The 87526-nt window shown below is 60.8% G+C and carries 73 protein-coding genes and 2 pseudogenes; 45 read left to right on the top strand and 30 right to left on the bottom strand.

What is annotated here, in order from left to right:
* On the top strand, positions 1 to 278 hold a 278-nt coding region (locus ACYCCG_RS22880; protein ID WP_339535398.1), incomplete at its 5' end, for a hypothetical protein.
* Positions 279 to 305: 27 nt separating this feature from the next.
* Here the strand turns inward: ACYCCG_RS22880 and ACYCCG_RS22875 are convergent.
* The 3 genes from ACYCCG_RS22875 to ACYCCG_RS22865 form a co-directional block, all read right to left on the bottom strand.
* Positions 306 to 1667 carry an amino acid permease gene (locus ACYCCG_RS22875; protein ID WP_176683761.1) on the bottom strand — a complete coding sequence of 454 codons (1362 nt, stop codon included), beginning with the start codon at positions 1665 to 1667 and terminating at the stop codon, positions 306 to 308.
* A gap of 56 nt (positions 1668 to 1723) precedes the next feature.
* Complete coding sequence (locus ACYCCG_RS22870) at positions 1724 to 2665, bottom strand: AEC family transporter (RefSeq protein ID WP_176683762.1); 942 nt, start codon at positions 2663 to 2665, stop codon at positions 1724 to 1726.
* 192 nt (positions 2666 to 2857) lie between these two features.
* The gene (locus ACYCCG_RS22865; RefSeq protein ID WP_392461934.1) at positions 2858 to 3742 is read right to left on the bottom strand and encodes an acyl-CoA dehydrogenase middle domain-containing protein; all 885 of its coding nucleotides are present in this window, start codon (positions 3740 to 3742) and stop codon (positions 2858 to 2860) included.
* Positions 3743 to 3902: 160 nt separating this feature from the next.
* Here ACYCCG_RS22865 and olsB point away from each other — a divergent pair, with 160 nt between their 5' ends.
* Positions 3903 to 4658, top strand: a complete 756-nt coding sequence (olsB, locus tag ACYCCG_RS22860; RefSeq protein WP_003255175.1) for an L-ornithine N(alpha)-acyltransferase — start codon at positions 3903 to 3905, stop codon at positions 4656 to 4658.
* On the top strand, positions 4658 to 5446 hold the full coding sequence (locus ACYCCG_RS22855) for a lysophospholipid acyltransferase family protein (RefSeq protein WP_209967854.1): 789 nt from the start codon (positions 4658 to 4660) through the stop codon (positions 5444 to 5446). The genes olsB and ACYCCG_RS22855 overlap by 1 nt, the downstream gene beginning before the upstream one ends.
* Positions 5447 to 5558: 112 nt before the next feature.
* On the opposite strand, the gene ACYCCG_RS22850 is transcribed toward ACYCCG_RS22855, so the two are convergent.
* Positions 5559 to 6143: an acyl carrier protein phosphodiesterase gene (locus tag ACYCCG_RS22850; protein WP_176683765.1), complete on the bottom strand. Its 585-nt coding sequence runs from the start codon at positions 6141 to 6143 to the stop codon at positions 5559 to 5561.
* Between the two features lie 150 nt (positions 6144 to 6293).
* Between ACYCCG_RS22850 and ACYCCG_RS22845 the strand changes: the two genes are divergently transcribed.
* Together ACYCCG_RS22845 and ACYCCG_RS22840 are read left to right on the top strand one after the other, a co-directional pair.
* Positions 6294 to 6596: an ArsR/SmtB family transcription factor gene (locus tag ACYCCG_RS22845; RefSeq protein ID WP_003255178.1), complete on the top strand. Its 303-nt coding sequence runs from the start codon at positions 6294 to 6296 to the stop codon at positions 6594 to 6596.
* 17 nt (positions 6597 to 6613) lie between these two features.
* Complete coding sequence (locus tag ACYCCG_RS22840; RefSeq protein ID WP_176683766.1) at positions 6614 to 7663, top strand: alkene reductase; 1050 nt, start codon at positions 6614 to 6616, stop codon at positions 7661 to 7663.
* A 109-nt stretch (positions 7664 to 7772) separates the two neighbouring features.
* Here ACYCCG_RS22840 and ACYCCG_RS22835 read toward each other — a convergent pair whose 3' ends face one another.
* The 3 genes from ACYCCG_RS22835 to ACYCCG_RS22825 form a co-directional block, all read right to left on the bottom strand.
* Positions 7773 to 8642 (bottom strand): ATPase, encoded by an 870-nt coding sequence (locus tag ACYCCG_RS22835; protein WP_459671852.1) that lies wholly within the window; start codon positions 8640 to 8642, stop codon positions 7773 to 7775.
* A gap of 73 nt (positions 8643 to 8715) precedes the next feature.
* Positions 8716 to 9708, bottom strand: a complete 993-nt coding sequence (locus ACYCCG_RS22830; protein WP_176683768.1) for an NAD-dependent epimerase/dehydratase family protein — start codon at positions 9706 to 9708, stop codon at positions 8716 to 8718.
* A 49-nt stretch (positions 9709 to 9757) separates the two neighbouring features.
* Complete coding sequence (locus ACYCCG_RS22825; protein ID WP_176683769.1) at positions 9758 to 10648, bottom strand: LysR family transcriptional regulator ArgP; 891 nt, start codon at positions 10646 to 10648, stop codon at positions 9758 to 9760.
* Positions 10649 to 10749: 101 nt separating this feature from the next.
* Between ACYCCG_RS22825 and ACYCCG_RS22820 the strand changes: the two genes are divergently transcribed.
* Both ACYCCG_RS22820 and ACYCCG_RS22815 read left to right on the top strand, forming a co-directional pair.
* The gene (locus tag ACYCCG_RS22820; protein WP_003255185.1) at positions 10750 to 11349 is read left to right on the top strand and encodes a LysE/ArgO family amino acid transporter; all 600 of its coding nucleotides are present in this window, start codon (positions 10750 to 10752) and stop codon (positions 11347 to 11349) included.
* A gap of 271 nt (positions 11350 to 11620) precedes the next feature.
* The gene (locus ACYCCG_RS22815) at positions 11621 to 12217 is read left to right on the top strand and encodes a superoxide dismutase (RefSeq protein WP_003255187.1); all 597 of its coding nucleotides are present in this window, start codon (positions 11621 to 11623) and stop codon (positions 12215 to 12217) included.
* A gap of 153 nt (positions 12218 to 12370) precedes the next feature.
* Here the strand turns inward: ACYCCG_RS22815 and ACYCCG_RS22810 are convergent, their stop codons facing one another.
* On the bottom strand, positions 12371 to 13120 hold the full coding sequence (locus ACYCCG_RS22810) for a hydroxypyruvate isomerase family protein (protein ID WP_176683770.1): 750 nt from the start codon (positions 13118 to 13120) through the stop codon (positions 12371 to 12373).
* Positions 13121 to 13313: 193 nt separating this feature from the next.
* Here ACYCCG_RS22810 and ACYCCG_RS22805 point away from each other — a divergent pair, with 193 nt between their 5' ends.
* From ACYCCG_RS22805 to ACYCCG_RS22755, 11 genes are all read left to right on the top strand, one after another.
* The gene (locus tag ACYCCG_RS22805) at positions 13314 to 14216 is read left to right on the top strand and encodes a GntR family transcriptional regulator (protein WP_104886648.1); all 903 of its coding nucleotides are present in this window, start codon (positions 13314 to 13316) and stop codon (positions 14214 to 14216) included.
* Positions 14217 to 14996: 780 nt separating this feature from the next.
* The gene (locus tag ACYCCG_RS22800) at positions 14997 to 15251 is read left to right on the top strand and encodes a hypothetical protein (RefSeq protein WP_442512543.1); all 255 of its coding nucleotides are present in this window, start codon (positions 14997 to 14999) and stop codon (positions 15249 to 15251) included.
* A 449-nt stretch (positions 15252 to 15700) separates the two neighbouring features.
* A complete protein-coding gene (locus ACYCCG_RS22795; protein WP_176683772.1) occupies positions 15701 to 17752 on the top strand; it encodes a putative bifunctional diguanylate cyclase/phosphodiesterase in 2052 nt (683 codons plus the stop codon).
* A 158-nt stretch (positions 17753 to 17910) separates the two neighbouring features.
* Complete coding sequence (locus ACYCCG_RS22790; protein WP_209967865.1) at positions 17911 to 19242, top strand: imelysin family protein; 1332 nt, start codon at positions 17911 to 17913, stop codon at positions 19240 to 19242.
* Between the two features lie 141 nt (positions 19243 to 19383).
* Entirely contained in the window at positions 19384 to 19866 is a 483-nt protein-coding gene (locus tag ACYCCG_RS22785; protein ID WP_209967867.1) for a hypothetical protein, read from the top strand.
* A 13-nt stretch (positions 19867 to 19879) separates the two neighbouring features.
* On the top strand, positions 19880 to 20266 hold the full coding sequence (locus ACYCCG_RS22780) for a hypothetical protein (protein ID WP_020192047.1): 387 nt from the start codon (positions 19880 to 19882) through the stop codon (positions 20264 to 20266).
* A 110-nt stretch (positions 20267 to 20376) separates the two neighbouring features.
* Complete coding sequence (locus ACYCCG_RS22775) at positions 20377 to 21804, top strand: di-heme oxidoreductase family protein (protein WP_339444386.1); 1428 nt, start codon at positions 20377 to 20379, stop codon at positions 21802 to 21804.
* A gap of 19 nt (positions 21805 to 21823) precedes the next feature.
* Positions 21824 to 22888 carry an imelysin family protein gene (locus ACYCCG_RS22770; protein ID WP_104960841.1) on the top strand — a complete coding sequence of 355 codons (1065 nt, stop codon included), beginning with the start codon at positions 21824 to 21826 and terminating at the stop codon, positions 22886 to 22888.
* A gap of 2 nt (positions 22889 to 22890) precedes the next feature.
* Positions 22891 to 23988 carry a DUF1513 domain-containing protein gene (locus ACYCCG_RS22765; RefSeq protein ID WP_176683776.1) on the top strand — a complete coding sequence of 366 codons (1098 nt, stop codon included), beginning with the start codon at positions 22891 to 22893 and terminating at the stop codon, positions 23986 to 23988.
* A 218-nt stretch (positions 23989 to 24206) separates the two neighbouring features.
* Positions 24207 to 25355, top strand: coding sequence for an efflux RND transporter periplasmic adaptor subunit (locus ACYCCG_RS22760; protein ID WP_209967871.1), 1149 nt, complete (start codon positions 24207 to 24209; stop codon positions 25353 to 25355).
* 12 nt (positions 25356 to 25367) lie between these two features.
* Positions 25368 to 28412: a multidrug efflux RND transporter permease subunit gene (locus tag ACYCCG_RS22755; RefSeq protein ID WP_209967872.1), complete on the top strand. Its 3045-nt coding sequence runs from the start codon at positions 25368 to 25370 to the stop codon at positions 28410 to 28412.
* A 108-nt stretch (positions 28413 to 28520) separates the two neighbouring features.
* Here the strand turns inward: ACYCCG_RS22755 and ACYCCG_RS22750 are convergent, their stop codons facing one another.
* From ACYCCG_RS22750 to colR, 5 genes are all read right to left on the bottom strand, one after another.
* Entirely contained in the window at positions 28521 to 28751 is a 231-nt protein-coding gene (locus ACYCCG_RS22750) for a hypothetical protein (RefSeq protein ID WP_339444381.1), read from the bottom strand.
* A complete protein-coding gene (locus ACYCCG_RS22745; RefSeq protein ID WP_176683779.1) occupies positions 28751 to 29449 on the bottom strand; it encodes a lipopolysaccharide kinase InaA family protein in 699 nt (232 codons plus the stop codon). The genes ACYCCG_RS22750 and ACYCCG_RS22745 overlap by 1 nt, the downstream gene beginning before the upstream one ends.
* Before the next feature lie 6 nt (positions 29450 to 29455).
* Positions 29456 to 30136, bottom strand: coding sequence for a class I SAM-dependent methyltransferase (locus ACYCCG_RS22740; RefSeq protein WP_176683780.1), 681 nt, complete (start codon positions 30134 to 30136; stop codon positions 29456 to 29458).
* Between the two features lie 107 nt (positions 30137 to 30243).
* A complete protein-coding gene (locus tag ACYCCG_RS22735) occupies positions 30244 to 31554 on the bottom strand; it encodes a sensor histidine kinase (protein WP_176683781.1) in 1311 nt (436 codons plus the stop codon).
* On the bottom strand, positions 31544 to 32227 hold the full coding sequence (gene colR / locus ACYCCG_RS22730; protein WP_003255215.1) for a two-component system response regulator ColR: 684 nt from the start codon (positions 32225 to 32227) through the stop codon (positions 31544 to 31546). The genes ACYCCG_RS22735 and colR overlap by 11 nt, the downstream gene beginning before the upstream one ends.
* A 183-nt stretch (positions 32228 to 32410) precedes the next feature.
* Between colR and ACYCCG_RS22725 the strand changes: the two genes are divergently transcribed.
* On the top strand, positions 32411 to 33139 hold the full coding sequence (locus ACYCCG_RS22725; RefSeq protein WP_209967878.1) for a phosphatase PAP2 family protein: 729 nt from the start codon (positions 32411 to 32413) through the stop codon (positions 33137 to 33139).
* 43 nt (positions 33140 to 33182) lie between these two features.
* Here the strand turns inward: ACYCCG_RS22725 and ACYCCG_RS22720 are convergent, their stop codons facing one another.
* The gene (locus ACYCCG_RS22720) at positions 33183 to 34103 is read right to left on the bottom strand and encodes an iron-sulfur-binding ferredoxin reductase (protein ID WP_459671839.1); all 921 of its coding nucleotides are present in this window, start codon (positions 34101 to 34103) and stop codon (positions 33183 to 33185) included.
* Between the two features lie 249 nt (positions 34104 to 34352).
* Here ACYCCG_RS22720 and ACYCCG_RS22715 point away from each other — a divergent pair, with 249 nt between their 5' ends.
* Positions 34353 to 35876 (top strand): fumarate hydratase, encoded by a 1524-nt coding sequence (locus tag ACYCCG_RS22715; protein WP_003255232.1) that lies wholly within the window; start codon positions 34353 to 34355, stop codon positions 35874 to 35876.
* Between the two features lie 121 nt (positions 35877 to 35997).
* Here ACYCCG_RS22715 and ACYCCG_RS22710 read toward each other — a convergent pair whose 3' ends face one another.
* Positions 35998 to 36870, bottom strand: a complete 873-nt coding sequence (locus ACYCCG_RS22710; RefSeq protein WP_209967882.1) for a carbon-nitrogen hydrolase family protein — start codon at positions 36868 to 36870, stop codon at positions 35998 to 36000.
* On the bottom strand, positions 36867 to 37457 hold the full coding sequence (locus ACYCCG_RS22705; RefSeq protein WP_003255235.1) for a GNAT family N-acetyltransferase: 591 nt from the start codon (positions 37455 to 37457) through the stop codon (positions 36867 to 36869). Before ACYCCG_RS22705 ends, ACYCCG_RS22710 begins: the two co-directional genes overlap by 4 nt.
* A 115-nt stretch (positions 37458 to 37572) precedes the next feature.
* Between ACYCCG_RS22705 and ACYCCG_RS22700 the strand changes: the two genes are divergently transcribed.
* Positions 37573 to 37971 carry a nuclear transport factor 2 family protein gene (locus ACYCCG_RS22700; RefSeq protein ID WP_176683785.1) on the top strand — a complete coding sequence of 133 codons (399 nt, stop codon included), beginning with the start codon at positions 37573 to 37575 and terminating at the stop codon, positions 37969 to 37971.
* A 30-nt stretch (positions 37972 to 38001) separates the two neighbouring features.
* On the opposite strand, the gene ACYCCG_RS22695 is transcribed toward ACYCCG_RS22700, so the two are convergent.
* The 7 genes from ACYCCG_RS22695 to ACYCCG_RS22665 all read right to left on the bottom strand — a co-directional run bounded on the left by ACYCCG_RS22695 (position 38002) and on the right by ACYCCG_RS22665 (position 43714).
* Positions 38002 to 38580 carry a DJ-1/PfpI family protein gene (locus tag ACYCCG_RS22695; RefSeq protein WP_021781811.1) on the bottom strand — a complete coding sequence of 193 codons (579 nt, stop codon included), beginning with the start codon at positions 38578 to 38580 and terminating at the stop codon, positions 38002 to 38004.
* Between the two features lie 51 nt (positions 38581 to 38631).
* On the bottom strand, positions 38632 to 39789 hold the full coding sequence (locus ACYCCG_RS22690; protein ID WP_459671836.1) for a phospholipase D-like domain-containing protein: 1158 nt from the start codon (positions 39787 to 39789) through the stop codon (positions 38632 to 38634).
* 1 nt (position 39790) lies between these two features.
* Positions 39791 to 40372, bottom strand: a complete 582-nt coding sequence (locus tag ACYCCG_RS22685; RefSeq protein ID WP_459671834.1) for a YceI family protein — start codon at positions 40370 to 40372, stop codon at positions 39791 to 39793.
* A 44-nt stretch (positions 40373 to 40416) separates the two neighbouring features.
* On the bottom strand, positions 40417 to 40713 hold the full coding sequence (locus ACYCCG_RS22680) for an amidase (protein WP_176683788.1): 297 nt from the start codon (positions 40711 to 40713) through the stop codon (positions 40417 to 40419).
* Positions 40710 to 41789 (bottom strand): serine hydrolase domain-containing protein, encoded by a 1080-nt coding sequence (locus ACYCCG_RS22675; RefSeq protein WP_176683789.1) that lies wholly within the window; start codon positions 41787 to 41789, stop codon positions 40710 to 40712. Before ACYCCG_RS22675 ends, ACYCCG_RS22680 begins: the two co-directional genes overlap by 4 nt.
* A 108-nt stretch (positions 41790 to 41897) precedes the next feature.
* Positions 41898 to 42458, bottom strand: coding sequence for a response regulator transcription factor (locus tag ACYCCG_RS22670; protein WP_003255244.1), 561 nt, complete (start codon positions 42456 to 42458; stop codon positions 41898 to 41900).
* On the bottom strand, positions 42458 to 43714 hold the full coding sequence (locus ACYCCG_RS22665; RefSeq protein WP_176683790.1) for an ATP-binding protein: 1257 nt from the start codon (positions 43712 to 43714) through the stop codon (positions 42458 to 42460). Before ACYCCG_RS22665 ends, ACYCCG_RS22670 begins: the two co-directional genes overlap by 1 nt.
* A 202-nt stretch (positions 43715 to 43916) precedes the next feature.
* Between ACYCCG_RS22665 and ACYCCG_RS22660 the strand changes: the two genes are divergently transcribed.
* From ACYCCG_RS22660 to ACYCCG_RS22620, 9 genes are all read left to right on the top strand, one after another.
* On the top strand, positions 43917 to 44633 hold the full coding sequence (locus ACYCCG_RS22660; protein WP_021781805.1) for an SIMPL domain-containing protein: 717 nt from the start codon (positions 43917 to 43919) through the stop codon (positions 44631 to 44633).
* Between the two features lie 385 nt (positions 44634 to 45018).
* Positions 45019 to 46644, top strand: coding sequence for an ABC transporter substrate-binding protein (locus tag ACYCCG_RS22655; protein ID WP_459671830.1), 1626 nt, complete (start codon positions 45019 to 45021; stop codon positions 46642 to 46644).
* Positions 46645 to 46791: 147 nt separating this feature from the next.
* Positions 46792 to 48384, top strand: coding sequence for an ABC transporter substrate-binding protein (locus ACYCCG_RS22650; RefSeq protein WP_339444373.1), 1593 nt, complete (start codon positions 46792 to 46794; stop codon positions 48382 to 48384).
* Between the two features lie 228 nt (positions 48385 to 48612).
* Entirely contained in the window at positions 48613 to 49992 is a 1380-nt protein-coding gene (locus ACYCCG_RS22645; RefSeq protein ID WP_021781802.1) for an OprD family porin, read from the top strand.
* 78 nt (positions 49993 to 50070) lie between these two features.
* Positions 50071 to 51681, top strand: coding sequence for an ABC transporter substrate-binding protein (locus ACYCCG_RS22640; protein WP_459671827.1), 1611 nt, complete (start codon positions 50071 to 50073; stop codon positions 51679 to 51681).
* 91 nt (positions 51682 to 51772) lie between these two features.
* Positions 51773 to 52783 (top strand): ABC transporter permease subunit, encoded by a 1011-nt coding sequence (locus ACYCCG_RS22635; RefSeq protein ID WP_021781800.1) that lies wholly within the window; start codon positions 51773 to 51775, stop codon positions 52781 to 52783.
* Between the two features lie 10 nt (positions 52784 to 52793).
* A complete protein-coding gene (locus tag ACYCCG_RS22630; protein ID WP_009685150.1) occupies positions 52794 to 53720 on the top strand; it encodes an ABC transporter permease subunit in 927 nt (308 codons plus the stop codon).
* A 10-nt stretch (positions 53721 to 53730) separates the two neighbouring features.
* Positions 53731 to 54699 carry an ABC transporter ATP-binding protein gene (locus ACYCCG_RS22625; RefSeq protein ID WP_209967892.1) on the top strand — a complete coding sequence of 323 codons (969 nt, stop codon included), beginning with the start codon at positions 53731 to 53733 and terminating at the stop codon, positions 54697 to 54699.
* Entirely contained in the window at positions 54699 to 55667 is a 969-nt protein-coding gene (locus ACYCCG_RS22620; RefSeq protein ID WP_028697406.1) for a peptide ABC transporter ATP-binding protein, read from the top strand. The genes ACYCCG_RS22625 and ACYCCG_RS22620 overlap by 1 nt, the downstream gene beginning before the upstream one ends.
* Before the next feature lie 470 nt (positions 55668 to 56137).
* On the opposite strand, the gene ACYCCG_RS22615 is transcribed toward ACYCCG_RS22620, so the two are convergent.
* From ACYCCG_RS22615 to ACYCCG_RS22605, 3 genes are all read right to left on the bottom strand, one after another.
* Positions 56138 to 56242 carry a LysR family transcriptional regulator gene (locus ACYCCG_RS22615; RefSeq protein ID WP_339444394.1) on the bottom strand — a complete coding sequence of 35 codons (105 nt, stop codon included), beginning with the start codon at positions 56240 to 56242 and terminating at the stop codon, positions 56138 to 56140.
* 144 nt (positions 56243 to 56386) lie between these two features.
* A complete protein-coding gene (locus tag ACYCCG_RS22610) occupies positions 56387 to 57256 on the bottom strand; it encodes a DMT family transporter (RefSeq protein WP_339535414.1) in 870 nt (289 codons plus the stop codon).
* A gap of 298 nt (positions 57257 to 57554) precedes the next feature.
* Positions 57555 to 57917 carry a cation:proton antiporter domain-containing protein gene (locus ACYCCG_RS22605; protein ID WP_392487875.1) on the bottom strand — a complete coding sequence of 121 codons (363 nt, stop codon included), beginning with the start codon at positions 57915 to 57917 and terminating at the stop codon, positions 57555 to 57557.
* A 440-nt stretch (positions 57918 to 58357) separates the two neighbouring features.
* Between ACYCCG_RS22605 and ACYCCG_RS22600 the strand changes: the two genes are divergently transcribed.
* From ACYCCG_RS22600 to ACYCCG_RS22555, 10 genes and pseudogenes are all read left to right on the top strand, one after another.
* The gene (locus tag ACYCCG_RS22600) at positions 58358 to 62584 is read left to right on the top strand and encodes an RHS repeat-associated core domain-containing protein (RefSeq protein ID WP_459671824.1); all 4227 of its coding nucleotides are present in this window, start codon (positions 58358 to 58360) and stop codon (positions 62582 to 62584) included.
* On the top strand, positions 62581 to 63216 hold the full coding sequence (locus ACYCCG_RS22595; RefSeq protein ID WP_100774671.1) for an imm11 family protein: 636 nt from the start codon (positions 62581 to 62583) through the stop codon (positions 63214 to 63216). The genes ACYCCG_RS22600 and ACYCCG_RS22595 overlap by 4 nt, the downstream gene beginning before the upstream one ends.
* A 600-nt stretch (positions 63217 to 63816) precedes the next feature.
* On the top strand, positions 63817 to 64305 hold the full coding sequence (locus tag ACYCCG_RS22590; protein WP_256559351.1) for an imm11 family protein: 489 nt from the start codon (positions 63817 to 63819) through the stop codon (positions 64303 to 64305).
* A gap of 147 nt (positions 64306 to 64452) precedes the next feature.
* Positions 64453 to 67202 (top strand): annotated as a pseudogene (locus ACYCCG_RS22585) (RHS repeat-associated core domain-containing protein); the annotation flags it as partial.
* Between the two features lie 2 nt (positions 67203 to 67204).
* Complete coding sequence (locus ACYCCG_RS22580) at positions 67205 to 67735, top strand: SMI1/KNR4 family protein (protein WP_252458246.1); 531 nt, start codon at positions 67205 to 67207, stop codon at positions 67733 to 67735.
* 200 nt (positions 67736 to 67935) lie between these two features.
* Positions 67936 to 70785: pseudogene (locus ACYCCG_RS22575) on the top strand (RHS repeat-associated core domain-containing protein); the annotation flags it as partial.
* A 648-nt stretch (positions 70786 to 71433) separates the two neighbouring features.
* Entirely contained in the window at positions 71434 to 72258 is an 825-nt protein-coding gene (locus ACYCCG_RS22570) for an AraC family transcriptional regulator (protein ID WP_021781797.1), read from the top strand.
* A 64-nt stretch (positions 72259 to 72322) separates the two neighbouring features.
* The gene (locus ACYCCG_RS22565; protein ID WP_459671821.1) at positions 72323 to 73729 is read left to right on the top strand and encodes an NAD(P)/FAD-dependent oxidoreductase; all 1407 of its coding nucleotides are present in this window, start codon (positions 72323 to 72325) and stop codon (positions 73727 to 73729) included.
* Positions 73730 to 73762: 33 nt separating this feature from the next.
* Positions 73763 to 74104 carry a cupin domain-containing protein gene (locus ACYCCG_RS22560; protein ID WP_108191785.1) on the top strand — a complete coding sequence of 114 codons (342 nt, stop codon included), beginning with the start codon at positions 73763 to 73765 and terminating at the stop codon, positions 74102 to 74104.
* A gap of 52 nt (positions 74105 to 74156) precedes the next feature.
* Complete coding sequence (locus ACYCCG_RS22555; RefSeq protein WP_028697402.1) at positions 74157 to 75236, top strand: polyamine ABC transporter substrate-binding protein; 1080 nt, start codon at positions 74157 to 74159, stop codon at positions 75234 to 75236.
* 131 nt (positions 75237 to 75367) lie between these two features.
* Here ACYCCG_RS22555 and ACYCCG_RS22550 read toward each other — a convergent pair whose 3' ends face one another.
* Positions 75368 to 76951 carry a peptide chain release factor 3 gene (locus tag ACYCCG_RS22550; RefSeq protein WP_021781794.1) on the bottom strand — a complete coding sequence of 528 codons (1584 nt, stop codon included), beginning with the start codon at positions 76949 to 76951 and terminating at the stop codon, positions 75368 to 75370.
* A gap of 557 nt (positions 76952 to 77508) precedes the next feature.
* Between ACYCCG_RS22550 and ACYCCG_RS22545 the strand changes: the two genes are divergently transcribed.
* The 4 genes from ACYCCG_RS22545 to ACYCCG_RS22530 are packed head-to-tail and all read left to right on the top strand — an operon-like array spanning position 77509 to position 80954.
* Positions 77509 to 78222: an ABC transporter permease subunit gene (locus ACYCCG_RS22545; RefSeq protein WP_176685717.1), complete on the top strand. Its 714-nt coding sequence runs from the start codon at positions 77509 to 77511 to the stop codon at positions 78220 to 78222.
* Between the two features lie 13 nt (positions 78223 to 78235).
* Positions 78236 to 79150, top strand: coding sequence for a glycine betaine ABC transporter substrate-binding protein (locus ACYCCG_RS22540; RefSeq protein ID WP_339444671.1), 915 nt, complete (start codon positions 78236 to 78238; stop codon positions 79148 to 79150).
* A complete protein-coding gene (locus ACYCCG_RS22535) occupies positions 79147 to 79800 on the top strand; it encodes an ABC transporter permease (RefSeq protein ID WP_028697400.1) in 654 nt (217 codons plus the stop codon). Before ACYCCG_RS22540 ends, ACYCCG_RS22535 begins: the two co-directional genes overlap by 4 nt.
* Positions 79797 to 80954, top strand: a complete 1158-nt coding sequence (locus tag ACYCCG_RS22530) for an osmoprotectant ABC transporter ATP-binding protein OsmV (protein WP_339444670.1) — start codon at positions 79797 to 79799, stop codon at positions 80952 to 80954. The genes ACYCCG_RS22535 and ACYCCG_RS22530 overlap by 4 nt, the downstream gene beginning before the upstream one ends.
* A gap of 409 nt (positions 80955 to 81363) precedes the next feature.
* Here ACYCCG_RS22530 and ACYCCG_RS22525 read toward each other — a convergent pair whose 3' ends face one another.
* The 3 genes from ACYCCG_RS22525 to ACYCCG_RS22515 all read right to left on the bottom strand — a co-directional run bounded on the left by ACYCCG_RS22525 (position 81364) and on the right by ACYCCG_RS22515 (position 85370).
* Positions 81364 to 83793, bottom strand: coding sequence for a TonB-dependent siderophore receptor (locus tag ACYCCG_RS22525; protein ID WP_209967906.1), 2430 nt, complete (start codon positions 83791 to 83793; stop codon positions 81364 to 81366).
* A 108-nt stretch (positions 83794 to 83901) separates the two neighbouring features.
* Complete coding sequence (locus ACYCCG_RS22520) at positions 83902 to 84864, bottom strand: FecR family protein (protein ID WP_459671817.1); 963 nt, start codon at positions 84862 to 84864, stop codon at positions 83902 to 83904.
* 20 nt (positions 84865 to 84884) lie between these two features.
* Positions 84885 to 85370, bottom strand: coding sequence for an RNA polymerase sigma factor (locus ACYCCG_RS22515; protein ID WP_003248496.1), 486 nt, complete (start codon positions 85368 to 85370; stop codon positions 84885 to 84887).
* A gap of 507 nt (positions 85371 to 85877) precedes the next feature.
* On the opposite strand from ACYCCG_RS22515, the gene ACYCCG_RS22510 reads away from it, so the two are divergent.
* Positions 85878 to 87041 carry a type III PLP-dependent enzyme gene (locus tag ACYCCG_RS22510; RefSeq protein WP_021781787.1) on the top strand — a complete coding sequence of 388 codons (1164 nt, stop codon included), beginning with the start codon at positions 85878 to 85880 and terminating at the stop codon, positions 87039 to 87041.
* The last annotated feature ends 485 nt before the right edge of the window (positions 87042 to 87526 follow it).

The following is an 87526-nucleotide window of genomic DNA, read 5'->3' as shown; positions in this document are numbered from 1 at the left end:
GGGATTTGCGCGCGAACGCTTTGGCGCATGCCTCGATATCGCGTCGTACAAACAAGGCGGTCGCGCGCGCCTGGCACAGAACGGTTTGTTTCGGGCCAATTATTCCTGCGGGATTTGCGCGCGAACGCTTTGGCGCATGCCTCGATATCGCGTCGTACAAACAAGGCGGTCGCGCGCGCCTGGCACAGAACGGACTGGCCCGAAACAAACGTAGGAGCGGGTTTACCCGCGAAGCGCCGCCCGCGCGGCGCTCGATCTCACAGGCGCCGAAAACCTAACGGCATACCCCTTACGAACAAACCCGATCAGCCCTTGGCCTGGCGCGCCTTCTTCAACTTGAAGGCAACCCACAGCACAGCGATCCATGCCGGGATCAGCATTACCGAGATGCGAATTGGCGGCGTCAGGTACATCACCACCAGGATCAGCACGATGAATGCCAGGCACAGGTAGTTGGTCAATGGGTGCCCCAGGCTTTTGTAGAAAGGGGTGATCCCGGCGGCCAGCTTGGCCTGGCGGAACTTCAGATGGGTAATACTGATGCTCGCCCAGTTGATCACCAGCGCAGACACCGCCAACGCCATCAGCAAACCAAAGGCCCCTCCCGGCATCAGGTAATTGATCAGCACGCACAGGCCGGTCGCAAAGGCCGACACGCCCAGCGCGGTCAGCGGCACACCGCTACGGCTTACCTTCAGCAACTGACGCGGCGCATCGCCCTGGCTGGCCAGGCCGAACAGCATCCGGCTATTGGCGTACACACAGCTGTTGTACACCGAAAGCGCAGCCGTCAGCACCACGATATTGAGGATGGTCGCCACCAGGTCGCTGTCCAGTTCGTGGAAGATCATCACGAACGGGCTGCCGCCCTGCACCACCTTCTGCCAAGGGTACAGCGACAACAGCACTGCCAAGGCACCGATGTAGAAAATCAGGATGCGATACACAACCTGGTTGGTGGCCTTGGGGATGCTCTGGCGCGGGTTGTCGGCTTCGGCAGCCGTGATGCCTACCAACTCCAGGCCACCGAACGAGAACATGATCACCGCCAAGGCCATTACCAGACCAGTGACACCGTTAGGGAAGAAGCCACCGTACTGCCACAGGTTGGCCACGCTGGCATCCGGGCCACCATGGCCGCTGCCCAGCAACCAGGCACCAAAGCCGATCATGCTGACGATGGCAACCACCTTGACCAGGGCGAACCAGAACTCCATCTCGCCATAAACTTTTACCTGGGTCAGGTTGATCAGGTTGATCACCACGAAGAAGATCGCCGCCGTGGCCCAGGTAGGGAAGTCCGGCCACCAGTACTGCACATAGATACCGACCGCCGTCAGCTCGGCCATGCCGACCAGCACGTACACCACCCAGTAATTCCAGCCTGAGACAAAGCCGGCGAACTCGCTCCAGTATTGGTGGGCGAAGTGGCTGAAGCTGCCGGCGACCGGCTCTTCCACCACCATTTCGCCCAGCTGGCGCATGATCAGGAAGGCCATCAGGCCGGCGATGGCGTAGCCCAACAACACGGAGGGGCCGGCCAACTGGATGGTCTGGGCAATGCCCAGGAACAACCCGGTACCGATGGCCCCGCCCAGCGCGATCAGCTGGATATGGCGATTCTTCAGCCCGCGCTGTAACCGCTCGGGCGTGCTCTGGTCTTGCATGAAGTGTCCTTTAGCTCAGTGAGGCAGTGTTGTTGCTGTTATTTGCAGTCAAGGATCTAGATCCATCCGCCCCACTGCAAGATGAAAATACCAATGTTGGTGGTGATCGCCGCCATTAGCGTGGTGATCACGATGATCGACGCGGCCAGTTCATGATTGCCGTTGGCCGCCCTCGCCATCACGTAGCTGGCCGCAGCAGTCGGGCTGCCTATGTACAGGAACAGGATGCCCAGCTCCGCCCCGCGAAACCCGCACAACCAGGCCCCAAGGGTACCGAGCAGCGGCAGCCAGAGCATTTTCACGAGGCTGGCATCGATGGCCAGCCGACCACAGTTACGCAGGGCTGCCAGCGACAGCGTGCCGCCGATACAGATCAGCGCCAGCGGCAGGGTCATCTGCGCCAGGTAGTCGCCCGAGGTCAGCAGCCAGTTGGGCAGCGGCACCTGGCCATAAGCCATGGGAGCGGCCACCAGCACGCTGATGATCAGCGGGTTGCTGAAAATGCTCTTGCAGATGCTCCACGGGTCGGACTTGAGGTCCGGGCTGTACACCGCCAGCACCACCGCGGACAGCGAGTTGTACATGAGGATGACCAGGCCTGCGAGCACCGCCCCCAGGGAGATGCCATAGTCACCGTACAGGCTGGCGGCCAGGGCCAGGCCTATCACACCGTTGTTGCCGCGGAATGCACCCTGGGTATAGATGCCCCGGTCGGCCATCGGGCTGCGCCAAATGGCCATGCCCCAGGCAATGGCGAAACCGGCCAAAGTGGCGACGATGAAATACAGGAGGACGCCGGGTTTGACCGCTGCGGCCAGGTCGGCGTGATAGATGCCCAGAAACAGCAGCGCCGGCATGCAGACGTTGAACACCAGCTGCGAGGCGACACGGTTGAAGTTGTCGTCGATCAAGTGTATGCGTTTGAGCAGGACGCCCATGAACAGCATGGCGAAAACCGGTGCCGTGATGTTCAGGGTCTGGATAAGAAGGGCGAGCATGCGCAAGCGATCCTGGAGGGGGTTGCCGTCAGGCGGCCAATGATACGTCAACGGCCGGGATTTGCGGGGATCAAGCGCGATAAAAGGAATGTCTTTTCAGGTTATCCGCTGCCCGTACCGGCCTCATTGCACGCCCCCACCGACTAGCACGCCGCGACTCATCGGTTCATACAAACCCGTGTCAGCCAGTCATTACAACCCCGCAGCAACCCAAGCCTTGTTCAGCCGCTTCTCCCGCGCCGACGCCGCCAGCGCCATCACCCCCTGGTCACGCTGCCAGATTTGCGCCCAATGCACCGGCCCTGCCGCCAACGCTGCATCGATCTCCCCCCGCAACGCCTGGAACTGCGCAAACAACCCGCCCAGCAACAAGTGACACCCCATGCTATCGGCACACTGCCGGCTCCCCTCGGCACAGCCGGCCAAAAGCCCGAGCAACTGCAGGCGCAGCCCCTGCGGCCAGGCGCACTCCTGCCCCACGCCATACAACCAGGCGGTCAGCGCCGTGAGTACATACAAGTCCTCCAGCGAACGGAACGGCTTCACATAGGCATCCCAGCCGTCACCGGCCAGCAACTCGCACGATGCCTGCTCCAGCAGCAATCGGCCATGACCGACTTCCGGCATCAGCGGCAGGGTTGGCAATGGCTCCAGTGTCACCCCCGGCTCCCCGGGGTAAACCACCGCCAGGCTCAGTTGCGGCGCAGCGCCAGCCGCTTCGCTACGCGCCGCCACCAGCAACCACTCCGCCTCCAGCCCCGCGGTAACGAAGTCTTTGCAACCCGACAGCCGCAGAGCGTCCAGCCGTGTGTGCATGTCTGCCGGCCGCACGCTGCGCCGCTCGGTGGCACACAAGGCGCCAAGGCTGTGCGGCGCACTGGGCCACAGCACGCGAAGGGCAGCCTGGTAACCCACCAGGAAGGCCAGGCCCGGGGTGGCCATTGCACGCCCGCCCAGTACCGCCAGTTCGAACGGGGCAACCGTGCCGAGGCGCTCAAGCAGCGCGGCGTAGGTTTCGCCCAGGGTGCCTGTCGGCGCGAGGCGAAGCGGATCGTTGAGTCGTTGCAACCAGGCCATGGAACAGCTCCTTGCTGGAGGGCTTTCAGTTAAGGCTCAGGGTGTGTCACGCAAGCATCACCAAAGATTCACAGGGGTGACACTGGGTCTACCTAGGCTGACTTTGCACAACAAAGCCGACCGGCCGCAACCCTTCTTGGCTGGCTTATGGAGACTCGTAATGACTCGGATCGCTACCGCTGGCGACTACAGCACTGAACGCCGTCTGCAAGCCGAACGCCTGGTTGGCGCCGCGGCGCTGCAAGAAGCCCAGGCCCTGCGCTATACAGTATTCAGCGCAGAGTTCAAGGCCAAGCTCAAAGGTGCCGAGCAAGGCCTGGACATGGACGACTACGACGTGCACTGCCGCCACATTGGTGTACGCGACCTGAGCACCGGCGAACTGGTTGCCACCACCCGCCTGCTCGATCACCAGGCTGCCAGCAGCCTGGGCCGGTTCTACAGCGAAGAAGAGTTCAGCCTGCACGGCCTGTTGCAGCTGCAAGGCCCGATCCTCGAGCTGGGCCGTACCTGCGTGGCCCCCGACTACCGCAACGGCGGCACCATCGCCGTGCTCTGGGGCGAACTGGCCGAGGTGCTCAACGAGGGCCGCTACAGCTATCTGATGGGCTGCGCCAGTATCCCCATGCAGGACGGCGGCGTGCAGGCCCATGCAGTGATGCAGCGCCTGCGTGAGCGTTACCTGTGCACCGAACACCTGCGTGCCGAGCCGAAAAACCCGCTGCCGAAACTGGCCTTGCCCAATAACGTCATTGCCGAAATGCCACCGCTGCTCAAGGCCTACATGCGCCTGGGGGCGAAAATTTGTGGCGAGCCATGCTGGGACGAAGATTTCCAGGTGGCCGACGTGTTCATCCTGCTCAAACGCGACGAGCTGTGCCCACGCTACGCCCGCCACTTCAAGGCGGCGGTCTGATGCCGAAGTTGCGGGTACTGGCCCGCCTCATCCGACTGCTGCTGGTGCTGGCGCAGGGCATGCTGATGGCCAGCATTATCGCCTTGGGTGAGCGCCTGGGCTTCAAGGCGCCGATCGAACGGCGCCAGCGCTGGACCTGTCTGTTCATGAAACGCCTGGTCGCCGCCCTGCCCTTCGACGTGAAGGTAGTTGGCGAACTTCCACAGCGGCCGATGCTGTGGGTCAGCAATCATGTTTCCTGGACCGACATTCCCCTGCTTGGCATGCTCACGCCTCTGTCTTTCCTGTCCAAGGCCGAAGTGCGTCACTGGCCGGTGGCCGGCTGGCTGGCGGAAAAGGCCGGCACGCTGTTCATTCGCCGTGGTGGTGGCGACAGTCAGCGCCTGCGCGAACAGATCGCCGGGCAACTGGGGCTGGCCCGTCCGCTGTTGATCTTCCCCGAAGGCACCACTACCAGCGGCCGCACGTTGCGCACCTTTCATGGCCGCCTGCTGGCAGGTGCCATCGACCGTGGCGTGGCGGTGCAGCCAGTCGCTGTTCAGTACCTGCGTGATGGCCAGATCGACCCGGTAGCGCCGTTCATTGGTGAGGACGACCTGGTGTCCCACCTTATGCGCCTGTTCGCCCTGCCGCGGGGCGAGGTGTGCATCCACCTGCTGCAGCCAATCGGTAGCGTGGGCAAGGAACGTGCAGTGCTGGCGTTGCAGGCACAGCAGGCGATTCACCTGACGCTGTTCGGGGTTGAAGACGTAAAGATGGCGCCACGTCGGCAGGCGCGGGCTGCCTGAATGCGTGTACTGCCTGTTCTGGCCCTTTCGCGGGTGAACCCGCTCCTACACCGATCGCATTCCCCGTAGGAGCGGGTTTACCCGCGAAGAGGCCAGTATCACCCACACACCTCTAACGGTCAGACATCCGCCCTACCGCCGCAAACGCCTGCAACTGCGGGTAAAACTCGCGAAAATCCGCCAGCAGCGGCTCATACAGCCGCTCCAGTTCCACCATCACCCCAACCATCCCCTCAGGCCGCGACAAACGTCGGGCAATACCGTTGAACACCTGCTCCAGAGTGGCAAAATCGCCATACGCCCCGAGCCAGTCATCCGCTGCCATGAACGGCGCAATCCGCGCCAACCGCCCAGGCAGCTCGGGCTCTGCCAGCAGTACCCGATAAAACGCGCCAGTGAACTGCTCCAGCGGCTGCTCGGCGTAGTGGCTCCAATGCCGTGCCAGGCAATGGTCGAAAAACACATCCAGGACGATGCCGGCAAAGCGCCGCCGCTCGCGCGGAAAACGTGCCAGAGCCGCCAGCACCAACGGGTGCTGGTCAGTGTAACTGTCGATATGCCGGTGCAGCCGGATGGCCGCCTCCAGCGCGGGCGGAAAGCGCCCTTCCAACGAGCCTTTGACAAAGTCGCCGTAAAGGCTGCCAAGCAATTGTTGCGGCGCCGGGCCGCCCAGGTGCAAGTGTGCGAGGTAGTTCATGAGCGCAGTCTAGCACCGCCGCCCGACATATCGTTATAACGCGATATATCGATTCGTGCTCAGCTCAGAACGCCTTCGTATTTGTATATCGAAATACAGCGAATTATATTTCGTCCTATCGCGATATACCGCTACAGCGAACCTCAAACCATGCCACTCGATCTCGACGAAATCATAAAAGCACTGGCCCACCCGGTCAGGCGAGAAATTCTCAGCTGGCTGAAAGACCCGGCAACCCAGTTCCCAGACCAGTACCACAGCACCGAAAACGGTGTGTGTGCCGGGCAAATCGACCAACGCTGCGGCCTGTCGCAGTCGACCGTCTCTGCCCACCTGGCCACGTTGCAGCGCGCCGGGCTTATCAGCAGCCAGAAGATCGGCCAATGGCACTTCTTCAAACGCGACGAAGCCACCATCCAGGCGTTTCTCGAACAACTGCGCCAAGCACTTTGACAAGGCAGGTAACCGCTATGACCACGCTTTTCGATCCGATCAAACTGGGCGACCTGCAACTGCCCAACCGTATCATCATGGCCCCGCTGACCCGCTGCCGCGCCGATGAAGGCCGCGTGCCCAATGCGCTGATGGCCGAATACTACGTACAACGTGCCAGCGCCGGACTGATCCTCAGCGAGGCGACTTCGGTCAGCCCCATGGGCGTCGGCTACCCAGATACCCCCGGCATCTGGAACGATGAACAGGTACGTGGCTGGAACAACGTGACAAAGGCCGTGCATGCCGCGGGCGGTCGCATCTTCCTGCAACTGTGGCACGTGGGTCGTATCTCCCACCCCAGCTATCTGAATGGCGAACTGCCTGTGGCCCCCAGCGCGATCCAGCCCAAGGGCCATGTGAGCCTGGTGCGCCCACTGAGTGACTACCCTACCCCGCGGGCGCTGGAAACCGAAGAAATCAACGACATCGTCGAGGCCTACCGCAGTGGTGCCGAAAATGCCAAGGCTGCCGGTTTCGATGGTGTGGAGATCCATGGCGCCAACGGTTACCTGCTCGACCAGTTCCTGCAAAGCAGCACCAACCAGCGCACCGACCGTTACGGTGGCTCGCTGGAAAACCGCGCGCGCCTGTTGCTGGAGGTGACCGATGCGGCCATTGAAGTGTGGGGCGCGCAGCGCGTAGGTGTGCACCTGGCACCGCGTACCGACGCCCACGACATGGGCGACGCCGACCGCGCCGAGACCTTCACCTATGTGGCCCGAGAGCTGGGCAAACGCGGCATCGCCTTCATCTGCTCACGGGAGCGGGAAGCCGACGACAGCATCGGGCCGCTGATCAAAGAGGCATTCGGTGGCCCGTACATCGTCAACGAGCGGTTCGACAAGGCCAGTGCCAATGCGGCCTTGGCCAGTGGCAAAGCGGATGCCGTGGCGTTTGGAGTGCCATTCATCGCCAACCCCGACCTGCCGGCACGGCTGGCAGCGGATGCACCGTTGAACGAGGCACACCCCGAAACCTTCTATGGCAAGGGGCCGGTGGGTTACATCGATTATCCGCGGTTGTGATCGAGGGCCATTCGCGGGCACGCCCGCTCCCACCGGTACAGCGAAAAGCTTGAAAGCTGTTCTTGATCCTGTGGGAGCGATCGTGCCCGCGAACAAGGCTCAGCTGATGTCACGGACGGGCGTTGATCTGTTGCTGCAGGTTCTGAATCTGGCTCTGCAGCGTATTCAGGTTACGCGTCATCTGCGCACGGAAGGCATCGAACTCCTTCACCGAAGCACCACTGGAGGACGCCGCAGCCGGGCGGTTGTCGATCTGGCTCTTGAGCACGACCATGTCCTGCTCCAGGCTCTGGATAGCCGCACTCGGGTTGCCCTGCTTCGTCAACGCTGCCACCTCGCCACCCAAACTCTTGAGCTGGCCGTCCAGCTTGCCGCCATCCACCTGCGCAGCCTTCAGCGCGGCAACCTGCTCGTTCAGGCTCTTCAACTGGGCATCAAGCTTGCCACCATCGACCTGGCCCGAACGCAGCGCCGCCAGCTCACCATTCACCAGCTTCAACTGCGCCTGCAACTGGCTTTGCAGCTCGGTCACGGCCTTCTGCTGTTCTCGGGTATCGGCCAGCACCTGCTCCAGACGCTTGCCCAGGTCGCCGGTCTGTCCGGCAACACCCTTCTGCAACTGGCGCAGCTGCAGCTTCAATGCCTCAGTGCTGGTAGTGGCGCCTGACTCGCTGGCCGCCACTTTGCCACTGATCGCCTGAAGTCGCCCAGCCGCCTCCTCACTGATGCGGGCAAAGCTTTCCTGGGTCGCCACCAGTTGCTGCTCCATCAGCGAGATCTGCTGGAAGCTCCACCAGCCCAGGCCCGCCAACGCGATGAACGAGGCACCGATCAAAGCCCACAACGGCGCCGTGCTGGCCCCGCGGGTGGCTTTCTGGCGGCTGCGCATCACATGCGCCGGTATCAGTTCGTCATCATCAACGGTGCCCGCACGCAAGGCAGGCACGTCATCGAAGTCATCGTGAGCATGGTTACGCATGTAGAGATTCAACCGCGGTAGTCACAAAGAGGCACGAGTATAAACCGCCAACGGGGTGCATTGATGACCATTATCAGCCGGGCGGCAAATGCTTCCACCAGCCACAGAATTCATCCACCGCCGTCCACAGGCTGACCTTGGGCTCATAGCCCAGGTACTGCCGGGCACGGCTGATATCCAGGGTGAAATCACGGCTCATCACCTGCATTCCAAGGCGCGACAAGGTCGGTTGCGGACGCCCTGGCCATAACATGCAGGCCGCCTCGTTCAGCGCGGCCAGGCTGTAGGCAAGGCCATAGGAACGGTAGCGGGTCACCTGGGGAAGCTGCATCTGGCGCATCACGTAGTTGACCACGTCCCACAGCGGCAGTGGCTGGCCGTTGCTTATGTTGTAAGCCTGGCCCAGCGCCCGGTCATCAGCGAACAATGCACTCAGCAGCGCCTCGTTGAGGTTGTGGACACTGGTGAAATCGACCTTGTTCAGGCCATTACCGATGATCGCCACACGCCCTTTACGCTGCATCTGCATCAGCCGCGGGAAGATACTGGCATCGCCAGCGCCGGTGACGAATCGCGGACGCAGCGCCAGCACTTCCAGGCCGAACTCCTGGGCACCGAACACTTTCTGCTCGGCCAGGTACTTGGTTTGCCCATAGTGATCGTGGAAGCGACGCGGCACCTGGTCTTCACGGATGTCCAGACGCGAACGGCCATTGAAATAGATCGACGGCGAAGACAGATGCACCAGGCGCCGCACATGCTCCTTCAGGCAGCCCTCGACCACGTTCTCGGTCACCACCACGTTGCCCTGGTAGAAATCCTGATAGCGCCCCCAGTTCCCCACCGCGCCAGCGCAGTGCACCACGGCTTCGACACCCTGGCACAAACGCCGGGCCAGCTCGGCGTCACCCAGGTCGCCCGGGATGAACTGTGCGCCACGCTTGACCAGGTGCTCGACCCCTTCGGCACGGCGGCCGCTGACGCGCACGTCCAGGCCTTGCTCCAGGGCGAAACGCGCAAAGCGCCCGCCAATGAAGCCACTCGCGCCGGTGACCAGAATTCGCATGTAACACTCCGTCTTGCCAGATTTCAGATGCAACTGACGCCAGCCATGGCTACAAGGGCACCAGCCAATGTTGTGCGGTGTGCCGCAGGTGGTCGGTCAATTGCGCGAGCAATTGCCCGCCATTGCGCCAATGATGCCAGTACAGCGGTACATCGATGGGGGTATCGCGACAGATTTCCACCAATTGCCCACTGGCCAGTTGCTCCCGGGCCTGCAGTTCGGGCACCAGGCCCCACCCCAACCCAGCCTCGGTCATGCGCAGGAAGCCTTCGGATGAAGGGCACAGGTGGTGCAGGAAACCACCCTCTATGCCCAGCGATGCCAGGTAGCGATGCTGCAGAAAATCGTCCGGGCCGTACACGATCGCCGGGGTACGGGCCAAGCGGCTGGCGACAAAACCTTGGGGGAAGTGCCGCGCCATGAACACGGGACTGGCCAGCGCCCGGTAGCGCATGGCCCCCAGGGGCAAACTGCGTGCGCCGGCTACAGGCCGCTCACTCCCACACAGGCAGGCTGCCACTTCTCCGGCACGCATGCGTTTAAGGCCCACTTCCTGGTCCTCAACCACCAGGTCGGTCAGCACGTTCTGTTGTGCGCAGAAGTTGCCCACCGCGCCGGCCCACCAGGTGGCCAGGCTATCGGCGTTGAGGGCGATGCGCAGGCGCTCCGGCATGCCCTCTTCGTCCAGCGCCGGTACCTGGCGCTGCAGGTCGCGCTCGAGCAGGCGCACCTGCTGCACATGGTTGAGTAGCTGGCGGCCGACTTCGGTCGTGCCGGGCGGCGTGGCACGCACCAGTACCGGCTGGCCGACCCGCGCCTCAAGCAACTTGATGCGCTGGGAAATGGCCGACTGCGACAAGCCCAGTACCTGCGCTGCACGCTCGAAACCGCCTTGTTCGATCACTGCCGCAAGGGCAGCCAGCAGCTTGTAGTCGAACATCGATTTTCCTAATGGGTGATCAGCTTTATTTGTTTTTCTTATACAGCGCCGAACATCACAATGGCCAGCATCTTCCGTGACCCTTTTTGGAGAGCCCTGCCATGTGGCAAAGCTATCTCAATGGCATGCTGGTGGCCTTCGGCCTGATCATGGCCATCGGCGCCCAGAACGCCTTCGTCCTCGCCCAGAGCCTGCGCCGTGAGCATCATCTGCCGGTGGCAGCACTGTGCATCGTCTGTGATGCCATCCTCGTGGCCGCCGGGGTATTCGGCCTGGCCACCGTGCTGGCACATAATCCGACCTTGCTGGCGATTGCCCGCTGGGGCGGCGCGGTGTTCCTGATCTGGTACGGCGCCAAGGCGCTGCGTAGCGCCTGCTCCAAGCAGAGCCTGCAGCACCAGCAAGGCCAGGGCGTTCGCTCACGTCGCGCCGTGCTGCTCAGCGCCCTGGCGGTGACCCTGCTGAACCCGCACGTGTACCTCGACACGGTGTTGCTGATCGGCTCGCTGGGCGCCCAACAGTCCGCCCCTGGCGCCTACGTGGCCGGGGCGGCCAGCGCTTCGCTGCTGTGGTTCTCGACCCTGGCCATTGGCGCGGCGTGGCTGGCACCGTGGCTGGCGCGGCCGGCGACCTGGCGCATGCTCGACCTGATGGTGGCAGTGATGATGTTTGCGGTGGCTGCGCAACTGATCTTCAACTGACCTCGGGGCTTGGCGCGGCATATTCATCGACTGCAAGATCGAGCGACACTCAGTCTCACAGGCAACACCCGCGCAACGGCGAGCCGCCGGTCGGCTCAGCCCAACCCCTCCGGAACCTCTATTCCCTATGTTTGTTGCGTGGTTATGCGCCGGGCCCGGTGCTATGATCCAGCGCTTGCGTCGCAAAGAGTACAGACTCGCCGACGCTTATCGGGCCGCCCGTGATCGGCCTTGCGCAAACCGCAAACAGACCTGAATCAGGAGATCCACCATGGCTTTTGAATTGCCGCCGCTGCCGTACGCCCATGATGCCCTGCAGCCGCACATCTCCAAGGAAACCCTGGAGTATCACCACGACAAGCACCACAACACCTATGTCGTGAACCTGAACAACCTGGTCCCAGGCACCGAATTCGAAGGCAAGACCCTGGAAGAGATCGTCAAGAGCTCTTCGGGCGGCATCTTCAACAACGCCGCTCAAGTCTGGAACCACACCTTCTACTGGAACTGCCTGTCGCCAAACGGCGGCGGCCAGCCGACCGGTGCCCTGGCTGACGCCATCAACGCCGCTTTCGGTTCCTTCGACAAGTTCAAGGAAGAGTTCACCAAGACTTCGGTTGGCACCTTCGGTTCCGGCTGGGGCTGGCTGGTGAAGAAAGCTGACGGTTCCCTGGCCCTGGCCAGCACCATCGGCGCCGGCTGCCCACTGACCAGCGGCGACACCCCGCTGCTGACCTGCGACGTCTGGGAACACGCCTACTACATCGACTACCGCAACCTGCGTCCGAAGTACGTCGAGGCGTTCTGGAACCTGGTCAACTGGGCCTTCGTTGCCGAGCAGTTCGAAGGCAAGACCTTCAAGGCCTGAGTCCCTCAGCCTTGAGCAAGAAACCCGGCCACGTGCCGTAATGCTGTCAGTCCAGCATTGCCGCCCACGCCGGGCTTCCTCAAAAAACCGATGCCAGTCTTCTGGCATCGGTTTTTTTTCAAGGGATCTGGAACGGGCCAGCGCACAGGGCTTTCATGAAGCGTACTGACCAAGCCAGCCAAGGCTATCTGCGGTAGCGCCCTTAGGCCGGTACTCACACCCGACCCACCCCGCATACCCGCGCTGCTCCAGCGTCGCAAACAACCCTGCAATGTCCATCTGCCCCGTCCCCGGCTGATGCCGCCCAGGACAGTCGGCCACTTGCACATGCACCGTACGCTCAAAGAACTGTGCCAGCACATCGGCCGCATTTCCGGTCAACAACTGTGCATGGTAAAGATCAAGGATCAGCCCGAGACTCGCATGCGCCTCCAGCACCTGCTGTGCCTTGCTGAAGTCGGACATGTAATACCCTGGCATTTCCTGCGTGCAGATCACTTCGATCAATGGCCGCAGCCCCTGGTCCTCGAAAAATTTCACGGCATAGTCCAGGTTGCTCGCGTACACCTTGCCGGCGCCATCCTCGTGGGTTATCCCGGACATCAGGTGCACATCCGTACATGCCAGTGTGCGGGCATAGCTGGCTGCCTGGCGCAGCCCGTCACGAAACTCGGGCTCCTTGCCCGCCACCGCAGCAATGCCCTTGGAAACGCCAGCCGGTGCGGCAAACTGGATCAATGGCAACGCATACTTCGCCAGTTGATCAGCCAACAAACTCGCATCCAACTCATAGGGCGAGGGGAATTCCACCGCGCGAAATCCGGCGGCAGCAGCGGCTTCGATACGCTGCAGAAAAGGCAGTTCGTTGAACTGGAAGCCGAGGTGAGCATTGAATTTGAGCATGTGTAACGATCCATCCCGGGAAGAAAACATTCGTCGTTCCAAAGCCTGAGCCGCGGCTCCGGCGCTGCGCTGGCGGCAACTGCGCCAGCTCGCTGCGTGCAGATACTCAGGACCTTCGTGTGTGGTATTTTCCTGCCCCAGTCCGACCCAAATCTGCCGGATCGACTGAAGTCAATCATTCGGAATACAGCCTGTGATCAAGAAAGATCTCGCCCTGCAATTGGCCCCTCGCGTCATCGAGATGATCCGCGCCCGGTCGATGAAGGCCGGCGAGCCATTGCGCGAGCAGACCTTCGCCCAAGCCTTCGATGTCTCCCGCTCCCCCATCCGCAGGGTATTCGCCCTGCTCGCCGAGTGGAACATCGCGGTGCAGGAGCCCAATCGCGGCTATTTTCTGAAACAGGACGCCGGGCAGATCCAGGAAGCCACCGTACCGCCCGCCTGCGACCCCTTCGAAGACTTCTACCTGCGTGTGGTGGACGACATCCTCAACGGGGAAATCCCTGCCGAATTCTTTGAAGCCCAGCTACTGCGACGCTACTCTGTGCCTCGCGGGCAACTGCTCAAGGTCCTCAACCGGCTGGCAAGCGAAGCCATGGTGGAGCGCAAGCCCGGGCAAGGCTGGAGCCTCAACGAATTCGTGCACAACGCCCAGACCCACATCCAGAGCTACCGCTTCCGCATGGCCATCGAGCCGGCCGCACTGCGTGAGCCGGGCTACAACGTGAACCAGGCCGCCTTTGCCAAAGCCAGGGCGCAACAGCAGGCCATGCTCGACGGCGAGATTCACACGCTGTCACGTGCCCAACTGTTTGAAATCGGCGCCCAGTTTCACGAAATGATCGTGCAATGCTCGGGCAACCTCTTCTTCATCGATGCCATACGCCGGCAAAACCAGCTCAGACGCTTCATGAGCTACAAAGCCAACGTCGACCGCAGTCGCCTGATGACGCAATGCCTGGAGCACCTGCACCTGCTCGACCTGATAGAGTCCGGTCGGCGTGAAGAGGCCGCACGGTTTCTCTGGAAACATCTGGACGAAGTCGGCCGCCTCAAAACCGGCCAGGATGCCTTGCAGGAAAGCCAGCAGGCATAACCCTTCTCCTACCTTCCTCCAATCCCGCGCGTGAATCAGGCGTGGCAGCTTAGCCATTGCCTCCTTTTCATACAAGATACAAAATAACCTGAAAAATCGGCGCCCCGAGTAAATCTTTCGCCGCTTATTGTATTTCGTTGCAATGATGAGCAATATTTGCACCGCTCGGACGCACTGTGGCACCGAATCACACAGGAATGGATGCAATGGAACAAGGAACGTTGGCTAAAGGGACGGGGGTCTCGAGCCTTCTGTTCGGGGTGTACACGATTCTGCTGGCCCTGCTTGGCCTGACACTGGCCTATCAGGGAGGCGCGCTGGTCAATGCCGGTGGCTCGCCTTACTACGCGATGATGGGCACCGCATTGTTGCTGGCCGCCGCACTCATGGGCCTGAAGAAGGCGGTCGGAATCTACCTCTATGGCGCAGCATCCCTGGCCACCTACGGTTGGGCGATCTGGGAGTCGGGGTACAACGGCTGGGCCTATATTCCACGCCTCGCCTGGCTGGTACTGCTCAGTGTGATCTTTCTGGCTTTCTGGCCACTGGTCCGCCGCGACTTCACCAAAATCAACAAGGCACTGTATTTCAGCATCATGGGCGTGCTGCCGCTGCTGATGGCGGCCACCATCCTGGCACCGCTGTTTTTCCCGAATACCGTTCATCTGGCCGACTCACCGGCTATCACCGCGCATTCACAGCAACCGTTCAGCCGCAGCACGGTGGCATCACCAGACGCCAACGTCGCCGCGTCTCACGACAAGACCAACTGGACCGCCTATGCTGGCTCGAACCTCGGCAACCACTATTCCGCTGCAGCGCAGATTACTCCAGCTAACGTTTCCGGCCTGGTCAAGGCGTGGGGTGGTCATCACAGGTGGCCGGGTGCTGGACTCGGATGTGCGCCCGGCACCGTCAGGCGTGTTTCGCGCTTACGATGCAGTCAGCGGCCAACAAAAGTGGGCCTGGGATCTTGGCCGTCCCGATAGCACTGCCCCAGTCGGACATATTCCTGACCGAGCCTTCCGAACCTGAACAATGGCCGGTCAGCAACGCTCATTGCAAATAACCTTCCCCCTGCCTGCAACGGCCCGCTAGCGCGTCCATTCACAGTGTCTGCCTGATGGCGGATGCTGTGCTCGTCTGCTGGCGTAAACCGGTGGTTGCTTACCCTCACAGGAACCCATCCACTTCTTCGGCCGCGTGCACATCCAGGTCCGCTCCACAGGCCCTCTGCTCGAGGAATGTGCCATGCCTGTGGGGGCGGGCTATCCGCGAAGCAGCCAGCACGTTTTCACCTGCGCCCCACCCGCAAAACGCTTGCTCAGGCCGCATACCACGCTAACATCAAACCTCTGGAAGATTGACACAGCGCATTCAAGTTGCGGGGTCAGGCAACCGATACACTGCTAATGGTCGGCCGGTAGTGTATCGTCATCGTTGATGGCAAAATGATGCCATGCGCATGGATTAAGGAAACCCCATTGAAGCTGGAATTGCGGAACAGCTTGTCGGTCAAGTTGCTCAGGGTCGTGCTGCTGTCGGCGTTGGCGGTTGGCGTCGTGCTCAGCTGTGCGCAAATCATCTACGACACCTACAAGACCCGCCAAGCCGTGAACAATGATGCCCAGCGCATCCTCGACATGTTCCGTGACCCTTCGACCCAGGCGGTGTACAGCCTCGACCGTGAAATGGGCATGCAGGTCATCGAAGGCCTGTTCCAGGACGAGTCGGTGCGCATGGCCTCCATTGGCCATCCCAACGAAACCATGCTGGCAGAAAAGTCCCGCCCGCTGCAGGACATGTCCATGCGCTGGCTCACCGACCTCATCCTCGGCCAGGAACGCACCTACACCACGCAACTGGTCGGCCGCGGCCCTTACAGCGAATACTACGGTGACCTCAGCATTACCCTCGATACCTCGTCCTACGGTAAAGATTTCCTGATCAACGCGGTGATCATCTTCATTTCCGGGGTGCTGCGGGCCATGGCCATGGGCCTGGTGCTGTACCTGGTCTACCACTGGCTGCTGACCAAACCGCTGTCGAAGATCATCGAGCATCTCACCCAGATCAACCCTGACCGCCCCAGCCAGCACCAGATACCGCTGCTCAAGGGGCACGAGAAAAACGAACTGGGGCTGTGGGTGAACACCGCCAACCAGTTGCTGGCCTCGATCGAACGCAACACCCATCTGCGCCACGAGGCGGAAAACAGCCTGCAGCGCATGGCCCAGTACGACTTCCTCACCGGCCTGCCCAACCGTCAGCAACTGCAGCAGCAACTGGACAAGATCCTCGTCGACGGCGGCCGCCTGCAGCACCGCGTGGCAGTGCTGTGCTTAGGCCTGGACGACTTCAAGGGCATCAACGAACAATTCAGCTACCAGGTCGGTGACCAGTTGCTGCTGGCGCTGGCCGACCGACTACGCGCCCACAGTGGCCGCCTCGGCGCCCTGGCGCGGCTGGGCGGTGACCAGTTCGCCCTGGTACAGGCCAATATCGAGCAGCCTTACGAGGCTGCCGAACTGGCGCAGAGCATCCTCGACGACCTGGAAGTGGCGTTCGACCTCGACCACGAGCAAATCCGCCTGCGCGCGACCATCGGCATCACCCTGTTCCCGGAAGACGGCGACAGCACCGAGAAACTGCTGCAGAAAGCCGAACAGACCATGACCCTGGCCAAGGTCCGTTCGCGCAACCGCTACCAGTTCTATATCGCCAGCGTCGACAGCGAGATGCGTCGCCGTCGCGAACTGGAAAAGGACCTGCGTGAAGCCCTGCCGCGCAACCAGTTGTACCTGGTGTACCAGCCACAGATCAGTTACCGCGACCACCGAGTAGTCGGCGTAGAGGCCCTGCTGCGCTGGCAGCACCCGGAGCTGGGCATGGTGCCACCCGACCAGTTCATCCCCTTGGCCGAGCAGAACGGCAGCATCATCAGCATCGGCGAATGGGTGCTTGACCAGGCCTGCCGACAACTGCGCGAATGGCACGACCAGGGCTTCAGCGACCTGCGCATGGCGGTCAACCTGTCTACCGTGCAACTGCACCACAGCGAGCTGCCTCGGGTGGTCAACAACCTGCTGCAAGCCTATCGCTTACCACCGCGCAGCCTGGAACTGGAAGTCACCGAAACCGGCCTGATGGAAGACATCAGCACCGCCGCCCAGCACCTGTTGAGCCTGCGCCGCTCCGGGGCGCTGATAGCCATCGACGACTTCGGCACCGGCTACTCGTCACTCAGCTATCTGAAGTCGCTGCCCCTGGACAAGATCAAGATCGACAAGAGTTTCGTTCAGGACCTGCTCGACGACGATGACGACGCCACCATCGTTCGCGCCATCATCCAGCTGGGCAAGAGCCTGGGTATGCAGGTAATCGCCGAGGGCGTGGAAACGGCCGAGCAGGAAACCTACATCGTGGCCCAGGGTTGCCACGAGGGCCAGGGCTACCACTACAGCAAACCCCTTTCGGCCCGTGAACTGACCCACTTCCTCAAGCAAGCGCAACGCAACCGGGTTTCGGTGTCCTGAGGCCACCTGCCCGGTTACAGGCTGTGCCCCGGATTTACATGAATTGCGCGCCGCCCCTTTACAGCAAATGCAAATCTTTCGCATGATGTTGTAGTTTCGCGTGCCACGGCGCACGGTCCACCCCTTTGGTCCAACCACACGATGCAGGAAAACCAACAATGATTCGAATGCCTCTGGCCTCCGCCAGTCTGCTGGCCATTGCCATCGCCCTCGCCGGTTGCGGTGAAGGCAAGGACGAAAAAGCCGCCGCGGCGCAAGCCCAGGCACCTGCTGCTGCCACCGCTGCTGCGCCAGGCGCTGTCGACGAAGCAGCCGGCAAAGCCGTGGTCAAGCATTACACCGACATGGTATACGCCGTGTACAGCGACTCGCTGAGCACTGCCAAGACGCTGCAGACCGCTGTCGACGCGTTCCTCGCCAAGCCCAACGACGAAACCCTGAAAGCCGCCAAGGAAGCCTGGTTCGCCGCCCGCGTACCGTACCTGCAGAGCGAAACCTTCCGCTTTGGCAACACCATCATCGACGACTGGGAAGGCCAGGTGAACGCCTGGCCCCTGGACGAAGGCCTGATCGACTACGTCGACAAGAGCTACGAGCACGCCTTGGGCAACCCGGCGGCCAGCGCCAACATCGTCGCCAACACCGAGATCCAGGTGGGTGAAGAGAAGGTCGACGTCAAGGACATCACCCCCGAAAAACTGGCTGGCCTGAACGAGCTGGCTGGCTCCGAAGCCAACGTTGCCACGGGCTATCACGCCATCGAATTCCTGCTCTGGGGCCAGGACCTGAACGGCACCGGCCCAGGCGCAGGCAACCGCCCGGCATCCGACTACCTGGAAGGCCAGGGCGCTACCGGCGGCCACAACGACCGCCGCCGCGCCTACCTGAAAGCGGTTACCGACCTGCTGGTCACCGACCTCGAAGAGATGGTCGGCAACTGGGCACCGAACGTCGCCGACAATTACCGCGCCAAGCTGGAAGCCGAGCCTGTCAACGACGGCCTGCGCAAGATGCTGTTCGGCATGGGCAGCCTGTCGCTGGGCGAACTGGCGGGCGAGCGCATGAAAGTTTCGCTGGAGGCCAACTCGCCGGAAGACGAGCAGGACTGCTTCAGCGACAACACCCACTACTCGCACTTCTACGACGCCAAGGGCATCCGCAACGTCTACCTGGGCGAGTACACCCGTGCGGACGGCACCAAGCTGACCGGCCCTAGCCTGTCGTCGCTGGTCGCCAAGGTTGACCCAGCCGCCGATGCAACCCTCAAGGCCGATCTGGAAGCCACCGAGGCCAAACTCCAGGTGATCGTCGACCACGCCCTCAAAGGCGAGCACTACGACCAGCTGATCGCCGCCGACAATGCTGCAGGTAACCAGGTCGTGCGTGACGCCATCGCCGCACTGGTCAAGCAGACCGGGGCGATCGAGCAGGCCGCGGGCAAGCTGGGCATTGCCAACCTGAACCCGGACACTGCGGATCACGAGTTCTGATCCCACTGTAGTGCTTCATCGCAAACGCCCGGCCTTGTGCCGGGCGTTTTCGTTTGCTGCCGGGTAAAACGCTTCCCGCTGCCTGGCGCGCGCGCAGATGCTCATCCTGTAGGCCTTCGATCAAACCTAACAGGAGGCACAGTGCTGCAGATTCTCGATGTCTGGGGCGAAGGCCGAATCGTCCAGCGCATGAATGGGGGAGACCTCGTTACCGGATTCAACGATGCCTACAACCTGAACAAGGCTGGCCAGCTCATCTCCAACGGGCCGTTGGCAGGCGGGCACATTCCCAACCTCATTGTCGTATACGAATACGATGCTCCGGACTTTCCCCTCGACGACCATGCAGTCCCTCACGTGACACTGATGGGCGCCCCGATCACCCGCCATGTGGCCGAGGAAATGTGCCGGGTAGTTGCTCGCCCCGGCAAGATCTACCTGTACGACCCCAACGAAACCGACCGCCGAATGTTCGAAGCGGTCGCCATTGACCAAGGCCTGCAGCTGCTTGGTCGCTTTCATCCCGCCGAGCTCGACCCCCCGTTCAACGAAATCACCTTGCTCGCGGCCTATGTCTATCGCGCCCCGACTAGCCCGTTACCCCGCCCGAAAACTGAACATTAAAAGGAAACAAAACATGGCCAACGTCACCTACTTGCGCTCCATCGCCAATAACACCCCTTATACCTTGACCCTGATCGACGGTGAAAACCGTAGCAACAGCCTGGCAGTCGGTGCCCAGCACGTCTGGAATGGCTCGCTGGCCATCCCGTGGATCGGCAGATCGACTGAGAACCACAAGGCCTTGCGCCTGATCCTCGGCCCGTCTGCCGACACCAGCATCTGGATATTCCAGGATTACTGGCAACCTGCGCACATGGACGCAGTCAAGTGCATTACCGCCTCCTCCATGGAATACACCAGCGAAGAAGTCATCGAGGTCACCGGCGATAATCGCGGTGGCGGCAACAAGAACCTGATCGTCAACCTGGTCAACCGACACTTCATGCTCTATATGGCCTGAGCAGGAGCGCTCGCAGCGATTTCATCAAGCAAACGCAAATTGCTCTTATTCAATGATCCTGGGCCTGCTAAGCTGCACGCCGGTTTTTTCGCTCACGCCCAGGATTCTCGATGTCCTTGTCGCTGTCCCGACTCCCCCCCCTGCTGCTGGCCTGTGCCCTGGCCGCCTGTGACGACGCCCCGCGTTTTACCCACGCCGAGCCCGGCGAAGCGTTGTCGGGTGGCAAAGCGACCGTGCAGCGCAGCGACCGCAATGCCTATTCCCTGCCCTCGGCCAACCTCTCGCCAGAGCTGCGCCTGGACTTCGCCGTTGGCAACAGCTTCTTTCGCAACCCTTGGGTGATCGCCCCGTCCACCACCACCGCGCGTGATGGTCTGGGCCCGCTGTTCAATACCAACGCCTGTCAGAACTGCCACGTGCGCGATGGCCGTGGCCACCCGCCAGAGCCGGGCGACAGCAACGCGGTAGGTATGCTGGTGCGCCTGTCGATCCCCGACCAACCCTACCTGGCCAAAGTGATCGAGCGCCTCGGCGTGGTGCCAGAGCCGGTCTACGGCACCCAGTTGCAGGACATGGCCATCCCGGGCGTGGCGCCGGAAGGCAAGGTGCGGGTGAGCTACACCCGCGAAACCGTGTCATTCAAGGACGGCCACCAGGTCGAGCTGCGCAAGCCGGCCCTGCAAATCACCCAGCTCGGCTATGGTGTGATGCACCCCGACACGCGCTTTTCCGCGCGGGTGGCACCACCGATGATCGGCCTGGGCCTGCTTGAGGCTATCCCCGAAACCGACCTGCTGGCCAACGAAGACCCGGACGACCGTAACCGCGATGGCATCCGCGGGCGGGCCAACCGTGTATGGGACGACGCCCAGGGCAAAACAGTGATCGGCCGGTTCGGTTGGAAAGCCGGGCAGCCCAACGTCAACCAGCAGAACGTGCACGCCTTTGCCGGCGACATGGGGCTGACCAGCACCCTGCAGCCCAACGACGATTGCACCCCGGCACAAACCGGCTGCCTGGCTGCGCCCAACGGCGACGGTGCCGATGGCGAAAAAGAAGTCAGCGACAACATCCTGCGCCTGGTCACGTTCTACACCCGCAACCTGGCTGTGCCGGCCCGCCGCGACGTCGGCTCGCCACAGGTACTGGCGGGCAAGAACCTGTTCTACCAGGCGGGTTGCCAAGGTTGCCACACACCGCAGTTCACCACCGCCGCCGACGCCGCCGAACCAGAGTTGGCCAACCAGGTCATCCGCCCCTACAGCGACCTGCTGCTGCATGACATGGGCCCGGGGCTGGCCGACGAGCGCACCGAATTCGCCGCCAACGGCCAGGACTGGCGCACCGCGCCACTGTGGGGCATCGGTCTGAGCGAAACGGTCAGTGGCCACAGCCAGTTTCTGCATGACGGCCGCGCCCGCAACCTGCTTGAAGCCGTGTTGTGGCACGGTGGCGAAGCCGAGGCGGCACGCAACTTCGTACTCACTTTCAATGCCGAGCAGCGCGCCGCGTTGCTGGCGTTCCTGAACTCACTTTAAACGCGCAAAGGAGCCGGGCATGTTCCGACCCAAACTGTTGTTCACAAGCCTCGCCGCACTCGCCCTCGGTGCCTGCTCGCCACAGGACCCGCAAGCAGTGACCTCCGCCGCCATCGCCAACCAGGTGATCCTGCCTACCTACAGCCGCTGGGTCGAAGCCGACCGTACGCTGGCTGCCAGCGCCCTGGCCTACTGCGAAGGCAAGGAAAGCCTGGACAAAGCCCGCGCCGACTTCCTCAACGCACAAAAAGCCTGGGCTGAGCTGCAGCCGCTGCTGGTCGGCCCGTTGGCCGAAGGCAACCGTGCCTGGCAGGTACAGTTCTGGCCCGACAAGAAAAACCTGGTCGGCCGTCAGGTCGAGCAACTGGTCAACGGCGACAAGCCGGTTGATGCTGAGGTCCTGGGCAAGTCCAGCGTGGTGGTGCGTGGCCTGTCGGCCTATGAGTACATCCTGTTCGACAGCAAGCCGGACATCGCCACTGCCGAACAGAAAGCCCGCTACTGCCCGCTGCTGGTGGCCATCGGCGCGCACCAGAAGGCCTTGGCAGAGGAAATTCTCAAAGGCTGGAACAGCACCGACGGCATGCTCTCGCAGATGACCAAGTTCCCCAACCAGCGCTACGCCGACTCCCACGAGGCTATCGCCGACCTGCTGCGCGCTCAGGTTACCGCCCTGGACACCCTGAAGAAGAAGCTCGGCGCACCGATGGGCCGTCAGAGCAAGGGCATTCCGCAGCCGCTGCAGGCCGAGGCCTGGCGCAGCCACAACTCGATGAACAGCCTGCAGGCCAGCCTCAAGGCCGCCGAAGCCGTCTGGGTCGGGGTAGACAACCAGGGCCTGCGCGGCCTGTTGCCCAGCGATCAGAAAGCGCTGGCGGACAAGATCGACGCCGCCTACGCTACCTCGCTCAAGTTACTGGCCGATAACCAGAAAACGCTCGGTGAGCTGCTGGCCGACGACGCCGGTCAGCAAACCCTCAACCAGATCTACGACAGCCTAAACGTCGTCCACCGCCTGCACGAAGGCGATCTGGCCAAGGCGCTGAACATCCAGCTGGGCTTCAATGCCAACGACGGTGACTGATCATGCTGCGACGCCAGGCACTCAAACTCGGTAGCGTATTGCTCAGCGCCCTCACCTTGGGCGGCTGGAGCCTGTTCCGCAACAAAGGCAGCGAACCCTTGCTGCTCTCGGCGCGTGACAACGGCGACGGCCAGCACTATGCCGTAGGTTTTCGCCTGGACGGCACACAGGTGTTCAGCACGCAGGTCGCTCAGCGTTGCCATGCCATCATCCACCACCCCGAGCAGCCAATCGCCCTGTTTGTCGCCCGCCGCCCTGGTACTGAAAGTTACCTGATCGACCTCCGTGACGGGCGCCTGCTGCAAACGGTAGCCTCGCAGCCGAACCGGCACTTTTATGGCCACGCCGTCGTGCACAAAGGCGGCGAATGGCTGTATGCCACCGAGAACGACACCACCGACCCGGGGCGCGGCGTGCTTGGCGTGTACCGTTTCGAAGGCGAGCGCCTGGTACACACTGGCGAGATCCCGACCCACGGTATCGGCCCGCACGAGGTTGCCTGGCTACCCGACGGCGAAACGCTGGTCGTGGCCAACGGCGGTATCCGTACCGAAGCCGAAAGCCGTGTCGAGATGAACCTCGACGCCATGCAACCGAGCCTGGTGCTGATGCAGCGCGACGGTACCCTGCTGAGCAAGGAAACCCTGGCCCAGCAGATGAACAGCGTGCGACACCTGGCAGTGGCCAGCGATGGCACCATCGCCGCCTGCCAGCAGTTCATGGGCGATGCCGATGAAACTGCCGAGCTGCTGGCGATCAAGCGCCCGGGCGAGCCATTCAAGGCCTTCCCGGTGCCGGAGCGGCAACTGCAAGCCATGGCCCAATACACTGCAAGCGTTGCCATCCACAGCGAGCTGCGGCTGGTGGCGCTGACTGCGCCGCGGGCCAACCGCCTGTTCGTCTGGGACCTGGACAGCGGCGCGGTGCGGCTGGATGCCCCGATGCCCGACTGCGCAGGCGTTGGCGCGGTGAAGGACGGTTTTGTCGTCACCTCCGGGCAGGGCCGCTGCCGGTTCTACGATTGCCGCAAGGCCGAACTGGTCGGGCAACCGATGAACCTGCCGTCCGGCTTCTGGGACAACCACCTGCATCTCGTCTGATTGTTCTGTTGCACTCACTGGCCTTCTCGCCGCTAAAGCCGATCCCACAAGGTTCTACACAGTCCCTGTAGGAGCGGCTTTAGCCGCGAAAAGGCCGGCACAGGCATTTCACGCCCCTCCTCCCGAAAAACAGTCAATACTTCCCCCATTCACACGTGGGCAGGATCGCCCGTTGTCGTGTTGAAGCGAATAACAACTGCATCCAAGGAACCGGACCTATGCTGCGCCGCCGCATGCTCATCATGTTGGCCGTGGTTCTGCTGATCGTGCTGGCCCTGGGGGGGTACAAAGCCTTCTCGATCTACCAGCAGATCCAGATGTTCACTGCCCCCAAGCCACCCATCACCGTGGCGGCTGCCATGGCCGAACAGCGCCAGTGGCAGGAGCGCCTGCCCGCTGTCGGCAGCCTCAAGGCACTGCAGGGCGTGGACCTGAGCCTGGAGGTGGAAGGCATCGTCAAATCCCTGCACTTCGACTCAGGCCAGCGGGTCAAGGCCGGGCAACTGCTATTGCAGCTCAACGATGATCAGGAGACAGCCCTGCTCGGCACCGCCCAGGCCGACCTGGGCCTGGCCAAGGTCGATTTCGGCCGAGGCAGCCAGCTGGTTGGCGATTCGGCCATCTCCCGCGGCGAGTTCGATCGCCTTTCCTCCCAGTACCGGCGCAACCAGGCAGTGGTCGAGCAGCTCAAGGCGCAGAAAATCAAGAAGAGACTCAATGCGCCTTTCAGCGGCACCATCGGCATCCGCCAAGTGGACATTGGCCAATACCTGGCCGCCGGCACGGTGATCGCCACCCTGCAAGACACGTCCAGCCTGTACGTGGACTTCAACGTGCCGGAACAGGCCCTGCCAGACCTGAGCCTGGGCCAGCAGGTGCTGGTGCATGTGGCCGCCTACCCGGGCCAGCGCTTTCCCGCCAGCCTCAGCGCCATCAACCCCAAGGTCGAGGAGACCACGCGCAACCTGCTGGTACGCGCCACCATGGCCAACCCCGACGGCAAACTGCTGCCAGGCATGTTTGCCAGCCTGTTGATCCTGCTGCCCAACCCGCAGCCGCAAGTGGTGGTGCCGGAAAGCGCCATTACCTACACCCTGTACGGCAACTCGGTGTATGTCGCCTCACCGAAAAAGGACGAGAACGGCAAGCCGGAATACGACGACAAGGGCCGACCCCAGCGGGTCGCCGAACAGCGCACGGTGCAGACTGGCGAGCGCCGAGACGGCGTAGTTGTGGTCAGCGAAGGCCTGCAGGCTGGGGAACAGGTGGTCACCGCCGGGCAGCTGAAACTCACCCCCGGTGCCGCGATACGCATTGGCCAGGACAACGCCCTAAAGCCCGAACCGGGCGCAGCGGCCAAGGACTGACAGGAGGCTGGCATGGCGTTCACCGACCCGTTCATCCGCCGCCCGGTGCTGGCCAGCGTGGTCAGCCTGCTGATTCTGCTGCTCGGCTTCCAGGCCTGGAACAAGCTGCAGATCCGCCAGTACCCACAAATGGAAAACGCCCTGATCACGGTCACCACCGCCTACCCCGGGGCCAACGCCGAAACCATTCAGGGCTACATCACCCAGCCATTGCAGCAAAGCCTGGCCAGCGCAGAAGGCATCGACTATATGACGTCGGTGAGCCGGCAGAACTTCTCGATCATTTCCATTTACGCGCGCATTGGCGCCGACAGCGACCGGCTGTTCACCGAGCTGCTGGCCAAGGCCAATGAGGTGCGCAACAAGCTACCCCAGGACTCAGAAGACCCGGTACTGAGCAAGGAAGCTGCCGACGCCTCGGCGCTGATGTACGTCAGTTTCTACAGCAAGGAAATGAGCAACCCGCAGATCACCGACTACCTGTCACGGGTAATTCAGCCCAAGCTGGCCACTTTGCCGGGCATGGCCGAGGCGGAGATCCTCGGCAACCAGGTGTTCGCCATGCGCCTATGGCTGGACCCGGTAAAACTGGCCGGTTTCGGCCTTTCGGCTACCGACGTGACCAATGCCGTGCGCCGCTACAACTTCCTTTCTGCCGCTGGCGAGGTGAAGGGTGAATACGTGGTCACCAGCGTCAACGCCAGTACCGAGCTGAAGTCGGCCGAGGCGTTCGCCGCCCTGCCGCTCAAGACCAGCGGTGACAGCCGCGTGCTGCTGGGCGATGTGGCGCGGGTCGAGATGGGCGCAGAAAACTACGACACGGTCAGCTCGTTCGACGGTACCCCATCGGTCTATATCGGCATCAAGGCCACCCCGGCCGCCAACCCGCTGGATGTCATCAAGGAAGTGCGGCGCATCATGCCAGAGCTGGAAAGCCAGCTGCCCTCGGCACTGAAAGTGTCGATTGCCTACGACGCCACGCGGTTCATCCAGGCCTCGATCGACGAAGTAATCAAGACCTTGGGCGAAGCGGTGCTGATCGTCATCGTGGTGGTGTTCCTGTTCCTCGGTGCCCTGCGCTCGGTACTGATTCCGGTAGTGACCATACCGCTGTCGATGATCGGTGTACTGTTCTTCATGCAGATGATGGGCTATTCGCTCAACCTGCTGACCCTGCTCGCCATGGTGCTGGCCATCGGCCTGGTGGTGGACGATGCCATTGTGGTGGTGGAAAACATCCACCGGCACATGGAAGAAGGCAAGTCGCCGTTCGACGCCGCCCTGGAAGGCGCGCGCGAGATCGCTATGCCTGTGGTGTCGATGACCATCACCCTTGCCGCCGTGTATGCACCGATCGGCTTCCTCACCGGGCTCACTGGCGCGCTGTTCAAGGAGTTTGCCCTGACGCTGGCCGGGGCGGTGATCATTTCAGGTGTCGTTGCCCTTACCCTGTCACCGATGATGTGCGCCCTGCTGCTGCGCCGGGAGCAGAACCCGAGAGGCTTGGCCCACCGCCTCGACCAGCTGTTCGAACGCCTGAAGGAGCGCTACCAGCGCGTGCTGCACGCCACCCTCGACAGCCGGCCGGTGGTGCTGGTGTTTGCCGTGATCATCCTGTGCCTGATTCCGGTGCTGCTCACATTCACCCAGAACGAACTGGCGCCCAACGAGGACCAGGGGGTGATATTCATGATGAGCAGCTCGCCACAGCCGACCAACCTTGACTACCTAAACGCCTACACCGACCAGTTCACACCACTGTTCAAGGCCTTCCCCGAGTATTATTCGTCGTTTCAGATCAACGGCTTCAATGGCGTACAGACCGGCATTGGTGGTTTTTTGCTCAAGCCTTGGGACGAGCGCGAACGCACACAGATGGAGCTACTGCCGCTGGTGCAGGCCAAACTCGAGGAAATCAGCGGGCTGCAGATCTTCGGCTTCAACCTGCCGTCGTTGCCCGGCACTGGCGAGGGCTTGCCATTCCAGTTCGTGATCAATACCGCTGGCGACTACCCGGCACTGCTGGAAGTGGCCCAACGCATCAAGACGCGCGCTCAGGAGTCGGGCAAGTTCGCCTTCCTCGATATCGATCTTGCCTTCGACAAGCCCGAAGTGGTTGTGGACATCGACCGGGCAAAGGCGGCGCAGATGGGGGTGTCGATGGACACCATAGGCGGCACTCTGGCGACCCTGCTGGGCGAGGCGGAAATCAACCGTTTCACCCTTGAGGGCCGCAGTTACAAGGTGATCGCTCAGGTTGAGCGGCCGTACCGCGACAACCCCGGCTGGCTGAACAATTACTACGTGAAGAACGACCAGGGCCAGTTGCTGCCGCTGTCGACCCTGATCACCCTCACCGATCGCGCTCGCCCACGCCAGCTCAACCAGTTCCAGCAACTGAACGCTGCGATCATCCAGGGCGTCCCCATGGTCAGCCTGGGTGAGGCTTTGAAGACCGTGGAAGACATCGCTCGCGAAGAGGCACCGGAAGGCTTTTCCTTCGACTACGCCGGCGTGGCCCGTCAGTACGTTCAGGAAGGTAGCGCATTGTGGGTCACCTTCGGTCTGGCGCTGGCGATCATTTTCCTCGTGCTGGCTGCGCAGTTCGAAAGCTTCCGCGACCCGTTGGTGATTCTGGTGACAGTGCCGTTGTCGATCTGTGGCGCGCTTTTGCCGCTGTTCCTGGGTGTGTCGAGCATGAACATCTACACCCAGGTCGGGCTGGTGACTTTGATCGGGCTGATCAGCAAGCACGGTATCCTGATCGTCGAGTTCGCCAACCAACTACGCGAGGAGCGTGGCCTGAGTGTGCGCGACGCGATCGAGGAAGCAGCGGCCATTCGCCTGCGGCCGGTGCTGATGACCACGGCGGCGATGGTGTTCGGCATGGTGCCGCTGATTCTGGCGACCGGGGCGGGCGCGGTCAGCCGGTTTGACATCGGTATGGTGATTGCCACCGGGATGTCGATTGGCACGCTGTTTACCTTGTTTGTGTTGCCATGCATCTACACCCTGCTGGCGCACAAGGCGAGCGCCAAGGAACCTGCAATCGCTTGAGCCGACCTGTGGGAGCGGGCATGCCCGCGAAGAGGCCGGCAACGCAGCCGCAAAAAGCCAGAGGCCCCGCAATCGCGAGGCCTCTGGCTTTTCACGCTAACGCAGGGTTCAACCGAATGGTCGCAACCCTTGACGCAAGCCAAACAGGAACAGCAAAAGGTCATGGTCCGGCTCAGTCCGGGCCTGCTGCGGTTTTGCCCCCCGCGGCAACGCGCACTGGTCTGCCATCTCTGCCTTGCTGAACACCGTCGGTCTCGGCTCTTCCCAGGCAGCCACCGCCACGGTGGTCACCGCCAGGCCAGCTACCAGGAACAAAGCTCGAGCAATTTCTAGTTTCATTACTCTAACCCTTTGACAGCGCTGCCAAACGCCATCTTGTAAAAGTAGAGCAGCGTCCGCCATTCCGCGTCATTGAGCGACGAATGGCGGCGTAGCTGACGCAAGTCATTGCCGGCCGCCCGCTGGCAACTGATACGCCGCCTGCACTTTTCCAGGTCCAGCAGCGCCACTTCGACGCGGGCCTGCTCGCCCTCGCCGATCACCTTGATAAAAACGTGCTTGCCGTACAGGCAGCCGTGCTGCCAGTGCCCCAGGTGCATCCGCGCCAGGTTGTCCGCCAGGTCCTTGAGCATGCGCTCATGCACCACCTGCGGGTAACGCTCGCGGGCACCTTCGGCATGCCAGGTGTCGAGTTCGACGAAACCGTCCAGCGCTTCGCTGACCAGCAGCGCGCGCCACTGGTGCTCGGCATCGCGCTGCGCGCCACAGAAGACGATGCGCGGTACACGCACGCCCAGTTGCTCGAAACTGTTGAGCGCATCGAGTTCACGCAATACCGTCGGCCGACCGAACGGGTGCAACAGGCTGCGGTAGATATGCCCAACCTGGCGCTTGGCATACAACAACTTGCCATTGGCATCGTTGAGGCGTTGCACGCCACTCTCGCCGCCGCGGCGCTGGTTAGGCTCCTCGACCCACTCGCCTTGCTGGCGCCAGTAAAAATCGAACTGCGATTCCCCTTTATGGGCTACAGCCATCAAACACTACCCCTTACGCAATACGTAGACTCGCCACATGGCATAGAACGGCAGGAAGTCGAGGCGTTCCTGGATTCTGAAGCCGGCGGCCCTGAATTCTTCTTCGACCGTTTCGGCAGGTAACACGAAACGGTTCTGGTACTTATCCTGTTCGGCCTTGGTGCTACGGCGCTGCTCCAGCTTTTTCCGGCGCCAGGCCTTGAAGTTGCCATCCACCCACAGTGACAGGATCACACTATCACGGCTAACCCGTTGAAATTCCGAAAGAATGGTCTTTCTGTGCGCCGACTCGCCAATGTGATGGAACAGGCGCATGCAGAAAATGCTGTCCACGGCGTTATCTGGCAGGTCGATGGCAAATGCCGAAGTCTGCAAAGGCCGTACCCGTGCCACCACTTCTGGCGGTTGCGCCGCACAGGCTGTCTCGATCATGGCCTCGGAGTTGTCGGCACCGATGATTACCCGATTGGGCTTTTCCGCCAACAGCGGCCAGAAACGGCCCGCTCCGCATGGCAGGTCGAGTACCAGGCCAGGCTCGCCCGCCAATGCCAAGGCGCGGCGCGCCAACTGCTCATCTCGCTTGTGGGAAAGGCGTCGCGCCAGGCCGTCCTGGTGCTTGAGAAAGTACTCGCGCGCATGGTCTTTGTCGTACTTCTCGGAAAATTCAAGCTTGATGGGGCTACGCATTGGGCATCTCCTGACTCCATTGCGCCCACATTAGGTAGGCAAGCGTTGGAATCAGGTCATGCCAATGTGAAAAAAACGTTGAGCACTATTTGACCTGATACAGGAAATTACTCGACCAAGGCGTCCATGTCGCCTTTGACCGTGGTGTTGCTCAGGTCTACCTGGAAGCGGCAGCCATGCGGCAAGGTGGATGTCAGGGTGACACGCCAACCTTGGTCGTCACAGATCCGCTGCACCAGCGAAAGCCCCAGCCCCAGGCCCTCGCCGCGTCGCTCATCGCCCCGCACGAACGGCCTGAACATGGCCTCGCGCTGCTCTTCGGGGATACCCACACCGCTGTCCTCCACGCTGAACCCGTTGGCTTCCAGGCTCAGGCGGATATACCCACTGTCGGTGTAGTGCGCAGCATTGCGCAGCAGGTTGCCCATCACCGACTGCAGGAAGGTGGCGTTGTACAGCACAGGGCTAGCGCTCACGCGGCCATCGAAATACAGGGTGAGGCCTTTCTGTTCGATGGTGTCGCGCCACACCCCGATAAGCTCGTCGGCCACTTCGCGCAGGGTCGCCCGTGACGCCACTGCACCCTCATCACGCTGCGCCCGGGCCAACATGAGGAAGGTCTTGACCAGCTCGCGCATTTCTTCGGTGGCCCGCGCCACGCGCTCCACCTGGCTACGCGCGCGGGCATCGAGACCAGGGTTTTCCATCAGAAGCTCACACGAGGTAGCCAACACCATCAACGGCGTGCGCAGCTCGTGGCTGACGTCGCTGGTGAACAGCCGCTCTCGGGTCAGCGCATCGCGCAGGCGCCCAAGGGTGTCGTCGAAAGCCACTGCAAGCTGGCCGACTTCGTCTGCCGCATAATCCGGAGCCAGCGGCGGGGCCAGGCCCAGTAGTTGATCGCGGTGGCGCACCTGACGCGCCAGGCGGATGACCGGTGCCATTACCCGACGTGCAACCAGCCAGCCAAGGATGACCGCCAACACCAGACTGAGCACGAAGCCCACTACAACCACGGCAAACAGTACGCGCTCGCGCTCCTCGAAGTCGCTCTGGTCCTGCAGCAGTACATAGCGGCGACCATCGACGATCTCGACCATGGCGTGGTAGGACAGCTGGTCTCGGAACACCTCGTGGAAACCGCGGTCGAGGTGACGCAGGTCCTTGGGCAGCTCGAAGTCGTCACGCCCGCCACTGAAGTAGAACAGCTGGTCTGGGCGAGGCCGATGACTCCAGTCACTGACGCTGTCCATACGCAGCAGGCGCTGCAGGTCACCACCCAGTACCGAGGAAATCAGTCGCTCCTCGACCAGGTGCACCGTGCCGACGATACCGAATGCGAAGGCCCCGGCCACCAGCGCGCTCATCAGGGCAAAGGCGATGATGATGCGCTGGGCAAGACTTTGCTTAAACTCCATCGCGGCCCTCGGCGAGGCGATAGCCGACGCCATGGACGGTATGCAGCAACGGTTTCTCAAACGGTTTGTCGATCACCTGGCGCAGTTGATGCACATGGCTGCGCAGGCTGTCGCTATCGGGGCAGTCATCGCCCCACAAGGCTTCTTCCAGCACCTCGCGGCGCAGTACGTGCGGGCTTTTCTGCATCAGTACCGCCAGCAGCTTGAGACCGACCGGGTTGAGCTTCAGCAGGCGACCCTGGCGGGTAACCTCCAGGGTATCGAGGTCGTAGCTGAGGTCAGCCACCTGCAGGGTACGGCGCCCACCGCCCTGGGCACGGCGCAGCACCGCTTCGATGCGCGCCGCCAGCTCCGACAGGGCAAATGGCTTGAGCAGGTAATCGTCAGCACCCGAGCGGAAGCCTTGCAGGCGGTCGTCCAGCTGGTCACGGGCAGTGAGCATGATCACCGGCGTGTCACGGCGGGCATCTTCGCGCAGGCGCTTGCACAAGGTGTAACCATCAATGCCTGGCAGCATGATGTCGAGTACGATCAGGTCGTAGTGCTCGGTGGCAGCCAGATGCAGCCCGGACAGGCCATCCTGGGCACAGTCGACGGTGTAGCCTTTCATGCCCAGGTAATCGGCCAGGTTGGCCAGGATATCGCGGTTGTCTTCAACCAAAAGAATGCGCATCGGTTTCTCCTGTGCGGCGCTTCTCGCTGTGGTGCGCGGCAGGCGCAGCTTAAGGCCAATGCCTGCACGGTGCCAGCCCTTGGGAAAATTCACCCCACTTGACAGTTTTTTCACTGATCCTTCACGGACACAGGATAGCGGGCGGCCGAAAATACCCGCTCTTTTTCGCGCCCTGGAGCCGTCATGCAGCAACGCACCCGCCCTCGCCCGATCAACGTCTGGCTGTACCTGGGGATTCCCCTGGCGACTGCGCTGGCCCTGATCCTGCTGGAACTGACTTCAGTCGACATGGATGTCGCCAACCTGTTCTTCGACCCCGCTGCCGGGCAGTTCATTGGCCGCCACAGTTACCTGTTGGAAAACATCCTGCATGACCGGGTCAAGCAAGTGGTGATTCTGTTGGGGGTGATATCGCTGCTGACCTTTGCCGCGAGCTTGTTCTGGAAGCGCCTGTTTGGCTGGCGCCGTGAACTGGGCTGCCTGGCGCTGGCGCTGGGCTTGTCCACAGCGTTTGTCACGCCGCTGAAAAAAGTCACCCAGGTGCAGTGCCCTTGGAGCCTGACCCAGTTTGGCGGCACCGAAACCTACAGCAAGCTGCTGGAACCACGGCCGCCTACCGACAAGCCTGGGCTGTGCTGGCCGGGCGGGCATGCAGCGACCGGGTTCTGCCTGTTCGCCTTGTTCTTCATGCTGCGTGATCGCAAGCCGCGCCTGGCGCGGGTGGCCTTTGTAGTGGCCTTGACAGCAGGGTCGATACTGTCGGTGGGCAGGATGATGCAGGGGGCGCACTTCCTGTCGCACAATGTGTGGACAGCAGTGTTCTGCTGGTTGATCGGACTGGGGTCGTATTACCTGGTTCTCTATCGGCGGGCGCAGGCCGAGGTGCCCGTCGCCGAGCACAGCGCCGCATGAAAGAGGGGCCGCTTTGCGGCCCTTCGCACTTCAAGTGCTACCCTCAGGCATGCTCGACGAACACATCAGCAAACACCTGTCCCCGCGGTACCCCTGCCATGAACATGCACCGGGCAAACCGTTCGACACTCCCCGGCGCCCCACACAGCAGCGCCACCGTCTGCCGCGACAATAACCGCATCCTGGCCAACGCTTCATCCAGCTGCTCCGCCAGCACCAGCTCGACACTCACCCCTGGGAGCTTCAGCAGCGGCTCCGCCAGGTAGTGCCCAGCCTGATCGCGCGCCACATGCACCACCCGGATTTCGCCCCGATGTCCCCGGCGCAACGCTTCGCGCAAGATACCCCAGAGCGGCGCCAGCCCTGTTCCCGCAGCCAGCAACCACAGCGGCCGCTCCTGCCAATCAGGGTCGTAATGAAGGGCTCCGCCTCTGAACTCCCCCAAACGCATCTCATCGCCGACCCGCAGACCACGCGCCTTGTCGCAAAAGGCACCAGGCCGCTGGCAATCGATATGAAACTCGAGAAAATCATCCTCGCCTGGCAGGCTGGCCAAGGAATAAGGCCGAGCAACCGCGCCTAGCCACAGCACCACGTGCTGCCCCGCCTGGTAACGCACCACCCGATCGGGCCGCAACCGCAGGCGCAAGACATCGCCAAACCATTCCAAAGCGCAGACATGCGCCGGTACGCCACCCTGCTGGGGGTCGTATAGCGCCACACGCAGGTCCTCGACCACCCGGCACTGGCAAGCCAGACGCCAGCCCTGGGCGTGTTTCTCCAATGCCAAAGCCTCGGGCAAAGCGTCTGCCGGTTGCCCGTCCAGGCAGCGCACCAGGCAGGCGTGGCAACTGCCCGCGCGGCAACTGTAAGGCACATTCAGTCCCGCCTCGTTGAGGGCATCGAGCAGGTTGCTGCCAATGGGCACCAGCCAGCGGCGCTCGCCCACGCAAATTTCGGGCATGTTCGGTACATCTCCTGCTGTCCAAGGCTCACTGTAAGCCAAGCAGAGCACACCAGCAAAATAGATGCCTGCGCGCTGCCGACCATGGTCCAGACCGGCCGCAGGTGTGCCGGGCACGGATGCGCGCTATACTGCCGCGCCTTTTTCCGTCGGCCTGACCTGCCGGCGCCTTGCAAGGCGCTTCGACGTGCTGGTCGGCTATGTCGAGCGTCTTTTTGAATGTTCCCGTCTTTAAGAGGAGCGCGCTGCATGACCGTGATCAAGCAAGACGACCTGATTCAGAGCGTCGCCGACGCCCTGCAATTCATCTCGTACTACCACCCCGTCGATTTCATCCAGGCCATGCACGAGGCCTATCTGCGTGAAGAGTCGCCTGCTGCACGCGATTCCATCGCCCAGATCCTGATCAACTCGCGCATGTGCGCCACCGGCCATCGTCCAATCTGCCAGGACACCGGTATCGTCACCGTGTTCATCCGCGTGGGCATGGACGTGCGCTGGGATGGCGCCACCATGAGCGTCGACGACATGATCAACGAAGGTGTGCGTCGCGCCTACAACCTGCCTGAGAACGTCCTGCGCGCTTCGATCCTGGCCGACCCGGCCGGTGCCCGCAAGAACACCAAGGACAACACTCCGGCAGTGATCCACTACTCCATCGTCCCTGGCGACAAGGTCGAAGTGGATGTCGCAGCCAAGGGCGGTGGCTCGGAAAACAAGTCGAAGATGGCCATGCTCAACCCGTCCGACTCGATCGTCGACTGGGTACTGAAGACCGTGCCGACCATGGGTGCTGGCTGGTGCCCGCCCGGCATGCTCGGCATCGGCATCGGCGGTACCGCCGAGAAGGCCGCGGTCATGGCCAAGGAAGTGTTGATGGAGTCCATCGACATTCACGAACTGAAAGCCCGTGGCCCACAGAACCGCCTGGAAGAAATCCGCCTGGAGCTGTTCGACAAGGTCAACCAGCTGGGCATCGGCGCCCAGGGCCTGGGTGGCCTGACCACCGTGCTCGACGTCAAGATCATGGACTACCCGACCCACGCCGCGTCCTTGCCGGTGTGCATGATCCCCAACTGCGCCGCCACCCGCCATGCCCACTTCGTGCTCGATGGCACCGGCCCGGCAGAACTGGAAGCGCCGTCGCTGGACGCTTACCCGGAAATCGTCTGGGAAGCTGGCCCGAGCGCCCGTCGCGTCAACCTCGACGACATTACCCCGGAAGAAGTGGCCAGCTGGAAGCCGGGTGAAACCATCCTGCTCAACGGCAAGATGCTGACCGGCCGCGATGCCGCGCACAAGCGCATGGTTGAGATGCTCAACCGTGGCGAAGAGTTGCCGGTAGACCTGAAAGGCCGCTTCATCTACTACGTAGGCCCGGTCGACCCGGTGGGTGACGAAGTGGTAGGCCCAGCCGGCCCGACCACTGCTACCCGTATGGACAAGTTTACCCGCCAGATCCTCGAGCAGACTGGCCTGCTGGGCATGATCGGCAAGTCCGAGCGTGGCCCGACCGCCATCGAGGCGATCAAGGACAACAAGGCCGTGTACCTGATGGCCGTTGGCGGCGCTGCCTACCTGGTAGCCCAGGCCATCCGCAAATCGAAGGTACTGGCCTTCGCCGAGCTGGGCATGGAAGCGATCTACGAGTTCGAAGTCAAGGACATGCCGGTGACCGTCGCCGTGGACAGCAACGGCGAGTCGGTACACATCACTGGCCCTGCCCTGTGGCAGAGCAAGATTGCCGAAAGCCTGGCCGTCGAAGTGAAGTAACCTGATGTAACTGCGGTGGCTGCTTCGCGGGCAGGCCTGCTCCCACACGTACAGCACAAGCCAGAAGGCTACGCGTTGACCTGTAGGAGCGGACTTGCCCGCGAAGAGGCCGCCACTGTCGTCACAGGACTCTCTCGAACTGCTCCGGCCAGTCCCGCCAGGTAAACACCTGCCCTTCCTGTCTCACCCGCCGCACTTCCTCCAGATCCACCTCGCACACCAGCCACTGGCTGCAGTCCGGGCTCAACTGCTCACTCAACGCCAGCACCCCATCGCCCGGCATCCCGTGATCCGGCGGCACGAACAGGCCTGCCCGGCCGATATTCTCGTCCAATGCCGGTGACCACGGCGCCACCCCCACCGTAGGGCTCTGCAACACGGCAATCTGGTTCTCCAGGGCGCGCGCCTGGGCGCCAATACGCACCCGATGGTAACCGGCCTCGGTATCGGTACAACTCGGCGCCAGGATCAGGTCGGCACCACACTCGGCCAAGCGGCGGGCCAGCATCGGGAACTCGTTGTCGTAGCAGATCAGAATGCCCAAGCGCCCCAGTTCGGTTTCGAACACCTGCAGCCCCTGGCCTGCAGCAATGTCCCACTGCTCGCGCTCGAAGCGGGTCATCATCAGTTTGTCCTGATAACCCAGCACACCTTGGGGGCCGAACAGCCAGGCACGGTTGCGGTAGCGCCCATCGCTGTCCAGCACCGGCACACTGCCCGGTTGCAGGTAGATCCCCCAGCGCCGGGCAAGGCTCTCGCACAACGCTTTCCAGGGTTCGATCAGCGGCTGGATGCCGGCAATCGAAGCCTTCAGGTCTTCCCGCTGCCCGGCACTCAGCTGGCCGCTCAGCACCAGCCCGGCGTACTCCGGCAACAGCAGCAAGCGTGCCCCCGCCTCCACCGCTTCGGCGCACAGGCCTTGCAGGTGGTCGGCGTACGCGTCCCATGTTTCATGCAGCTCGATGGCGTACTGGCAGGCCGCCAGGCGGATCATATCGGCAGTGCCTTGAGCCAGAACGACATCAGTTTGTCGGAGCTTTCCTGCTCGTCCAGGTCGCGCCAGGCGTAGGTGGTGCGCAGCGACGGGTCGTGCAGGAAGCCGCGGTTGCGCCAGAAGCCGTGCAGGGGTTTGTACTCTGCTGGCCGTCGCGGGTGTGCACCAGGCCGTTCGACCGCGCAGAACGCGCAATAATCGAACTCGGCCAGTTTGTGTGCGTAGGACTCGCGCTCGATGAAGAAGCGAACCCCCAGGCCCTGACCGCGGTATGCCGGCAACACCAGCGACTCACCGAAGTAGTACACACTGGCCGGGTCGCGCCCCTGGGCCAGGAACGGCTGCTGGAATTCGGGCGCGACGTCCACCAGCGGCAGGCCGGTAGAGGCGCCGACCACTTTGCCGTCGTCCAGCGCCAGCACAACCAGGCTGCGCCCGGAGCGGGCATAGTTGGCCAGGTAGTCGGCCTCGTACTCCGGGGTGCCGTCGTAAAGGTAGGGGAACTCGCGGAACACAGTAAGGCGCAGGCGAGCGAGGTCATCGATGTAAGGCGCGATAGCGGCACCGTGCAACAGGCGTATTTCCATGTTTGGCGGTCGTTTTGTCGATGTGGATGACGCGCTCGGCTAAGCCGGGCTTGAGGGGAAACCCTATCATCCGAGTTAGCGACCCGCCTTTTCCCTACACGACAGGAATTGTTCCATGACCGCAACCGAACTGGTAAATGCTTACTACGCCGCCTTCAACGCGGGTGACATGCCAGGCTTTCTGGCGCTGCTCAGCGAAGACGTGATCCACGACATCAACCAGGGCGAACGTCAGATGGGCAAAGCCAGGTTTGCCGCGTTCATGGAAAAGATGAACCGCTGCTACCGCGAGCGCCTGGCCGACATCGTGGTGATGCAGAACGCCGATGGCAGCCGCGCGGCGGCGGAGTTCACCGTACATGGCCAATACCTGGTCGATGACGAAGGCTTGCCGGCGGCAAACGGGCAGACCTATGTGCTGCCGGCGGGGGCGTTCTTCTATATTCACTGTGGCAAGATTGCCCGGGTGACCAACTACTACAACCTCAATGATTGGGTTGAGCAGGTTGCCTGAAGCAACCCGCTGCCAACTCAATCAAGCCTGTCAGACAATACGCGTGCCCAGCACTTGAAGGAACGCCGCCAGCCAGGCCGGGTGCGCTGGCCATGCCGGGGCGGTCACCAGGTTGCCATCCACATGCGCCTGGTCCACCGCGATGTCGATGAACGTGCCACCCGCCAGGCGCACTTCTGGCGCACATGCCGGGTAAGCGCTGCATTCACGCCCATCCAGCACCCCAGCTGCCGCCAGCAACTGGGCACCATGGCATACCGCCGCAATCGGCTTGCCGGCCTGGTCGAACGCCCGCACCAGCTCCAACACCTTTTCATCCAGGCGCAGGTATTCCGGCGCGCGACCACCCGGAATCAGCAGCGCGTCATAACTCTCGGGCCGCACCCGCACGAAGTCATAGTTCAGGGCAAAATTGTGCCCGGGCTTTTCGCTGTAGGTCTGTTCACCCTCGAAGTCATGAATCGCGGTACGCACAGTCTGCCCCGCCAGCTTTTCCGGGCACACCGCATGCACCGTGTGGCCTACCATGCTCAGGGCCTGGAACGGCACCATCGCTTCGTAATCCTCGACGTAGTCGCCCACCAGCATGAGAATTTTCTTCGCCGTCATCTTGCCCACTCCTTCGGTTAACCGTGAATAGTCACTGCACGATAGCCGCTGTCAGTCACGGCGGTCGAGGAAGTTGACCACCAAACGATCCAGCCAGCCCCAGATCCGTTGCTTGACCCTGCGCCACAAAGGGCGCGCATGCCAGTGAGCGAGATCGACTTCTTCGCTCAGGGCGAAGTCGCGCTCGAAGCTGGCCACCACCGCCGCTGTCAACGGCGGGTCCAGCGCCTCGATGTTGGCTTCAAGGTTGAAGCGCAAGTTCCAGTGGTCGAAGTTGCACGAACCGACGCTGACCCAGTCGTCCACCACAGCCATCTTCAGGTGCAGGAAGCACGGCTGGTACTCGAAAATCCGTACGCCCGCGCGTAACAGCCGCGGGTAGTAACGATGCCCGGCGTAGCGTACCGAGGGGTGATCGGTGCGCGGACCGGTCAACAACAGCCGCACGTCCAGGCCCTTGCTGGCGGCCCGACGCAACGAGCGGCGCACGCTCCAGGTCGGCAAGAAGTACGGCGTGGCCAGCCATACCCGTTTCTTGCCGCTGTTCAGTGCCCGTACCAGCGCGTGCAGGATGTCCTGGTGCTGGCGGGCGTCGGCATAAGCGACCCGGCCCATGCCCTGTCCCTGCGCAGGCACCCTGGGCAGACGCGGCAGGCCAAAGCCTTCAGCAGGGCGCCAGGCGGTGCGGCAAGTGTTGGCGTGCCACTGACGGTCGAACAGCAACTGCCAGTCGCTCACCACCGGCCCCTGCATCTGCACCATCACTTCGTGCCATTCGCTGGTCGCCTCACCCGGCTTCCAGAACTCGTCGGTAACGCCCGTCCCCCCCACCACGGCCCAACGTTCGTCCACCAGTAGCAATTTGCGATGATCACGGTACAGGTTACGCAGGCCACGCTTCCAGCGCAGGCGGTTATACCAGCGCAAGTACACGCCAGCGTCCAGCAGGCGCTGACGCAACGCACTGTTGAAGGCCAATGCACCGTAGTCATCGAACAGGCAGCGCACCCGCACGCCACGCCGGGCGGCCTGCTCCAGCGCGTCGACCACCGCCTCGGCACAGGCGCCGGCCTCGACCAGGTACAGTTCCAGGTCAACCTGGAAGTCGGCACGCATGATCGCCAGGAGCATGCGCGGAAAGAACGCGGGGCCGTCGATAAGCAGTTCGAACTGGTTGCCATCCCGCCAGGGGAAGACCGGCCCCGCCATGTCAGCGAGCAGTGAAGATCAGCACCGCGCTAACCGGCACCGACGGGTTGATGGACTTCAACCTGGCAAACTTGCGCAGGCTTTCCAGGCCCGGCATCAAGCCAAAATCTTCGGCGCGCAGCACCAGAGGCTCTAGGGGCACCACCTGGAAGCGCCGCGCATCCAGGCGGGTGGCCAGCAACAAAACATTGTAGCGGTGCGACTGGCCATGCAGGGTGACCGTCAGCGGCAGGCGCAACTCGATCTGTGCACCATCGGCCAGGTCATTGATCGGCTGCAGGTCGATCTGCGTCTTCACTGTGGCCTCGGCGAAGCGCGCGACCTCAAACAGGTTGTCGCGCATTTGCTCGTCACGCAGTGGAATACCGCTGCTCACCGAGTCCATCTCGATCCTCAAACCGGCCACACCCTTGCGGTCGACCGTACCATGCAGCACCAGAAAGCGATGCACTTCGGCGGTATTGCCATTCTTGCCGGTGATGAAGGACAGCCGTGAAGATTCGCCATCCAGGTGCCAATTGGCATGAGCGGGTAGGCACAAAGCAAGTAATAAGGCAGGCAGCAGGCGGGGCAACTTGAACATGACAGATCTCGTGAAACCAGGCCGCCAACCTTACCCGCCTGCATTCATGGCAGCAAGCGGCAGCCCTCACGGGCGCCTTGCCAGGCCGCCTGGCTACGCCGCCCCAGTCCTTCAGCGGTGACTTGCCGCTGCTGGCTGTTTTCCTCCAGCAGGCTCAGTGGCAGCCATTGTTTCACATACCCCAGGCAGTACGCCTCGTCGAAGCCCATGACAAAGCGGCAGGAACAGTATTCCTTGGCCGAGTAGGCCGGGAGGATGCCGGGGAAGTCCGCCAGCGCCTGGCGTTCCTGCCAGGCCCAGTACAGGAGCCCTGCCAGTACCAGCAGCCATAACCGCTTCATGCCCCCTCCCCGGCCAGTGCCGCCAGCACCCGTTTGAGCAGTTCGTCGTGTCGATAGCTGCTGTCGCGGTCATCGGCATAGCGCACGATCACCAGCTTTTGCTCAGGCAGCACATATAACGCCTGCCCCCAGTGGCCAAGGGCGGCGAAGGTGTCTGCCGGTGCACTGGGCCAAGGCCGTTCGGCGCCAGCCAGCGGTTGGTTGAGCCACCAGTGGCCACCAGGGTTGGCCTCGCCAGGCAGCGGCTGGGCCTGGGCAAACGGGGTGCGGTTGAAGGCTACCCAGGCTTTAGGCAGCAATTGTCGGCCCTGCCAGCGCCCGTCGCGCTGCATCAGCAGGCCGATACGGGCCAAATCGCGGGCACTGAGGTACAGATAGGAAGAGCCTACGTAGGTGCCTGCCCGGTCACGCTCCCACACCGCACTGCCGATACCCAACGGGGTGAACAGAGCGTGCCAGGGGTAGTCGGGGTACTGCCCGGCATCGAGCATGCCGCGCAGCGCTGCGGCGAGCAGGTTACTGTCGCCGCTGGAGTAGAGGAATCGCTGACCGGGGCTGGCAGCGATACCCCGCGCTGCCGTATAGGCAGCCATGTCTGCGCGGCCACGGGTATACAGCATGGCCACCACAGAGGATTTCAGCGGTGCATATTCATAGTCTTCCTGCCAGTCGAGGCCACTGGCCCAGTGCAGCAGGTCGGCCACGCGCACGCCGGGGTGGGCGCGCATAGGTGGATAGAAGCGGCTGACCGGGTCTTGCAGCTGGAAGCGGCCTTCGCCCTGGGCCACGCCCATTATCGTGGCCAGTACGCTCTTGCTTACCGACCAGGTCAGGTGCGCGGTGTCGGCACGGGTGGGCGCTGTGTAGCGCTCGTGGAGGATACGACCGTCGCGGATGACCAGCAGAGCGTCGGTGCGGATGCCGTTGCGCTCTGAGGGAGAGCGTGCGGGAAAGGCGTAAGCGTCGACGGCCCGCCAGTCAAGGGAGGCAGGGTCGTTCTGCCACTGCGGGTCAGGCCAGTCCTCAGCCTTGACGCTACCTGCAATCATCGCAAGGAGGACCAACAGTACCTTCATCGTGCTCGCCCTGATTGGGGCTGCCTTGCAGCCCTTCGCGGGCAAGCCCGCTCTCACAGTTGCAGGAGCGGATGCCCCCGCGAACAGGCCAACATCATCAATAGAGCATCAGCGCCGAACCGGCCGCTTCTGCAACTTGCGCTGCAGCGTCCGCCGGTGCATGCCCAGCGCCCGTGCGGTCGCCGAGATGTTGCCTTCATGCTCGTTCAGCACGCGCTGGATGTGCTCCCACTGCAGGCGATCGACCGACATCGGGTTTTCCGGCACCAGGGTATCCAGGTCGGTGTGCTCCGACAGCAGCGCTGCCAACACGTCATCGGCGTCAGCCGGCTTGCACAGGTAGTTGCAGGCACCGCGCTTGACTGCCTCTACTGCGGTGGCAATGCTCGAGTAACCGGTCAGGATCACCACGCGCATTTCCGGGTCCAGTTCCAGCAACTTGGGCAGCAGCACCAGGCCGGAGTCGCCATCCATCTTCAGGTCCAGCGTGGCGTAGTCCGGCAGGTCCTGCTGGGCCAGGATCAAGCCTTCTTCGGCAGAACTGGCAGTGCTCACACGGAAACCGCGACGGCTCATGGCCCGGGCCATGACCCGGGTGAAGGTGGCATCATCATCCACCAGCAGCAGGTGCGGCAGCTCTTCGCTTTCGACCTGGTTTTCTTCGCTCATCATTCATCTCCTCGCTTGCCATAGGGCAGGCGCAGTTCGGTCAGGGTGCCACCCTGTTCATGACTATAGAGTTTCACCGAGCCGCCCGCACGGGTCACGCTGGCCTTGCTCAAGAACAGGCCCAGGCCGAAGCCTTTGCCCTTGGTGGTAATAAAAGGTTTGCCAATGGCTTCGGCAATGGCCGGCGGTACACCAGGGCCATGGTCGTGGATACTGATGACAATGTCTTGGGCGTCCCAGTCCAGGCGCACCTCCAGATCATCGGGGCAGGCATCGGCGGCATTGTTCAACAGGTTCAGTAGCGCCTGGGTCAGGTCTGGCGGCGGTGCCAGGCGCGGCACTTTGCCGTCGCGCAGGCGCTGGAAGCGGTAGCTGGCTTCCGGGCGCATCAGGTGCCAGCGGTTGAGCGCCTCGTCCAGCCACGCAGTCACATCCTGCTCCACGATGGCCAGGCGTCGGTTGGCTTCGGCTGCGCGTACCAACTGTTGCAAGGTCTCTTTGCACAGCTTTACCTGGTCCTGGAGGATCTGCAGGTCCTCCTGCAACAGCGGATCGGTGTGGTCCTGGCGCATTTCGTTGATCAGCACACTCATGGTCGCCAGCGGTGTGCCCAGCTCATGGGCGGCACCGGCGGCCTGGGTAGCCACAGCCAGCAGTTGCTCGTCGCGCAGGCTTTCTTCACGCCGTTCTGAACGCAGTTGCTCCTGGCGGCGCAGCTCTTCGGCCATGCGCGCAGCAAAGAAGGTGATCACTGCGGCAGCCAAGGCAATGCTCAGCCACATGCCGTAGACCTGCATCTTGTCCCGCGCCATTGGCAGCCCTTCGAGCGGGTAGAACTGCACCAGCAGCAGGCTGTAGGCCGTCAGCGCAATACCCGACAGGATCAGCGAATACAGCCACGGCAAGGTCACCGCAGCGATCGCCAGCGGCACCAGGTAATACGACACGAACGGGTTGGTCGAGCCGCCGGAGTAATACAGCAAGGCGCTATGGATCAGCAGGTCACAGGCCAGCTGCAGGGCGTATTCCATTTCGGTGACGGGCAGCGACAGGCGCAGGCGCAGGGCCGTGAAGGCACACAGCAGCGAAGACAGGGCCAAGGTGCCGGCCAGCGACAGCCAGGGCAACGGCAGCAGTTCGGTCCAGTAGGCAACGCCCACCGAGCCGGCCTGGGCAGCCAGGACCAGGACCCGAATAAGGGTGAGGCGCCAGAGGTTCTGGCGGGTAGCGGACAACGGTTGTACGGCGGCGAGCATGAGCTCTCCTGATGAGTGCTCCAGAAAAATCGGCTGGAGTATACCGAAGCCGGGCGCCTCGCTGCAGCGATGCGGCAAAGCGCCACACTTTGTCACAGGTTCATGATGGCACTTTTGAACCCACTACACTGTTGCCGGTCCGATGGGCCATGCGTGGAATGGAAGTCCAGCCCCCACGCCTTTCAATGCCAAGGAGTATCACATGCAAATCCCACGTCGCGGCGCCGCCCTGATCATGTCTTGCGGCCTGCTCGCCAGCCTGCCGGCACTGGCCGCCGATGAACCACGTTTCAACCAGGTATCGCTGCGGGCCGAAGTCAGCAAGGAAGTGGCGCGCGACCTGATGGTCGTGACCCTGTACAGCGAAGCGCAGAACAGCGACCCGGGCAAGCTCGCCAAGCAGATCACCGAAACCATGAACAAGGCCGTGCAGCAGTCGCGCCAGGTCAAGGACGTGAAGATCAGCCAGGGCAGCCGCAACAGCTACCCGGTGTACGACAGCAAGGGCCAGAAGATCACCGGCTGGCGCGAACGCGCCGAGCTGCGCCTGGAAAGCGCCAACTTCCCGGCCTTGTCCCAGCTTACCGCCGATCTGTTGCAAGAGCTGAAAATGGGCGGCATGGACTTCTCCATCGCCCCGGCCACGCGCAAGGCCAGCGAGGATGCACTGCTCAAGGATGCGGTCGATGCCTTCAAGGCACGCGCGCAACTGGCCACCGAAGCGCTGGGCGGCAAAGGCTACAAAGTGGTCAGCCTGAACCTCAACAGCAGCGGCTACCCGCGTCCGTACTTGCGTAGCGCGCCGATGGCGATGAAGGCCATGGGGGCTGATGAAGCAGCACCGGCGCCAGATATCGAGGCGGGCACCAGTGAAGTGAGCATGAATGCCGATGGCCTGATCGAAGTGCAGATGCCATAAGGCGTCCACGCATCTGTGGGAGCGAGCGGGCTCGCGAACAAGACACTGCGGTGGATGGCACGGGCTTCGCCCGTGTTCGCGGGTAAACCCGCTCCTACAGGTGACCGCATCAATTTCACGATTTTCGGAAGTTTCCTACGCACCACATAGGTGCCTTCCTACATTCCTGCCCGTCCGAAACATCGCGCAAAACGCCATCATTCTGCCTACGCAAACGTTTAACTTCGCCAAAAGTTATATCGATGCGACATCCATGTACGGACGTTCCACTTTTCTGGCGCCAACTATCCTCCTACCTGTTGCATTGGGAACAGCCCCTGCATAAGTATCCGCAGGTCGGCTCACGAGGCCACCTCATCCAAAAAATGACAACAATGAGGCCACCATGCTCAAACACGCAGTCATTCCGTTCCTGCTGGGTGCAGGCTTGCTCAGCGGCGCACCGTCGGCCGTTGCCGCATCCAACCTGGTGTTCTGCTCCGAAGGCAGCCCGGCCGGCTTCGATCCGGGGCAGTACACCACCGGGACCGACTTCGACGCCTCGGCAGAGACCGTGTTCAACCGCCTGACCCAGTTCGAGCGCGGCGGCACTGCGGTCATCCCGGGCCTGGCGACCCAATGGGAAGTGTCCGACGACGGCAAGACCTATACCTTCCACCTGCGCGAAGGGGTCAAGTTCCACACCACCGACTACTTCAAGCCCAGCCGCCCGTTCAACGCCGACGACGTGCTGTTCACCTTCAACCGTATGCTCGACAAGGACAACCCGTTCCGCAAGGCGTACCCCACCGAGTTTCCATACTTCACCGACATGGGCATGGACAAGAACATTGCCAAGGTGGAGAAACTTGACGAGCACACGGTGAGGTTCACCCTCAACGAGGTTGACGCCGCGTTCATCCAGAACCTGGCCATGAGCTTTGCCTCGATCCAGTCCGCCGAATACGCCGACCAGCTCCTAAAGAACGGCAAGGCCGCCGACATCAACCAGAAGCCGATCGGCACCGGCCCGTTCGTGTTCAGCAAATACCAGAAGGACGCGCAGATCCGCTTCAAGGGCAACGAGGACTACTGGAAGCCCGAGGACGTGAAGATCGACAACCTGATCTTTGCCATCACCACCGACGCCTCGGTGCGCATGCAGAAGCTTAAAAAGAACGAGTGCCAGGTCACCCTGTTCCCACGCCCGGCCGACATCGAGCCGCTAAAAGCCGACAAGAACCTGCAAATGCCGCAGCAGGCCGGTTTCAACCTCGGTTATATCGCCTACAACGTGATGGACAAGATCAAGGGCAGCAACGAGGCCAACCCCATGGCCCAGCTGAAAGTCCGGCAGGCGCTGGACATGGCCGTAGACAAGAAAAAGATCATCGAGTCGGTGTACCAGGGCGCCGGCCAGTTGGCGGTCAACGCCATGCCGCCCACACAGTGGTCCTATGACGACAGCATCAAGGACGCCGCCTTCGACCCCGAGAAAGCCAAGCAACTGCTCAAGGAAGCCGGCATCAAGGAAGGCACCGAAATCACCCTTTGGGCCATGCCCGTGCAACGCCCGTACAACCCCAATGCCAAACTGATGGCCGAAATGCTCCAGTCCGACTGGGCCAAGATCGGTATCAAGGCGAAGATCGTCAGTTATGAATGGGGCGAGTACATCAAGCGCTCCAAAGGTGGCGAACAGGGTGCCATGCTGATTGGCTGGAGCGGTGACAATGGTGACCCGGACAACTGGCTGGGTACCCTCTACGGTTGCGATGCCGTCGATGGCAACAACTTCTCCAAGTGGTGCTACAAGCCCTACGACGACCTGATCAAGCAGGCCAAGGCCACGTCCGACCAGGCCAAGCGCACCGAGCTGTACCAGAAGGCGCAGCATATCCTCAAGGAGCAGGTACCGATCACCCCGATCGCCCACTCCACTGTCTACCAGCCCATGAGCGCCAAGGTGAAGGACTTCAAGATCAGCCCGTTCGCGCTGAATTCCTTCTACGGCGTCAGCGTGGACAAATAGGCTGACCGAGGCACCCGCTGAGCGGCGGGTGCCCCTCCCTCCTTGCCACCCTTTCATGTCGTCCTGCGGCTATCCGCTGCGGGGTCGGCTAACTGTTGCCGCCATTCGCACCCCAAGGCGGCGCAAACAGATGAAAAAGGAATTGCCATGCGCCACGTCAAACGCCTCTCGACCCTTCTGGCCCTGGGCCTGATCAGCCAATCCCCGGCCCTTTTGGCCAACAATCTGGTGTTCTGCTCCGAGGGCAGCCCATCTGGCTTCGACACCGCCCAGTACACCAGCGCCACCGACAACGACGCCGCCGAACCCATCTACAACCGCCTGGTCGAGTTCGAACGTGGCGGTACCGCCGTGCACCCGGCCCTGGCGACCCGCTGGGAGGTGTCCGACGACGGCCTGCGCTACACCTTCCACCTGCGTGAAGGGGTCAAGTTCCACAGCAACAAGGCCTTCAGCCCGAGCCGCACGTTCAACGCCGACGATGTGCTGTTCACCTTCAACCGCATGCTCGACAAGGGTCATCGGTTCCGTCAGGCCTACCCTACCGAGTTCCCCTATTTCATCGGCATGGGCCTGGACAAGAACATCGCCCGTGTCGAGAAGATCGACCCGATGACCGTGGTGTTCACCCTGAACACGGTCGATGCCGCGTTCATCCAGAACCTGGCCATGAGCTTCGCCTCCATCCTCTCCGCTGAATACGCCGAGCAGTTACTGGCCAGTGGACGCCCCAGCGACATCAATCAGCAGCCTATCGGTACCGGGCCGTTCGTGTTCCAGCGCTACCAGAAGGATTCGCAGATCCGCTACAAGGGCAACAAGGACTATTGGGCAGCGAACGAAGTGAAGATCGACAACCTGGTGTTCTCGATCAATACCGACCCCTCGGTGCGCATCCAGAAGCTGCGCCGCAACGAATGCCAGGTCACCCTGCACCCGCGCCCGGCCGACCTGCCGGCGCTCAAGGCCGACAGCACGCTGCAGGTGCTCCAGCAACCAGGCTTCAACCTCGGCTACATCGCCTACAACACCCAGCACCCGCCATTCGACCGCCTGGAAGTGCGCCAGGCAATGGACATGGCGGTTAACAAGAAAGCCATCATCCAGGCGGTTTATCAGGACGCCGGTCAACTGGCGGTCAATGCCATGCCACCGACCCAGTGGTCCTATGACGACAGCATCAAGGACGCCCCGTACGCGCCGGAAAAGGCCAGACAGCTGCTGCAACAGGCGGGTGTCAAACCTGGCACCGAGATCACCCTGTGGGCCATGCCGGTGCAGCGCCCGTACAACCCCAATGCCAAGCTGATGGCCGAAATGCTCCAGGCCGACTGGAGCAAACTCGGGTTCAAGGTGCGCATCGTCAGCTACGAATGGGGCGAATACCTCAAACGCATGAAAAACGGTGAGCACGACGTCGCCCTGATCGGCTGGACCGGTGACAACGGCGACCCGGACAACTGGCTGGGCACCCTATACAGCTGCGATGCCATCGGCAGCAACAACTACTCGCAGTGGTGCGACCCGCAGTACGACAGCCTGGTCAAGCAGGGCAAGCAGGTGACCGACCGTACCCAGCGCACCGCCCTCTACCAGCAGGCCCAGCAGCGGCTCAAGCAGCAGGTACCGATTACCCCGGTGGCGCATTCCACAGTGAACCAGCCGCTTAGCGTCAAGGTTTCCCAGTTCAAGGTCAGCCCGTTTGGGCGCAATGATTTTTCCGGTGTGAGTGTTGATTAAGCGTTAGCCAGTACCGGCCTCTTCGCGGGCAAGCCCGCTCCCACAGGATCTCAACAGGTTCGGACACTGCGCCCTACCAGTGGGAGCGGGCTTGCCCGCGAAGAGGCCAGTACGGCCAACACAACGCCCCGATTCTGCCCGGTGATCCCGCGGCAACCCTGGCAACACAGCAGCAATCACCCGGCCCACAAGGCCGGCCATAACTAGAAAAGAAAGGGAGCTTTAACCTTGAAAGTATTCACCTTGACCGCACTGGCGTTATCCATCAGTGCCTTTTCCACTGTGGCCCAGGCAGATCCGCAGAGCCAGGACTACCTCCCGCTCACCCTCAAAAGCACCAGCGAGCAAGCGCAAGCCAGCGGCTTCATCGACGGCCAAAGCCTGTCCGGCAGCACCCGCAACTGGTATGCCCGCGAACGCGCCGCACGCGCGCCGCTGTGGAAGTACTACAAGAACGACGGCACCCGCCACGACACCCACAGCCGTGAAAACTGGGTACAGGGCACCATCCTCAACTACAGCTCCGGCTTCACCCAGGGCACCGTGGGCTTCGCCGTCGAGGCCGCCGGCTACAACGCCATCGCCCTGCAGCAGAGCCGCGAAGCCATTGCCGGCCCCAACAACCGCACCCTCACCCACAGCGATGGCGACCCCATCGGCCAGTGGAGCAAACTGGGCCTGGGCAATATCAAGGCGCGTGTTTCCAACACCACCCTTACCCTCGGCCGCCAGTCGGTGGACACGCCGATGATCGCCTACATCGGCAACCGCGCCCTGCCCTCGAGCTTCCAGGGCGCGTTTCTGCACAGTGCTGAATTCGACAACCTCAGCATCGACCTGGGTACCTTCGACCGCGTCTCGCCACGTACCGAACAGAGCCTCAGCAAGTTCCGCAGCGAGTACAGCGCCACCGGCGTGGAAACCGACCGTGCCAGCACCGCCGGTATCAACTACCAGCCGTTCAAGAGCCTGAGTACCAGCCTGTACGCCACCAAGGTCGACGACTTCTGGAACCAGTACTACTTCGGCGCCAACCATGTGCTCGGCGACAGCGCAGTGCTCAGCCTGAGCACCGGCCTGAACTACTACAAGACCGTCGACGCCGGCAGCCAGAAAATGGGCAAGATCGACAACGATACCTACAGCCTGTCACTGGGCCTGACCCATCAGGCCCACACCCTCAGCGCCTCCTGGCAGCAGGTCAACGGCAACGAGTACTTTGACTACCTGCACGAAACCAACGGCATCTTCCTGGCCAACTCGCTGCTGTCGGATTTCAACGGCCCCAACGAGAAATCGCTGCAGATTTCCTATGTGCTGAACATGGCGCCCTATGGCGTGCCTGGCCTGAAGTTCAACCTGTACAACGCCCGCGGCTGGGGTATCGACGGCACCCACTACCGCGGCACTGCCTACGACGTGAATGGCCTGGATGGCGAAACCCACTATGAGTGGGGTATCGGCACCAGCTATGCGCTGCAGAGCGGGCCGCTGAAAGACACCAGCATCCGTGCCACCTACACCACCCATCGCGCCAGCAAGGCACAGGGCGATGGCAGCCTGGATGAGTTCCGCGTGGTCACCACCATTCCGTTCAACATTCTCTGACCGTCGGCGCCCTGGCCCGTTTCGCTGCGGGCCGGGGCGGCTACGCTGGAACCAATGCAAGCAGGGAGTTTTCGACACATGCACAGAGCTTTCATGAAATCGCGGCCGTTGCGCCTAGCCCTGGTCGCGCTGCTTCTGGGCGGCGCCACGCAACTGGCGGCCAAACCGCTGGTGGTGTGTACAGAAGCCAGCCCGGAAGGGTTCGACATCGTCCAGTACACCACCGCAGTCACCGCCGATGCCTCGGCCGAGACAGTGTTCAACCGCCTGGTCGACTTCAAACCCGGCACCACCGAGATCCAGCCAGCCCTGGCCGAGCGCTGGGACATTTCAGCCGACGGCCTGACCTACACCTTCCATCTGCGTCAGGGGGTGAAGTTCCACACCACCGACTACTTCAAGCCAACTCGTGACTTCAACGCCGATGACGTGCTGTGGAGCCTCAATCGCCAGCTCGACTCGAACCACCCCTGGCATGACAAGACCAGCGTCGGCTACCCGTACTTCGAGAGCATGGGGTTCAAGGAACTGCTCAAGTCGGTCAGCAAGGCTGACGAGCACACCGTGGTGATTACCCTCAGCCGACCGGAAGCGCCGTTCCTGCGCGACATGGCCATGGGCTTTACCTCGATCTACTCCGCCGAATACGGCGACCAGTTGCTCAAGTCTGGCAAGACCGCCGAGCTGAACAGCAAGCCGATCGGCACCGGCCCTTTCATTTTCCAGCGTTACAACAAGGACGCCCAGGTCCGCTTCAAGCCCAACCCGGACTATTTCCGCGGCAAGCCGCCGGCCGATGCGCTGGTGTTCGCCATCGCCATCGACAGCAACGTGCGCCTGCAAAAACTGCGCGCCAACGAGTGCCAGGTGGCGCTCTATCCCAAGCCCGATGACGTGCCGTCGATCAAACAAGACCCGAAACTCAAGGTTGAAGAAATCGAGGCCTTGGTCACCGGCTACATCGCCATGAATACCCAGCACAAATACCTCAACGACGTGCGCGTGCGTAAAGCCATCAACATGGCCTTCGACCGCCAGACCCATGTCGACCAACTGTTTGGCAAAGGCAACGCGCTGGTAGGTGTAAACCCTTACCCCCCCACCATGATCGGCTACAACACCCACAACCAGAACCCACCGCGCGACCTCGATAAAGCCCGCGCACTGCTCAGTCAGGCCGGTGTACCCGAGGGCACGGTAATCACCCTGTTCACCCGCAACGGCGGCGGCCCGACCAACCCCAACCCGCGCCTGTCCGCCGAGATGCTGCAAGCCGACCTCAAACAGATCGGCCTCAAGCTGGATATCCGCGTCATGGAATGGGCCGAGATGCTGCGCCGGGCGAAGAACGGCGAAGCCGACCTGGTGTCCACCGGCTGGGCCGGCGACAACGGCGACCCGGACAACTTCCTCAGCCCGCTGCTCAGTTGCGATGCCGTGAAAAGTGGCGAGAACTATGCGCGCTGGTGCAACCCCAAGTTCCAGGAACTGATCAGCCGCGCCCGCGAAGTGATCGACAACGACGAGCGTGCAAGGCTCTATAACGAGGCATTGAAAGTGTACGATGACGACCAACCCTGGATCAGCATGGCTCATCCAAAGATGTTCACCGCCATGCGTGACAACGTGGAGGGCTACGTGATCAGCCCTCTGACCAACAATAACTTCGCCACGACCAAGGTGAAGTAGAACAACAACGACCGCCGGCACCCCACACGGGGACCGGCGGCACTGCCGTAGCGGGCTGATCGCCCCACGGCCTGATGAGGTAACCCCGACAATGTTGAGTTTTATTGCCCGGCGCCTTGGCCTGCTGATACCGACCTTTTTCGGCATCACCTTGCTGACCTTCGCGCTCATACGCCTGATCCCCGGCGACCCGGTGGAAGTGATGATGGGCGAGCGCAGGGTCGACCCCGAAATGCATGCCCAGGCCATGGAACGCCTGGGCCTGAACAAGCCACTGCCGGTCCAGTACCTGGACTACGTCGGCAAACTTGCCCAGGGTGACCTTGGCGAATCGCTGCGCACCCGCGAGAGCGTGTGGCGCGAGTTCCTCACCCTGTTCCCGGCCACCCTTGAACTGGCCTTCGCCGCCCTGCTGTTCGCCGGCATCGTCGGCCTGCTGGCCGGGGTAATCGCTGCACTCAAGCGCGGTTCATTGTTCGACCACGGTGTCATGGGCATATCACTGGCCGGCTACTCGATGCCGATTTTCTGGTGGGGCCTGATCCTGATCATGTTCTTCTCGGTAAGCCTGGGCTGGACCCCGGTATCCGGACGCATCAACCTGCTCTACGACATCGAGCCGAAAACCGGCTTCATGCTCATCGATACCCTGCTCAGCGATGAAGAAGGCGCGTTCAAGGACGCTGTGATGCACCTGATCCTGCCGGCCATCGTGCTCGGTACCATCCCGCTGGCAGTGATCGCCCGCATGACCCGCTCGTCGATGCTCGAAGTGCTGCGTGAGGACTACATCCGCACCGCCCGCGCCAAAGGCCTTTCGCCGGCCCGTGTGGTGTTCGTGCATGGCCTGCGCAATGCGCTGATCCCGGTGCTGACCGTGTTCGGCCTGCAGGTCGGCACACTGCTGGCCGGTGCGGTGCTGACCGAAACCATCTTTTCCTGGCCGGGCATCGGCAAATGGCTGATCGAAGCCATCGGTGCCCGTGACTACCCCGTGGTCCAGAACGGCATCCTGTTGATCGCCTGCCTGGTGATTCTGGTCAACTTCGTCGTGGACATCCTCTACGGCCTGGCCAACCCACGCATCCGTCATCAGCGCTGAGGCCTTTGCCATGACTAGCCCGATTCCAAAATCCGTGTCGCCGGCCAGCCCGGTGGACCAGAGCCTGCTTTACCCCTCCCCGTACAAAGAATTCTGGCAAGCCTTCGCGCGCAACAAGGGCGCGGTAATGGGCCTGGCCTTCATGTGCCTGGTGGTGTTCTGCGCGCTGTTCGCGCCTTGGGTCGCCCCGCATGACCCGAGCGAGCAGTACCGCGACTTCCTGCTGACCCCGCCGGTGTGGCTGGAAGGCGGCACCTGGCAGTTCATTCTGGGCACCGACGAACTGGGCCGTGATCTGCTTTCGCGGCTGATTCAAGGTGCACGGCTGTCGCTGCTGATCGGCCTGTCGTCAGTGGTGATGTCACTGATCCCGGGCATTCTCCTTGGGCTGCTGGCCGGCTTTTTCCCGCAGTTGCTCGGCCCGTCGATCATGCGCCTGATGGACGTGATGCTGGCCTTGCCGTCGCTGTTGCTGGCCGTGGCCATCGTCGCCATCCTCGGCCCTGGCCTGATCAACACCGTGATCGCCATCGCCATCGTCTCGCTGCCCTCATATGTGCGCCTGACCCGCGCCGCGGTGATGGGTGAACTCAACCGCGACTACGTCACCGCCGCACGCCTGGCCGGTGCCGGCCTGCCACGGCTGATGTTCGTCACCGTGCTGCCCAACTGCATGGCCCCGCTGATCGTGCAGGCCACCCTCAGCTTCTCCTCAGCCATCCTCGACGCCGCCGCACTGGGTTTCCTTGGTCTCGGCGTACAGCCGCCAACCCCCGAGTGGGGCACCATGCTGGCTTCGGCCCGAGACTACATCGAGCGCGCCTGGTGGGTAGTGAGCCTGCCTGGCCTGACCATTCTGCTCAGTGTGCTGGCAATCAACCTGATGGGCGACGGCCTGCGCGATGCGCTGGACCCGAAACTCAAGAACGCCGCCTGAGGAGAACGCCATGTCACTGTTGCAGATCAACAACCTGAACGTGCGCTTCGGCGACGCCAATGCAGTACCGGTGGTAGACGGCCTGGACCTGAAAGTGGACGCTGGCGAGATCCTGGCCATCGTCGGCGAATCCGGCTCGGGCAAGTCGGTGACCATGATGGCCCTGATGGGCCTGATCGACGCACCCGGGCGCATCACCGCCGACTCACTGACCTTCGACGGCACCGATATGCTCAAGCTCAGCGGCCGCCAGCGGCGCAAGGTGGTGGGCAAGGACATCGCCATGGTCTTCCAGGACCCGATGACCGCGCTCAACCCCAGCTACACCGTGGGCTTCCAGATCGAGGAAGTGCTGCGCCAGCACTTGGGCCTTAAGGGCAAGGCTGCCCGCCAGCGTGCTCTGGAGCTCTTGAAGAAGGTTGAGATTCCGGCCGCAGAAAGCCGCCTGGACGCTTACCCGCACCAGCTGTCAGGCGGCATGAGCCAACGTGTGGCGATCGCCATGGCCATTGCCGGCGAGCCCAAGCTGCTGATCGCCGACGAACCGACCACGGCCCTCGACGTGACCATTCAGGCTCAGATCATGGAACTGCTGGTCAACCTGCAGAAGGAGCGCAACATGGCGCTCATCCTGATCACCCACGACCTCGCCGTGGTCGCCGAAACCGCCAGGCGGGTGTGCGTGATGTACGCCGGCCAAGCCGTGGAAGTGGGCCAGGTGCCAGAACTGTTCGATGTGCCCGCCCACCCTTACAGCGAAGCCCTGCTCGCCGCGATTCCCGAGCACAGCATTGGCGCCGAGCGCCTGGCCACACTGCCTGGCATCGTCCCCGGCCGCTACGACCGCCCCGTCGGCTGCCTGCTGTCACCACGCTGCCCCTATGTACAGGACAATTGCCGGCGCCAGCGCCCGCCCCTCGACCCACAGGCCTACAGCCTGGTGCGTTGCTTCTACCCGCTGAATCAGGAGGTGGCGTGATGGCCGTCGTACTTACCGCGCGGGAGCTGACCCGGCATTACGAAGTGTCCCGCGGGCTATTCAAGGGCCACGCGCTGGTGCGCGCGCTCAACGGCGTGTCGTTCGAACTGGAGGCCGGCAAGACCCTGGCCGTGGTCGGTGAGTCCGGCTGTGGCAAGTCGACCCTGGCCCGCGCCCTGACCCTGATCGAAGAGCCTTCGTCCGGCTCGCTGCAAATTGCCGGCACCGAGGTGAAGGGCGCCAGCAAGGCAGAGCGCAAACAACTGCGCCGCGATGTGCAGATGGTGTTCCAGAGCCCCTACGCCTCGCTCAACCCACGGCAGAAGATCGGCGACCAACTGGCCGAACCGCTGCTGATCAACACCTCGCTGAGCAAGGCCGAGCGCCGCGACAAGGTGCAGAAGATGATGGAGCAGGTCGGCCTGCGCCCCGAGCACTATCAGCGCTACCCGCACATGTTTTCCGGCGGTCAGCGCCAGCGCATTGCCCTGGCACGGGCGATGATGCTGCAGCCGAAAGTGCTGGTGGCGGACGAGCCAACCTCGGCGCTGGACGTGTCGATTCAGGCGCAGGTGCTGAACTTGTTCATGGATCTGCAGAAGGAGTTCAACACCGCCTACGTGTTCATCTCGCACAACCTGGCGGTGGTACGGCATGTGGCGGATCAGGTACTGGTGATGTACCTGGGGCGGCCGGCGGAGATGGGGCCGAAGGAGGACATCTACGCGAAGCCGCTGCACCCGTATACCCAGGCGTTGCTGTCGGCGACACCGGCGATTCATCCAGACCCGTTGAAGCCGAAGATTCGCATCGCCGGAGAGCTGCCCAACCCGCTGAACCCGCCGGATGGGTGTGCATTCCACAAACGCTGCCCGCATGCGACCGAGCGGTGTGCCAAGGAGGTGCCGGCGCTGAGGCAGGTGAGTACGCGGCAGGTGGCTTGTCACTATGCCGAGCAGTTTCTTTAACTGTTAGAAAACTGGGCAGCCCTCAATGCGAAAAACAGCAGTTTGCTGCGCTGCCCAGTCACGCTTCCTGACCACCGCTCACTTAGCAGGACTAATAGTGGAGGACTGAGCATGCGTTTCAGCGCCGAGCATCTGAGGATGCGGCGGGAGGAGCGCAGCTGAAGTGCCAAGGCTTTTTGATTGTGGAGCTGAATCCATTTGTGGACGAGGTTGCCATTGAGGCTGTAGCCCAAGGCGATGTTTGCGATGGAGGCACCGGGCTCGTCGCACTCTGGGCTTTGAAAGATTTATTGTAGGTACGGCGCTGAGGATGCCTGGAAAATCCGCTTGATGGGCCAGAAATGGTGTCCACTTTTAGGTGGACACCATGGCCTTCGCCGGCTCCGTCAGGAAAATGTGTTGGCCGGACGGATACCGGGATTCGACTATCAGGGGAGTGTAAGTTTTTTTGTGTGCGGGACAAGGCATTTTCAATGCTTTAATACCTGCTTGCTGACTGCAGACGCCGTCAAGCCTAATCGGGCAGATGTACCTACAAAACTTCCAGCTTCAACTACTACCGCAAATGCTGCCATGCAAGGCAACATATCAACATGAATTTTCGCAAGATAGCATTGATAGTCAATTATTATGAGCACTCACATCCACAGGCCCACAGCGAAGAAATACGCCATTGGCACAATCCCCAAAAATCTACAATTTTATAAGTCGAAACAATCTCACCCGTAAAGGTGCAGAAGCAAAGCCCCTGACAGCACTAGGCTAACACCGCCGATCTGGATGACTGACAGCCGCTCGCGAAAAAAGAAGTACCCCAGGATCGCGGCAATACCACCCGACAACGTGCTGATGACGGTGACAACGGAAACCGAGCCATTTAGAGCCCCCCAAGAAAACGCAGAAAACCCTCCCAAGTTGAAAAGACTGGCCCCACACAGTGAGCCATAGGTCTTCAGCATTATCGTCGTATGATCCCGCAGAAACTTGACGGCTTCAGGGATAAGGAACATGACCCCCACCGCATACCCTAGCGCCAGCATGTTCACCGGCCCCAGCGCCGGCAAGGCGAATTTCCCTTGAATCCAGAAGCTGATGCCGTAAAGCATGGCCGCCAACAAAGCAAACCACACAGACATCACACTGGTGACCTTACGATCGAAACCACCACCATTATCGCTGCGGCAGGCCAACAGCACGCCGAAAAAGCAGACAAGGATACCAACCACCTGCCAAGCGGAGAGGGCATCGCCACCCAGCCATGCCAACAGCGTTGTAAAAACACCATACGAAGTGACCAGGGGCGCCACGACTGCTGTTTTGCCAATAGCGAAAGCTTTTGAAAGCGCCAGCGCTCCTACTACGGTGCATAGAGAGGCGACAATTCCTAACCCTATCGTGAGCCAAGGCGCAGATGTAAACTTTTGCCACTGATCGGCTGAAATGGCAATAAAGACTGCCATCAAGAGAAGTCCTAGCAACTGCCCAAAAAGTACCGCCCGTTTCACTCCGACCGCTCTTGCGTTCACGCCGACCAAGAAATCGGTAGCCCCCCAGAACACCGCAGCCAGCAACCCCATGAATACGTCCATAGTAACGGCCTTAATTATGATTTATCCCTGAACCTCCCCAGACAGTAATCGGGAAAACAGCAGAAATCAAACACCTATTTTGGACGAATCTCTACAGACTGAGTATTTCTGCACGCCCACCAGGCTAGCAACCCCAGTAACGGGTTAGTTAGTACCGTAGAGACAACGGCAAGCGCCAAGAGAATACTGTAGGAACTTTCAGACAACACCCCAACCTGTACTCCTACACTAAGTATCACTAATTCAACGAGACCTTTGGTGTTCATCAGCACACCAACTTCTATTGAATTTATTGGTCTCAAGCCCGACATCCAGGCCCCAATGTATGAACCCAGCACCTTGCCGAGAGTCCCCCCAGCAAGAACAACAGCAGCCATAGCCATAGACTTGGCTCACTGAAAGCACTTAGGGAAACCTGGATGCCAGCGGCGGCAAAAAAGATTGGGGTAAGAAAGAGATGACTGAACCTCCCGATCCATCGACGCCATGCCTCCTCCATCGAGCAGACGTCGTAAAACACGTATGCTGCCATGACCGCGCCAATTGCCTGATGGAAACCGAGCATCCCTGTAAGCTGCGCCGAAGCCAGGCAATACATAAAGGCAGCAGCGACACGGGAGCGCTCACCAAGAGACGTGACGACGGCCTGTTTTTTAGCCATGGACGGAGCAACAGGAGCGTCCGTGCGGCATGCGCTGTAAGACCGGCTTTGGTCCCCTTCATGGAAACGCTGATAAGGAATGATGCGTTACTGAGCGAGTACAACCACTCCAACAACTACGACTTTTCTGACAGGCGCCTCTGAAACTCAAAAAAATTCAGACTTCGTGCGCAAAGCCCCTCCCCTCTCTACAACCCAGAAAACTCCCGGGACGTGGCTCTATGACACCACGCTAAACCGCGCATAACCCTTACCATACTTGGCTTTCGCATCGTTGACAGAGCGGCGCACGGGTCTATTTACTTGACACCTTTCACGGAAGATTACACGGCAATTGGATTGAAACGCTCACCGTGCATTTCAGGGAGATGCCCATGATCATGGATCGACTCGACCGGGTCGCACGTTGTCCCGTATCTGGCGAACAGGAGTAACCCCTCATGTTCGAAGCGGCCAGGTTCGGCGACGAGATATCGCACACCAGCGCGCTGGGAGGCTTCCTGATCGGGGCCGCCCTGGGGATTGCGCTGGTGGCCACGGTGGCCATCGCCACGTTCACCTGCGGGTTCGGCGTGGCCTTGCTGGCCGGCCTCGCAGCCGGCATCGGGGGCAGCTTGCTGACCGCCGCCGGAGAGGCGATAGGCAGTATGTTCTCGTCCCCCTCAGGGACGATAACCACTGCCTCACCCAACGTGTTCATCAACAGCCGCAAGGCCGCCCGCGTCGAAAAAAGCATCGGTGCCTGCGACAAGCACCCAGGGCCGGTGCAGATTGCCGAAGGCTCGACCAACGTCTTCATCAACAGCGTCGCCGCCGCGCGCAAGGGCGACAAGCTGACCTGCGGCGCCACCATTTCCGGTGGTTCGGACAACGTCATCATCGGCGGCGGCACCTACCGTTACCTGCCCGTGGACGATGAAGTCCCGGAGTGGCTGCGCACCACCGTGGATGTGCTGATGGCCATCGCCGGTGCCGCAGGCGGTATCGCCCAGCTGATCAAGGCGGGTACCCAGGCCGGCATGAAAGCCGTCATGCCTTGCGCGCTGAAGTTCACGGCCGGCTTCGTCGCCGGTGAGGTGGCCAGCCGTTACGTGGTCGAACCCGTGGCCCGCAAGGCTATCGGCGGCCTGGTCGGCAACCCCGTCGACCTCACGACGGGCCGCAAGCTGATCCCCGATGAAATCGACTTCAGCCTGCCGGGCCTGATGCCGATCGAGTGGTCGCGCTTCTACGCCAGCGACCTGACGGTCGACAGCGTACTCGGCCGCGGCTGGGTGCTGCCCTGGGAGCAGAGCCTGCGCCGCCAGGGGGCATTCATCTACCTCACCGACAACCAGGGCCGCGAAGTCCCGTTCGTGACCCTGCAACCGGGGCAGCGCATCTACAACCCGCACGAGCAGGTGTACCTGGTGTGCACCGAGGGCGGCCACTACATCCTGCAGACCCTCGACAACCTGTTCTTCTACTTCGGCGAAGTACCAGACACCAACACCGAAGTGCCGCTGCAGCGTATCGAGAACGTCCTCGGCCACTTCCTGCACTTCACCCGCACGCCCGACGGCACACTGACCGACATCAGCGCCACCGGCGGCATCCGCGTGCACCTGCACTACGACAACCCGCTGGGTCGCCTGACCGACATCAAGCGCGTGGTGAACAACGAAGCGGTGGAAACGCTTACCCAATACCGCTACGACGAACACGGCCAGCTGAGCGCGGTGATCAACCGCAACGGCGACACCGTGCGCAGCTTCAGCTACGCCGACGGCCTGATGGTGACCCACAGCAACGCGCTGGGGCTGGGCTGCCACTACCGTTGGCAAACCCTGGGCGACAGGCCGCGCGTGGTCGAACACTGGACCAGCGACGGCGAGCACTACCACTTCCGCTACGACCTCGATAGCCGCACCAGCTGGGCCACCGACGTGCTCGGCCGCGAGCTGGAAGTGCAGTACAACGCCGACCACCGTGTGGTCGCCAGCCGCGACTATGGCGGCGAGCGTTACGCCATCGAGCTGGACGAACACGGCAATATGGTTGGCCTGACCTTGCCGGACGGTAACCGCCTGCAATTCAAGTACGACGAATTCTCCCGCCTGCTCGAAGAGACCGACCCGCTGGGCCGCAAGACCCAGTACGAATATCACCACCTGACCACGCTGGTGACCCAGGTCAGCTACCCGGATGGCAGCACCTGGCGAGCGCGCTACGACGACAAGGGCAACCTGCTCGCCGAATTCGATGCCCTCGGCCAGATGACCGAGTACCTGAACAGCGATGACGGCCTGCCGCACACCATCATCGACGCGACCTACAAGTCCAAGTACCTGTGGTGGAACACCCTGGCCCAGGTCGAGCGTTATCAGGACTGCTCGGGCAAGAGCACCTGGTACCGCTATGACGAGCGCCAGCACCTGGTCGCGGTAACGGACGCGCTGAACCAGACCACCACGCTGGAACGCAAGCCCGACGGCGAAGTGCAGCGCATCAGCCACCCGGACGGCACCACCGAAACCTTCACCTACAACGTCTACGGCCAGGTACTCAGCCACACCGACGGCAAGGGCCAGACCACCCGCCTGATACGCACGGCCCGCGGCCTGCCGAGCAGCCGCCAGGATGCCAAGGGCCAGCGGGTTCGCTACGAGTACGACAAGGCCATTCGCCTGACCGCGCTGGTCAACGAGAACAACGCCACGTACAGCTTTGCCTACGACGTGTCGGACCGGCTGAGCGAAGAAGTGCGGGTGGATAACCTGACCCGGCGTTTCAGCTACAACGTCGGTGGTCATCTCACACGACTGGATGAGATTGGCTATGGCGAAAATGCCGAGCGGCCCGAGCGCCATACGCTGTTCGAGCGTGATGCCATTGGCCGTTTGGTCGCCAAGATCAACCGTGATGCGAGCCAGACATTCGCATACGACGACGGCGACCGGTTGCTGAGCATCGAGCGGCAACCGAGCGGGATCGGCAAGCAGCTTGGGATCACGGAAGAAAAGCTTGAGTACGCCTACGATCTGCTCGGTCGGCTGACCAAAGAAATCACCCCTGACGGCACGCTTGGCTACGAGTACGACCCGCTCAGCAACCTGACCACGCTGACCCTGCCGGATGGGCGTAAGGTCAATCACCTGTATTACGGCAGTGGCCACCTGCACCAGCTGAACCTGGACGGCCAGGTGATCAGCGACATGGAGCGCGATGACCTGCATCGCGAGGTGTACCGGACCCAGGGCAAGCTCACCAGTTGCTTCGGTTATGACGCCATGGGGCGCAAGGCCTGGCAGTTTGCCTCGACCTTGCCGGCCGACAAGCTTTCGCAGGTGCACAACACCGGCATCAATACCTCGTTGCTGGTCGAGCACGCCTACAACCCGATCCACCGCCGTTACCAGTACGACCCGGCCGGTGAACTGGTGCGAACCCTCGACAAGCTACGCGGCGAGATCAAGTACGAGTACGAAGCCAACGGCCAGTTGCGCAGTCGCGATACCGGCTCGTTGATCGGCAGCGAGGAATTCCGCTACGACCCGGCAGCCAACCGCCTGGACTTCAATGCGCGGCAGTTCGACAAGGTCAAGGACAACCGCATCAAACAGTGGCGGGACCAGGAGTACCGCTACGACCCGTGGGGCAACCTGATCGAGAAACGCTCTGGGCACAGCAAGCTGCAGCACTTCGCCTATGACTGTGAGAACCGGCTGGTGCGGGCGGAGACGTTGGTCAATGGCAAGCTGGAAAGCCGAGGCGAGTACCGGTACGACAGCCTTGGGCGGCGGGTGGCCAAGCAGGCTGAAATCAAGGGCGAGGTCGAACAGAAGCGCTTTCTCTGGCAGGGGCTGAGGATGCTGCGGGAGGAAACGCCAGGGCAGAGCATCTTGTACCTGTACGAGCCGGGTAGCTATGCGCCGTTGGCCCGGGTTGATCAGGTTGAAGGGGAAGAGCAGAAGGTCTATTACTTCCATACTGACCAGATTGGTACGCCGCTGGAGCTGACGGACAGTGACGGGCAGATCATTTGGCAGGCGACGTACCGTTGTTGGGGGGCTGTAGAGCAACTGCCTGTTAATAAGGTTGAGCAGAATCTACGCTTCCAAGGCCAATACTTTGATGTCGAAACCGGACTGCATTACAACACTTTCAGATTCTATGATCCTAAGGTTGGCCGATTTTTGACTCAGGACCCCATAGGCTTGGCAGGGGGCTTGAATATATATTCGTACGCTGAAAACCCTATCCAAGAAATAGATCCGCTGGGGTGGTGCTCTACGAAACTGGGTAATAACATGGGGGCCAGAAAGGGGGATGGAATGGCTAATCATCATTTAATCCCCGAAGAAATAATGAAAAAGCCTCGTTACGAAAAAATGTTTAACAGGCTTCGGTCAATGGGCTTTAATGATGATGGTGCATCCAATGGTATATTTTTGCCGGGTAGTAAGAAGCTAACGCAAAACATTGATCTGCCAGGGCATTGGTCAAGTCATGCTAAATATACTAAGGTCATTGAGTCTAAGATTTCTGCTTTGAATGACGCCTTTAGGGCTGGTAAGGTTTCTGATACGCAATTGGTATTAGGTATAGGTAAAATCCAGAGTTTCGCGAGAGAAAGTCTGGAGAATAATACGTTTGTTGTGGATGCGATCACTGGGAGGCTTTTGTGAGTGGTTCCAATTATTACGTTTTACGCTATGACCCGCAGGGCAGTGGCTGCCCAATCGTGTTGTCAGGTTTTTTTAATTGTAGTGAGTTTGAATGGGATCCGTTTGAGCCAAGTCCGCTGGGGCTAAATATAACAAAAAAATATGTTTTAAAGCTGTCCGGGCTTGAAATGGAGTTGTCGGATCTGGAGTTTGATTACTACAGCATCGGTGATACTTATGTTTCGAAAAAATTTTTAGAGGTTTGCGATGAGGTTGGGGGGAAGTATAAGGCTATTCCTTTGGAGATAACCTATAAGGAGCAGTCTAGGAAAGGGGAGTTTTTCATTTTTCTTCCTGGTGAAAGTTTAGCGGCTCTGGATAAGATTGAGTCGGTATTCGAAACATCCAAGGACCTGGAGACCGGTCTCGAAATTGAAAGTCATATTTATACGGGGGCGGTGAATATTGATGCTATAAGTAGGTTTGTGGTTTCCCCAGAGCTGCAGTCGGATATTTTTAGATGTCAAGAAACCTTAGAGCTGTTTTGTAGTGAGAGGTTCAAGTCGGCGGCAACTGGCTTGAAGGGTGTTTCGTTTGAAAAAGTTGATGATAATTATTCGTATGATGCATGGGCTGAATTGAACGATATTTGAAGGCTCTAAGAGCTTTGCGAGGGGCTAGATGTCTTTGATTGTTGCGTGTCACGCCAGACCTTTGAAAATATGCAGCGCGTTGGTGCTGCCTAACAGGCGGCAGTGCCAGCGTTGCTTTTTTAGCACAGCGAGTGTAAGCGAAGTCTTCGCTCGTCAATCTTTAGACGGCGTGTCTCAGGGGGCTATAATACGATGCTTGGGATATATGGCTTTCAAAAAAATCATGTTGTTCCCGCGGCAGCTATCTAAGAATGCTGCAAGCAAGTGGGCGAGGTAACTGTTCATAATTTATACAATATTGATTTCCTGCCGAAATGTGAGGAGAGTCACCGGGTGTGAACGGTATATCGAAGCTCTTCCGCGTAATAATACTTCGACCATAGAGAAAAACTGGATGTTATTCACGATTACGTAAAAAGGTTGAACCAAAGCGGACTATCAAAAGGCTAACTCACGGAGTCATGGTTGATGAGAGAAAGGGATTGCGCGCAGATGAGTCGGCGCTGAATAAAAACTCTGCTAGAGAACCAGCTTGTGGTTAGGAATCATATACTTTCTATTTCAGATGATTACCCTGAGAGTTACTGGCTGAAGGTAAAGATGTTGTCAGGTGAAGAATCTGGGGTTTTTAAAGAGGGTGTGGCTGTAAGCAAGGATATAAAAGTCTGCTTCGAGGGATCAAAAAGGGTCAGTGCCTCCAAGCTCTTGAGCTATGATTTTTTTTACAGTGACGGGCCCAATTTGATTTCGCCACGGCTCTACGAATTAATGAGGGCAGAAAACATTTCTGGTGTTCAGTTTGTGGATGCGGATCTACTGATAGGTGAGGTTTCCTATGCTGGTTACAAAGTGTTCAGCGTGATTGATAAATCACCAGCTTTTAACTTGAAGGAGTCCGTTAGCGAACCGTTGCTTAGCTATATGCCAGATGGCCCTAGATGGTTCAGCAAGATAGTTTTGGATGATGAGGCAATACTTTCTAGTGACGTCGTTAGGGCTGAAGAGGAAAGCTCCGTCATTGTGGTGGCTGCTCGCGTCAAGTCTATTTTTGAAAATAGCTCGGTTCGCGGAGTGCAGTTTAAGGATTAGATATCTTGTCTTCGGGTCTTTCGAGATTTACTTTCTGCATAAGTTTTGTTGTGAGAGTTTGGTGGTGTGATCTTTAACAGTTAAGTATTGGACTGGCTCTGCCAAAGTGTTAGCGGAGCCAGTATTTTTACGGCATATATCGGCTAGCGCATCTACAACCCGTACAAGCAGGTGTACTTGGTGTGCACCGAGGGCGACCACTTCCTGCACTTCACTCGCACACCCGACGGAACATTGATCGACATCAGCGCCACCGGCGGCCCCCGCGTGCACCTGCAGTACGACAACCCGCTGGGTCGCCTAACCGACATCAAGCGCGTGGTGAACAACGAAGCGGTGGAAACGCTTATCACCACCTGACCACGCTGGTGACCCAGGTCAGCTACCCGGATGGCAGCACCTGGCGAGCGCGCTACGACGACAAGGGCAACCTGCTCGCCGAATTCGATGCCCTCGGCCAGATGACCGAGTACCTGAACAGCGATGACGGCCTGCCGCACACGATCATCGATGCGACCTACAAGTCCAAGTACCTGTGGTGGAACACCCTGGCCCAGGTCGAGCGCTACCAGGACTGCTCGGGCAAGAGCACGTACTACCGCTATGACGAACGCCAGCACCTGGTCGCGGTAACAGACGCGCTGAACCAGACCACCACGCTGGCGCGCAAGCCCGACGGCGAAGTGCTGCGTATCAGCCACCCGGACGGCACCACGGAAAGCTTCACCTACAACGTCTACGGGCAGGTGCTCAGCCACACCGACGGCAAGGGCCAGACCACCCGCCTGATGCGCACGGCCCGTGGCCTGCCGAGCAGCCGCCAGGATGCCAAGGGCCAGCGGGTTCGCTACGAGTACGACAAGGCCATTCGCCTGACCGCGCTGGTCAACGAGAACAACGCCACGTACAGCTTTGCCTACGACGTTTCGGACCGGCTGAGCGAAGAAGTGCGGGTGGATAACCTGACCCGGCGTTTCAGCTACGACGTCGGTGGCCATCTCACACGACTGGATGAGATTGGCTATGGCGAAAATGCCGAGCGGCCCGAGCGCCATACGCTGTTCGAGCGTGATGCCATTGGTCGCCTGATCGCCAAACTGAATAGCGACGCACAACAGCGATTCACCTATGACGACGGTGACCGGTTGCTGAGCATCGAGCGCCAACCGACCGGGATCGGCAAGCAGCTTGGGATCACGGAAGAAAAGCTTGAGTACGCCTACGATCTGCTCGGTCGGCTGACGAAAGAAATCAGCCCTGACGGCACGCTCGGCTACGAGTACGACCCGCTCAGCAACCTGACCACGCTGACCCTGCCGGATGGGCGCAAGGTCAATCACCTGTATTACGGCAGTGGCCACCTGCACCAGCTGAATCTGGATGGTCAGGTGATCAGCGACATGGAGCGCGATGACCTGCACCGCAAGGTGTACCGGACCCAGGGCAAGCTCACCAGTTGCTTCGGTTATGACGCCATGGGGCGCAAGGCCTGGCAGTTTGCCTCGACCTTGCCGGCCGACAAGCTCTCGCAGGTGCACAACACCGGCATCAATACCTCGTTGCTGGTCGAGCACGCCTACAACCCGATCCACCGCCGTTACCAGTACGACCCGGCCGGTGAACTGGTGCGAACCCTCGACAAGCTACGCGGTGAGATCAAGTACGAATACGAAGCCAACGGCCAGTTGCGCAGTCGCGATACCGGCTCGTTGATCGGCAGCGAGGAGTTCCGCTACGACCCGGCAGCCAACCGCCTGGACTTCAATGCGCGGCAGTTCGACAAGGTCAAGGACAACCGGATCAAACAGTGGCGGGATCAGGAATACCGCTACGATCCGTGGGGCAACCTGATAGAGAAACGCTCTGGGCACAGCAAGCTGCAGCACTTCGCCTATGACTGTGAGAACCGGCTGGTGCGGGCGGAGACGTTGGTCAATGGCAAGCTGGAAAGCCGAGGCGAGTACCGGTACGACAGCCTTGGGCGGCGGGTGGCCAAGCAGGCTGAAATCAAGGGCGAGGTCGAACAGAAGCGCTTCCTCTGGCAGGGGCTGAGGATGCTGCGGGAGGAAACGCCTGAGCAGAGTATCTTGTACCTGTACGAGCCGGGTAGCTATGCGCCGTTGGCGCGGGTCGATCAAGTTGAAGGGGAAGGGCAGAAGGTCTATTACTTCCATACTGACCAGATTGGTACGCCGCTGGAGCTGACCGATAGCCACGGCAAGATTGTTTGGCAGGTGACTTACCGCTCATGGGGTGAGGTAGAAAACCTGTCTATTAATGAGGTAATACAGAATCTCCGATTCCAAGGTCAGTATTTTGATGGCGAAACAGGTCTACACTATAATACTTTCCGATATTATGACTCTGGTGCTGCCCGATTTGTTACGCAAGATCCAATTGGTTTACTAGGGGGGCAAAATCTTTACAGGTATGCTTCAAATTCACTTGGCTGGATTGATCCCCTCGGATTGAGTCCTTGTGGTATTAAGTATGGTGAGCTGGATAGCTTGGGTCGCCCAACAGGGGTTCAGGCACGATTAAATTTTAGTCATATTAATAGTGGTACCCATGCTAGTCCTAACATTCAACCCCCAGGGTTCATTACCGGGGCGGGCTCTAATAGGGCAAGAGGTCACTTGCTAGGAAGGCAATTGGGTGGGGCCGGAGATGACGCGCGAAACCTCATCACAATTCAACAGCGCCCGGCTAACACGCCTGTGATGAGTGCTGTGGAGGGACGGATAAGAAAAGCTCTAGAGCAAGGTCAAGTCGTTGACGTAAATATTGTGCCAATTTACCATGGGCCTTCCAGGATTCCTGCTGGCATTACAATTAAGGCAGAAGGCTCGGGCGGATTATTTGAAAACCTCACTGTGCTAAACCCCCCAGGAATGTAGATATGGCTATTAATAATTTGACTGCACTAATGCCTTCCCCGCAAAGCCCTGTAGATTCGGGAGTGGGACGAAAATGGCCTGAAATAGAGCAGGGTCTACCATTTCCATCAGATTATATTGATTTTATCAATTTCTATGGGTCAGGGCGAATAGCGGACTTTATACTTATTTTCAACCCATTCAGCAATAACGAAGATATAAATTTTTACGATCAGTTTAAGTTTGTGCTGGGTGATTTGAAGGAGCTAATAGAGTCCGACCCTGATTACTATAATTATTTAATTTATCCGGCTTCTGGTGGTTTGATCCCTGTGGGCGTGACTGATAATGGTGACTACATATTTTGGACGGTTGATTCTATAGAGGATAGTGACTCTTGGGGAACTGCCATCATTGCGTCTCGGTCTCCTGATGTTGAGTATTTTCAGTCAGACTTGACTACAACTTTGGCGGGCATTCTTTCTGGGGGTGTAAAACCCAATTCTTTCCCTGACTCATTCCCACCTGGAATGGTTAAGTTTGATGTGTTTTAGTGGATTCAAGAATTATGTTTCTATAAGTTTAGCTGGATCTAAAATTGATTGGGTAGCTTTTGTATTTAAAAGTTTCGACAAGAAGCTGCAGCAATATCTGGCTTGGTCAAAGTGGTGGTGTTTGCAGGCTTGTTTTTTAATATTTGATGCCTGAGGCGACTGCCAACATTGTCTCAGTCGTTTCAGTATGCTAACCCTAGGCCCAGGTCGAGCGTTATCAGGACTGTTCGGGCAAGAGCACGTACTACCGCTACGACGAGCGTCAGCACCTGGTGGCGGTGACCGATGCGCTGAACCAGACCACCACGCTGGAACGCAAGCCCGACGGCGAAGTGCAGCGCATCAGCCACCCGGACGGCACCACCGAAACCTTCACCTACAACGTCTACGGTCAGGTGCTCAGCCACACCGACGGCAAGGGCCAGACCACCCGCCTGATGCGCACGGCCCGCGGCCTGCCGAGCAGCCGCCAGGATGCCAAGGGCCAGCGGGTTCGCTACGAGTACGACAAGGCCATGCGCCTGACCGCGCTGGTCAACGAGAACAACGCCTCGTACAGCTTTGCCTACGACGCTTCGGACCGGCTGAGCGAAGAAGTGCGGGTGGATAACCTGACCCGGCGTTTCAGCTACGACGTCGGTGGCCATCTCACACGACTGGATGAGATTGGCTATGGCGACAATGCCGAACGGCCAGAGCGCCATACGCTGTTCGAGCGTGATGCCATTGGCCGCTTGGTCGCCAAGATCAATCGTGATGCGAGCCAGACATTCGCATACGACGACGGTGACCGCTTGCTGAGCATCGAGCGGCAACCAACCGAGATCGGCAAGCAGCTTGGGATCACGGAAGAAAAGCTTGAGTACGCCTACGATCTGCTCGGTCGGCTGACCAAAGAAATCACCCCTGACGGCACGCTTGGCTACGAGTACGACCCGCTCAGCAACCTGACCACGCTGACCCTGCCGGATGGGCGTAAGGTCAATCACCTGTATTACGGCAGTGGCCACCTGCACCAGCTGAACCTGGACGGGCTGGTGATCAGCGACATGGAGCGAGACGACCTGCACCGCGAGGTGTACCGCACTCAAGGCAAGCTCACCAGTTGCTTCGGTTATGACGCCATGGGGCGCAAGGCCTGGCAGTTTGCCTCGACCTTGCCGGCCGACAAGCTTTCGCAGGTGCACAACACCGGCATCAATACCTCGTTGCTGGTCGAGCACGCCTACAACCCGATCCACCGCCGTTATCAGTACGACCCGGCCGGTGAACTGGTGCGTACCCTCGACAAGCTACGCGGCGAGATCAAGTACGAGTACGAAGCCAACGGCCAATTGCGCAGTCGTGATACCGGCTCGTTGATCGGCAGCGAGGAATTCCGCTACGACCCGGCAGCCAACCGCCTGGACTTCAATGCGCGGCAGTTCGACAAGGTCAAGGACAACCGGATCAAACAGTGGCGGGATCAGGAGTACCGCTACGACCCGTGGGGCAACCTGATCGAGAAGCGCTCGGGGCACAGCAAGCTGCAGCATTTTAGCTATGACTGCGGGAACCGGCTGGTGCGGGCGGAGACGTTGGTCAATGGCAAGCTGGAAAGCCGAGGCGAGTACCGGTACGACAGCCTTGGGCGGCGGGTGGCCAAGCAGGCTGAAATCAAGGGCGAGGTCGAACAGAAGCGCTTTCTCTGGCAGGGGCTGAGGATGCTGCGGGAGGAAACGCCAGGGCAGAGCATCTTGTACCTGTACGAGCCGGGTAGCTATGCGCCGTTGGCCCGGGTTGATCAGGTTGAAGGGGAAGAGCAGAAGGTCTATTACTTCCATACTGACCAGATTGGTACACCGTTGGAATTGACGGACAGCGACGGCAAGATCGTTTGGCAGGCGACTTATCGGTCATGGGGGGCACTGGAACATCTTGCAGTCGATGAGATTGAGCAAAATATACGCTTCCAAGGCCAGTACTTTGATGATGAATCAGGTCTGCACTACAATACTTTCAGGCACTATGATCCGGAGTGCGGGAGGTTCGTTACGCAAGATCCAATTGGGCTTGTAGGAGGATTTAATCTTTATTTATATGCCCCTAGCCCTATTCTCTGGCTCGACCCAATGGGACTGGCAACGTATAACACCATGCCGGGCATCGAAGGGTTCCAAAAACACCATATTATCCCACAGCAGCTAGTGGATCATCCTGTTTTAAAAGCGTCAGGCATGAATATACACGCGCTGAATAATATAATTTATCTCCCGACGCATGAAGAGCTCCATCCTACGCGAACAGTCCACAGAGGATCTCACCCGGGGTATAGTCGAGATGTCAAAGCAAGTTTGAATGAGGTAGAGAAAATTGGGCGTCAGGAAAAATGGACACAAGCCCAATATAAGGCAGCTGTTGATGATATTATTAGCGAAAATCGTCAAGGCTTGCGCAAGGGCAAAATAAAACTTAATAAAAACTCAATTAGAGGGGGTGGCATGTTAATGAAACTGATTGAGCCTGTGGATAATTATCCTGAAAAATATTGGCTTTCCTATGATCATGGGACCAACATAGATCACTTGAGTTTTCAAGAGTGCAAACTGATTTCGGGTTCTGATTTGCCAGTTCAGCTTTCACTCAAGCAAAAGGTCGGCTTGAGTGCGTTTAGGAAGTATGACTATCTTTTTAGTGATGGGCCTGACATTATAACGTCTAGGCTTTTCAATATTTTTCTTGATATGGGGCTTGAAGGTGAGATTCAGTTTGTACCTGCATGTGTTGTGATCAATGGCGATGTGTATAATGATTATTACGCAGTGAACTATTTAGCATCAGAAAGCGCTTTTGATATGGAAAGGTGCATTTATAAACCCTTAATAAAATCATTGCCTGACGGGCCTAAAAGATTCAGTAGGATCGTTCTGCAGGATATCGAACCAACTCATTCAATTTTTCGCGCGTTGGAAAGCATGTCGCGCATCGTAGTGTCGAATCGGGTAGCTGAGTCGCTTCAAGATAAGGCTATGATTGGTATTTGTTTTGTTGAAGGTCGGGATGATATGTGAGCTTGTATTTTCTAATGGCATTTTCGGATGACTAATACTAAGTGCCCGGGGTCACCTTGGTTGTTCGCTTGAGTTTAACAGCGGTAAGCCTACAACGTCCGACGGCACACTGACCGACTTCAGCGCCACCGGCTGCACCCACGTGCGCCTGAATTACGACAACCCGCTGGGTCGCCTGACCGACATCAAGCGGGTGGTGAACAACAAAGCGGTGGAAACCCTCACCTAGTACCAGTTGCTGGCCAGATAACTGAGGGCTTTGCCCAGGGCATTCTGCGACGTTACCTGTGGGTGCGGTTTTCTCCAAACCTACAAAATCTGGGGATTCGACTATGTTCGCGCCTGCCTACCTTGCACATGCCTTTTGTAGCGAAGAGTTGTAGCAAAAGGGCCGCAAAGAGCGGCCCCCAAAATCTCAATGCATAAAGAACCAGATCAGAATGATCACCGGAATCGGCACCCCAATCATCCAAAGCAGTATCGAGCGCATGGCCTTTCTCCTTGTTCGATGGTGACAAGAAAGGTGCAGCCGCCATGCCAGTTGTATCAAAAAACTACATTCATAAGAATCAAAGGCTTACCTTCCAAGCCGCCTGAGCACACCGTGCAATATGCAGGATCCACGCCCTTGCACCTGGGTGTTCTGCAATGCACTATCCTCCCATGATCGCCACCACCCTCCCCGACGGCCCCGAGCAAACCCCGCTCACCGCCGAAATCGTGCTGCGCTACCACCTCTGCTGGAAGCACCGCGACCTCGACGGTGTCATGGCGCTCTACCACCCCGATATCCAGTACCACGACTTCTTTCAGAACCGCGTGCTCGGCCACCAGGAACTGCGCGACTACGTACGCGCCTGCCTGCCCCATGAAGCCGGCGAGGACATCGTCCACAGCGACCGCATCCGCGTCGATGGCTGCACCGCATTCATCCAGTATCAGGTCACGGTCCAGGGCGGTGACGGCCTGGTTGCGTTCCAGTCCAGCGAGGCGATCACCGTCAGGGACGGGCTGATCTGGCGGGTCAACGAATACGCCACACTGGTCCGCCAGAACGGCACAGGCCACGCCAACAGCGGCCCGCGCCCCGCCACCAGCCGCCTGGGCCTGTCGCCTCGGCAGTTGTCGACCATGGCCCAGGACCTGGAGCACTACTTCCAGCGTCAACGCCCCTACCTCGACCCGGAGCTCGACCTGCAACAGGTCGCCGACGCCAGCGGCTACAGCCGCAACCAGATTTCCTACCTGCTCAACCAGGTGCTGGGGCAGAGCTTCTACCGCTACGTCAACCAGGCACGCCTGCAGCACCTGATGGCCAGCCTCGGCGATGATAGCGTCGAGGCGACGATCGACGAGCTGGCCTTCAGTGCCGGCTTCAACTCGCTGTCGGCGTTCTACAAGTGCTTCCGTGAGCACACCGGGCTAACGCCCAAGGCCTACCTGAAGCAAATTTCCCTGCGTGCACGCACGTAAGACAGCTGCCCGCTGACACCACTACGATCGCCCACAGACCTTGACGGATGTGGAGCCGAACCCGATGCAACCCCTGCGCACGCTCAGCCTGTGGATGGACCAGCTCGACGAGCCGCTGTGCGCGCGCCCGGCACTGCGCAATGACCTCGACGTTGACGTGTGCATCATCGGTGCCGGCTATACCGGCCTTTGGACCGCGTACTACCTCAAGCGCCAGGCACCCCAGCTGAACATTGCGGTGATCGAAGCCCAAATCGCCGGCTTCGGCGCTTCCGGCCGTAATGGGGGCTGGCTGATGGGCAACCTGCTAGGCGAAGACCGCCTGCTCGGCACCCTCTCGCCGCAACAGCGCCGCGCCAGCATCGACCTGCTGCACGGCATCCCTGATGAAGTGCATCGCGTGTTGCAAAGCGAAGGCATCGACTGTGACTACCGCAAAGGCGGCGTGCTGTATTGCGCGGCGCGCTACCCCGAGCAGGAACGTAGCCTGCGCGCCTACCTCGACGACTTGTATCGCCAAGGCATGACCGAGGACGACTACCGCTGGCTGAGCCCCGAGCAGTTGGGGAGCCAACTGCGGGTCAGCAATGCGTTTGGAGCCATTTACAGCCCGCACACGGCGACCATCCAGCCAGCCAAGCTGGTGCGCGGCCTTGCCCGGGCAGTAGAGGCGCTGGGCGTATCGATCTACGAAAACACCCCGGCCATCGACTGGCAGCCGAGCGAGGTGCGTACCCCGCTGGCACAGATTCGCTGCCAGTGGATGGTGCCTGCCGTGGAGGGTTACGCCGCCAGCCTGCCGCCACTGGGCAAACATCAGTTGCCGGTACAGAGCCTGCTGGTGGCCACCGAGCCGCTGCCGGAGGCTACCTGGGAGCAGATTGGCCTGAGCCAGGGCCAAGCCTTCAGTGAAAGCAGCCGCCAGGTCACCTACGGCCAGCGCACCGCCGACAACCGCCTGGTCTTCGGCGCCCGCGGTGGCTACCGCTTCGGTGGGCGTCTGCGCGAAAACTTCAACCTCGACGAACACGAAGTCGAACTGCGCCGCTACCTGTTCAGCGAACTGTTCCCGCAGCTCAAACAGGTACGCATCACTCATACCTGGGGCGGCAACCTCGGCATGGCGCGACGCTTCCGCCCACACATGCTCTGCGACCGCCAGCGCGGCATCGCCCTTGCCGGCGGCTACGGCGGCGAAGGCGTCGGGGCTACCAACCTGGGTGGGCGCACCCTGGCGGCGCTGATCCTCAACCAGCACAACGAACTGACAGCACAACCCTGGGTGCTCGACAACCGCCCGCTATCGAGCCTGGCCAGCTGGCCCCCCGAGCCCTGCCGCTGGCTGGGCTACAACGCGATCATCCAGAGCTTCGTCCACGAGGACCGGACCCTCGCCAACCCCGCCAGCGCGCCGTGGAGGCGGCGCCTGGCCATATCGCTTGCGGACTTCATGGAAGGCTTCATGCACTGACTTCCCTTATCACTCGTACAGGATCCACCGGTCATGAGCATCACCCAGTTCAAGAACACCGAATTTGCTGTGCTCGACAGCTCCAACCCGGTCGCGGTACCGCTCGGCGACCCCGTGGCAGTCACGTCAGTCACCTGCGTGGAGCGCAGCGATGGCGTCGAAACCGGCATCTGGGAATGCACCCCAGGGCGCTGGCGGCGGCAGATCGTGCAACAGGAGTTCTGCCATTTCATCAAGGGCCGCTGCACGTTCACCCCCGACGGTGGCGAGCCCCTGGTCATAGAAGCCGGAGACGCATTGATGCTACCGGCCAACAGCACCGGCACCTGGGACATCCAGGAGACCGTGCGCAAGACCTACGTGCTTGTTTTCTGATCCGCTGATCGCCTGCCTTCGATAACAACAGACAAAGCAAGGTAAACCCGACATGCGCACCTTCCTCCTCGCCCCTCTGATGCTGGCCGCCAGCGTGGCCAGCGCCGCTGAAACGGTGAAGATCTACAACTGGTCCAGCTACGTGGCCCCCGATACGTTGAAGAACTTCCAGCAAGCCAGCGGCATCGTGCCGACCTATGACGTGTACGACAGCAATGAAACCCTTGATGGCAAGTTGATGACCGGCAATTCCGGCTACGACGTGGTGTTCCCCTCCAACCACTTCATGGCCCGGCAGATTCAAGGCAAGGCCTTGAAGCGCTTGGACAAGTCCCAGCTGCCCAACTGGCACAACCTCAACCCGGTGCTGCTCAAGGCGCTGGAGGTGAACGACCCGGGCAACCAGTACGGTTTCCCGTACCTGTGGGGCAGTACCGGCATTGGCTACAACATCGACAAGGTCAAGGCGGTGCTCGGCGACAACGCGCCGGTGGACTCCTGGGACCTGATCTTCAAGCCCGAGTACATGAGCAAGCTGAAAAGCTGTGGGGTCGCGGTGCTGGACAATGGCCCCGAACTGCTGCCGATCGCCCTGCACTACCTGGGTTTGCCCCATCACAGCCAAGACCCCAAGGACTACGAGAAGGCCAAGGAACTGCTGATGAAGGTGCGGCCGTACATCAGCTATTTCCACTCGTCCAAGTACACGGGCGACCTGGCCAACGGCGATATCTGCGTAGTGGTGGGGTTCTCAGGGGATGTGCTTCAGGCGAAGAACCGCGCCGATGAGGCGAACAATGGCGTGAAGGTGGGCTATTCGATACCCAAGGAGGGTGCGCCGATGTGGTTCGACATGGTCGCCATGCCCGTCGATGCGCCGGATGAAAAGGCCGGATATGCCTACATGAACTACCTGCTGCAGCCGGAAGTGATGGCCAACATCAGCAACCATGTGCAATACGCGAACGGCAACCTCAAGGCAGACGGGCTGGTGGACCCGGCGATGAAGGGTAATACGATGATTTACCCGAGCGACGAGGTGATGGGCAAGCTGTATGCGCTGGAGGCGATGCCGGCGAAGATCGACCGTATTCGTACGCGAATCTGGACCAGTATCAAAGCCGGAAATTGAAATGGGGCCGCCTAGCGGCCCTTCGCGGGCACGCCCGCTCCCACAGGTATCACATGACCTCCAGGTTTGGTGATTCCCTGTGGGAGCGGGCGTGCCCGCGAAGGGCTGCAAAGCAGCCCCGATTTCAAGCCTTAATGGTGCTCGCGGGTAGCGCGGAACTTGATATCCGGCCAGCGCTCTTCCATCAGCGCCAGGTTGACCCGGGTCGGCGCCAGGTAGGTCAGGTGACCGCCGCCGTCGATGGCCAGGTTCTCCATGGCCTTGGTCTGGAATTCCTCGAGCTTCTTCTTGTCATCGCAGCTGATCCAGCGCGCGGACCAGACGGTGATAGGCTCGTAGGCGCACTCGACCTTGTACTCTTCCTTCAGCCGGCTGGCGACCACGTCGAACTGCAGCACACCGACCGCACCCAGGATGATGTCGTTGCTGCGCTCAGGGAAGAACACCTGAGTAGCACCTTCTTCGGCCAGCTGCTGCAGGCCTTGACGCAGTTGCTTGGATTTCAGCGGGTCTTTCAGGCGTACGCGGCGGAACAGCTCCGGCGCGAAGTGCGGAATACCGGTGAAGCCCAGCGCCTCACCTTCGGTGAAGGTGTCGCCGATCTGGATGGTGCCGTGGTTGTGCAGGCCGATGATGTCACCGGCAAAGGCCTCTTCCAGCTGCTCACGCTCGGAGGAGAAGAACGTCAGCGCATCGCCGATACGCAGGTCTTTGTTCAAGCGCACATGGCGCATTTTCATGCCTTTCTCGTACTTGCCCGAGCAGATGCGCATGAAGGCGATACGGTCGCGGTGTTTCGGGTCCATGTTCGCCTGGATCTTGAACACGAAGCCGGTGAACTTCTCTTCCACAGGCTCCACGGTACGCTCGTTGGCCACACGGCCAAGCGGACGCGGCGCCCAGTCGACCACGGCGTCGAGCACGTGGTCGACACCGAAGTTGCCCAGCGCAGTACCGAAGAATACCGGGGTCAACTGACCGTTGATGAACTCTTCCTGATTGAACTCGTGGCAGGCGCCCTGCACCAGCTCCAGTTGCTCGACGAACGCGTCGTACTGGTCGCCCAGGTGTGCGCGGGCTTCGTCCGAGTCCAGTTTCTGGATGATCTTGGCTTCGGTGCGCTCGTGGCCGTGGCCCGGGGTGTAGACGATGATGTAGTCGCCAGTGAGGTGGTACACACCCTTGAAGTCACGGTAGCAACCGATTGGCCAGGTGATTGGCGCGGCCTTGATCTTCAGAACGGCTTCGATCTCGTCGAGCAGTTCGATCGGGTCGCGGATGTCACGGTCGAGTTTGTTGATGAAGCTGACGATTGGCGTGTCGCGCAGCCGGCACACGTCCATCAGGGCGATGGTCCGCGGCTCTACACCTTTACCGCCGTCGAGCACCATCAGCGCCGAGTCCACCGCAGTCAGGGTGCGGTAGGTGTCTTCGGAGAAGTCTTCGTGGCCCGGGGTGTCGAGCAGGTTGATCATGTGCTCGCGATACGGGAACTGCATCACCGAGGTGGTGATGGAGATGCCGCGCTGCTTCTCCATTTCCATCCAGTCGGAGGTGGCGTGGCGGTCGGACTTGCGCGACTTCACGGTACCGGCGACGGCAATGGCCTTGCCCATCAGCAGCAGCTTCTCGGTGATGGTGGTCTTACCGGCGTCGGGGTGGGAAATGATTGCGAAAGTGCGGCGCTTCGCGACTTCGGCGGCCTGGTTGGTCATGGGAAATCGCCTGACTGGGGGATTTGAAAGGGGCAGTATCATACCTGAAGTTGGGCCTGGACCAAAATCTGCCGAATGAATGGCGCCTGTGCCGGCCTCTTCGCGGGTAAACCCGCTCCCACAGGTACGACACAGGATTCGAATGCGGTGCAGTCTGTGTAGGAGCGGGTTTACCCGCGAAGAGGTCGGCATAGACAAAAGAAATCCAACAGGCAATCGCTTTATCACGACAAATGACCAAAGCGCAGTTATTTCAACGCCTGCAGCACATTAAGTCGCTGTTTTTTCTCGCCAAAAATCCTGCCACCCAGTGATTAACGCTGGCCAAATGCTGCCTCAAATGGGAACCTTGACACCCATGGAGACGTCCACTCCCCTGCAAACCGCTTCGATTGGGGACTGGTTTCATCAGCATTTTCGGGCCCGACGGGGTTCGGCTCATGGCCTGATCGCAGCCCTCGGCTTGCATCACGCTGCTACTCGCGAACACACCACCCGCCGCCAGAATTGGCCGGCAACCAAGAAGTGTGCTCGCCGACTACACAAGGAGTCCACCTGTGGCAAAACGCTACGGTTCGGGGCTGTTGGGATGGGCCGCCGTGCTCGTCATCCTGGCCCTGCTGGTCCACTGGATCGGCATCGACACGATCGCGCGTTATCGCGACGATCTTGGGTTCTACCTGCAAGCGCACCTGGTATTGGTGCTGGCTTCGATGGCGGCGGCGCTGGCCGTGGGCATCCCCGCCGGCATTGCGTTAAGTCGACCGCACCGGGTCGACAAAGCCGAGCGCTTCATGCAGTTCTTCAACGTTGGCAACACCATCCCCCCCCTGGCCGTTCTGGCCATCGCCCTCAGTATCCTGGGCATCGGAGCCGGGCCTGCGATCTTCGCGCTATTCCTCGCCTCCCTCCTGCCCATTGTGCGCAACACCTACGAAGGCCTGAAAAACGTCCCTGCTTCGCTCAAGGAAGCCGCCACCGGCATTGGCATGACCCCGCGCCAGCAACTCTGGCAGGTGGAGCTGCCCAACGCCGTGCCGATCATCGTCGGCGGCGTACGCGTGGCCCTGGCACTGAATGTGGGTACCGCACCGCTGGCGTTCCTGATCGGCGCCAACAGCCTGGGTAGCCTGATCTTCCCCGGCATCGCCCTGAACAACCAGCCACAACTGCTGCTGGGTGCCGCCTGCACCGCGCTGCTGGCACTGGTGCTGGATGCGGCGGTGAGTTTCTCCAGCAAGCGCTGGCTGGAACGCGGCCTGGTCCAATAAGGATAGGAAACGTATGAAGAAGAGAATCGCCTTGCTACTGGGCGCGGCCTTGCTGTTCGCAGGATTTGCCAAGGCAGCTGAAAAACCGCTGATCCGCATCGGCGCGCGGGTGTTCACCGAACAGACCGTGCTCGCCGAAATCACCGCGCAATACCTGCGCGCCAACGGCTTCGATGTGCGTGTCATCGGCGGGCTTGGCAGCAACCTCGCACGCCAGGCCCAGGAAACCGGCCAGCTCGACCTGATGTGGGAATACACCGGTGTGTCGCTGGTGTCGTACAACCACATCGAAGAGCGTATGCCCAGCGCCGAGGCAACCTACGCCAAGGTCAAGGAGCTGGATGCCAAAAAAGACCTGATCTGGCTGACCCCGTCGAAATTCAGCAACACCTATGCCCTCGGCTTGCCGAAGCAGGTCGCCGAGGCCTACCCGCAGCTCAACTCGATCAGCGACCTCAACCAGGTGCTGCGCGACGAGAGCAAGCATAATCACCTGGTGGCCCTGGATACCGAGTTCGCCAACCGCCCCGACGGCCTGGTAGGCCTGCGCGAAATGTATGGCCTGCCACTGGGCCGGCGCAACATCCGCCAGATGGACGCTGGGTTGGTGTACACCGCCATGCGCAACAATCAGGTGTTCGCCGGCCTGGTGTATACCACCGACGGCCGCCTGGACGCTTTCAACCTCAAGCTGCTGGAAGACGACAAACACTACTTCCCCGACTACACCGCCGCGCCGGTGGTGCGCAAAGCCACGCTCGACGCCAACCCGCAACTGGCTGGCCTGCTCAAGCCGCTGGCCGAGCAACTGGATGACCAAACCATGCGCCAGCTCAACGCCAAGGTCGATGTCGAGCACCAGAACCCCACTGCCGTGGCCGCGGACTTTCTGCGCAAGCACCCACTGAACAGCGAGGGCCAGCCATGAACCTGATCGATACCTTCAGCCACCTGGACTGGGCCCAGGTGCTGCACCTGACCTGGCAGCACATCATGCTGGTCGGCGTTGCCGTGGGCCTGGCGATTCTGGTCGGGGTGCCGCTGGGCATCCTGATGACTCGTTTTCCGGCCCTCGCAGGCCCGCTGCAGGCCAGCGCCACAGTGCTGCTGACCATCCCCTCGATTGCCCTGTTCGGCCTGCTGTTGCCGTTCTACTCCAAGTTCGGCCAGGGCCTGGGGCCGTTGCCAGCGATCACTGCGGTGTTCCTGTACTCGCTGCTGCCGATCCTGCGCAACACCTACCTGGCCCTGACCAATGTCGAGCCCGGCATCCGTGAAGCCGCACGCGGTATAGGCATGACCTTCGGCCAGCGCCTGCGCATGGTCGAACTGCCCATCGCCGTACCGGTCATCCTCGCCGGTGTACGCACCGCCGTGGTCATGAACATCGGTGTCATGACCATTGCTGCCACCATCGGCGCCGGCGGCCTGGGTGTGCTCATCCTCACCTCCATCAGCCGCAGCGACATGTCGATGCTGCTGATCGGCGCCTTGCTGGTGAGCCTGCTGGCAATCATCGCCGACCTGCTGCTGCAAACCCTGCAACGTGCCCTGACTCCAGAAGGACTGCGCTCATGATCGAACTGAAGAACCTCAGCAAAACCTTCAACGTCAACGGCAAGGACGTCAAAGCCGTCGACTCGGTAAGCCTCACTGTCAACGAAGGGGAAATCTGCGTGTTCCTCGGCCCGTCGGGCTGCGGCAAGAGCACCACGCTGAAAATGATCAACCGCCTGATCACGCCCACCTCGGGCCAGGTGTTCATCGATGGCGAAGACACCACCGGGCTGGACGAAGTCACCCTGCGCCGGCACATCGGCTATGTGATCCAGCAGATCGGTTTGTTCCCCAACATGACCATCGAAGAGAACATCACCGTGGTCCCACGCCTGCTTGGCTGGGACAAGCAGAAATGCCACGAGCGTGCTCGCGAGCTGATGCACATGATCAAGCTCGAACCCAAGCAGTACCTGCAACGCTACCCGCGCGAGCTGTCCGGCGGCCAGCAACAGCGTATCGGCGTGATTCGTGCCCTGGCAGCAGATGCACCCGTGCTGTTGATGGACGAACCGTTCGGCGCGGTCGACCCGATCAACCGCGAGATGATCCAGAACGAGTTCTTCGAAATGCAGCGGGCGCTGAACAAGACGGTGATCATGGTCAGCCACGACATCGACGAAGCGATCAAACTGGGCGACAAGATTGCCATCTTCCGTGCCGGCAAGCTGTTGCAACTGGACCATCCGGACACCTTGCTAGCCCATCCGGCGGATGATTTCGTCAGCAACTTCGTGGGCCAGGACAGCACGCTCAAACGCCTGCTGCTGGTGCGTGCCGAGGATGCCGCAGACAACGCGCCATCGGTGAGCCCGCAAACGCCTGTGAGCGATGCGCTGGAGCTGCTCGACGAGCACGACCGCCGCTACGTGGTGGTGACCGATGCACAGAACAAGGCGCTGGGCTATGTGCGCCGACGCGACATGCACCGCCAGCAAGGGACGTGTGGCGATTTCCTGCGACCGTTCAATGCCACGGCGGCGCACGATGAGCATTTGCGCATCCTGTTGTCGCGCATGTACGAGTTCAACCGGGCATGGTTGCCGGTGCTGGATGCCGAGCAGGTGTTCTTGGGCGAGGTGACGCAGGAGTCGATTGCGGCGTACCTGAGCTCAGGGCGATCGCGGGGGGCGAAGACCAGTATCGTTTCGCCAGCTGAGGCCGTTGCTTCGTAAACGTCGGGGGCGCTTTGCGCTCCTTCGCGGGTAAACCTACAGCGGCCTGCGCCCAACCACCGATGTGTGTCCACCACCGATCATGTGTAGGAGCGGGTTCACCCGCGAATGCGGTAGCGGCGGCAACGGTGAGCGGCTGGTGAAATTGGCCAGCAGGCCCGGCCCTTTCGCGGGTGAACCCGCTCCTACGACGGCCTGCGCCCAATCACCGATGTGTGTCCACCACCGATCAATGTGTAGGAGCAGGTTCACCCGCGAATACGGTAGCGGCGGCAACGGTGAGCGGCTGGTGAAATTGGCCAGCAGGCCCGGCCCTTTCGCGGGTGAACCCGCTCCTACCCCCAAACCTCGAAGGCCTGGAGGCTCTCGGTACCCGCGAAGGGCTGCAAAGCGGCCTGGCAGCCTCGGATCAAAACCCTACACTGGCCTGCACATAGAAGGTCCGTGGTTCACCCACATAGAGGCCGGCATTGTTGTCACTGGAGCGGGTGAAATACTGCTTGTCAAACAGGTTCTTCACCCCCGCCGCCAGCTTCAGGTTGGACAACTGCGGCCCGAATTCATAACCGCCACGGGCATGCCAGGTCACGTAGCCCGGAATATCGCCATACCGCCCGTCAGCACTCGGCTCGGTGATGTAGTCGCCATTGAAACTGCCATCGGCATTGATTCCGGTGCCGGGTGCGCGCTGCCTGGATTGGGCGTAGGCATCCAGGTTCCAGGTCCAGTGGTTGACCGCGTAACGCACCCCGGCAGTGGCCACCTGGCGTGAATAGAACGGCAGGTCACGGCCCTTGAATCCCGGGATATCCCCTTCATAGGTTGCGCGGGTATAGGTGTAGCCACCGCTCACCGACAGCCCGTCCAGGCGCGGGTCCAGCCCGGCCAGGTCATAGCGCACCGAGGCCTCGACACCCTGGTGCCTGGTCGCCCCCAGGTTGGTCCAGCCCACGTCGTTGCTGATGTACTGCAGCTCATCATCGAAGTCGATGTAGAACGCCGTCAGCTCACCGGCAAAGCCACCATTGTCATAACGGGTACCGATTTCGTAGGTCTTGGCCTTCTCCGGCTCCAGGCCATTGGCCGTACTGTTGCCAGAACCGCCCTGGCCCAGCTGGAAGTACTGCAGGCTACCGAACGAAGTCTCGTAGTTGGCGAACACCTTCCAGGCATCGGAAACGTGGTACATCACGCTCAGTGCCGGCAAAGGCTCGTTGCTGGTGATGCTGCGCTTCTTCTCGGCTACCGGGCGGTTGTTGGCGTCCAGTACCGGGCGGTCGCGCCAGTCGGTATTGATGTGCTCGAAGCGCACGCCAGGGGTGATGGTCCAGTTGCCCACGTCGATCTTGTCGTCGATGTAGTAGGCGCTGGCTTCAGTACCGCCGCTGCGGTCCTGGAACACGTGGCCGTCAGAAGTCGGGGTCACCGTCGGCACGTTGTCGATCAGCGCCAGCCGAGTCGTCTGTTCGCGCATCGCTTCCTTCAGGTAACGGTAACCGACACTGACTTCCTGGGTGGTTGGGCCGGCAAAGAAGATGCGCGAAACACGGGGTTCGATGGCAAAGGTGTGGTAGTTGCGCGGGTACGACGACAACGTCTTCATGTCCCGCGAGGCAATGGTGCTGCCGCGGAAACTGTCGGTGTAGTAAGTCAGCACTTCGAACTGGGTGGCATCGTCGAGCTGCCGCTGCCATTTGAACGACACATCCTTGCGCCGGCCCGCGAAGTAGTCGTAATCGCGCAGCGACTGGTACGGGTTGCTGTCGTATTGGGCCTGGGTCAGGCCACCCGGCATGTCGGCACGGCCATCGTAATAATGGAAGTTGAGCCAGAACTCATCGACATCGGTTGGCGCCCAATGCGTCTTGAGGATAACGTCGTCGATGTCGTTGCCGTTGTTGCTTTCACGGTAACCGTTGCCATTCACCCCGGTGTACAACAGCGCCACGCCCATGCCATTGTCGGCCGTCCCGCCGACGAACGCTGACTCGGTGTGTTTCCAGCCACCGTGCCGGGAGGTTTCCAAGGTGGTGGACAGCTCTGCCGAGGCCTTTTGCGGAATCGCCCGGGTTACGAAGTTGATCACCCCGCCCACGTTCTGCGGGCCGTAGCGCACCGAACCGGCACCGCGCACGACGTCGATGCTGTCGAGGTTGCCAGAGGAAATCGGTGCCATTGACAGCTGTGGCTGGCCATACGGCGCGAAGGCGGCCGGGATACCATCGATCAGTACCGTGGAGCGCGGCGACAGGCGCGAAGTAAGGCCACGCACGCCCACGTTCAGCGACAGGTCGCTGCCACCGGTTCCGTTGGAGTCCTGTACTTGCACGCCGGGGATGCCACGCAGCACGTCGCGCACATTCATTGCACCCTTTTCCACCATTGCCTCGCGGCGCACCACGGTGCGTGCCCCGGGGTGGTTCTGTACCACGCTCTGCTGGGCATCCCCCAGCCAGTCACCGACCACCTTGATATCGGTGGGTGCCAGCTCCAGGCTGCCGCTACCCAGGTCAAGGGTAGTCGGCAGAGGCTTCACCACAACGGTGTCCCGGGACATCTCGAAGGTGAGCCCGCTGCCTTGCAGCAGCTGTTGCAGCGCCTGCACCGGCGTCAGGTTGCCCGATACCGCCGGGGCCTGTTTACCGGCGACCAGCTCGGGGCTGAAAAACAGCTGCAGGCTGGTCTGCTGGCCGAGCTGGTTCAGCGCCGAACCCAACGGCTGAGCCTGGATCTGGAGGGTATTACCGGCCTCGGCGGCCTGGCTGTCAACGGCCACAGTGCTGACCGCCAGGGCCAGCGCCAGGGCGCGAAAGCGTGGGAGGGATTTGTTGTTGTTCACGTCGTCGAAACATCCTGGAATGCGGAATAAACGCCAACCGCGTGCAAATGGAAATGCTTGGCAGTTGCAGCTGGCGAGGAAGACGAACGAGTGAAAAAAAACCTGAATCTATTTGGCGATTATTTCGCTGGAGCCGTCTTCATGGGCCTTGATGGCCACCGGCAGGATGCTCGGCAAGGCCCGCAGCAGAGCGTCTGGGTCGTTGGTGCTGAAGGTGCCTGACAGGCGCAGCCGGGCGACTTTACCAGGGGCGACCCGCAATGGCTGGCTACGGTAGCGAGAAGCTTCGGCCACTACTTCGGCGAGGATTGCATTGTCGAACACCAGTTTCCCCTGACGCCATGCGGTCATGGCGCCGATATTGACCGCATAGGGTGCGGCGACCAGGCCCTGTGCATCTATATGCGACCCCTGCCCGGCCGTCAGTTGCGCCAGCGAGGCGCCCTTGCCCTGCACCCGCACCGACCCCTGTTCCACCGCCACACGGGTGCTGGCTGGGTCCAGGCGTACGTCAAAGCGGGTACCTGTGACGATCACACTGCCCTGGGCAGTGTCGACCACAAACGGCCGGTTACTGTCATGGGCGACGCTGAACATCACTTCACCGGCGTTCAGGCGCACGTGCCGCTGGCCGGCGCTGAACTCCACCTGCAACTGCGTGCTGCCATTGAGCTCGAGATGCGAGCCATCCGGCAGTTCGACCTGACGGCGCTCATTGAAGGCCGTCTGCAGGCTGCCCTGATGGTTCAGTTGCAGGTAGTGCCAGCCACCCCAGCCCAGGGCCAGCGCCACTGCCGCGACACTGGCGGCCAACGCCTGGCGCATGAAACGCCGTCGTGGCAGCTGCTGTACCGGGTCTGGCTGGCACAGCGCCTCCAGGCGCTGGCGTGGAATGAAGTCGGCGGCCTGCCACACGCGGCAGAGATGCTCGTATTCTTCCCGGTGGTGCTCGTCGCTCGCCAGCCAGGCACGCAACTGTTTGTGCAGCCCGGCATCCCGAGGTGCGTCCTGCACGCGGGCGAACCATGCGGCCGCCTGCTCGCGGACGGCATCGGTACCGTGCTGTTCCATCGAAAAGATCTCCTGACTCTTCATGCCGACACATCCAGGTGCTCACGCAGGTGCCGGAGCGTGCGGATCATATACTTTTCGACCATGTTCTTGCTCAACCCCATGCGCTCGGCAATCTCGGCCTGGGTCAGGCCTTCGAGCTTCTGCCAGATGAACACCTGCCGACAGTTGAGTGGCAGCTCGGCCAGGGCCCGCTCGACGCTGTCGGCCAGCTCCAGGGCATGCACGTAGGCTTCCGGGTCGCCACTGCCGGTTGCGCCTTCTTCGAAGGCTTCCCGCTCCAGCGCCTGGCGGCGGTCCTCGCGACGGAAGCCATCCACAGCGATGTTGCGCGCAGCCTGATGCAGGTAGGCGCGTGGCTGCTCAACCTGCTCGCGCGGGGTTTCCAGTACCCGGACAAAGGCATCATGGGTGAGGTCCTCGGCCTGCTGACGACTGCGCAGCTTGCGCGTCCAGGTGCCGATCAGCTCATGGTAGTGGTCGAGGAAGCCTTTGTGTCCGGACACGGTCGGGGGTCATCGGGGAGGCAGATAAGGGTGCGAATAGTAATGTTTCTCATCAAAAGCAGCAAATCCGCCAGTCGGTAACAAAAAATTTATGGGCGATTTCCTGTACGGGGGTACCAGGAAAATGTGGCCATAAATATGAACACCTCCGGCCCTTTCGCGGGCAAGCCCGCTCCCACATGGAACGCGTATCCCCTGTAGGAGCGGGCTTGACCGCAAAGGGCCCAACACGCTCCATTCCACAATTTTTTACGCTTGAAAGATCGCAGGGAACATCAGCCGGTCACACGAGTCGGTTATTCAAATGGCTGGTCGTCGATCCACGTCGATCACGCCCGGATTGCCTGTTGATTCTGCATTCTTCACGCCCTAAAGTGCGCGCCGAACGTCCATGCTGGAAACGATCCATCCGGCTCAAGTACTGAGTAGGCGAACCAAAGTGGGGATACGGAGGACGTTCAGTTTGCAGCCACTTAATCTTTCAGTTTGCCCATGGAGTCCCTGAGCATGTCGATCCAGGTCGAAGACTATTTCGCGCGTGAAACCTTCCAGAAAATGAAGGCGTTCGCTGACAAGCAGGAAACCCCGTTCGTACTCATCGACACCCAGATGATCAGCCAGGCGTATGACGACCTGCGCGCCGGTTTCGAATTCGCCAAGGTCTACTACGCGGTCAAGGCCAACCCGGCCGTGGAAATCATCGACCTGCTCAAAGAGAAAGGTTCGAGCTTCGACATCGCCTCGATCTACGAGCTGGACAAAGTACTGGGCCGCGGTGTCAGCGCCGACCGTATCAGCTACGGCAACACCATCAAGAAGTCCAAGGACATCCGCTACTTCTACGAGAAGGGCGTGCGCCTGTACGCCACCGACTCGGAAGCCGACCTGCGCAACATCGCCAAGGCCGCACCGGGCTCGAAAGTGTATGTACGCATTCTGACTGAAGGCTCCACCACTGCCGACTGGCCACTGTCCCGCAAGTTCGGCTGCCAGACCGACATGGCCATGGACCTGCTGATCCTCGCCCGCGATCTGGGCCTGGTGCCTTATGGCATCTCCTTCCACGTGGGTTCGCAGCAACGCGACATCAGCGTGTGGGACGCCGCCATCGCCAAGGTCAAGGTAATCTTCGAACGCCTGAAAGAAGAAGACGGCATCGAACTGAAGCTGATCAACATGGGTGGTGGCTTCCCGGCCAACTACATCACCCGTACCAACAGCCTGGAAACCTACGCCGAAGAAATCATCCGCTTCCTCAAGGAAGACTTCGGTGACGAACTGCCGGAAATCATCCTCGAGCCTGGCCGTTCGCTGATCGCCAACGCCGGCATCCTGGTCAGCGAAGTGGTGCTGGTCGCACGCAAGTCGCGTACCGCCGTCGAGCGCTGGATCTACACCGACGTAGGCAAGTTCTCCGGCCTGATCGAAACCATGGACGAAGCCATCAAGTTCCCGATCTGGACCGAGAAGAAAGGCGAAGCCGAAGAAGTGGTCATCGCCGGCCCGACCTGCGACAGTGCCGACATCATGTACGAGAACTACAAGTACGGGCTGCCGCTGAACCTGGCCATCGGTGACCGCCTGTACTGGCTGTCGACCGGCGCCTACACCACCAGCTACAGCGCAGTGGAATTCAACGGTTTCCCGCCGCTGAAGGCTTACTACCTGTAATGCACGACGGGGCCGAAAGGCCCCGTTTTCATGTGTGTGCTGTCGGTGCTGGCCTCATTGCGGGTAAACCGTACAACGGCCTGCCCCGAACCACAGATGCGTGTGTAGGAGCGGGTTTACCCGCGAATACGGTAGCGGCGGCAACGGTGAACGGCGGGTGGAAATTGGCCAGCAGGCCCGGCCTCTTCGCGGGTGAACCCGCTCCTACGACGGCCTGTGCCTAACCTCCAGTGTAGGAGCGGGTTTACCCGCGAATACGGTAGCGGCGGCAACGGTGAACGGCGGGTGGAAATTGGCCAGCAGGCCCGGCCTCTTCGCGGGTGAACCCGCTCCTACGACGGCCTGTGCCCAACCTCCAGTGTAATCGATGGACTCGCCCCCGCCGAGGCATCACAGTGCCACGGTGGTGTTCGAAGAAGCCAACGGCAGCGAGGGCGAGACCATGAAAAAGCATAGTTCGAAACACGATTCCCTGTCTTCCACTG

Source organism: Pseudomonas sp. VEM90 (genome assembly GCF_054611535.1).
The sequence above is the reverse complement of the archived record's forward strand: the minus strand, read 5'-3'. Positions and strand labels throughout refer to the sequence as shown.

Excerpts from the sequence above, each read along its gene's own strand:
- ACYCCG_RS22875 (WP_176683761.1), bottom strand. The coding sequence starts at position 1,667 with ATGCAAGACCAGAGCACGCCCGAGCGGTTACAGCGCGGGCTGAAGAAT.
- ACYCCG_RS22870 (WP_176683762.1), bottom strand. The coding sequence starts at position 2,665 with ATGCTCGCCCTTCTTATCCAGACCCTGAACATCACGGCACCGGTTTTC.
- ACYCCG_RS22865 (WP_392461934.1), bottom strand. The coding sequence starts at position 3,742 with ATGGCCTGGTTGCAACGACTCAACGATCCGCTTCGCCTCGCGCCGACA.
- olsB (WP_003255175.1), top strand. The coding sequence starts at position 3,903 with ATGACTCGGATCGCTACCGCTGGCGACTACAGCACTGAACGCCGTCTG.
- ACYCCG_RS22855 (WP_209967854.1), top strand. The coding sequence starts at position 4,658 with ATGCCGAAGTTGCGGGTACTGGCCCGCCTCATCCGACTGCTGCTGGTG.
- ACYCCG_RS22850 (WP_176683765.1), bottom strand. The coding sequence starts at position 6,143 with ATGAACTACCTCGCACACTTGCACCTGGGCGGCCCGGCGCCGCAACAA.
- ACYCCG_RS22845 (WP_003255178.1), top strand. The coding sequence starts at position 6,294 with ATGCCACTCGATCTCGACGAAATCATAAAAGCACTGGCCCACCCGGTC.
- ACYCCG_RS22840 (WP_176683766.1), top strand. The coding sequence starts at position 6,614 with ATGACCACGCTTTTCGATCCGATCAAACTGGGCGACCTGCAACTGCCC.
- ACYCCG_RS22835 (WP_459671852.1), bottom strand. The coding sequence starts at position 8,642 with ATGCGTAACCATGCTCACGATGACTTCGATGACGTGCCTGCCTTGCGT.
- ACYCCG_RS22830 (WP_176683768.1), bottom strand. The coding sequence starts at position 9,708 with ATGCGAATTCTGGTCACCGGCGCGAGTGGCTTCATTGGCGGGCGCTTT.
- ACYCCG_RS22825 (WP_176683769.1), bottom strand. The coding sequence starts at position 10,648 with ATGTTCGACTACAAGCTGCTGGCTGCCCTTGCGGCAGTGATCGAACAA.
- ACYCCG_RS22820 (WP_003255185.1), top strand. The coding sequence starts at position 10,750 with ATGTGGCAAAGCTATCTCAATGGCATGCTGGTGGCCTTCGGCCTGATC.
- ACYCCG_RS22815 (WP_003255187.1), top strand. The coding sequence starts at position 11,621 with ATGGCTTTTGAATTGCCGCCGCTGCCGTACGCCCATGATGCCCTGCAG.
- ACYCCG_RS22810 (WP_176683770.1), bottom strand. The coding sequence starts at position 13,120 with ATGCTCAAATTCAATGCTCACCTCGGCTTCCAGTTCAACGAACTGCCT.
- ACYCCG_RS22800 (WP_442512543.1), top strand. The coding sequence starts at position 14,997 with ATGCTGGCTCGAACCTCGGCAACCACTATTCCGCTGCAGCGCAGATTA.
- ACYCCG_RS22790 (WP_209967865.1), top strand. The coding sequence starts at position 17,911 with ATGATTCGAATGCCTCTGGCCTCCGCCAGTCTGCTGGCCATTGCCATC.
- ACYCCG_RS22780 (WP_020192047.1), top strand. The coding sequence starts at position 19,880 with ATGGCCAACGTCACCTACTTGCGCTCCATCGCCAATAACACCCCTTAT.
- ACYCCG_RS22775 (WP_339444386.1), top strand. The coding sequence starts at position 20,377 with ATGTCCTTGTCGCTGTCCCGACTCCCCCCCCTGCTGCTGGCCTGTGCC.
- ACYCCG_RS22770 (WP_104960841.1), top strand. The coding sequence starts at position 21,824 with ATGTTCCGACCCAAACTGTTGTTCACAAGCCTCGCCGCACTCGCCCTC.
- ACYCCG_RS22765 (WP_176683776.1), top strand. The coding sequence starts at position 22,891 with ATGCTGCGACGCCAGGCACTCAAACTCGGTAGCGTATTGCTCAGCGCC.
- ACYCCG_RS22760 (WP_209967871.1), top strand. The coding sequence starts at position 24,207 with ATGCTGCGCCGCCGCATGCTCATCATGTTGGCCGTGGTTCTGCTGATC.
- ACYCCG_RS22755 (WP_209967872.1), top strand. The coding sequence starts at position 25,368 with ATGGCGTTCACCGACCCGTTCATCCGCCGCCCGGTGCTGGCCAGCGTG.
- ACYCCG_RS22750 (WP_339444381.1), bottom strand. The coding sequence starts at position 28,751 with ATGAAACTAGAAATTGCTCGAGCTTTGTTCCTGGTAGCTGGCCTGGCG.
- ACYCCG_RS22745 (WP_176683779.1), bottom strand. The coding sequence starts at position 29,449 with ATGGCTGTAGCCCATAAAGGGGAATCGCAGTTCGATTTTTACTGGCGC.
- ACYCCG_RS22740 (WP_176683780.1), bottom strand. The coding sequence starts at position 30,136 with ATGCGTAGCCCCATCAAGCTTGAATTTTCCGAGAAGTACGACAAAGAC.
- ACYCCG_RS22735 (WP_176683781.1), bottom strand. The coding sequence starts at position 31,554 with ATGGAGTTTAAGCAAAGTCTTGCCCAGCGCATCATCATCGCCTTTGCC.
- colR (WP_003255215.1), bottom strand. The coding sequence starts at position 32,227 with ATGCGCATTCTTTTGGTTGAAGACAACCGCGATATCCTGGCCAACCTG.
- ACYCCG_RS22725 (WP_209967878.1), top strand. The coding sequence starts at position 32,411 with ATGCAGCAACGCACCCGCCCTCGCCCGATCAACGTCTGGCTGTACCTG.
- ACYCCG_RS22720 (WP_459671839.1), bottom strand. The coding sequence starts at position 34,103 with ATGCCCGAAATTTGCGTGGGCGAGCGCCGCTGGCTGGTGCCCATTGGC.
- ACYCCG_RS22715 (WP_003255232.1), top strand. The coding sequence starts at position 34,353 with ATGACCGTGATCAAGCAAGACGACCTGATTCAGAGCGTCGCCGACGCC.
- ACYCCG_RS22710 (WP_209967882.1), bottom strand. The coding sequence starts at position 36,870 with ATGATCCGCCTGGCGGCCTGCCAGTACGCCATCGAGCTGCATGAAACA.
- ACYCCG_RS22705 (WP_003255235.1), bottom strand. The coding sequence starts at position 37,457 with ATGGAAATACGCCTGTTGCACGGTGCCGCTATCGCGCCTTACATCGAT.
- ACYCCG_RS22700 (WP_176683785.1), top strand. The coding sequence starts at position 37,573 with ATGACCGCAACCGAACTGGTAAATGCTTACTACGCCGCCTTCAACGCG.
- ACYCCG_RS22695 (WP_021781811.1), bottom strand. The coding sequence starts at position 38,580 with ATGACGGCGAAGAAAATTCTCATGCTGGTGGGCGACTACGTCGAGGAT.
- ACYCCG_RS22690 (WP_459671836.1), bottom strand. The coding sequence starts at position 39,789 with ATGGCGGGGCCGGTCTTCCCCTGGCGGGATGGCAACCAGTTCGAACTG.
- ACYCCG_RS22685 (WP_459671834.1), bottom strand. The coding sequence starts at position 40,372 with ATGTTCAAGTTGCCCCGCCTGCTGCCTGCCTTATTACTTGCTTTGTGC.
- ACYCCG_RS22680 (WP_176683788.1), bottom strand. The coding sequence starts at position 40,713 with ATGAAGCGGTTATGGCTGCTGGTACTGGCAGGGCTCCTGTACTGGGCC.
- ACYCCG_RS22675 (WP_176683789.1), bottom strand. The coding sequence starts at position 41,789 with ATGAAGGTACTGTTGGTCCTCCTTGCGATGATTGCAGGTAGCGTCAAG.
- ACYCCG_RS22670 (WP_003255244.1), bottom strand. The coding sequence starts at position 42,458 with ATGAGCGAAGAAAACCAGGTCGAAAGCGAAGAGCTGCCGCACCTGCTG.
- ACYCCG_RS22665 (WP_176683790.1), bottom strand. The coding sequence starts at position 43,714 with ATGCTCGCCGCCGTACAACCGTTGTCCGCTACCCGCCAGAACCTCTGG.
- ACYCCG_RS22660 (WP_021781805.1), top strand. The coding sequence starts at position 43,917 with ATGCAAATCCCACGTCGCGGCGCCGCCCTGATCATGTCTTGCGGCCTG.
- ACYCCG_RS22655 (WP_459671830.1), top strand. The coding sequence starts at position 45,019 with ATGCTCAAACACGCAGTCATTCCGTTCCTGCTGGGTGCAGGCTTGCTC.
- ACYCCG_RS22650 (WP_339444373.1), top strand. The coding sequence starts at position 46,792 with ATGCGCCACGTCAAACGCCTCTCGACCCTTCTGGCCCTGGGCCTGATC.
- ACYCCG_RS22640 (WP_459671827.1), top strand. The coding sequence starts at position 50,071 with ATGCACAGAGCTTTCATGAAATCGCGGCCGTTGCGCCTAGCCCTGGTC.
- ACYCCG_RS22635 (WP_021781800.1), top strand. The coding sequence starts at position 51,773 with ATGTTGAGTTTTATTGCCCGGCGCCTTGGCCTGCTGATACCGACCTTT.
- ACYCCG_RS22630 (WP_009685150.1), top strand. The coding sequence starts at position 52,794 with ATGACTAGCCCGATTCCAAAATCCGTGTCGCCGGCCAGCCCGGTGGAC.
- ACYCCG_RS22625 (WP_209967892.1), top strand. The coding sequence starts at position 53,731 with ATGTCACTGTTGCAGATCAACAACCTGAACGTGCGCTTCGGCGACGCC.
- ACYCCG_RS22620 (WP_028697406.1), top strand. The coding sequence starts at position 54,699 with ATGGCCGTCGTACTTACCGCGCGGGAGCTGACCCGGCATTACGAAGTG.
- ACYCCG_RS22615 (WP_339444394.1), bottom strand. The coding sequence starts at position 56,242 with ATGGCAGCATTTGCGGTAGTAGTTGAAGCTGGAAGTTTTGTAGGTACA.
- ACYCCG_RS22610 (WP_339535414.1), bottom strand. The coding sequence starts at position 57,256 with ATGGACGTATTCATGGGGTTGCTGGCTGCGGTGTTCTGGGGGGCTACC.
- ACYCCG_RS22605 (WP_392487875.1), bottom strand. The coding sequence starts at position 57,917 with ATGGCTAAAAAACAGGCCGTCGTCACGTCTCTTGGTGAGCGCTCCCGT.
- ACYCCG_RS22600 (WP_459671824.1), top strand. The coding sequence starts at position 58,358 with ATGTTCGAAGCGGCCAGGTTCGGCGACGAGATATCGCACACCAGCGCG.
- ACYCCG_RS22590 (WP_256559351.1), top strand. The coding sequence starts at position 63,817 with ATGTTGTCAGGTGAAGAATCTGGGGTTTTTAAAGAGGGTGTGGCTGTA.
- ACYCCG_RS22580 (WP_252458246.1), top strand. The coding sequence starts at position 67,205 with ATGGCTATTAATAATTTGACTGCACTAATGCCTTCCCCGCAAAGCCCT.
- ACYCCG_RS22570 (WP_021781797.1), top strand. The coding sequence starts at position 71,434 with ATGCACTATCCTCCCATGATCGCCACCACCCTCCCCGACGGCCCCGAG.
- ACYCCG_RS22565 (WP_459671821.1), top strand. The coding sequence starts at position 72,323 with ATGCAACCCCTGCGCACGCTCAGCCTGTGGATGGACCAGCTCGACGAG.
- ACYCCG_RS22560 (WP_108191785.1), top strand. The coding sequence starts at position 73,763 with ATGAGCATCACCCAGTTCAAGAACACCGAATTTGCTGTGCTCGACAGC.
- ACYCCG_RS22555 (WP_028697402.1), top strand. The coding sequence starts at position 74,157 with ATGCGCACCTTCCTCCTCGCCCCTCTGATGCTGGCCGCCAGCGTGGCC.
- ACYCCG_RS22550 (WP_021781794.1), bottom strand. The coding sequence starts at position 76,951 with ATGACCAACCAGGCCGCCGAAGTCGCGAAGCGCCGCACTTTCGCAATC.
- ACYCCG_RS22540 (WP_339444671.1), top strand. The coding sequence starts at position 78,236 with ATGAAGAAGAGAATCGCCTTGCTACTGGGCGCGGCCTTGCTGTTCGCA.
- ACYCCG_RS22535 (WP_028697400.1), top strand. The coding sequence starts at position 79,147 with ATGAACCTGATCGATACCTTCAGCCACCTGGACTGGGCCCAGGTGCTG.
- ACYCCG_RS22530 (WP_339444670.1), top strand. The coding sequence starts at position 79,797 with ATGATCGAACTGAAGAACCTCAGCAAAACCTTCAACGTCAACGGCAAG.
- ACYCCG_RS22520 (WP_459671817.1), bottom strand. The coding sequence starts at position 84,864 with ATGGAACAGCACGGTACCGATGCCGTCCGCGAGCAGGCGGCCGCATGG.
- ACYCCG_RS22510 (WP_021781787.1), top strand. The coding sequence starts at position 85,878 with ATGTCGATCCAGGTCGAAGACTATTTCGCGCGTGAAACCTTCCAGAAA.